An 83,021-nucleotide genomic window follows, 5' to 3' on the forward strand; every position below is an offset into this window, starting at 1 on the left:
TTACACCGTGAAGGCGCTGAAAGAAGGCTCTATCCGCTTTGCGGCAGAGCAGCCGGAAAACGGTAAAAACCACCCGCGTAACCTGTTTATCTGGCGCTCCAACCTGCTCGGCTCCTCCGGTAAGGGCCATGAGTTCATGCTGAAGTATCTGCTCGGCACCGAACACGGCATCCAGGGGAAAGATCTTGGCGAGCAGAGCGGCGTCAAGCCGGAGGAAGTGGAGTGGCTCGACAACGGCCTCGACGGCAAACTGGATCTGGTGGTCACCCTGGACTTCCGCCTCTCCAGCACCTGCCTCTATTCCGACATCGTGCTGCCGACCGCCACCTGGTATGAAAAAGACGACATGAATACCTCGGATATGCATCCGTTTATTCATCCGCTGTCCGCCGCCGTCGATCCGGCCTGGGAGTCTAAAAGCGACTGGGAAATCTATAAAGGCATTGCGAAGCGCTTCTCCGAAGTGTGCGTTGGCCACCTCGGGAAAGAGACCGACGTGGTGACGCTGCCGATTCAGCACGACTCAAGCGCCGAGCTGGCGCAGCCGCTGGGCGTGCTGGACTGGAAAAAAGGCGAATGCGATCTGATTCCGGGGAAAACCGCGCCGCACATTATGACCGTCGAGCGCGACTATCCGGCCACCTGGGAGCGCTTTACCTCCATCGGCCCGCTGATGGAAAAAATCGGCAACGGCGGCAAGGGCATCGCCTGGAACACTCAGAGCGAGATGGACCTGCTGCGCAAGCTTAACTACACCAAGGCGGAAGGCCCGGCGAAAGGCCAGCCAATGCTGAACACCGCCATCGACGCGGCGGAGATGATCCTCACTCTGGCTCCCGAAACCAACGGCCAGGTGGCGGTGAAGGCCTGGGCGGCGCTAAGTGAATTTACCGGCCGCGACCATACGCATCTGGCGCTTAATAAGGAAGATGAGAAGATCCGCTTCCGCGATATCCAGGCCCAGCCGCGCAAAATTATCTCCAGCCCGACCTGGTCCGGCCTTGAGGATGAGCACGTCTCTTATAACGCCGGCTATACCAACGTTCACGAGCTGATCCCGTGGCGCACGCTGTCCGGTCGCCAGTCGCTGTATCAGGATCATCAGTGGATGCGCGATTTCGGCGAAAGCCTGCTGGTGTACCGTCCGCCTATCGACACCCGCTCGGTGAAAGCGGTGATGGGCGAAAGCGCCAACGGCAACCCGGAAAAAGCGCTGAACTTCCTGACGCCGCACCAGAAGTGGGGTATCCACTCCACCTACAGCGACAACCTGCTGATGCTGACCCTGGGGCGCGGCGGGCCGGTCGTGTGGCTGAGCGAGTCCGACGCTAAAGATCTGGGCGTTGAGGATAACGACTGGATCGAAGTCTTCAACACCAACGGTGCGCTGACCGCGCGGGCGGTGGTCAGCCAGCGCGTGCCGGCCGGAATGACCATGATGTATCACGCCCAGGAGCGCATTGTGAATCTGCCGGGTTCAGAAATTACCGGCCAGCGCGGGGGGATCCATAACTCGGTTACCCGTATTACGCCGAAACCGACCCATATGATCGGCGGCTATGCCCAGCTGGCCTACGGCTTTAACTACTACGGAACCGTGGGTTCTAACCGCGATGAGTTTGTTGTTGTGCGTAAGATGAAAAACATTAACTGGTTGGATGGCGAAGGCAATGACCAGGTACAGGAGAGCGTAAAATGAAAATTCGTTCACAGGTCGGCATGGTGCTGAATCTTGATAAATGCATCGGCTGCCACACCTGCTCGGTTACCTGTAAAAACGTCTGGACCAGCCGGGAAGGGGTTGAGTATGCGTGGTTCAACAACGTTGAAACCAAGCCGGGCGTCGGTTTCCCCAACGACTGGGAAAATCAGGAGAAGTGGAAGGGCGGCTGGATCCGTAAAATCAACGGCAAGCTGCAGCCGCGAATGGGCAACCGCGCCATGCTGCTCGGAAAAATCTTCGCCAACCCGCATCTGCCGGGTATGGATGACTATTACGAACCCTTTGACTTTGACTACCAGAACCTGCGTACGGCACCGGAAGGTAAGCATCAGCCGATTGCGCGCCCCCGTTCGCTGATCACCGGCGAGCGGATGGCGAAGATTGAAAAAGGGCCGAACTGGGAAGATGACCTGGGCGGCGAGTTCGAGAAGCTGGCCCGGGATCGCAACTTTGAGAACATGCAGAAGGCGATGTACGGCCAGTTTGAAAACACCTTTATGATGTACCTGCCGCGCCTGTGCGAGCACTGCCTTAACCCGGCGTGCGTGGCGACCTGCCCGAGCGGAGCCATCTATAAGCGTGAAGAAGACGGCATTGTGCTGATCGACCAGGATAAGTGCCGCGGCTGGCGCATGTGCATTACCGGCTGCCCCTACAAGAAGATTTACTTCAACTGGAAGAGCGGCAAGTCTGAGAAATGCATCTTCTGCTACCCGCGTATCGAAGCCGGTCAGCCGACCATCTGCTCTGAGACCTGCGTCGGCCGCATCCGCTATCTCGGCGTGCTGCTGTACGATGCGGACGCCATTGAAAGCGCGGCCAGCACCGAAAACGAGAAAGATCTCTACCAGCGCCAGCTGGACGTCTTCCTCGATCCGCACGATCCGGCGGTTATTGAACAGGCGCTGAAGGACGGCGTACCGCAGAGCGTTATCGACGCGGCGCAGCAGTCGCCGGTGTACAAAATGGCGATGGACTGGAAGCTGGCCCTGCCGCTGCACCCGGAATATCGCACCCTGCCGATGGTCTGGTACGTGCCGCCGCTGTCGCCGATCCAGTCCGCCGCCGACGCGGGCGAGCTTGGCAGCAACGGCATTCTGCCGGACGTGGAGAGCCTGCGCATTCCGGTTCAGTACCTGGCTAACCTGCTGACCGCGGGGGATACCCAGCCGGTGCTGCTGGCGCTCAAAAGAATGCTGGCGATGCGTCACTACAAGCGCGCAGAGAGCGTTGACGGTAAAGTCGACACCCGGGCGCTGGAAGAGGTGGGCTTAAGCGAAGCGCAGGCCCAGGAGATGTACCGCTATCTGGCTATCGCCAACTATGAGGATCGCTTCGTGGTGCCGGGCAGCCATCGCGAGCTGGCCCGCGACGCCTTCCCGGAAAAGAGCGGCTGCGGCTTTACCTTCGGCGACGGCTGCCACGGGTCGGAGAGCAAATTCAACCTGTTCAACAGCCGCCGCATCGACGCCGTTGATGTCACCCGCAAAACGGAGCCGCGCCAATGATTGAATTACTCATTGTTTCGCGCCTGCTGGAGTACCCGGATGCCGCCTTATGGCAGCATCAGCAGGAGTTTTATGATGCGCTGGCCGCCTCAGAAAACCTCAGCAAAGAGGATGCCCACGCCCTGGGCGTCTTCCTGCGCGATTTAACCGCCCAGGAGATGCTGGACGTCCAGGCCAGCTACAGCGAACTGTTCGATCGCGGCCGCGCCACCTCGCTGCTGCTGTTCGAACACGTGCACGGCGAGTCCCGCGATCGCGGTCAGGCGATGGTGGATCTGATGGCTCAGTATGAGCAGCACGGCCTGGTGCTGGACAGCCGCGAGCTGCCGGACCACCTGCCGCTCTATCTGGAGTACCTGGCGCAACTGCCGAAAAATGATGCGCTGAACGGCCTGCAGGATATCGCGCCGATCCTGGCGCTGCTCAGCGCCCGTCTGCAGCAGCGTGAAAGTCGCTATGCCGAGCTGTTCGATCTGCTGCTGAAGCTGGCCGATACCGCCATCGACGGCCGCAAGGTTGCAGAGAAAATCGCCGACGAGGCGCGCGACGATACCCCGCAGGCGCTTGACGCGGTCTGGGAAGAGGAGCAGGTGAAATTCTTTGCTGACCAGGGCTGTGGCGACCCGGAGATCACCGTGCACCAGCGTCGTTTTGCCGGTGCCGTTGCGCCGCAATATCTGAATATTTCCACCGGAGGACAGCAATAATGCACTTCCTGAATATGTTCTTCTTTGACATCTATCCCTATATTGCCGGGGCGGTTTTTCTGATCGGCAGCTGGCTGCGCTATGACTACGGCCAGTACACCTGGCGCGCCGGCTCCAGCCAGATGCTGGATCGCAAAGGGATGAACATGGCGTCGAACCTGTTTCATTTCGGCATTTTAGGTATCTTTGTCGGCCACTTCCTCGGGATGCTGACGCCGCACTGGATGTATGAGTCTTTCCTGCCGCTCGAGGTGAAGCAAAAGATGGCGATGATCGGCGGCGGTGCCAGTGGGGTAATGATGCTGGTCGGCGGCGTGCTGCTGCTGAAACGGCGTCTGCTCAGCCCGCGGGTGCGCGCCACCACCACCGGCGCGGATTTCCTGATCCTCTTCCTGCTGGTGGTTCAGTGCGCGCTGGGACTGCTGACCATTCCGTTCTCCGCTCAGCATATGGACGGCAGCGAGATGATGAAGCTGGTGGGCTGGGCGCAGTCGGTGGTGACCTTCCACGGCGGCGCGTCGGCGAACCTGGACGGCGTGGCGCTTGTTTTCCGCCTGCACCTGGTACTGGGTATGACCCTGTTCCTGCTGTTCCCGTTCTCGCGTCTGGTGCATATCTGGAGCGTGCCGGTTGAGTACCTGACCCGCAAATACCAGATTGTACGCGCCCGTCGCTGAGGCCGGCATCGCGTGAGGCTCTGCGCAGAGTGCAGGGCCGCGCGCTGCAAGAGGGGTTAATCGATCCTTTAACCGTTTATCGATCCGGAAATGTTCTCATTTCCGGATTTTTTTACGCCTGTCTTTCTCCCGGCGGCTCTGCGGCTGCGGTAAATGGCCGGTCCGGGATCTGATTCAAACGCTGTGCCCAACCCGAACTACAGGTATGTCCCGCATCCGTTCACAGGCGTCGCTGGCGGACATTGGATCTACCCAAAATCATTCAGGTTGCATCAAGGCGGCAAGAGAATGAGTCTCCGGGAGCATAGATAGCTATGTGACCGGGGCGAATGACAAATCTGTCGGGAGCAGATTTGAACGCCGTTTAGCGGCGGCCCGTCAGGGCGAGCCTCATGGATGAGACGAGTGACCCGTAGCCAACGCTGAGGCAGCCTGAAGGATGAAGGGTGGGGGAAGGATTACTCGGCGCAAGCGCCTTCGCCCTTCGGGTCGTTGCCTGCGGCAACGCTTTCTCGCTACGCTCGAATCGAACCTTAATCGAAGGTTCTCGTCCTTCCCCCTCAGGAGAAAAACGGGGCGCTGAGCACTGGCCTGACAATGAAGATACAGAGAAGAGTGGTGGTGGGGGAAGGATTACTCGGCGCAAGCGCCTTCGCCCTTCGGGTCGTTGCCTGCGGCAACGCTTTCTCGCTACGCTCGAATCGAACCTTAATCGAAGGTTCTCGTCCTTCCCCCTCAGGAGAAAAACGGAGCGCCGAACATTGAGCTGACGATGAGGATACAGAGAAGAATGGTGGTGGGGGAAGGATTCGAACCTTCGAAGTCTGTGACGGCAGATTTACAGTCTGCTCCCTTTGGCCGCTCGGGAACCCCACCAGGGGAAATATAGTGCCTGAAATTACACAATCATGAGTATTGGGGGAAGGATCATTCGTCGCTCCGCTCCTCACCCTTCGGGCCGTTGCCGTTGGCAACGTTCTCTCGCTTTCGCTCGAGTCGAACCTTAATCGAAGGTTCTCACCCTTCCCGACAGGTGAAAGAATTAACACTGCCTGTCGGTGTGACTACACTGCCGTAGTGAATAATGGTGGTGGGGGAAGGATTCGAACCTTCGAAGTCGATGACGGCAGATTTACAGTCTGCTCCCTTTGGCCGCTCGGGAACCCCACCAGGGGTAAATTCATTTTACTTAACGTATGCTGAGTACCGCCTGCAGCAATGCGTTTATTGACCCGCTTCCTTGTGAGAAGCGGGGCGCATCATATCAAATGACGCGCTGCTGTAAAGATCCCGATTGATAAAAATAAACTGGTTGCCTGATTTTTACACGCCACGGCGCAAAGCTAACCAGTTTAGGCCGTGTCCCTTAACCGGTGGTTAAAGGATAATCGTTCGGTTGCCGTAGACAAATACGCGCTGGGCCAGCACCTGATACAGCGCCCGGCTTAATACGTTCTTTTCTACGTCCCGCCCCGCGCGCATCATGTCCTCGGCCGTATAGGTATGATCGACGTGGATGACGTCCTGCATAATAATCGGCCCTTCATCCAGATTGTCATTGACGTAGTGCGCGGTGGCACCAACGATCTTCACCCCGCGCTCATAGGCCTGGTGGTAGGGCCGCGCGCCGATGAAGGCGGGCAGAAAGGAGTGGTGAATATTAATAATTTTATTCGGGAAGCGGGCAACAAATTCGGGTGTCAGTACGCGCATATATTTCGCCAGCACCACGTAATCCGGCTGATGCGCTTCGATGGCGTCAGCCATTTTGCCGTCATGCTCTTCGCGGGTAAGCCCTTCGTGACCAATAAACTCAAAAGGAATAGCAAAACGCTCCACCAGCGAGCGCAGCGTCTCATGATTGCCGATGACCGCCGCGATTTCGACATCCAGCCCGCCGTAGTTCGCCTTCATTAACAGATCGCCCAGACAGTGGGCCTCTTTGGTCACCAGAATAACAATACGCCGACGCCCTGCGGGATTCAGTTCGCGAACCGAACCGGCGGGCAGGGCACCGTCGAGATCGGCCAGCAGGGTGGCGTCGTTAAAAATCCCCTCCAGCTCAGTACGCATAAAAAAGCGGCCGGTACGGTGATCCACAAATTCATTGTTCTGCACGATGTTCAGCTCGTGCTTGTAGCAAATATTTGTAATACGCGCGATCAGGCCCTTCTGGTCAGGGCAAATGGTGCGCAAAACCTTGCGTTGTAGTGCTTGCATGCGGGATCCTGTTGTGAGTGTTTGCCGTGTTATATCCGCCGTACGTTCAACTGGCCTGAAAACAGGCGTCTCCGTGCCGGAGACGCTGCAGTGGTGAAGCCAGAATGAGTGCGGATGCCGTGCCGTCAGCCGTTACTGGCCGCAGCACTTTTTAAATTTTTTGCCTGACCCGCAGGGGCAGGGGTCGTTCCGTCCCAGCTGAGGGCGCGTGCCGTCGATATAGTACCATCGGCCCTCTTCTTTTAAAAAACGCGAACGTTCCACAATCGCTCCGGTGCGGCCCTTTTCGCGAAAGCGAGCAACAAAGCTGACATAGCCCGTTGTACCATCCTCATCGGTGGACTGTCCGAAAATGGACAAGCCCAGCCATTCGGTGTCGGCGAAACCGGCAATGATGTCATCGCGAAAGCGCGCCGCGCCGCAGGCGGGGTGCCAGCTTCTGATAAGGTGATCTGCGTTTTTCATCACAAAAGCGCTATAGCGAGAGCGCATCAGACGCGACGGATCGGCTGCGGCTTGTTCTCCGGACACAACTGGCCCGCAACATAGGCTATACTCGACAGCGCTGCCGCAGGGACAAAGATGAGGCACGAATTATCTCCCTGAAATAAAAGATAGGGCGTAAAAACGCCGCGGTAGCGCTATGTTAACTGAGCCGTGGCGATGTTGCTACGCCTGCAAGCCAGGGGACGTTTTGGGATACCATGAGAAAGTTTAAAATAGGATTAGCGCTAGGTTCCGGCGCAGCAAGAGGCTGGTCGCATATCGGTGTTATTAAGGCGCTGAAAAAATTGGGCATCAGTATTGATATTGTTGCCGGATGTTCAATTGGCTCGCTGGTTGGTGCCGCCTACGCCTGCAACAGGCTCCCCGCCCTTGAGCAATGGGTCTGTTCATTCAGCTATTGGGACGTGCTGCGCCTGATGGATCTCTCCTGGCGCAGGGGAGGGCTGCTGCGGGGCGAACGGGTGTTTAACCGCTATCGCGCTATTATGCCGGTAGAGGATATCACGCACTGCGGGCGGCGGTTCGGTACCGTAGCGACCAACCTGAGCACCGGGCGCGAGCTGTGGTTTACCGAGGGCGACCTGCATCTGGCGGTCCGCGCCTCGTGCAGCATTCCAGGACTAATGTCTCCCGTCTCACACAATGGCTATTGGCTGGTTGACGGCGCGGTCGTCAATCCGGTGCCGGTCTCCCTGACCCGGGCGATGGGTGCCGATATTGTCATTGCGGTCGATCTCCAGCATGATGCACATCTTATGCAGCAGGATTTGCTGTCACTGAACGTCAGCGGCGACAGCGCTGAAACCGAAGCGGACGCGCGCTCGTGGCGCGCGCGCTTAAAAGAGCGTCTGAGCAACGTTACGGCCCGCCGCGCGGTTAGCGCGCCGACGGCAATGGAGATCATGACAACGTCAATTCAGGTGCTTGAAAATCGTCTGAAACGCAATCGTATGGCGGGCGATCCGCCCGATATTTTGATACAACCGTTCTGTCCGCAAATATCCACACTGGATTTTCATCGCGCTCCGGCGGCGATTGCCGCCGGGCAGTTAGCGGTAGAGAAAAGGATGGATGAACTTTTACCTCTGGTGCGCGCTGGGGATTAACGCATCTTTTTATCTACACTTAAGCAAATTCTGACAGGCACTGGCGACAATAACATGCCACTATTGATTAAAGCCAGTCAGGGGAGAGAACATGACGCAGCCATTGGTCGGGAAACAGATTCTTATTGTTGAAGACGAGGCGGTATTCCGCTCGCTTCTGGACTCATGGTTTTCCTCTTTGGGAGCGACGACGGCACTGGCGAATGACGGGCTGGAAGCTTTGACGTTACTGGAAAGTATTACGGCAGATTTGATTATCTGCGATCTCGCTATGCCAAGAATGAACGGTCTCAAACTGGTAGAACACATACGCAGCCGCGGCGACCAGACGCCAATTCTGGTCATCTCGGCGACCGAAAATATGTCCGATATAGCCAAAGCGCTACGGCTGGGGGTTGAAGACGTTCTGCTCAAGCCGGTTAAAGATCTTAACCGGCTACGGGAGGCCGTTTTTGCCTGCCTCTATCCAAATATGTTTAATTCCCGGGTAGAGGAAGAAGAACGGCTGTTTCGCGACTGGGATGCGATGGTGGAAAATCCCGTCGCTGCCGCAAAGTTACTTCAGGAACTACAGCCGCCGGTTCAGCAAATTATTTCCCACTGTCGGGTTAATTATCGGCAGCTGGTTTCTGCCGATAAGCCCGGCCTGGTGCTGGACATCGCGCCGCTTTCGGAAAACGATCTTGCCTTTTATTGTCTGGACGTCACGCGAGCCGGGGATAATGGAGTGCTGGCGGCGCTGCTGCTGCGGGCGTTATTTAACGGACTGCTGCAGGAACATCTGGCGCACCAGGACCAGCGCCTGCCGGAATTAGGGGCGTTATTGAAACAGGTAAACCATCTGCTTCGCCAGGCCAATTTGCCCGGACAGTTCCCGCTATTTGTGGGGTATTACCACAGCGGCCTGAAAAACCTGATCCTCGTGTCCGCCGGTCTCAACGCCACCTTAAATACCGGCGAGCACAGCGTTGCAATCAGTAATGGAGTTCCGCTAGGGACATTAGGCAATACTTATCTCAATCAAATTAACCAGCGCTGCGAGGCCTGGCAGTGTCAAATTTGGGGAGCGGGCGGCCGTCTTCGTCTGATGTTGTCTGCGGAATGAACAAACGAAAGCGCTGGCGTAAATTGCTTTACCCTGTCGTTGTGCGCGGGTGTTACTATCGCCGCCAGTTTTTATAAGTATTCGTCTTAATTATACCCCTCCCGTCCTTTCCGGACCTGAGACCTGCATCTGCCCTGATATACTTGGATGCAATACAGATTGATGAACACGTTCAATAGATGAACAGTCCAGGAGAAGTTAAATGGCTGCCCTTAATTCGAAAGTCAAAAAGGCCGTTATCCCGGTAGCGGGATTAGGCACCAGGATGCTGCCGGCAACAAAAGCCATCCCGAAAGAGATGCTGCCGCTGGTTGATAAGCCATTAATTCAGTATGTGGTAAATGAATGTATTGTGGCCGGCATTACCGAGATCGTGCTGGTGACTCACTCTTCGAAAAATTCCATTGAGAACCATTTTGACACCAGTTTCGAACTGGAAGCGATGCTTGAAAAACGGGTTAAGCGCCAGCTGCTGGAAGAGGTACAGTCTATTTGTCCACCGCACGTGACCATTATGCAGGTTCGTCAGGGGCTGGCGAAAGGCCTGGGCCACGCGGTTTTGTGCGCGCATCCTGTGGTTGGTGATGAGCCCGTTGCCGTGATTCTGCCGGACGTTATCCTCGATGAATTTGAATCAGATTTGTCTCAGGACAACCTGGCGGAGATGATCCGCCGTTTTGATGAAACCGGCAGCAGCCAGATTATGGTTGAACCAGTGGAAGACGTGACCGCTTACGGCGTGGTGGACTGCAAAGGCGTGACGTTAACGCCGGGCGAGAGCGTGCCGATGGTAGGCGTGGTTGAGAAGCCAAAAGCGGACGTTGCCCCGTCTAACCTGGCCGTCGTCGGCCGCTATGTGCTGAGCGGCGATATCTGGGCGCTGCTGGCGAAGACGCCTCCGGGAGCGGGCGATGAAATTCAGCTGACCGACGCCATCGACATGCTGATCGAAAAAGAAACCGTTGAAGCCTATCATATGAAAGGCAAGAGCCATGACTGCGGTAATAAATTAGGCTATATGCAGGCCTTTGTTGAATACGGTATCCGCCATAATACGCTTGGCGCTGAATTTAAAGCCTGGCTTGAAGATGAGATTGGTCTTAAAAAGTAACAAGTTGTTATAATTGTTATGCGACGGCGCTGGGAACACAGCGCCGTTTTTTATGGCGGCAGGGCCGGGTAGGAGCGGTTACCTGAATAGCGGATAAAAAAAATCCCGCCGCAGGCGGGATTTTTAACCGAACAGAAAATTAATTCTTGATCAGGAAATCGTCGAGCTGTTTGCCTTGCTCTTCCATCGCTTTTTTGATGACGGCTGGCGTACGGCCCTGGCCGGTCCAGGTTTTGGTTTCGCCGTTTTCATCAATGTAGCTATATTTAGCCGGGCGAGCAGCGCGTTTAGCCTTAGTGCCGGATTTAACGGCCGCCATGCTATTCAGCAGTTCATTCGGGTCAATACCGTCAGCAATCAGCATTTCACGATATTGCTGCAGTTTGCGGGTACGTTCTTCTACTTCAGCCGCCGCCGCGCTTTCTTCTTCGCGACGTTCGTTAACCACAACTTCTAATTTTTCCAGCATTTCTTCCAGCGTTTCAAGGGAGCATTCTCTTGCCTGCGCACGAAGAGTACGGATGTTGTTCAGAATTTTAAGTGCTTCGCTCATTGTAGTAATCTCAAACTTATATTGGGGGTGGTTTGTTGAGCTAATAATAGAGCGTTAAATTCAGATGTGCAATAGCCAGGAATGTAAGGAATTCAAAAACGCTCATTATTTTTCGCTGCTAATAAATATCCCAGGTTAAATTTTCCTGGCGCTGGCGTACGAAAAAGAGCTTATTGGCGGGGCGGTTACTCCCCGGATTGCAGTTAGAATTGCCGTTCGGGCATGGTTTCGCCACGGGTAAAATAGGATTGCTTTGCAATGATATCAACCTTTTGTATTAGTTCCCTCAGGCAGACCAGGCTATTACATTACGGGAGCCTGGAACAACAGCAACAATAAATGCAGGGTTTCCTTTTAGGTCGTTGGGGATAAGCCGCCGGTGGAATTTTCTGCGTAAACTTTTCCGACTCAGGGAATAGGCCTGCAAACTTTGTTCACATTTTTATACATTCTCTTGGCAGAACCGCTGGCGAAGAAGAGGAGGCACTTCCCGGCAGCGGAGTATATATACCCTAAATAATTCGAGTTGCATGAAGGCGGCAAGCGAGCGAATCCCCAGGAGCATAGCGAACACTGTGACCGGGGTGAATGAGCGTAGCCAACACACATGCAGCTTGAAGTATGACGGGTATACAAGCTCTGGAAGGGGGGCTAACAACCATTTCCCGGTGTATATGATACACTCCTGGAATTCTATATTTTGCTCAGGTGAGGGCCTGTAGCCGATGGCGCAGCTATATTTTTACTATTCTGCTATGAATGCCGGTAAGTCGACGGCGTTACTACAATCTTCGTACAATTACCAGGAGCGGGGGATGCGTACCGTCGTTTATACGGCGGAAATTGACAATCGCTACGGTGCAGGAAAAGTGAGTTCCCGGATCGGACTTTCTTCACCCGCGAAATTGTTTAACCAGGAATCGTTATTGTTTGAAGAGATTCGCGATGCCCACGCGCAGCAGGCTATCCATTGCGTATTGGTGGATGAATGTCAGTTTTTAACCCGTCAACAGGTCTATGAATTATCTGAAGTTGTCGACAGACTTGATATACCGGTACTCTGCTACGGGCTACGGACCGATTTTCGCGGTGAGCTGTTTACCGGTAGCCAATATCTGCTGGCCTGGTCAGATAAGTTGGTTGAATTAAAAACAATCTGCTTTTGCGGGCGTAAGGCGACCAGAGTATTACGTCTCGACCCGACGGGACGGCCCTATAACGAAGGCGAGCAGGTCGTCATCGGCGGTAATGAACGCTATGTTTCGGTATGCCGCAAACACTATAAGGACGCGCTCAACGGCGGCTCGCTGACGGCGATACAGGGCCGGCATCACTCCGACTGAATGGCCTTTGCCGCGTTGCAGGTTGTGATATATATCCTAAATAATTCGCGTTGCAGGACAAAACGCAGCGCGTTTTGAACAACCCCGGGGCTGGCCCCTTCAGGGTGAGGCCCCTGGGCCGAATAAAGCCAATGCACATGCAACTTGAAGTATGACGGGTATAAAGTTGCTCCTGTATGGACTACGCCCCGACGAGACCTTGCTGCGCATTTTAAAATCCGGCCAGCTCAGGCTGCCTCAAAAGCGCACCGGAGGGAGCGGGGGGATAAAAAAACGGCCCCATATCGGGGCCGCTTCGGCATCAGTCAACGCTCAGCTATTAAGCCGGTTTTTTCGCTTTCTTAACCGGTTTGATCGCCACGGGCATCTCTTTTTGCACTGCCGCTGCGTCCTCCGTGAACTCACGGCCATAGTAGGTATCCAGCAGGATCTGTTTCAGTTCAGAAATCAGCGGATAGCGTGGGTTAGCGCCGGTGCACTGATCGTCGAATGCATCTTCAGAGAGCTTGTCCACGTGCGCCAGGAAATCCGCTTCCTGTACGCCAGCTTCACGGATGGACTTCGGAATACCCAGTTCGGCCTTCAGGCTTTCCAGCCACGCCAGCAGCTTTTCGATCTTCGCCGCGGTACGATCGCCCGGTGCGCTCAGACCAAGATGGTCGGCGATTTCCGCATAGCGACGGCGCGCCTGCGGACGGTCATACTGGCTGAATGCCGTCTGTTTGGTCGGGTTGTCGTTGGCGTTGTAGCGAATCACGTTGGCGATCAGCAGGGCGTTGGCCAGGCCGTGCGGAATGTGGAACTGCGAGCCCAGCTTGTGTGCCATCGAGTGGCAGACGCCCAGGAAGGCGTTGGCAAACGCGATACCGGCGATGGTGGCGGCGCTGTGTACGCGCTCGCGGGCAACCGGATTTTTCGCTCCTTCTTTGTAGGACGCCGGCAGATTTTCTTTCAGCAGTTTCAGCGCCTGCAGCGCCTGGCCGTCAGAGAACTCGGAGGCCAGTACGGAAACGTAGGCTTCCAGGGCGTGGGTTACCGCGTCCAGACCACCAAACGCGCACAGGGACTTCGGCATGTCCATCACGAGGTTGGCGTCGACAATCGCCATATCCGGAGTCAGGGCGTAGTCCGCCAGCGGATATTTCTGCCCGGTCGCATCGTCGGTAACCACCGCAAACGGCGTCACTTCAGAACCGGTGCCGGAGGTGGTGGTAACAGCAACCATTTTTGCCTTCACGCCCATTTTCGGGAACTTATAGATACGCTTACGGATATCCATAAAGCGCAGCGCCAGCTCTTCAAAGTGGGTTTCCGGATGTTCATACATCACCCACATAATTTTCGCCGCATCCATCGGGGAGCCGCCGCCCAGGGCAATGATCACGTCCGGCTTGAAGGAATTGGCCAGCTCGGCACCTTTGCGCACAACCGAGAGGGTCGGATCGGCTTCCACTTCAAAAAACACTTCAGTCTCAACGCCGGCCGCTTTCAGCACGGAGGTGATCTGGTCGGCATAGCCGTTATTAAACAGGAAGCGGTCGGTCACGATCAGCGCGCGCTTGTGACCGTCGGTAATCACTTCATCCAGGGCGATCGGCAGCGAGCCGCGGCGGAAGTAGATCGATTTCGGAAGTTTGTGCCACAACATGTTTTCAGCTCGCTTAGCAACGGTTTTTTTGTTGATCAGGTGCTTCGGACCAACGTTTTCAGAGATGGAGTTACCGCCCCAGGAACCGCAGCCCAGCGTCAGGGATGGTGCGAGCTTAAAGTTATAGAGGTCGCCGATACCGCCCTGGGAAGCCGGGGTGTTGATCAGGATACGCGCGGTTTTCATCATCTGACCGAAGTAAGCGACCCGCTCCGGCTGGTTGTCCTGGTCGGTGTACAGGCAGGAGGTATGGCCGATACCGCCCATCGCCACCAGCTTCTCGGCCTTGCCCACCGCATCTTCGAAATCCTTTGCCCGGTACATCGCCAGGGTAGGGGAGAGTTTTTCGTGAGCGAACGGCTCGCTTTCACCGACTACCGTCACTTCACCAATCAGAATCTTGGTTGTTTCCGGTATGCTGAATCCAGCCAGCTCGGCAATTTTGTGCGCCGGCTGGCCGACGATGGCCGCATTGAGCGCGCCGTTTTTCAGAATGACGTCCTGAACGGCCTTCAGTTCGGCACCCTGCAGCAGATAGCCGCCGTGGCTGGCGAAACGTTCGCGAACGGCGTCATAAACCGCGTCAACCACCACGACCGACTGTTCGGAGGCGCAGATAACGCCGTTATCGAAGGTTTTGGACATGAGCACAGAGGCCACCGCGCGTTTGATGTCGGCGGTTTCATCGATGACCACCGGAGTATTGCCCGCGCCCACGCCGATCGCCGGTTTGCCTGAGCTGTACGCGGCCTTAACCATTCCCGGCCCGCCGGTTGCCAGAATCAGGTTGATGTCCGGATGGTGCATCAGGGCGTTGGACAGCTCAACGGAAGGTTGATCGATCCAGCCGATCAGGTCTTTCGGCGCGCCGGCGGCGATAGCCGCCTGCAGAACAATCTCCGCCGCCCTGTTGGTGGCGTTTTTCGCCCGCGGGTGTGGCGAGAAAATAATGGCGTTTCGGGTCTTCAGGCTGATGAGGGATTTAAAGATGGCGGTAGAGGTTGGGTTAGTCGTCGGCACGATGCCGCAGATGATGCCGATGGGTTCAGCAATGGTAATGGTCCCGAAGGTGTCGTCTTCAGACAGCACGCCGCATGTTTTTTCATCTTTATAAGCGTTGTAGATATACTCAGAAGCAAAGTGGTTTTTAATCACCTTATCTTCAACGATGCCCATTCCGGACTCCTCCACGGCCATTTTAGCCAGCGGGATTCGGGCGTCAGCGGCGGCCAGCGCGGCGGCGCGGAAGATTTTGTCGACCTGCTCTTGAGTAAACGTGGCATATTCACGCTGGGCTTTTTTAACGCGCTCGACGAGTGCGTTAAGTTCAGCGATATTTGTAACAGCCATAATGCTCTCCTGATAATGTTAAACTTTTTTAGTAAATCATCAGCCTGAGATCAGAGTATAGATAGCGGAGGTAAAAACGGTTAAGCTAAGTAAAAACAGCCAGTTACCTTACCTTTGATTTACTAAAAACGCTTTTTGGCTAGCCGGCCTGTGCCGACGCATTTCCTTTAGGTGGCGTCAGCAAGATTACTCACTTCTGAGTAGTAAATGTGTGATCTGGATCAATTTTTTACCAAGCTGACACCTTTCAGCATGGCCTTTTAGTGATTTATCTGAGGGAATGATAAAGCGTGTTAATGAATAAGCAGGACGGTAGCATAATATGTACGAACTGATAACGTGGAGAAAGGCCCGATATTTTGCTACCTGACAGGTGAAAAATTCTGTGAGGAAGGGTATCTTCAGCACGGTTTTTTTAACGTTTTCCATTTTACCCTATTATACCCTAAATAATTTGAGCTGCAGGAAGGCGGCAAGCGAGCGAATCCCCGGGAGCATAGCGAACACTGTGACCGGGGTGAGCAAGCGTAGCCAATACACATGCAGCTTGAAGTATGACGGGTATATCCGGTCGACGCTTCGGAGCTAACCGTGGTCTATACGCTTTTTGATTTCCCTGTTTATTTCAAATTTTTCATTGGATTATTTGCGTTAGTCAACCCGGTCGGGATCATCCCGGTATTCATCAGCATGACCAGCTACCAGACGGCAGCGGCACGCAATAAAACCAATCTGACCGCCAACCTGTCGGTAGCCATTATTTTATGGACCTCGCTTTTTCTGGGGGACGGCATACTGCAGGTTTTTGGGATCTCCATTGACTCTTTCCGCATCGCTGGCGGCATTCTGGTGGTCACTATCGCTATGTCGATGATCAGCGGCAAGCTGGGCGAAGATAAACAAAATAAGCAGGAAAAATCAGAGACGGCGATCCGCGAAAGCGTTGGCGTTGTACCGCTGGCGCTGCCGCTGATGGCGGGGCCTGGTGCTATCAGCTCGACGATAGTCTGGGGGACGCGCTATCACAGCGCAATCTATCTGTTTGGATTCTTTATCGCGATTGCGCTGTTTGCCTTCTGCTGCTGGAGCCTGTTTCGTATCGCGCCCTGGCTGGTACGGGTGCTGGGTCAGACGGGGATCAACGTGATTACCCGCATTATGGGGCTGCTGCTGATGGCGCTGGGAATCGAATTTATCGTTACCGGCATTAAGGGGATCTTCCCCGGACTGCTCAGCTAGCGCCACTTTTGCTATACCACTTATCGATTGCCGGGCCGGAGTGTGCGCAAACGCGCCCGCCGCTGGAGGGCGGCTTCCACCATGCCGTCTCCTGCCTGAAGGTCGATCCGCTTCAGGCGCGGCGGAAAACATGAGCGCCTGAAGCCGCCGGGAGGGTTACTCGCGCCAGAGGATATGGCAGAGCTTATGGTTTTTCTCCCGGCACAGCAGTACCCGGGCAAAAACGTCGTTAATTTCGCCGTCTTCGCTGTCGGCAAGGCCAATCACCACCTCAGCGAAGAAGTCAGGATTCAGGTCGAAGTCGACATGCTCCTGCCACTCCGCGGAGGGATCAAACAGCTCCGCGCCGCCGCGCTCCTCGAACTGCAGATTAAACAGAATGATATCTGCCGGATCGAGATTGTCCGCCGCCAGTTCGAGAAAAATATCGTAAGCCTGCTCAAGGGTTTCATCTTCAGTCAGGCGATTGTTCAGATCCATTTCCATAATGACTACCTGTTGACTCTCGGGTGGGCACGTTTTACAGCAATGGGCTGAAGAAGTAAAACAGCCGTTCGGTGACCTGCTGCCACAGCGGTCGCTTCATCCACAGCCGGGCGTCCAGCAGCCGCGAGCGGGAGATGTAGTCATCCTGCACCGCCGCCAGATCGCCGCCGAAACCGGCGTCGTCGATCGCCAGGGTGATCTCGAAGTTCAGCCACAGGCTGCGCATATCAAGGTTGACGGTGCCGATCAGGCTCAGCTCGCCGTCAACCAGCACGCTCTTGGTATGCAGCAGCCCGCCCTCAAACTGATAAATTTTTACCCCGGCGGCCAGAAGCTCGCTAAAAAAGGCGCGGCTGGCCCAGCCCACCAGCAGGGAATCGTTCTTCCGCGGTAAAATAATGCTGACGTCCACCCCGCGCTGGGCCGCCGTGCAGATGGCGTGCAGCAGGTCGTCGCTGGGGACGAAGTAGGGCGTGGTCATGATTAAATATTCCCGCGCGGCGTAGGTCGCGGTGAGCAGCGCTTGGTGGATAAGATCCTCAGGAAAACCCGGCCCGGAGGCGATGGTATGGATGGTATGACCGCTGGCCTGCTCAAAGGGCATAATATTGTTATCCGGCGGCGGGGGCAGGATACGCTTGCCGGTTTCGATTTCCCAGTCGCAAGAGTAAACGATGCCCATTGAGGTGGCGATCGGCCCCTCCATGCGCGCCATCAGGTCAACCCACTGGCCGACGCCGGCCTCCTGTTTGAAAAAGCGCGGGTCGACCATGTTCATGCTGCCGGTCCAGGCGATGTAGCTGTCGATGATCACCATTTTCCGGTGCTGACGCAGATCCATTCGCCGTAAAAATACGCGCAGCAGGTTGACCTTAAGGGCTTCGACCACCTCAACCCCCGCGTTGCGCATCATCGCCGCCCAGGGGCTGCGGAAAAAGGCCACGCTGCCCGCAGAGTCAAGCAACAGGCGGCAGTGGATGCCGCGCCGCGCGGCCGCCATCAGCGATTCGGCCACCCGATCCGCCATGCCGCCCGGCTGCCAGATATAGAACACCATCTCAATATTGTGCCGCGCCAGCTCTATATCGCGAATCAGCCCCTGCATGACCTCATCGGAATCGGTAAGCAGCTGCAGCTGATTTCCTTTCACGCCGGCGATTCCCTGACGACGCTCGCACAGATGAAACAGCGACGTTGCGACGCTGCTGTTCTCTTCGGCAAAAATGTGTTTGCAGGCCTTCAGATCCTTCAGCCATTTGGCGGTAGAGGGCCACATGGCTCTGGCGCGTTCGGCCCGACGCTTACCCAGATGGAGTTCACCGAGGGAGAGGTAGGCGATGATCCCCACCAGCGGCAGGATATAAATCACCAGCAGCCAGGCCATGGCGGAGGTAACGGCGCGACGCTTCATCAATATGCGCAACGTCACGCCGGCGATGAGCATCCAGTAACCGAAAATGACCAGCCAACTCACTACCGTGTAGAAGGTTGTCATAGTTAAAAAAATCCTTTTGAAAGCGTATTGTTAAGAGTTTACGCGCCAGGATTCATCTGGCAAATAAAAACACCGGAAAACCGCTGGTCTGCTTGTGGTCCAGGGGTATAATGCAGCCTCTTGTACGGTAAGAGTTGTTAACATGAAGCGGAGTAGAACGGAAGTGGGACGCTGGCGTATGCTGCGTCAGGCCAGCCGCCGTAAAGCGCGCTGGCTTGAAGGTCAGTCACGACGCAATATGCGCATCCATTCAATCAGAAAATGTATTCTCAACCATCAGCGTAATTCGTTGCTGTTTGCGATCTACGATATCTGAAATAAAAAGGGCACCGCCTGCGGTGCCCGTGAACCGCGCTCCGTGCGTTCAGGACTGTTCCTCCATCGCGCGTGATGGCGTAATCCGGGCAGGAGCAGGGCAGAGTGAACGCCGTTCGGCAGCCTTAAAATACCTTTTTGTACGGCTTTACCGATACCTGCGCATAAACGCCGGCGGCAACGTAGGGATCGGCGTCTGCCCACGCCTGGGCTTCTTCCAGCGATGCGAACTCAGCGATAACCGCCGAGCCGGTAAATCCGGCCGCGCCGGGATCGTTGCTGTCGACCGCAGGCATCGGGCCTGCCGTCAGCAGCCGCCCTTCGTCGCGCAGAAGCTGCAGGCGGGCCAGGTGCGCAGGGCGAACGGACAGGCGCTTATCGAGAGAGTCGGCAATATCTTGCGCATAGATAATATAAAGCACGGTAAGGCTCCTTGAACGATAAAAATCGTCGCTTACGTTATTTGAAAGAAAGTGTAACTGCAACGCAAAGTTGACGGCTTTGTTAAGGCCGTGCGGTTAGCGCGGTCTTTTTCATCATATAGCGCCTTTAAGGGGCCTCTTATTCTGCTGGCTTATTGAATATGATTGCTATTTGCATTTAAAATCAGGGTCTGGTTTTTTAACTGTAACGATTATGACCTCAATGACCTTTGATCTCCCTCGTCGGCGCTTCCCCTGGCCGGCGCTACTCGCCGTTGGCGTTCATGGCGCTCTTATTGCGGGGATACTCTACTCCTCGGCGCATCAGGTTATTGAACTGCCCGCGCCCGGTCAGCCCATCGTTGTGACGATGGTGGCACCGGCCGATCTGGAGCCGCCTCAGGCGGTGCAGCCGCCCCCGGAGCCGGTAGTCGAGCCGGAACCGGAGCCAGAGCCAGAAGTTATTCCCGAACCGCCGAAAGAGGCCCCGATCGTCATTGAAAAGCCTAAGCCTAAGCCTAAGCCTAAGCCGAAACCAAAGCCTAAGCCGGTGAAAAAGAGGGTTGAAGAGAAGCTGAAGCGTGACGTGAAACCGGCGGAACCGCGCCCGGCCTCGCCGTTTGATAATCCGACCTCTGCGCGTCCGACCAGCAGCACGACGGCCAGCTCCGCCTCCAGCCGTCCGGCGGTCAGCGTGCCCAGTGGCCCCCGCGCCCTGAGCCGCAATCAGCCCACCTATCCGGATCGCGCGCGGGCCTTGCGCATTGAGGGGCGGGTGAAGGTGAAGTTTGACGTTACCGCCGACGGCCGGGTAGCCAACGTGCAGATCCTCTCCGCGCAGCCGGCAAATATGTTTGAACGCGATGTGAAAAACGCGATGCGCAGATGGCGCTATGAGGCGGGCAAGCCGGGGGCCGGGCTGGTGGTGAATATTGTTTTCCGCCTGAACGGCACGTCGCAGATTGAATAAGTAATGGGCCAGTTCCTCAGGCAGGTGAGCGATGACGCCACGCCTGGTTAAGGGGCCGAGGCTGGCGTCGTCCGACGGTGACGCCAGCCTGAGCGAAAGGCTTACTCCGGTGCCGGAAGCGGGCGCGGCTTGCCGTCCCGATCGACCGCCACGTAGATAAACAGCGCCTCCGTTGCCTTATAGCGCTGTCCGATTGGCTCCGACGCCACCTTTTTCACCCATACCTCAATATTAATACTGATGGACGTTGTGCCGCGCTTTACGCAGCGGGCGTAACAGCATACGACGTCGCCGACCGCCACCGGGCGTAAAAAGCTCATTCCCTCCACGCGAACGGTCACCACCCGTCCGTGAGCAATTTCCTTAGCCTGAATCGCGCCGCCAATATCCATCTGCGACATTATCCAGCCGCCGAAAATATCACCGTTGGCGTTGGTGTCGGCGGGCATGGCCAGCGTGCGTAAAACCAGTTCACCTTTGGGAGTTTTATCTGTTGTTATCATTGCAGAACCGATCAAAAAGATAGAGTGCGCGATGCTACTATGATTTTGCCGGAGAGAACAGAAGGAAGCGCCCGTCTGACGGGCGCAGTGGGGATCAGAAGGAGAGGGTTACGCCGGCGTACCAGGCGCGGCCTGGCTCGTTGTAGGTGGACGCGCCGCTGTTTTCACGGTAAATCTGCTTGTCGAACAGGTTGCTGATGCCCGCATTGAACCGCAGGTTTTTTGTCATCTGGTAGTTGGCACCAATGCCGACGACGGCGTAGGAGCCTATCTCTTTATCCGACATATTGCCCGTTTCGTTGCGTATTTCCGCATATTCGCGCGGCTTCTGCCTGCCATACTGGGTCCAGCGGAGGTTTGCTGACAGGGCGCTGCTAATCTGCCAGTCCAGCATCGTGTTGATGGTGTATTTAGGGATCACGGAGAGCGGGTTACCGGTGTCCTTATTTTCCGATTTAATCATCCAGGTGGCGTTGGTGCGCCAGCTCAGGGTCTCCGGCACCAGCGGGATGGTCACGTTACCTTCCAGCCCTTCCACTACCGCTTTGCCGCCGTTTTCCCAGCGCAGGATATTATTGCCGTTGGAGGCGTAGCCAATAATGTCAGTGCCGCTGACGATTTTGTTTTTATAGTCATTACGGAACCAGGTTATGCCTGCGTCCCAGCCCTCATAGTTAAATTCGAGGCCAATTTCTTTGTTAATACTGATTTCCGGATCGAGATCCGGGTTGCCCAGCAGATAGCAGCTGCCGCTGGCGATAGTATTCGGGCAGCCGTTGCCGCGGGTAGAGAGCAGGTAGCCTTTGCTGGACTGATACAGGTTCGGTGCCTTAAACACCCGGGCGATACCGGCCTTTACCTTGAACAGCTCGCCCAGCTCCTGGGAGAGGTTCAGGCTCGGGCTCCAGTTGGTGCCAAAGTCGTTATGATAATCGAAGCGGATGCCCGGAATGACGTCGGTGCCTGGCCGGGCCTGAATATTATCTTCCAGATAAATGCCGGTGAGGGTGGCGCTGTTTTTGGCGCTGCGGCTGCTGGCGTCGCCTGAAATACCGCCGATTTCCACCCCGGAGGCGTCAGTTGAGTGCATTGACGCCGGATCGTCCAGCTCATCGCGGTTCCATTCCGCGCCCAGGGTCAGGGTCTGATCCACCAGCCAGAAGAGGGGAATATTCAGTTCGCCGGTGGAGCGCCAGGACTCCAGGCGGCTGGTGGAGTAATCGGTATTGTTGATCATCCCTTCCACCTTACCGGTAGAGCCTTCCTGCATGCGGGTGTTGTGAGTTTTTTCGTAGTAGAGACCAAACCGGGACTGGCCCCAGTCCCAGACGCCGTTGTGGGTGACGCCCCAATTCTGGCGGTACATGCGATTGGTTTCCTCGCCGTACAGGGTGCTAACCAGCCCGCCGGGGCTGACGTTGGCGTTGCTGTACTGAGTATCGCCCGCGTAGATATTGCCCTGGCGGCTGTAGCCGTAGTCAAAATCGAGGATCTGCTGCGGGGTCAGCTTCCAGGAGAGCAGGGCGTTAATGTCCTTGTTGCGCACCCCTTCGCGCCCGGCCGCATAGGAGCCGTTCTGCTGGGTATTGATGTCCGCCGCGTCGGCGTCGGTCTTATTGATATTACCGTACAGGCGCATGGTCAGCGTATCGCCGGCCAGCGGACCGCTGAGATCGAAGTTGGCGCGCCTGGTCGCCCCCTCTTTATCGTTTTCCGGTTGATTGGTGTACAACGACAGCGAGCCGTGCCAGTCGTTGGTAGGACGTTTGGTGATGATATTGACGACCCCGCCCGCCGCGCCGGAGCCGTAGCGTGCCGCCGCCGGTCCGCGCAGTACCTCAATACGCTCTACCATTTCCACGGGCACCCAGTTGCTGTCGCCGCGGGTGTCACGCTCGCCGCGCCAGCTGTAGCGCACCGAGTTACGGGAGGTTACCGGCACGCCATCGATCAAAATCAGGGTATTTTCCGGCCCCATGCCGCGGATATCAATTTGACGATTGTTGCCCCGGCTGCCGCTGGCGCTGTTGCCGGTCAGGTTAACCCCCGGCATGGTGCGAATAAGATCGGAGAGATCGTTGACCGGCGGAGCTTTTTCGATATCTTTCGCCGTAATGATTGAAACTCCCGGCTGCTGTTTCAGCGCATCTTCGGCGGTGGCATGGACAACCATGGTTTCGCCGTCATTTATTATATCGTCCGCGGCCAGCGCGCTGCCGCTGAGGGCGGCGGCAATCAGCAGTGCCAGGGGGCGCGGGGGGATTTTGATCTTCGTCTTCATCACAGATATCCGTATTAGTAAAAATGCGAGACGAAATATCAATGATAAGTATTCTCATTACAATATTGCGGCGGCAATCTCCATAATATCTTCATGATTCACCCAATTATGCAGTAACAATGAAAACATTGTGCAACAGAGTACCAGGCCCGCAGGCCTGGCAATAAGAAGGGATCAGGAGCGATCGTCCTGGGGGAGATGGCGATAAATATAGACGCCGCTCAGCAGGGTAAAGATTAGCGTCAGGGCGGTCAGGCCGAATACCTTAAAATTTACCCAGATATTTTGCGGCAGCCAGAAGGCAATATAAATATTGGCCAGCCCGCAGAGGATAAAAAAGATGGCCCACGCCAGGTTCAGCTTTGACCAGACCTGCGCGGGCAGCGTCAGCTCCTTGCCGAGCAACCGCTGGATCAGCGGTTTTTTCATTACCCACTGGCTGAACAGCAGCGCGCCGGCGAAGAGGCCGTAAATGACCGTGACCTTCCACTTAATAAACTCATCGTTGTGAAAGAACAGGGTCAGGCCGCCGAATACCGCCACCAGCACAAAGGTAATCAGCGCCATTTTTTCCACTTTACGGAAGCGTACCCAGCTGTAAATCAGGACGATGGCGGTGGCGATAATCAGCGCGGTGGTGGCCACATAGATATCGTAGAGCTTATAAAAGGCAAAAAAGACGACCAGCGGTAAAAAATCGAGAAACTGCTTCATTCTTTCATTCCGTTTCAGATGCGTCGACCGGCGACGCGACAGGGTTATTGGCGAATCAGCATATACAGGCGGAACAGCCAGATGAGCAGAACCGCTGAAATCAGGTTGCTCAACGTATTTGCCAGCACCAGGCCGAGATCCGGGTTTATTGCCGTAAAAGCGGAAGCAAACAGCAGCAGCAGCGTCTTTGCCAGCATCCAGCCGATAACGGCGGGGGCGACCAGCCGCATATTGGACCATCCCAGGCGCAGGCTGTAATTCATCGCGGCGAACACGCCCATTTTTTCCTGCACCAGCATCACCGGTGCCAGGGCCAGCAGGATTGCCAACAGCACGCCCGGCACGATAATCAGCATCACGCCGAGCTGCACCAGCAGCGTGGAGAGGAAAATCAGAATAAACATCCTGGGCAGCAGCGGGGCGCTGGCACCGATAGCGCGCAGGGCGCTGACTCGCTGACCCGCCGAGATGAGCTGAATTATCAGCAGGACGCCGCCTGCCAGGATCGCGTTGCCAATTAGCCCCGAGAAGGTGGAGGCCGCCGAGGCGCGCAGCAGGATCTGCTGTTGCTCCGGCGTCATATTCTGCACCAGCTCAAACAGCCCGACGCTGCCCGCAAGATTATCTCCTTCGCTGAGCCTGGCCAGCTGGGCTGCGCCCGGCGTGAAGGCGTGTCCGATCACCACCGTGATAAGCGCGCATAACAGCGAAATTAGCAGGATGACCATAAATTGATTACGGAAAAAATTCCCCGTGTCACGGTAAACGGACTTCGCCGTGATAGACATGCACTCTCCTTGCGTTCTGCAGGTATTGAATAGCGGGCAATTGTACCCTGGATAACCCGGCAGTGGCAGCATCACGCTCTGTCTGAAAAAGCAGATCTTTGTAAAGCGCAGGTAAATCGTCGCGCTTCCGCGCCTTTTTTAGCTCCCCGCTGGCCTGGGCGGCAAATTGCCGGCGGGTGGAGTGGCAGCGCACCGTCGTTGTTTTCGACTCCAGCAGAAATAAGCATTGCGGGTGCCGCACAAGCGTGCGAGCAGCATTTTCGCTTCGGAGGCTTTCCGCCGCCCCTGAGGCTCAGGGCTGTCCGCACAGATAAGGGGAAGAGGACAGAAAATAACCTTAGAGCAAAACGCCGCATTATTTGATTTATACGGATATAACCAGGATTTTTAATACCATTTCTAAATTAATTCAGATCAATAAACGTGCAATTAGAAAACATAGTGTGATCCAGGTTAGATCACTTATTAATCAAAAGTAGGTATGTTGGACGCGCAGTGATAACCATAACGAAGGAGCGAATATGAAAAAAATAGCGTCTGTGTTTTTAGCGGCAGGTATGCTTTTCTCCGGTGGGGCCGGTGCCCATGAGGCGGGTGAGTTCTTTTTTCGCGCGGGTTCGGCAACGGTCAGGCCAACCGAAGGGTCCGATAATGTTCTCGGATCGCTCGGCAGTTTCAACGTCAGTAATAATACCCAACTGGGGCTGACCTTTACCTGGATGGCAACCGACAATATTGGCGTGGAGCTGCTGGCGGCAACGCCGTTCCGCCATAAGGTGGGCACCGGGCCGACGGGCGATATTGCGACGGTGCGCCATCTGCCACCGACCCTGATGGCACAGTGGTATTTTGGTGATTCCGCCAGCAGGCTGCGTCCCTATATCGGAGCCGGGATCAACTACACCGCCTTTTTTAACAGCGATTTTAACAGCACCGGCAAAGAGGCGGGCTTAACCGATCTGAGCCTGAAAAATTCCTGGGGAGCCGCAGGGCAGGTGGGGATAGATTATCTGATTAACCGCGACTGGCTGCTTAACATGTCCGTCTGGTATATGGATATCGACACCACGGTGAAATTTAAGGCGGGCGGCGAGCCTCAGCATGTCAGTACCCGCCTGGACCCGTGGGTATTTATGTTTTCCACCGGCTATCGTTTCTGAATCCGGGCCGGTTCACTATCCGCAATGCATCATAAAAAAGACCCCGTATTTACGGGGTCAACAGGGACATGACACACACGGTTTTATTTTTTCAGCGATTTATCTTGTTGCTGTGGTTCCCCTTCGCCAAGCTCTGCGCCGGTTAGCGGTTCGGCGGCAGGATCGGACTGGGTTCTTTGCGCCATCGCTTTCAGCAGGGCCTGCTGCTCGCGCGACAGCTTGATGGTAGAACCGCCGTCGCCGCCGTCAACCGCCGGCATCGGCTCCGCGACGTAGTTAAAGTTCTCGTCACTGTTCCAGCTGCCGCGCAGGTCGTCGCCCTGGGACATGTTGTAGTAAACGTTGGCATACTGCTCCACCGGCGGCAGTTTGCCCGGCGGGAAGTTATTGCGAATGGCGTACAGCGCTTTTTCAAAAGAGAGCTGGTGCGCCACTTCGCGGGTCATTAAGAACCCCAGCGCATCTTTTACGCCCGGATCGTCGGTCACGTTAATCAGGCGCTCATAGATAATCTTGGCCCGCGCCTCGGCGGCGATGTTAGAGCGCAGATCGGCGGTAACTTCACCAATAGTGTCGATATAGGCGGCGGTCCAGGGGACGCCGCCCGAGTTGGTCAGTGCCGGGCCGCCGCCATAGAGCAGGGAGGTGACATGGCTATCGTTACCGTTGGCCGTCAGCGAACGATAAAGCTCGGCTTCGCTTTCCGTCCCTTCGGCCAGCGCTCCTTTAGCCCCTTTGTTCAGCATCCCCACGAGGGTGCCGATAATCTCCAGGTGGCTCAGCTCTTCGGTAGCGATATCCATCAGCATCTCTTTGCGTCCGGCGTCGTCATCGCCCAGGCCCTGGGTGAAATAGCGGCAGGCCGCCGCCAGTTCACCCTGCGGGCCGCCAAACTGTTCAAGCAGCAGGTTAGCCAGACCCGGATTAGGCTCGCTGACCCGCACCGTATATTGCAGTTGTTTTACGTGTCGAAACATTCTTCCTCCTGATTCGCTAATTATTTTTTCGCTTCAACGCCGTCGGTTTCGGAGCGCAGCAAGAATTGTTCAGTGGTCTGTGGAATATGGTTAATTAACCACTCGGCCATCGCTTTTTCTTCATTAAGGATGGATTCGATAGCGGGAACAGAGGCGGTGTCGCCGGCATGTTTTGCCGCGGCCAACAGCGAGGTGTAGCAGGCTATTTCAAATTGTTCAAAGACGTAACCGCTAATGGAGCCTTTAATAATTTCATCGGATGGAAACATCCCGCCGATAGACTGACCAAAAGCGGCCATTTTACTCATCGAGTCTTTAATAACGGAGCGGGAAATATTATTGCGATCGAGAATTTCTTCCAGCTTAGCGATTTGTTGTTTGGTTTCACTGACGTGCTGTTCGATACGCGCACGCACGTCCGGATAATTGTCGATACGGCTGACCATGGATTCAAGCATTGATTCCGCCTGTTTTTCCATAGCATGTGCGTCACGTAACCAGTCATGATAATGTTCAATGCGATCCATAGAGATGTCCTCTTGATATATAAGTCAATTAATTCGGGTTTAAACGCCAGGCGTTTATATTTCCTGAACCATTATGATTGCAGGGCAATACGAAAACGCATTTAAACGATAATGACTACGCCTCTGCAGAATAAAAAATACCGACGAAGCGTTTGCGGTCTGAAATATGACACGGATAAATCAGGATTTATTGCCCGCTTTTTTATTGACCGAGCCGAGGGCCAGATCGGTTAATTTAATATCGGTGGCTTTTTCCTCTTCCAGGGTCTCGCTGAGCAGTTTGGCCGCCTGCTTGTAGCCGAGCTGCTGCGCCAGGGTGACCAGCGTACCGTAGCTGGCGATTTCATAATGCTCCACCTTCTGCGCCGCAGCGATAAGCGCCGCATCGCGCACTTCGTTTTTCTCGGTGCTTTCGATGACCTCATTGGCCTCTTCGATTAGCCCTTCCATCGCCGCGCACTTCATGCGTTTAATTTTAATGGCCGCGTCAGATTCGACCACCCGATCAATCCGTTCTATTTGTCCCTGAGTTTCATCCAGATGTGCCTGAAAGGCCTGGACTAATTTTTCATCAGAGGCAGATCTGGCTAATTTAGCAAGGGCGCGGGTTAATTGTTTCTCTGCGCTGTAGGTGTCAGAAAGTAAATGGATAAAAAGTTCTTCAACGGTTTTAATATTCATCTGGTTCTCCCGTGTGGAATACTGCGAGCCAGACGACCCGCAGTCTGCTTCGATTAAATCACGCAATTATTCACGTCAGGGACAGTCAGGACTTGTTGGATTTATTTCCACCATGACTGTTTTGTCCCCCTTTTTTACCCGCTTCAGAAGCGCGCTGCGGATCGTTTTTAAAATTACCGCCGCTATGCTGACCGCCTTTACGACCTGCTTCGGATGCTTTTTCACGATTCTCGGCGAAATTTCCTGAACCACCACGATGTTCGGCCATGTTATTTCTCCTGCTTCGTTGTTAAATGTAAATGTCATTTTGTGATGCGTGTCGACACCCTTCTAAAATTAGCTGTTGGCGTCGATTAGTCAAATGGTGGCAGCGGTCAAAGGATTGCAACAAAATAGCCTCAGTTCCGGCGGAGATATATTTTCTATTGCTAAAGGAATAAACGACTTAGCCCTCTCCTGGCGGAACTGCAGGAAAAAATGAAAAAAATCAATATGTGTGAATGTATTAATAGCCCGGACTGTGTTGACATAAATTTACGTTAAGCCCGACTTCCCTGACCTCTTTTGCCGTTCCCGGCACGCTTAATTGGGAGGATTCCTGGTTATACCCGTCATACTTCAAGCTGCAGGTGCGTTGGCTTCTGGTTACTCGTCTCATCTATGAGACTTACCCTGACCGGCCGCCGCTGTACGGCGTTCAAATCTGCCGGGACGCGATTCGACGTGCGGGATATCCGATAGCGGGTGAGGCGTGGCGGGAGGTGGGGGCGCGCCGGAATGGCTCCGGCACGCCGGAGGGTCAGGTGCGGGTGGCCGCCTTCATAGCAGTAACGAACGTCTTCAGCTCTGTCAGCATCTGCTGCGGCTGGTTAACGTTCTTCTCAATGATTTTGACAATCGCCGAGCCGGAAATCGTTCCGGCGGCCCCGGCCTTAAGGGCGGCGGCAACCTGGTCGGGGGTCGAGATACCGAAGCCCTGCAGCGGCGGGGCGGCGTTGTACTCCCTCAGCCTGTCGACCAGATGCCGGAGCGGCTGAGCCGCCCGATTCTCGGCACCGGTTACCCCGGCCCGCGACAGCAGATAGGTGTAACCGCGCCCGTGAGAGGCCAGCTGGCGCAGCAGATCGTCATCGGCGTTGGGCGGACAGATGAAAATCGGCGCAATATTATGCCGCAGCGCCGCCTGGCGGAACGGGGCCGACTCTTCCAGCGGCACGTCGGCAACCAGCACAGAGTCCACACCCGCCTGCTTACAGCGTTCATAAAATGCGTCGATTCCTTTATTGAAGACCAGGTTGGCGTACATCAGCAGGCCGACGGGCAGCTCCGGATACTTCTGGCGGATCAGCGCCAGCATCTCAAAGCATCGGGAAGGCGTAACCCCGGCGGCGAAGGCGCGCAGGGTGGCGTTCTGGATGGTCGGGCCGTCGGCCAGCGGATCGGAGAAGGGGATACCCAGCTCCAGGGCGTCGGCACCTGCCTCGACCAGCGCGTCGATAATCTTCAGCGACTGCTCCACGGAGGGATCGCCCAGGGTAACAAAGGGAACAAAAGCACCTTCCCGACGTTCGTTCAGCCGGGCGAATAAATTTTCATAGCGTTCCATCAGATTTCCCCTCGCGCTTTCAGAATATCGTGTACGGTAAAAATGTCTTTATCGCCGCGGCCGGAAAGATTAACCACCAGCAGCTGCTCTTTTTGCGGCTCGTCGCGCATCATTTTCAGGGCGTGCGCCAGGGCGTGTGATGACTCCAGAGCCGGAATGATCCCTTCGTGCAGGCAGAGCGTTTTAAAGGCCTCCAGCGCCTCATCGTCGGTAATGGAGACGTAATCCGCGCGCCCGGTGCTGTTCAGGTAGGCGTGCTGCGGCCCGACGGAGGGGAAGTCTAGGCCGGCGGAAACAGAGTAAGACTCCTCAATCTGCCCCTCTTCGGTCTGCATCATTGGTGATTTCATGCCAAAGTAAATCCCCACCCGGCCGTGCTTCAGCGGCGCGCCGTGCTCGCCGGTTTCGATGCCGTGGCCACCTGGCTCCACGCCGATAAGGCCCACGCCCGGCTCATCGATAAAGTCGGCAAACATGCCGATGGCGTTCGAACCGCCGCCCACGCAGGCGAGCACCGCGTCCGGCAGACGCCCCTCTTTTTCAAGGATCTGCGCCTTCGTCTCTTCGCCGATCATGCGCTGAAACTCGCGTACGATGGTGGGATAGGGGTGGGGGCCAGCCGCCGTTCCGAGCATATAGTGCGCGGTTTCATAGCTGCCGGACCAGTCGCGCAGCGCCTCGTTGCAGGCGTCCTTCAGGGTGGCGGAACCGCTGTGTACCGGAATTACCTCCGCGCCCATCAGGCGCATCCGGAAGACGTTCGGCGACTGGCGCTCCGCGTCCTTTGCTCCCATATAGACGCGACACTTCAGACCCAGCAGGGCGCAGGCCAGCGCTGACGCGACCCCGTGCTGCCCGGCACCGGTTTCGGCAATAATTTCGGTCTTGCCCATCCGCTTCGCCAGCAGCGCCTGGCCGAGCACCTGGTTGGTCTTATGCGCTCCGCCGTGCAGCAGATCTTCACGCTTCAGATAGAGCGTGGTGCGGGTGCCGGCGGTGATATTCTGGCATTTGGTCAGGGCGGTGGGGCGACCGGCATAGTTTTTCAGCAGGTCGTTAAACTGAGCCTGAAACTCAGGATCCTTCTGGGCGCTGATGAAGGCCTCTTCCAGCTGGCGCAGGGCCGGCATCAGGATCTGCGGCACGTACATGCCGCCAAATTCGCCAAAGTAGGGGTTGAGTCGTGTTGTCATTTTCTTTTCCTTAATAGGCGCGCAGCGTCTGAAATACCGAGGCCAGCAGACGCGCATCCTTGATGCCCGGCTGTGACTCCACGCCAGAGTTAAAATCGAGACCGGCACAGCCGGTCCGGGCTGCTTCGACGCAGTTATCTGCGCCTAATCCACCCGCCAGCAGGACGTTGTCCAGCTTTTGCCCCTGCAGCAGGGACCAGTCAAAGCGCTGACCGCTGCCGCCCGGGCCGTTATCGAGAACGTATCTGTCGACGTGCGGATAGTCGCGGGCGGGCAGGGATTCGCCTACGCTTAGCGCTTTCCAGATCTGCACCTGCTCAGGCAGGGCGGCGCGCAAAGCGCTGACGTACTGTCGATCCTCGCTCCCGTGCAGCTGAACGGCGGCAAGGGAGAGCGCGGCCGCCGTTTCGCACACGTAGCCGATGTCGTCGTCGCGAAAGACGCCGACGTAGCGCAGCGGCGCGGCGGCTATGACCTCGCGCGCCTGCCCGAGAGTGACGACGCGCGGGGAGCCGGGGACAAAAATCAGTCCACCATAGATAGCGCCTGCCGCAAAGGCGGCCTCCGCGTCCTGGGGACGGGTCAAACCGCAGACCTTATTCTCGCCGAGCAGGACGCGGCGTACGGCGGTGTGCAGATCCTCATGGGCCATCAGCGCCGAGCCGATCAGAAATCCATTGGCGAAGTGGCTCAGTTCGCGCACCTGGCTGTAGGTATTTATCCCGGATTCGCTAATAACCGTAATGCCGTGGCCCAGCCTCGGGGCCAGCTCGCGGGTGCGGTTCAGGTCAATCGACAGATCGCGCAGGTCACGGTTGTTAATGCCCACCACCTTCGCCCCCAGGGCGATGGCGCGCGCCAGTTCCGCCTCGTTGCTGACCTCGGTCAGCACGCCCATGCTAAGGCTGTGGGCAACGGCGGCGAGCCGGCGGTACTGGTCGTCGTCAAGCACCGAGAGCATCAGCAGGCAGGCGTCGGCCTGGTAATAGCGCGCCAGGTAAATCTGATAAGGATCGATAATAAAGTCTTTGCACAGCACCGGCTGCGGCGCGGCCTGGCTGACGAGGGGCAGAAAATCAAAGCTCCCCTGGAAATACTTTTCGTCGGTAAGCACTGAGATCGCCGAGGCGTAGTGGCGATACACGCCGGCAATGCGCGCCGGGTCAAAGTCATCGCGAATTGTCCCGCGCGAAGGCGACGCCTTTTTGCACTCCAGAATGAACGCGGTGCGCGCGCCCTGCAGGGCGTCATAAAAATGACGCGAGCTTGGCCTGACCTCATTTTGAAAGCTGGCCAGCGGCTGCCGCTGCCTGCGGGCCTCCAGCCAAATCGCCTTGTCCGCGACGATTTTTGCTAAAACGGTTTCCATTATTTACCCTCTTGCCGCCAGTGCGGTGACTCTTTCATACGCGGCACCGCTGCGCAGTACCTCCAGTACGGTTCGGGCATTCGCCCGCAGATCTTCTTTGCCGTGCAGGCGCATCAGCATCGCCACGTTGGCGGCGACGGCGGCCTCGTGGGCGGCGTCGCCTTTACCTTGTAGCAAGCGTGTCAGAATGTCACGGTTTTCTTCCGGCGTGCCTCCCGCCAGCTGTTCCTGATGATAGGGCGTCAGGCCAAAGTCCTCTGCCGTAAGCTGATAGCTTTTAATTTCGCCGTCGTGCAGCTCCGCCACGATGGTGGGCGCATGCAGGGAGACTTCATCCATGCCGCCGCTGTGAACCACCGCCGCGCGGCGGTAGCCCAGCACGCGCAGGGTCTCGGCAATGGGCAACACCAGCTCAGGACCGTAGACGCCGATCAGCGCCAGCGGCGGGTGCGCCGGGTTGATCAGCGGGCCGAGAACGTTGAACAGCGTGCGGGTTTTCAGCTGCTGACGCACCGGCATCGCGTGGCGGAAGCCGGTATGGTACTTCGGCGCAAACAGGAAGCAGACGCCCAGCTCGTCCAGCGCCCGGCGCGCGCGGTCGGCGTTCATGTCCAGATTAATACCGAAGGCCGCCAGCAGATCCGACGACCCGGACTTGCTGGAGACGCTGCGGTTGCCGTGTTTGGCGACCTTCAGGCCGCAGGCGGCGGCGACAAAGGCGCTGGCGGTAGAGATATTGATGCTGTTGCTGCCGTCGCCGCCGGTGCCGACGATATCGGCAAACGAATAGTCGGGGCGCGGAAACGGGGCGGCGTTTTCCAACAGGGCGGTGGCGGCACCGGCGATCTCCTGGGGATCTTCACCGCGGATCTTCATGCTGACCAGCGCGGCGGCCAGCTGCTCTGGCTTCAGCTCGCCGCGCACGACCGCGGAAAACAGCTGGTGGCTCTCCTGCCGGGTCAGGGTTTGCGCCTGATACAGCTTTTCGAGGATCGGCTGCAGGGTGTTGGCCTGCTCCCGCTTCTGCAGCGCCCAGGCCAGGGTCTGTTCCAGCAGCTGCGCCCCCTGGGTGGTCAGGATCGACTCCGGATGAAACTGAAAGCCGCAGACGCGATCCGCGTCATGACGTACCGCCATCACCATGCCGCCAACGTGAGCGTTAATAGTCAGCCCGGCGGGCACGTTGCTGCCGACCAGCGAGTGATAGCGCGCTACCGGCAGCGGGTTCGCCAGCCCGGCGAACATCGCCTGGCCGTCGTGTTCAATGCTGGAGGCCTTGCCGTGCAGAATTTCGCCGGCCTGACCGACGTAGCCGCCGTAGGCTTCGACAATCGCCTGGTGGCCGAGGCAGATGCCGACGATGGGCAGCTTTCCGCGCAGGCGGGTCAGCAGCTCCGGCATACAGCCCGCCTCGCCCGGCGTGCCGGGGCCAGGGGAAAGCATCAGCACCGGATTTTCCATGGTCGCCAGGCGGTCGATTAAGGTTTGCGCCGGAATATGGTTACGGTAAATCACCACGTTATGGCCGCTGGTGCGCAGCTGATCCGCCAGGTTATAAGTGAATGAGTCGATATTATCGAGCAGCAGAATGTCAGCCATCAGAAGGTCTCCTGTGCGTGATGCGCGGTGGCGATAGCGCGCAGGACCGCGCGCGCCTTATTACGGGTTTCGTCGGCCTCCGACTGCGGTATGGAATCGAGCACGATGCCGGCCCCCGCCTGCACGGTGGCGATACCGTTTTCAACCAGCGCTGAGCGAATAACAATGCAGGTATCCAGATCGCCGTGGGCGGTGAAGTAGCCTACCGCGCCGCCGTAGCTGCCGCGACGGCGTCCTTCGACCTGAGCGATAAGCTGCATGGCGCGCACCTTCGGCGCTCCGCACAGGGTGCCCATGTTCATACAGGCGCGCCAGGCGTGCAGTACGTCCAGATCGCTGCGTAACTCGCCTACCACCCGCGAGACAAGATGCATCACGAAAGAGTAGCGATCCACCTTCATCATATCGGCCACGTAGCGGCTGCCCGGCGTGCAGATGCGCGCCAGATCGTTGCGCGCCAGGTCCACCAGCATCAGATGTTCAGACAGCTCCTTATGGTCGGTGCGCATCTCCAGCTCGATACGGCTGTCGAGGTCGCGATCCAGCGAGCCGTCGGCGCGGCGGCCGCGCGGGCGGGTGCCGGCAATGGGGTAGATCTCAATCTGTCGGCTGGTGGCATCGTATTTCAGGGAGCTTTCCGGCGATGCGCCAAACAGCGTGAAGTCGTTATCCTGCATAAAGAACATGTACGGGCTGGGGTTGCTTTTCTTCAGCACGTAGTAGGCCGCCAGCGGCGAAGGGCAGGGCAGCGAAAAGCGGCGGGATGGCACCACCTGAAAAATCTCTCCCGCACGGATGGCTTTTTGCAGGCTGCGCACCACTTCGCCAAAGGCCTCATCGCTCTGGCTGCACATCTCGCGCATATGCGGCACGGCGGTGACCGGCAGCGGCGGCGCAGGCTCCGTCATCAGCTGGCAGAGCTGCGCCAGCCGCCCGCTCAGGCGCTGCCTCTCCGCGCTGTCGGGCGTGAACAGGCTGGCCTGAATGCGCGTAATTTTCTTCTGGTGGTCGACGATTGCCAGGGTTTCCGCCAGGTAAAAACAGTAGTCGGGGCAGGCGTTGTCGGCCTCAAGCTGCGGTAGATCCTCAAAGCCGGCGACGAGGTCGTAGGCGAACAGACCGCCGAAGAACATGGCCTCGCGCTCATTCTCCGGCACGTTCACCAGCGCTTTAAGCAGACGAAAGGCGTCGAATACCGACAGAGAGCAGAGGCGGGCGTCTTCATCCAACAGCGAACTGACCGGAGGAAAGCGCAGCACCCGGCACGCTGGCTGCCGTTCATTTTCCACTCCGGCCGGCAGGGCGGCGTCAAGCAGCGGCAGCAGGGAGGCTCCATTGTCGGAGAGGGCCCGTATCGTGACGGTGTCACCTATAGCGGTAATGCGCAGGGCGCTGTCCACCAGCAGCAGGCTTTTCAGCGAGTCCTTGCTGTCGATATCGGCAGATTCCAGCAGCAGCGTCGCCGGTCGGTCGGCGCAGATCTGATGAAACAGCGCCGTTGGATTATCATGATAGATGGCGTCGCGGGTGAGCAGTTCGAGCATCGGTTTTTGTGTTTGCATGATTATTCTCGTTAATTTTTCTCAAAAAAAAGCCCGCTCATCTGGCGGGCCGGGTATCTGGCTGCTGTACGCAGGCGTAATACACTGCCCGAAATCAGGAAGTACGCCACCCGCCGTGCAGTGCAAACGTTGTTTTCATGCCTGATACCCTCTTGATGTGAACTTGCGTACTAGTTAACTGGTTCGGGCGGTTATTGTCAACACCTGATTTCAGTAAAATTGCAGAAACGTTATCATGGCGCGGAACGCACTTTATTGAAGACGGGAGCCGCCTTGAGCGACACGAATTACGCAGTGATTTACGATCTCCACAGCCATACGACCGCGTCTGATGGCCGCCTGACGCCGGAGGAACTGGTACACCGCGCGGTTGCTATGCGGGTTGGCACGCTGGCAATCACCGATCATGACACCACCGCCGCGATTCCGGCGGCCAGAGAGGAGATTGTCCGGGCCGGGCTGGGGCTGACGCTGATCGCCGGGGTAGAAATTTCCACCCTCTGGGAAAACCATGAGATTCATATTGTGGGGCTGAATATTGCTATTGAGCATCCGGCCATGCGCGACTTTCTTGCCGGGCAGCATGAGCTTCGCCAGCAGCGCGCCCGGCTTATCGCCCAACGGCTGGAAAAGGCGCATATTCCCGGAGCCTGGGAGGGGGCGCAGCGCCTGGCGGACGGCGGGGCGGTGACCCGGGGCCATTTTGCGCGCTTTCTGGTGGAGAGCGGCAGCGCGGCGTCGATGGCGGATGTATTTAAAAAATATCTGGCGCGCGGGAAAACAGGATACGTTCCGCCCCGGTGGTGTACAATAGAACAAGCTATTGATGTCATTCATCATTCTGGCGGTAAGGCGGTGCTGGCCCATCCGGGGCGCTACGGTCTTAGCGCTAAATGGCTGAAAAGGTTAGTTGCGCACTTTGCCGAAGCTCGCGGCGACGCGATGGAAGTGGCCCAGTGCCAGCAGCCTCCCAATGAGCGCGTCCAGCTGGCGGCGCTTGCGCGCCAGCATCAGCTATGGGCATCCCAGGGCTCTGATTTTCATCAGCCGTGTCCGTGGATTGAGCTGGGCCGTAAGCTCTGGCTGCCTGCGGGTGTCGAAGCTGTCTGGCAGCTCTGGGAACAGCCTGGAATCACAGTGAGGGAAGTATGAGCCAGTTTTTTTATATTCATCCGGAAAACCCGCAGCCGCGCCTGATTAGCCAGGCCGTTGAGATTGTGCGCAAAGGGGGGGTTATCGTCTACCCAACCGACTCCGGCTACGCCCTGGGGTGTAAAATTGAGGACAAAGGGGCGATGGAGCGTATCTGCCGGATCCGTCAGCTGCCGGACGGCCACAACTTTACCCTGATGTGCCGCGATCTCTCCGAGCTGTCGACCTATTCATTTGTCGATAACGTCGCGTTTCGCCTGATCAAAAATAATACGCCGGGTAACTATACCTTTATTCTCAAGGGCACCAAAGAGGTGCCGCGCCGCCTGCTGCAGGAAAAACGTAAGACAATCGGCCTGCGCGTCCCGTCGAACCCCATCGCGCTGACGCTGCTGGAGGCGCTGGGCGAGCCGATGCTCTCCACCTCGCTGATGCTGCCGGGCAGCGAGTTCACCGAGTCCGATCCCGAGGAGATTAAGGATCGCCTGGAGAAGCAGGTGGAGCTGATTATTCACGGGGGCTATCTGGGCCAGCAGCCGACCACGGTTATCGACCTGACCGACGATACGCCGGTGGTGCTACGTGAAGGGGTAGGCGACGTAAGACCTTTTCTTTAAGGAAACACGCTTCCAGGGATGGAGGAAATGGGTGGAGGCAATCTCCTGAAAGTTCGTGTACCATACGCCACCACATCATGCGGTACGCCCCGTTGCATCAGCGATGCGGTATGCCCCGAAGCCTTTAATTTTGAAAATAATGAAGATGTTTTTATCTAATTCATTGTTTTTAAAAGTATATCCAGACGCCTGTGAAGGCGACACCTGAAGGAAGCTCCATGAGCGAGAAGTTACAGAAAGTGCTGGCGCGCGCCGGCCACGGCTCCCGCCGTGAAATCGAATCCATTATTGAAGCGGGTCGCGTCAGCGTTGACGGCAAAATCGCCACGCTCGGCGATCGCGTAGACGTGACGCCGGGGTTGAAAATTCGTATCGACGGCCATCTGGTGTCGGTCAGAGAGTCGGCGGAGCAGATTTGCCGCGTGCTGGCCTATTACAAACCGGAAGGCGAGCTCTGCACCCGCAATGATCCGGAAGGGCGTCCTACCGTGTTCGATCGCTTACCCAGGCTGCGCGGCGCGCGCTGGATTGCGGTCGGTCGCCTGGATGTCAACACCTGCGGCCTGCTGCTGTTTACCACCGACGGCGAGCTGGCTAACCGCCTGATGCATCCGAGCCGCGAAGTTGAGCGCGAATACGCGGTGCGTGTTTTTGGCCAGGTTGACGATGCGAAGCTGCGCGATCTGAGCCGCGGCGTACAGCTGGAGGATGGACCGGCGGCCTTTAAGACCATTAAGTTCAGCGGCGGCGAAGGTATTAACCAGTGGTATAACGTTACCCTGACCGAAGGGCGCAACCGTGAAGTGCGTCGCCTGTGGGAAGCGGTGGGCGTCCAGGTCAGCCGGCTGATCCGCGTGCGCTACGGCGATATCCCGCTGCCGAAGGGCCTGCCGCGCGGCGGCTGGACCGAGCTGGATCTACCGCAGACCAACTATCTGCGCGAACTGGTGGAGCTGCCGCCGGAAACCGCGTCGAAGGTGGCGGTTGAAAAAGATCGCCGCCGCATGAAGGCCAACCAGATCCGTCGCGCGGTGAAACGTCACAGCCAGCCTGGCGGCGGCCGTCGCGCCGGCGGGCGCAACGGCTGACTGCCGGGGCGGGTCGCGTAAGCGAAGAGTGACATATCATGGCTTCACGCCGTGAAGCTACACGGAAGAGGAAAAGCCATGCTTTTCCTCTTTTTTTAGCCGCTCGTTTTAGGCTGTGTCCTTTAACCGGGCGCGTCCCGCAGGGCTGGGGCCATACTTCCAGCGACGCTCAGAACGCTAAGCGACACAGCCTAGTAGTCGATGCCCATCTGGGCCTTCACTCCCGCCTCAAAGGCGTGCTTAATCGGGCGCAGTTCGCTGACCGTGTCCGCCAGCTCAAGGATATCCCGATGGCAGCCGCGGCCGGTGATAATCACCGTCTGATGGTGTGGACGCCCCTTCAGAGCCTCGATCACCTCCTCCAGCGGCAGATAATCGTAGGCCACCATATAGGTCAGCTCGTCGAGCAGCACCATATCCAGCTGTGGATCGGCCAGCATACGCCTGCCGTGCTCCCATACGGCGCGGCAGGCGGCGGTGTCGGTCTCGCGATTCTGCGTCTCCCAGGTAAACCCCGTCGCCATCACCTGAAACTCCACGCCGTGCGGCTCCAGCAGGTTGCGCTCGCCGTTGGGCCAGGTGCCTTTGATAAACTGTACCACGCCCACCCGCCTGCCGTGCCCGACGGCGCGGGCCGCGGTGCCGAAGGCGGCGGTGGTTTTTCCCTTACCGTTGCCGGTAAAGACGATAATAATGCCGCGCTCATCCTGAGCCTGGGCGACGCGGGCGTCGACCCGGGCCTTCACCCGCTGCTGACGCTGCTGATGGCGTTCTTCATTCATTGGGCGATTCCCGGTTTACGGCCCGGCTGGGCGTCAAAGGTCATGCCGGTTTTCCGGCGGCTGTCGTCACCCATCAGCCATAGATAGAGCGGCATAATATCGGCGGGAGTTTTCAGCTTTTGCGGGTCTTCCGTTGGAAAGGCGCTGGCGCGCATGCCGGTCCGCGTGCCTCCCGGATTAATACAGTTAACCCGCAGATGACGATTCTGATATTCGTCCGCCAGCACCTGCATCATGCCTTCGGTGGCAAATTTCGAGACGGAATAGGCACCCCAGCCGGCGCGCCCCTGTCGGCCGACGCTGGAGGAGGTGAAGACCAGCGATCCGGAATCAGACTTCAGTAATAAAGGAAGCAGCGCCTGGGTGAGCATAAACGTGGCGTTGACATTAACCTGCATGACCTGCTGCCAGACCTGCGGATCCTGCTCGCTCATGGGGCGAATATCGCCCAGCAGCCCGGCGTTATGTAGTACACCATCGAGGCGCGGATAGTGCGCGGCAACGTTTTGCGCCAGGCGCTGGCACTCGTCGACGGTACAGGTAAGCAGGTCCAGGGTAAACCACGATGGTGAATAGCCGCGCTCGTTTTCAATCGCGGCGGCGACCTGGCGCAGCTTCTCTTCGCTACGGCCCAGTAAAATGACGGTTGCGCCATAGCGGGCGTATGTCTGCGCCGCTTCGCGGCCGATGCCGTCGCTGGCACCGGTGACCAGAATAATGCGATTTTGCAGAAGATCCTGTTTTGGTTGGTAGTGCACGGCTACTCCTCGGCGACGCTCTGGGCCACCCTGCCTGTGGTTATCATAATGAACTTTCGGGTTTATGCCTGAAACACCGTTTTTTTTCAATCGGCCAACGGACATAACGTTATAAAATGGCGACTTTGTCATCTTTTCCGCCGATCCGCTGCCGCGTTAATGGGGCGAGACGGGTCATTGCGCCTGATGTACACTGAGCCGATATGATGCTGTTTAACCAAGGTGGGATGCGTGAATTTGTTGTTTGAATATGGGTTGTTTTTAGCAAAAATTGTCACCGTCGTGCTGGCGATCGTCGTGATTGTCGTAACGCTCGTTAACGTTGCTCAGCGCAAGCGTCAGCGCGGCGAGCTGCGGGTGACGAATCTTAGCGAACACTATAAAGAGATGAAGGATGAGCTGACGCTGTCGCTGCTTGACGCGCATCAGCAGAAGCTCTGGCACAAGGCCCAAAAAAAGCAGCATAAGCAGGAGGCAAAGGCGGCTAAAGCCAGGGCGAAGCGGGGGGAACCTGAACCCACCGACAAGCCCCGCGTCTGGGTGCTGGATTTCAACGGCAGCATGGACGCCCATCAAACCGGCGCGCTGCGCGAAGAGGTGACGGCGGTGCTGGCGGTGGCCCGTCCGCAGGATCAGGTGGTGCTGCGGCTGGAAAGCCCCGGCGGCGTGGTACATGGCTACGGTCTTGCCGCTTCGCAGCTGCAGCGGCTGCGCGATAAAAACATCCCGCTGACCGTCACGGTGGATAAAGTGGCCGCCAGCGGCGGCTATATGATGGCCTGCGTGGCGGATAAAATCGTCTCCGCGCCCTTTGCGATTATTGGCTCAATTGGCGTGGTGGCGCAGATCCCGAACTTTAACCGTTTTCTGAAGAGCAAGGATATTGATATCGAGCTGCATACCGCCGGCCAGTATAAGCGGACCCTGACGCTGCTTGGGGAGAATACCGAAGAGGGGCGGCAGAAGTTTCGCGAAGATCTGAACGAAACCCACGCGCTGTTTAAAGACTTTGTTCAGCGGATGCGTCCGGGACTGGACGTTGACCAGGTGGCGACCGGCGAGCACTGGTACGGCCAGCAGGCGCTGGAAAAAGGCCTGGTGGACGAAGTTAACACCAGCGATGAGGTGATTCTCGGCCTGATGGAAGGGCGAGAAGTGCTGAACGTACGCTTTATGCAGCGTAAAAAGCTGATGGATCGTTTTACCGGCAGCGCCGCGGAGTCGGCCGATCGTCTGCTGCTGCGCTGGTGGCAGCGCGGGCAGAAGCCGCTGCTGTAACCTGCCGGCGGCGGAGTTAAGCGCCGACAGTCAGCGCCGCAGAGGGCGGCGCCCCGGCAGTAATAAAACGCGAGGCACAGGCCTCGCGTTTTGCGTTAATCGATAAGGTGATATTTTTCAGAAAGCACGTGGGCCAGATGTTTAAACATATTAAACACCGCGGTGCTTTTCGGCGTAGGCAGGCCCTGCTCGTCTAAAAAGTAATCGCCGCTGAAGACCAGCACGCCGTTTCGCTGCGTCACGCCGGTGGCGACAATCCCCGCCATGGTGTCTTCATGCTCACGAATGATTTTATTCGCTTCAGCCAGCAGCGTTTCACGATCGATAGGTTGCGTATTTTTTTGCATTATTTACTCCTTAAACAAGGACATTAGTCTACGCCGGGCGTCGTTAATGGGCAAATATTCCCTGACCGGAAACAGGGGCTTAGCTGGTTGAGTTCACTGGCGCGTTTTGTTTTTGCATGCTAATAAAGTTGCGTAACGAATTTTATCAGGTACAGTGTGACGCTTTCGTCAATCCGGCAACAGAATTGCTTGACATTCAATCGGATTTCCGTCGTGCTATAGCACATGTAGGCTAAAAAGCCTGTTAACTCAGTCACCTGACTATTTCGTGCACAGAGTTTAAACATGGGGTTGATATCCGCAGATGCAGAGACCATATTCGGTGTCTCTTCGCCAATGGAAGGTGAATCAACGCGCGACGTATTCCTGGAAGAATCAAATTAGGTAAAGGTGAATATGGGTAAAGCTCTTGTCATCGTTGAGTCCCCGGCAAAAGCCAAAACGATCAACAAGTATCTGGGTAGCGACTACGTGGTTAAATCCAGCGTCGGTCATATCCGCGATCTGCCGACCAGTGGCTCAACCGCTAAAAAGAGCGCCGACTCTACCTCCACCAAAACGGCTAAAAAGCCTAAAAAGGATGAACGGGGCGCGCTCGTCAATCGTATGGGTGTCGATCCGTGGCATGACTGGGAGGCCCATTATGAGGTGCTGCCCGGCAAAGAGAAGGTCGTCTCTGAATTAAAACAACTGGCTGAAAAAGCCGACCACATCTATCTCGCTACCGACCTTGACCGCGAAGGGGAAGCCATTGCCTGGCACCTGCGGGAAGTGATCGGCGGCGACAGCGAGCGCTATAGCCGCGTGGTATTTAACGAAATTACTAAGAATGCGATTCGCCAGGCGTTTGAAAAGCCGGGCGAGCTGAATATCGACAGGGTGAACGCCCAGCAGGCGCGCCGCTTTATGGACCGCGTTGTGGGCTATATGGTGTCGCCGCTGCTGTGGAAAAAAATCGCCCGCGGCCTCTCCGCAGGGCGCGTGCAGTCCGTGGCCGTCCGTCTGGTGGTGGAGCGCGAGCGCGAAATAAAGGCGTTTGTTCCGGAGGAGTTTTGGGAAATCGACGCCAGCACCAGTACGCCCGCCGGCGAGCCGCTGTCTCTGCAGGTGACGCACCAGAACGATAAGCCCTTCCGGCCGGTTAGCCGTGAGCAGACGCTGGCGGCGGTAAGCCTGCTGGAAAAAGCGCGCTACAGCGTGCTGGATCGCGAAGATAAACCGACCAGTAGTCGCCCCGGTGCGCCGTTTATCACCTCCACGCTGCAGCAGGCGGCGAGCACTCGCCTTGGCTTTGGCGTGAAAAAAACCATGATGATGGCGCAGCGTCTGTACGAGGCGGGTTACATCACCTACATGCGTACCGACTCCACTAACCTGAGCCAGGACGCGGTGAACATGGTGCGCGGCTATATTGGCGATAATTTCGGGCAGAAATATCTGCCGGAAAGTCCGAATCAGTACGCCAGCAAAGAGAACTCTCAGGAAGCGCACGAAGCGATTCGTCCTTCCGATGTCTCCGTTATGGCTGAAGCGCTGAAAGATATGGAAGCCGATGCGCAGAAGCTGTATCAGCTGATCTGGCGTCAGTTCGTCGCCTGTCAGATGATGCCCGCTCTGTATGATTCCACCACGCTGACCGTCGGTGCCGGGGAGTTCCGCCTGAAGGCGCGCGGGCGCATTCTGCGCTTTGACGGCTGGACGAAGGTGATGCCCGCGCTGCGCAAGGGCGATGAAGACCGCACGCTGCCCGCCGTCAATAAAGGCGACGAGCTGACGCTGCTGGAGCTTATTCCTGCGCAGCACTTTACCAAGCCGCCGGCGCGCTTCAGCGAGGCATCGCTGGTCAAAGAGCTTGAGAAGCGCGGTATCGGTCGGCCTTCCACCTATGCGTCGATCATTTCAACGATTCAGGATCGCGGCTATGTGCGCGTGGAAAACCGTCGTTTCTACGCGGAGAAGATGGGCGAAATCGTCACCGATCGGCTGGAAGAAAACTTCCGTGAGCTGATGAACTACGACTTTACCGCGCAGATGGAAAACAGCCTTGACCAGGTGGCGAATCATGAAGCCGAATGGAAAGGCGTGCTTGATAACTTCTTCAGCGACTTTACCGCGCAGCTGGATAAAGCCGAAAAAGATCCGCAAGAGGGCGGAATGCGTCCGAACCAGATGGTGCTGACCAGCATCGACTGCCCGACCTGCGGGCGCAAAATGGGTATTCGCACCGCCAGTACCGGGGTTTTTCTCGGCTGTTCCGGCTATGCGCTGTCGCCTAAAGAGCGCTGCAAAACCACCATTAACCTGGTGCCGGAAAACGAAGTGCTGAACGTGCTGGAGGGCGAAGATGCAGAGACTAACGCCCTGCGTGCAAAACGTCGCTGCCAGAAATGCGGCACGGCAATGGACAGCTATCTGATCGATCCAAAACGCAAGCTGCACGTCTGCGGTAATAACCCAACCTGCGACGGCTACGAGATCGAAGAGGGCGAATTCCGCATCAAGGGCTACGATGGTCCGGTTGTTGAATGTGAGAAATGCGGTTCTGAAATGCACCTGAAAATGGGGCGTTTCGGCAAGTACATGGCCTGCACCAACGACGAGTGCAAGAACACCCGCAAGATCCTGCGCAACGGTGAAGTTGCGCCGCCGAAAGAGGACCCGGTGCCGCTGCCGGAACTGCCGTGCGAGAAGTCAGACGCTTATTTCGTACTGCGCGACGGCGCGGCCGGCGTGTTCCTTGCGGCCAATACTTTCCCGAAATCCCGCGAAACCCGCGCGCCGCTGGTGGAGGAGCTGTACCGCTTCCGCGATCGCCTGCCGGAAAAACTGCGCTATCTGGCCGATGCGCCACAGCAGGACCCGCAGGGTAATAAAACGCTGGTTCGCTTTAGCCGTAAAACTAAGCAGCAGTATGTTTCTGCTGAAAAAGAGGGAAAAGCCACCGGCTGGTCGGCCTTCTTCGTTGACGGCAAATGGGTGGAAGGCAAGAAGTAGCGCTTATCCCCGGAAGGTGCTGAGAGGGTCGCGTATGCGGCCCTTTTTTTACGGCGTCGGCAACCTCCGCAAGCGATGAGGGAGGGCTGCGCCCTTGCCTGAGAGGGACGATGCCTGTACGAAGCGATCAAGGCTCCGGGCTGAACGCCGGAGGAACCGGCTTCAGTCCCGGTTTTTTGTGGCTTTTTCTTCCGCTGCCAGCGACGTTTCCCCGGACGCTTATTATTTTTTTTCTATGGCTATACAGCAAAGCGATAAATGATATAGTGGTTATAGTTGGCTTATTTTTTATTATTAAATCGTATTAGCAACGCCTTCGCAGCGAGGCGCTACCGCAATCATTAATGGCGTGACGCCGGATGGTTTAACATGAAATTACAGCAGCTTCGCTATATTGTTGAGGTGGTTAACCACAACCTTAATGTCTCCTCAACCGCCGAGGGGCTTTATACTTCGCAGCCGGGTATCAGCAAGCAGGTTCGTATGCTGGAAGATGAGCTTGGCGTGCAGATCTTTTCCCGCAGCGGCAAGCACCTGACCCAGGTAACGCCCGCCGGCCAGGAGATTATCCGCATCGCCCGCGAAGTGCTTTCTAAAGTTGACGCCATCAAATCCGTGGCGGGCGAGCATACCTGGCCGGATAAAGGTTCGCTGTATATCGCGACCACCCATACCCAGGCGCGTTATGCGCTGCCAAACGTCATTAAAGGGTTTATTGAGCGCTATCCGCGCGTTTCGCTGCATATGCACCAGGGGTCGCCGACGCAGATAGCGGAGGCCGTGTCGAAAGGCAATGCCGACTTCGCTATTGCCACCGAAGCGCTGCATCTTTATGACGATCTGGTGATGCTGCCGTGTTACCACTGGAACCGCGCAATTGTGGTGACCCCGGATCACCCGCTGGCAGGGCGGTCGTCGGTATCCATTGAAGAACTGGCCCAGTATCCGCTGGTGACCTATACCTTTGGTTTTACGGGGCGCTCAGAGCTGGACACCGCCTTTAATCGCGCCGGCCTGACGCCGCGGATCGTTTTTACCGCGACCGACGCGGACGTTATAAAAACCTATGTACGCCTTGAGCTTGGCGTTGGGGTGATCGCCAGCATGGCGGTCGATCCTGTTGCCGACCCTGACCTGGTGCGGGTGGACGCACACGAGTTGTTCAGCCCCAGCACCACCAAAATCGGTTTTCGCCGCAGCTCGTTCCTGCGCGGCTATATGTATGACTTTATTCAGCGCTTTGCGCCCCATCTGACCCGCGATGTGGTAGACGCCGCCGTAGCGCTGCGTTCGAATGAAGAGATCGAGGAAATGTTTAAAGACATCAAATTACCGGCAAAGTAGCTCCGTCCGCCCGTCGCCCTGAATAAAACCCGCTTCATCGGTTTTTATCTTCAGCGCGGGGCGGAGAGATCTGAAGGTTATAAACCGGCAAAAACGGTATCGAAGCCTGGATGGATTCGGTGGGTTGAAAGAAAAGGATGCTTCAATGTACAGGGCGTGGGCTATTTCTGGCGCAATACTATTATTATGCGCCTGCGACGTGGTTGAAAAACGTTATCAGGCTTTCTCTGATATTCCACAGCAGGACAGTGTAAGAAGCTGGCTGCCGGACTTTTTCCCCGAAACCGCCGTTGACATAACGTTTGTCTCCAACCTGGATATGAATACATTCCATGCCTGTTTCTCGCAGCCTGCTGCCGATAAAAACGATCTTTTAAAAACGGCGTCCAGGGCGACCGCAGAGGGCCTGGCCTGGCTGAACCAACAAAACGTTAATATCGTGCGGGCGGCATGTTTTCGCTCTGAATATAATAAGTGGGGCGAAGCGCGCGTTGGCTATTATATTGTCGGTAAGCTCCTGGCAGATAACCGATATTATATTGGCAGCATGGGGGATGAGCAGGCCGAACGTTACTGCACGTCAGGGGCGGTGCGCCGGACCTCTCCACGATCGTTGACCGACTAAAGCGCTGTCTGAAAATCCGCTGTAATACCCGACCCGCTCCCGCCTGGAAAGGCTGAAGCGCTTAACGGCGCAAATGGCAACCTCTTTCTTACTTCCCTGGACTCGCCCCAAAAAAGAGCCTTATTCATGGCTGACCGGCTACTGCGGGGGAAACACGTGCTTTTTATGCCTCTGACCGGGCGCGTAGTCACCTCAGAACCGCAGGTTTTTCCTCTTTTATCAATTTGGGTTGTTATCAAAACGTTGCATTATCTTTGTGTTATCTTTAATGCTAACCCTGAAGAGATTCCGGGTATCACACCCGTTATGAAGGAGGAGCTATGTCGTCAACCCTACGAGAGTCCAGTAAGGACACGCTGCAGGCCAAAGATAAAACCTGGTATTATTACAGTCTGCCGCGGGCGGCTAAAACCCTGGGCGATATCACCCGTCTTCCCAAGTCGCTGAAAGTCTTACTGGAAAATCTGCTGCGCTGGCAGGATGGCGATTCCGTGACCGAAGACGATATTCAGGCGCTGGCGGACTGGCTGAAAAATGCCCATGCCGATCGTGAGATAGGCTGGCGTCCCGCCCGTGTGCTGATGCAGGATTTTACCGGCGTGCCGGCGGTGGTCGATCTGGCCGCTATGCGCGAGGCGGTAAAACGGCTCGGCGGCGATACGGCAAAAGTTAACCCCCTGTCGCCGGTGGATCTGGTGATTGACCACTCGGTCACCGTCGATCGCTTTGGCGATGATGACGCCTTTGAAGAAAACGTGCGCCTGGAGATGGAGCGCAACCATGAGCGCTACCAGTTTTTGAAATGGGGACAGCAGGCGTTCAGCCGCTTCAGCGTGGTGCCGCCGGGCACCGGGATCTGCCATCAGGTCAACCTTGAATATCTCGGCAAGGCGGTCTGGAGCGAACTGCAGGAGGGCGAATGGCTTGCTTATCCGGATACGCTGGTTGGAACCGATTCTCATACCACCATGATTAACGGCCTGGGAGTGCTTGGCTGGGGCGTGGGGGGAATTGAAGCGGAAGCCGCAATGCTGGGGCAGCCGGTGTCGATGCTGATCCCCGACGTGGTGGGCTTTAAGCTGACCGGCAGACTCAACGAAGGGATCACCGCAACCGACCTGGTGCTGACCGTCACCCAGATGCTGCGTAAGCACGGCGTGGTGGGGAAATTTGTTGAATTCTACGGCGACGGTCTGGATTCGCTGCCGCTGGCGGATCGTGCCACCATCGCCAACATGGCCCCCGAGTATGGTGCTACCTGCGGCTTTTTCCCCATTGATGATATCACCCTCGACTACATGCGCCTGAGCGGGCGCAGCGAAGAGCAGGTGGCGCTGGTGGAAGCCTACGCCAAAGCGCAGGGAATGTGGCGTCAGCCGGGCGATGAGCCGGTGTTTACCAGCACCTTAGCGCTCAACATGGCCGAGGTTGAGGCCAGCGTCGCCGGGCCGAAGCGCCCTCAGGATCGTGTAGCGCTGGGCGATGTGCCAAAAGCTTTCGCCGCCAGCAGCGAGCTGGAGCTGAACACGGCGCAAAAAGATCGTCTGCCCGTCGATTATGTTATGAACGGGCATCAATATCAGCTGCCGGACGGCGCGGTGGTTATCGCCGCGATTACCTCCTGCACTAACACCTCAAATCCCAGCGTGCTGATGGCGGCCGGCCTGCTGGCCAAAAAAGCCGTTACCCTGGGGCTGAAGCGTCAGCCCTGGGTGAAAGCCTCGCTGGCCCCCGGCTCGAAGGTGGTTTCTGACTACCTGGCGCGGGCAAAGCTGACGCCCTATCTCGATGAGCTGGGCTTTAACCTGGTCGGCTATGGCTGCACTACCTGTATTGGCAACTCTGGTCCGCTGCCTGAGCCTGTTGAAACCGCCATCAAAAAGGGTGACCTGACGGTCGGCGCGGTGCTTTCCGGCAACCGTAACTTTGAGGGGCGCATCCATCCCCTGGTAAAAACCAACTGGCTGGCCTCGCCGCCGCTGGTGGTGGCCTATGCGCTGGCGGGCAACATGAATATCAACCTGGCGACCGAGCCGCTGGGACACGATCGTAAGGGCGAGCCGGTCTGGCTGAAGGATATCTGGCCGTCGTCGGAGGAAATTGCCCAGGCCGTTGAGCAGGTCACTACCGCGATGTTCCGTAAAGAGTACGCGGAGGTGTTTGCAGGAACCGGGGAGTGGAAGGCGATAGAGGTTGAGCAGTCCGATACTTACGGCTGGCAGGATGATTCAACCTATATTCGCCTGTCGCCCTTTTTTGACGGTATGCTGGCGCAGCCTTCGCCGGTGGAGGATATTCACGGCGCGCGGGTTCTGGCGATGCTTGGCGATTCCGTTACCACCGACCACATCTCTCCGGCGGGGAGCATCAAGGCCGACAGCCCGGCGGGGCGCTACCTGCAGAGTCACGGCGTGGAGCGTGGAGATTTTAACTCCTATGGTTCAAGGCGCGGCAACCACGAGGTAATGATGCGCGGCACCTTCGCCAACATCCGCATCCGCAATGAGATGGTGCCCGGCGTGGAGGGAGGCATGACGCGCCACCTGCCGGGCGTCGAGGTGATGTCCATCTATGACGCGGCCATGCGCTATGGTCAGGAAAACGTCCCGCTAGCGGTGATTGCCGGTAAAGAGTATGGCTCCGGCTCCAGCCGCGACTGGGCGGCGAAAGGTCCCCGGCTGCTGGGAATTCGCGTGGTGATTGCTGAATCTTTCGAACGTATTCATCGCTCGAACCTGATTGGGATGGGGATTTTGCCGCTGGAGTTTCCGCAGGGGGTGACGCGCAAAACGCTGGGGCTGACGGGAGAGGAGAGAATTGATGTTGCCGGACTGCAGGCCCTGACGCCGGGAGCCGTAGTTCCGGTCAGCCTGACGCGCCCGGACGGCAGTAAAGAAGTGGTAGCGTGCCGCTGCCGCATCGATACCGCGACGGAGTTAACCTACTATCAGAACGACGGCATTTTGCACTATGTAATTCGTAACATGCTTAAATAGCCCCCGCGGCCGGATGAGGCAGCCTCATCCGGCCTGGTCCGGGCTACTCTTTACCTAACAGGTGGCCCATTTTTTCGGCCTTGGTGTCCAGATAATGCGCGTTGTTGGGGTTGCGCCCGACGATCAGCGGCACCCGTTCGACGATATTGATCCCCGCTTCGGTCAGGATCTCTACCTTTTTGGGGTTATTGGTTAACAGACGAACCTCGTTTACCCCCAGCAGCTTAAACATATCCGCGCACAGCGTAAAATCGCGCTCGTCGGCCGCGAAGCCGAGCTGGTGGTTGGCCTCGACCGTATCATAGCCCCGATCCTGCAGCGCATAGGCGCGTATCTTATTAAGCAGGCCGATGTTGCGCCCCTCCTGACGATGATAGAGCAAAATGCCACGGCCTTCTTCCGCTATATGCGTCAGGGCGGCCTCCAGCTGAAAGCCACAGTCGCAGCGCAGGCTGAACAGGGCGTCGCCGGTCAGGCATTCAGAATGGACCCGCGACAGCACCGGCTGCTGGCCAGAAATATCGCCATACACCAGCGCAACGTGATCGTGTCCGGTTGCCAGTTCCTCAAATCCCACCATCAGGAAGTCACCCCAGGGGGTTGGCAGTTTCGCTTCTGCCACACGTTTAAGCTGCATCGAAATCTCCAGATTGGCCTGGCACCCGCGGTGCCTGCGCCAGTTAACTGCTGTATCGGCGTATTTTGCCATAAGGCGGAGAGGTTCGCCTAATCGCCGCCGCGCAATCCATGAGCAAATGGCACAAATCTGTCAATTTTTTGGCAGGCCCGGTTTTCGGTTATGATTGTGGGACTTATCCTGAAAGGAGCAAGCATGTTGTCGATTGTGGTACGAACCGCTGCAGGTGCGGCGCTATTGCTGATTATGCCGTTGATGGTCTGGATTTCCGACTGGCGCTGGCAGCCGGAAGGTAACGCCTGGTGGCTGAAATCCCTGTTCTGGCTAACGGAAACAGTCACCCAGCCCTGGGGCATTATCACCCACGGGCTGCTCTGCGCCTGGTTTCTCTGGTGTTTGCGCTTTCGCCTGCGGGCGGCGATAACGCTCTTTGTCATCCTCGCCGCGGCTATTTTGCTTGGTCAGGGAATAAAGTCCTGGATTAAGAACAGCGTGCAGGAACCCCGGCCGTTCGTGATCTGGCTTGAAAAAACGCACCATATTCCCGTCGATGAGTTCTACACTTTAAGGCGTAGCGAACGCGGAAATATTGTGAAGCAGCAGCTTGCCGGGCAGCGGGATATTCCGGCCTTCTTACGCCAGCACTGGCAGAAGGAGACCGGCTTTGCGTTTCCTTCCGGGCATACCCTGTTTGCCGCCAGCTGGGCGCTGTTAGCCGTTGGGCTGCTGTGGCCGCGCAGACGTTACGTGACCATCGCAATTTTGCTGGTTTGGGCAACGGGAGTGATGGGCAGTCGGATGCTTCTCGGTATGCACTGGCCCCGTGATTTGGTCTTTGCGACGCTTATCTCCTGGGGGCTGGTGATTCTGGCGACCTGGCTGGCGCAGCGTCTCTGCGGGTCGCTGGCCCCGCCGCCGGCAGAGGCGCGTGAGATAGCGGAACGTGAACAGGAGGGCTGACCCAGGCCTGATTTCCTTATCCGCCCTAAAATCATCGGATAGCGGGGCGCTTTTCCATTTCGCATACGATGCGAAAATGGTAATTTAGAAAGCCTAATGCGGTAAGCTGAACAGGCTTTATCCGCGCAAACCACATAACGGGAAGTAATGTGAAATATTTACTCATTTTCTTACTGGTGCTGGCGATTTTCGTTATTTCGGTTACCCTGGGCGCGCAAAACGATCAGCAGGTTACCTTTAACTACCTGCTGGCGCAGGGAGAGTATCGCGTCTCTACGCTGCTGGCCGTTTTATTCGCCGCAGGCTTCGCCATCGGCTGGTTAATTTGCGGTCTGTTCTGGCTTAAGGTTCGCGTCTCTCTTGCCCGCGCCGAACGTAAAATTAAGCGCCTGGAAAACAAACTCACCCCTGCGAACGACGCTGCGGTTATCGCCGATCCTTCGGTCGTGAAGGAATAATTATTTATGCTGGAGTTGTTGTTTCTGCTTTTACCCGTAGCCGCCGCCTATGGCTGGTATATGGGTCGCAGAAGTGCGCAACAGACGAAACAGGATGAAGCGAATCGCCTGTCCCGTGACTATGTTGCCGGCGTTAACTTCCTTCTGAGTAACCAACAGGATAAAGCGGTCGATCTGTTCCTTGATATGTTGAAAGAGGATACCGGTACCGTTGAGGCGCATCTCACCCTCGGCAACCTGTTTCGCTCGCGTGGTGAAGTCGATCGCGCTATTCGTATCCACCAGACCCTGATGGAAAGCGCGTCGCTGACCTACGAGCAGCGCCTGCTCGCCGTGCAGCAGCTTGGTCGCGACTATATGGCCGCCGGGCTGTACGATCGTGCGGAAGATATGTTTAACCAGCTTACCGACGAGACCGATTTTCGCGTTGGCGCGCTGCAGCAGCTGCTGTTAATTTACCAGGCCACCAGCGAGTGGCAGAAAGCGATTGACGCCGCCGAACGGCTGGTGAAGCTGGGCAAAGATAAACAGCGTATCGAAATTGCCCACTTTTACTGCGAGCTGGCGCTGCAGCAGATGGCTACGGATGATTTGGATAGGGCGATGGCGCTGCTGCGTAAGGGCGCGGCGGCGGATAAAAACAGCCCCAGGATCTCCATTATGGTGGGGCGGGTATGGATGGCTAAGGGGGACTACGCCAGGGCGGTAGAGAGCCTGCAGCGCGTGATCGCTCAGGATAAAGAGCTGGTCAGCGAAACCCTGGAAATGCTGCAAACCTGCTATCAGCAGCTGGGTAAAACCGATGAATGGGCAGAATTCCTGCGCCGGGCGGTGGAAGAAAACACCGGGGCGGCGGCGGAGCTGATGCTTGCCGATATCCTTGAGGTGCGGGAGGGGCATGACGCGGCCCAGGTCTATATCACCCGCCAGCTGCAGCGTCACCCCACCATGCGGGTGTTCCATAAGCTGATGGATTACCACCTTGCGGAGGCGGAAGAGGGGCGAGCGAAAGAGAGCCTGATGGTGCTGCGCGACATGGTTGGCGAGCAGGTGCGCAGCAAGCCGCGTTATCGCTGTCAGAAGTGCGGCTTTACCGCCTATACGCTGTACTGGCACTGCCCCTCCTGTCGGGCCTGGTCAACGATTAAACCGATCCGCGGCCTTGACGGGCTGTAATTTTTAAAAACGCCCCTTTTTAGTTACAACATCCTGTTAGATTAACTATCCAGAATACGCCAGCACCGCAATCGCGTCGTCCGGCAGAAGGGCAATCGCGCCTGTTAATTTCCGCCTCTCACAGGTAGAATGCACGCCGTTTATCCATTTGCCCATCATTAAGAAGGCCTGGTCATGACGATTACTGCTTCTTCCCGCACCATCACCCATTCTCCCGTTGTTGTTGCGCTGGACTATGACAACCGTGATAAAGCGTTAGCCTTTGTTGACCGAATCGACCCGCGTGATTGTCGTCTGAAAGTAGGCAAAGAGATGTTTACTCTGTTTGGACCGTCGTTCGTGCGCGAACTACGGCAGCGCGGTTTCGACATTTTCCTGGACCTGAAATTCCATGATATTCCTAACACCACGGCCCGCGCGGTCGCAGCGGCGGCGGAGCTGGGCGTCTGGATGGTCAACGTTCATGCGGCGGGCGGGGCGCGGATGATGAACGCCGCCCGTGAAGCGCTGACGCCGTTTGGTAAAGATGCGCCGCTGCTGATTGCCGTAACGGTGCTGACCAGCATGGAGGCCAGCGATCTGACCGATATCGGCATCGCGCTTTCTCCGGCTGATTATGCGGAGCGCCTGGCGGGGTTAACCCAGCGCTGCGGCCTGGACGGCGTGGTCTGCTCGGCGCAGGAAGCGGTGCGCTTCAAACAGGCGTTTGGTAAAGCGTTCCGGCTGGTTACGCCGGGCATTCGTCCCCTCGGTAGCGAAGCGGGCGATCAGCGCCGCATTATGACGCCGGAACAGGCGCTTGCCGCCGGGGTCGATTACATGGTTATTGGGCGTCCGGTGACGCAGTCGGCCGATCCGGCGCAGACGCTGCGTTCCATTAATGCGTCCCTTAAGCAGGAGGCATGATGAGCGATACCCACAGCCGTCTGGTTTATTCTACGGATGGCGGACGTATTGATGAGCCAAAGCGCGCGCCTGAACGGCCGAAAGGCGACGGCATTGTGCGTATTCAGCGCCAGACCAGCGGGCGCAAGGGTAAGGGCGTCAGCCTCATTACCGGTATCGACCTGGACGATGAGGCGTTGTTAAAGCTGGCCGCCGAGCTGAAGAAAAAATGCGGCTGCGGCGGTTCGCTGAAACAGGGGGTTATTGAAATTCAGGGTGATAAGCGCGATTTAATTAAATCGCTGCTGGAAGCTAAAGGTATGAAAGTTAAGCTGGCAGGCGGTTAATGAAAAGCCACGGGAAATAACCCCGTGGCTTTGAATTTTTTACGGTATTTATTGCCCCGTGCCGATCGAAAAAATAAAGGTCTGTCGTATCGAACCGGTTATTTACCTACCTGGTGACCGATAACGCCGCCTACCGCCGCGCCGCCCAGAGTCCCCAGGGTGCTGCCGTCGGTTAAGACCGCGCCGCCTAACGCCCCTGCGCCCGCGCCGATAGCGGTGTTGCGATCCCGCTTCGACCAGTTAGAGCATGCGCTCAGCGACATTGCCAGAGTAATAGCCAGTACGGCAGCGGTCGTTTTTTTGCTCGTTAAAAACATAATACTTTCTCCTGAATTAATGATTCATGGAATTCCGCTCTCCTTAACTATAGTTAAACTCGTGCGTTAAAGAGGGAATCAATGAAACTTTGTTGTGCAGGATTGCTTTAATCACGCAGGTGATAGTCACTTCCTGTTATATGGCTAATAATGATTTTACGTCGTTCCGTTATTAACGACAGGTAAATAGTCCTAATTCAGAGGTGAGAATGGTCTTAAGTGTATACCCTAAATAATTCGAGCTGCAGGACAAAACGCAGCGCGTTTTGAACAGCCCCGGGGCTGGCCCCGAAGGGGTGAGGCCCTCAGGCCGAATCACGCGGCGACGCAGTGACAAATTTGTCAGGAACGAATTTGAACAGCCGCAGGCTGCCTCTGGTGAGAGACAGGGATGTCTCTCATTAATCCCCGGGAGCTTACTGGAGTGAGTGACTGGGGTGAGCGAGGACAAATCAGCTTAGCTGATTTGAACGCCGCTGGCGGCGGCCCTTCAGGGGGAGGCCCAGGGCCGAATAAAGGCAACGCATATGCAACCTGAAGTATGACGGGTATAAACGGCCGGCGGACCGGCCATTTACAACGGGGAGATTAAACAATATTTACGTTAAGTCCGCTATTTTCCAGATACATCCGGTCGCGGGCGTTGAGTCCGCTATCGGTAATTACCCGGCTGAAGCTTTCGGCCGGGCCCAGCGTGTAAGGGTGCACGACGCCAAACTTCGAGCTGTCGGTCAGAACGATGGCTTCTGAACCTTTCTCCAGCACCGCATTCACCACGTCCGAGCGCATCATATCGCGTCCGGTAAAGCCGGTTTCCGGCTGCCAGCCGTCAATGCCGATAAACGCCTTGCTGAAGTGAACCTGCTGAATAAACTGGCGAGTTAGCGGGCCGACCATACTTTCGCTTTTTTTCTGATAGATGCCGCCCAGCAGGATCACCTCGCAGGGCGTCTCTTTCAGCAGGTGGGCAATATAGCTACTGACGGTAATAATGGTGACGTTTTTTTGCTCCGCCAGAGTCCGGGCCAGCAGGGCGTTGCTGCTGCCATTTTCAATAAACACCGATTCGTATGGATTGACCAGCGAGGCGGCATACTCGGCCAGCTGACGTTTCAGGGTGTAATGGGTCATCATCCGCGTTTCAACGTCTTCGCTGTCGGGGGCGACGGCGTAGCCGTGGGCGCGGCGTAAATAGCTCTGCTTTTCGAGCGTATTAAGATCCTGTCGAATAGTTACTTCAGAAACACCGGTGATCTTAGCCAGTTCAGCAACGCTCATCTGGCCTTTATCAATCACCATCTGCAGAATGGCTTGTTGTCGGGAGTTCATAGCATCAATTTTTTTAGTGATATCACTATCTGGAAGTGAAGGTCGCACGGTCAGCGCCGGATGGCACACCGCACGCAATGGTTAAATCTCCCACGGCGAGCGGGAGTCGTCGGCCCCAGGGCTGGCGTCTGGTTTTACCTGAGTAAGCAGTTCGGCTTTAAGGATCTCAAGGTTGCGGATGGCGGAATGGTAATCCCCTGCGACAAGGATATCCAGTACGGTCTCAATACGTTCGGCAACGCGCTGTGCGTTGATATCAGACATGGCGCTATCCCTATGACAGAAAACGGTGAATTCATGATGCAAAAAATAGCGGCAAAAGAGAAGGGAAAAATAGAGCCGTGCCAAACCATTAGAGAATATTATATAGCGGTTCTCTCTGGCTCTCCTGGCCGTTAAGCGTTCTTGCTTCGGCGCTGTTATTCAGGAAGCGTCGATACCAGCGTTCGAAGGCGCTGGCCGGCATGAGTTTAACAAACACACGGAGGCGCTGCCTGCCCATTCACGACGGCTGATTTTACGACCGAACCGATGAACGGGGAGATGGCTATCGCCAACGGGCAGCGTCATCATCGGGCTGGAGGTAATCACCGACATAGCGCGGATGCGTCCGGCCTGCCCGACGGAAAGCGCCGCGTTGTAGCCTGCGGTGGCGGACAGATGCAGAATGTTGTCGTCAGCGGATACATGCCAGTGGGGCTGTCGCTTCCCGTCAGGCTAAATAACGTCAGTGGTTTTTGAACCTTATGCATGGCGCTATGAGTCGGTTAGCCATGCTTCAGAGAAAGTAAATATGGCTGAACTTAATGTTTCTTCTGGGTATTTATGTTTAATGCAGATTGCGCAAAAAGCCCAGCCGCCCGGCGAAAATTATTGAAAGGGAGTGGGAAAGAACGTTAGCGGCAGGAGAGGAGAGAAAACGGCCATCCCACAACGAGAATGGCCGTTGGCCGGGCGTCAGGCGACGGGACGCGCGATAATGCTGCGGGTCTCCATGCGGACTTCAGCGATGGTGACGTCGATCGTTTCGGTAACTTTATACACGACTTCCCCTTTGATCTGGACGGTGCCGTTCTCCTGGCTACAGACCAGCTCGTCGCGTACGGCGTGCAGGAAGGGCGCAGGGATAAAGGCCACAGCGCCGTTGTCCACCAGGCGAACGCGCATTCCGCCGCGGCTGATGTCCATAATTTCCGCCGTAAAACGGGTATCCGTACCGGCCTTATCGCTGAGGAAACGCGCATACAGCCAGTCGCCGACGTCGCGTTCAGCCATGCGGTTCAGGCGTCGACGCTCGGTCATCTGCTGAGTGGTGTCGTCCTGCGGGCGGGCGATGGATTCGCCTTTAACGATCGCTTTTAGCAGGCGATGGTTGACCATATCGCCGTATTTACGAATCGGCGAGGTCCAGGTCGCATACGCCTCAAGACCCAGCCCGAAGTGCGGCCCTGGCTCGGTGCTGATTTCTGCAAAGGACTGGAAACGGCGGATGCGGCTGTCCAGGAAACCGGAAGGCTGTGCGTCCAGCTCCCGACGCAGCTTACAGAAGCCCTCCAGGGTAAGCACCTCTTCTGCCGCCACCTCCATACCGTGCGTTTTCAGCAGCGCAACCAGCGTATCGACGTTGGCCGGATCGAACCCGGTATGGACGTTATAGATGCCAAAGCCCAGCCTGTCGCGCAGCACGCGGGCGGCACAAATGTTGGCGGCGATCATCGCCTCTTCGACGATGCGGTTGGCGATGCGGCGTGGCTCCGCCACGATATCCAGCACTTCGCCTTTTTCGCCAAGCACAAAGCGATAGTCAGGACGGTCTTTAAACACCAGCGCGTGCTGATGACGCCATTCACCGCGGCTCAGGCAGATGCGCTGGAGCAGGCGAATTTGTTCGGCAATGGCCTCGCTTTCAGGCTGCCAGTCGCCGCTATTTTCCAGCCAGTCGGACACCTTGTCGTAGGCCAGCCTGGCCTTTGATTCGATAGTGGCGGCGAAGAAGGTCACCTCATCTTCGATGGCACCGTCGGCGGCGAGGATCATGCGGCAGGCGAGCACCGGACGCACCTCGTTAGCGCGCAGCGAACAAAGGTCGTCAGAAAGCTCGCGCGGCAGCATCGGAATGTTGAAGCCCGGCAGATAGTTGGTAAAGGCGCGAACTTTCGCGGCCTTATCCAGACTGCTGCCTTCGGCAATCCAGGCGGTTGGGTCGGCGATGGCGACGGTCAGCTGCAGTTTGCCGTCGGCCAGCGCCTCGGCGTACAGCGCATCGTCCATATCTTCGGTGCTGGCGCTGTCGATGGTGACGAAGCTCAGCGCCGTCAGATCCTCGCGGGTCAGGCCCTCGTCGAGCATATCGGGGATTGCGCCTGCCGGTGCCTCTTTTTCGAGGTTGTGGCGCGCAAGGGTGACCCACCACGGGACGAAGTGATCCTCGCCAAAGGTGATGAACTGGGTCAGTTCGGCGTAGAAGTTGCGATCGCCCTTCAGGGGATGCCGACGCATCTCTGCAACGGCCCAGTCGCCTTCCTTAAATTCATGCGTCACGCTGCGGGCGGCGCGGCAGGGGATGGCGTCTTTTAACAGTGGATGGTCCGGAACGATGGACAACCGATCGTTTTTACCCTGGACTTTCCCAACAAAGCGGGTGAGGAAAGGCTCAACCAGTTCTTCCGGTTCGGCAGACTCGCGTTCTTTCTCGGTGTGAATCACGGCGATAATACGGTCGCCATGCATTACCTTTTTCATCTGCGGGGGTGGGATGAAATAACTTTTTTGGGCATCGACTTCCAGGAAGCCAAAGCCTTTTTCCGTGGCTTTTACCACCCCTTCGGCGCGCGGCGTCCGGGAATGCAGTTGCTGTTTTAGCTGCGCTAGCAGCGGGTTGTCCTGAAGCATATTTTGTCTATTTTCGTGGCCAAAAGAGCGGCTGACAGTTTTACGCGATTCTGCCTGGCGCAGCAAGCGCTCTTTATGCGATGAACGGGTCAGCCTGGTAAGTTTCGCCCAGCGCGATCTTCAGCCGATTCAGCCAGCCGTAAAGTCCGCACCAGGCCAACGTATTGACGATCCGCGCTGCCGGCGCATTCTGAACGCCCGGCGCGCCAAGATGGGCGGCGCTGAGGCGATCCGGCGAGCAGTTGAGCAGCTGTATCGCCAGGGGCGACGGCCGATCGGCTGGCCAGCGCTGGATGTGCGCTTCGTCCTGACGAAGAACCGCAGCTGCGGCGGCAAGTTCCGGCGACCGGTGCGCCAGGGAGTTAAAACAGGCGACGCTGCCGTTAATCCGGGAGGTCAGCAGGGAAGCGAAAAGCGGCGCAGGTTCGCCATGCAGGAAGCCGCCGATCAGTGCGTCAAGCGCCTCCAGCTGCGCCGGTTCATGCGCCAGCAGCGGGGCCAGTTGCCGAAGTTCGTCTGATGTCTGACGGCGTGTCAGCTGCTGCTCTGCGTCGGCGTCGGACGGCTCAACCGGATCGTATGCGGGACGCCAGCTGGCGTCCGCCTGCTGAAACGGCGGCGCGGGGGCGCACTCCTGAGCGGCCAGCCCCGGCACCCGGCGAACAGGAAGGTCGAGCAGCGCCTGGAACAGCGCCAGCGCCCGCGCCTGAAAGCCGACGTAGCCAACAATCTGGGCGATAACGATAACGTCCCGGGTCGTCAGCCCAACGTCGTCTAAATGGCGGCGCGCCCTGGCGTCGACAATCGCCGGAGAGCCGGCAAGCTGCCGGGCGAACTGGGCGATCTGCGCCAGCCGTCGATTACTTTCGCGCGATGAGTCCGGGCCGGGCAGCGGCGTCAGGCGGGCGGCGTAGTGGCTGCACAGCCGCTGAATGCCGCAGACCTGGGCCACGGTCAGGGCGGTACTCATTCGCTCATAGGCGCTGAAGGTGTGCATCTGGCTCAGGGCCGCGCAGGGCGGGAACAGCCGTTCGTCAAGCCGTCGGGCGGGCGAGAGCCAGGCGGCAAAAGGGCGGCAGAATTCGGTCGGGAGGATCAGATCCAGCAGAAAGGGATCGGCAACGTTAGCGGCTTCCGGCACCAGCGGCAGGATCTCCTGCGGCAACGTCCGGCACTGGGTTTCATGATACCAGTGATTTTTGCCTGCACTGCGGCGTTGTTCCATGGGCGTTCCTTGGTCTGAAAGTGGCGACCCGGAACATGCGCTATATCCTCACGCCGGATCGATTCGCTTAGGGTGTGTCCCTTAACCGTTCGTGAGCGTCGCTGGAGGACATTCAGGTCCGGGGCAAGGCGCGAGCCGTAAGGTCTGGTTATTCCAGATGCGCGGCGAGTAACGCGGCAGCGGCCCTGAATGGCCCCAGCCCTGCGGGACGCGAGCCACAAAGGCGTACTCTGTGTTGTCGGGCTTGATTACGCGCTTCTGGCNGGCGTACTCTGTGTTGTCGGGCTTGATTACGCGCTTCTGGCTCAGCGTCGACGCCACGCCCTGTTAAGGGACACACCCTGGTATCCTGGCGTAAGCGGAGGGGGGGATAAAAGACCGTTGCGCGATAATAAATAGCCAAAGGCTATATGGGGGGAGAAAAAGTTATCAGGGGCGGCAGAGCGCCGCCCGCGGGAGCGTCGGGAGCGCTTACTTCAGTTCCAGCTCGTTCATTGCAGCGATGCTGAAACCGCCGTCAACGTGAACAACTTCGCCAGAGATGCCGCCGGAGAGGTCGGAGCAGAGGAATGCCGCCGAGTTGCCCACGTCCTCGATGGTCACGGTGCGGCGAATCGGGGTTACCGCTTCGCAGTGCGCCAGCATCTTACGGAAGTCTTTGATGCCGGAGGCCGCCAGCGTGCGGATCGGGCCGGCGGAGATAGCGTTGACGCGGACCCCTTCCGGCCCCATCGCGTTAGCCATGTAGCGCACGTTGGCTTCCAGAGACGCTTTGGCCAGGCCCATCACGTTATAATTCGGGATTGCGCGCTCGGCACCAAGATAGGAGAGCGTCAGCAGGGCGGAGCCAGGGTTCAGCATGGTGCGGCAGGCTTTTGCCATGGCCACGAAGCTGTAGGCGCTGATGTCGTGGGCGATTTTGAAGCCTTCGCGGGTAACGGCGTTGACGTAGTCGCCGTCCAGCTGATCGGCAGGCGCGAAGCCGATGGAGTGCACAAAACCGTCAAACTTCGGCCAGGCTTTGCCCAGCTCGTTGAACATGGTGTTGATGCTTTCATCTTCCGCCACGTCGCACTGCAGCACGATGCTGGAACCCAGCTGAGCGGCGAACTCTTCCACGCGGCCTTTCAGTTTGTCGTTCTGGTAGGTGAACGCCAGCTCAGCGCCTTCGCGGTGCATTGCCTGAGCGATACCCCAGGCGATGGACAGTTTGCTGGCAAGACCCGTCACCAGAATACGCTTACCGGAAAGAAAACCCATAGCTTTGATCCTTATAGTCATTACTTATTTTTGGTTTAATAATCAATTTATTATCAATGTTAAACCACAATAAATGAAAAGCAGGCCGGAATTATATATCACTCCATGCCTGAAATGTTATGCATTTTTGCGTCCGCGCGGGGCGAAGCGCGGCGTATCCGGCGGCTAGCGGTCCTTGCGCCAGGCGTCGGCGGTGAGCGCCTCGCCGAAGTGCCCGGCGATCAGCCGGCGGGTGAGATCGTGCAGCGGTGAGGCGAGAACGTCGGCCGTGCTGCCGCGTTCGACCACTTCGCCCTGATGCATCACCAGCACCTGGTCGCTGATGTGCTTCATCATGCCGAGATGCTGGGTGACGTAAATGTAGGCGATCCCCTGTTTTTCCTGCAGTTCCAGCATCAGGTTAATAAGCTGCGAGCGCATCGACATGTCGAGGGAGGCCAGCGCCTCATCGGCCACGATCACCTTCGGGCGCAATATCAAGGCCCGGGCGAGGCCCAGACGCTGCTTCTGGCCGGGTGCCAGCATATGCGGATAATAGCTGACGTGGTCCGGCAGCAGCCCGACCATGCGCATGGTTTCGACGATCTGTTTGCGCCGCTGCTCCGCATCGAGATCGGTGTTCAGGCGCAGCGGAAAATCGAGGATTTGCGAAATGCGCTGGCGCGGGTTCAGGGAGGTGGACGGATCCTGAAAAATCATCCGGATGCGCTGGCTGCGAAACGAGTAGTCGCCGTAGCGCAGCGGGCAATCGTCAATCAGTAGCTCACCGCTGGTCGGGGCGATGGTTCCCGCCAGCATTTTCGCCAGCGTGGACTTGCCCGAACCGTTTTCACCGATAATCGCGAGGGTCTGACGTTCGCGCAGGGTAAAGCTCAGCGGCTTTACCGCCTCGACGGTCTGGCGGCGAAACCAGCCCGTCCGGTAGCGGAAGGTCTTGCTCAGGTTGCGCACTTCAAGCAGGGTTTCGACCATCTCACTCTCTCTCCATATTGAGCGGAAAATGGCAGGCGTAGAGATGATTTTTCGCTCCCGCCAGCCGCGGCGTGATGATGCATTCCCGCTGCGCGTAAGGGCAGCGCGGCCCCAGCCGACAGCCTATCGGCAACTGCTCAAGCAGCGGAATAGCGCCCGGCAGGGTGTTCAGCCGGCTTTTGTGCGGCATGGCGCTGCCGAAGTCGGGTATCGCCCGGATCAGCGCCTGGGTATAGGGGTGATGGGGGATGGTCACCAGCTCTTTACTGGGCGCGGTCTCCACCGTCTGGCCGCAGTAAAGGACGTTAATTTTGTCCGTCCACTGGCTGAGCATTTGCAGATCGTGGCTGATCAGCAGGATGGTGGTATTGCTGTTCTGGTTCAGCCGGGACAGCAGGCGGAAGATCTGCGCCTGGGTGGTCGGCTCCATCGCGTTGGTTGGCTCATCGGCGATCAGCAGGCGCGGCTGATTGGCCAGCGCGATGGCGATCATCACTTTCTGGCACTCCCCTTCGGTCAGCTCATAGGGAAAGCTGTGCATCGCGTCTTTGTGATCCCTGATGCCCACCCGGTGCAGCAGCTCTATGGCGCGGCGCTTGCGCCAGCCGATGCGCTGCCACCAGCGGCCTTTAAAGGTCCATGCGGGAATGTTTTGTATCAGCTGACGGCCCACCCGCTCGGAAGGGTCCAGGCATGACTGCGGCTCCTGAAAGATCATGGAAACGTGGTGGCCCACCAGCTTGCGGCGTTCGCGCGGGGAGAGGCGCAGCAGATCGACATCGTCAAAGCGCATCCGGTCGGCGGAGACGCGCCAGTTGTCTCTGGCCACGCCGCAGATGGCCTTGGCGATCAGGCTTTTGCCGGAGCCGGACTCGCCCACCAGCCCGAGAATCTCCCCCTCGTTTAAGGTAATGCTGACGCGATCGACGGCTTTAACCCACTCGTCGCCGGTCTTAAATTCAATCGTCAGATTGCGGATATCCAGTAACGGCATTATTCCACTCCCGCGATAATCGCGCGGCGCACGCCGTCGCCGAGCAGGTTGACCAACAGGACGCTGATGGTGATTGCCGCGCCCGGCAGCATCACCGTCCACGGGGCCACGTAGATCAGCTCCAGCGTATCGCCAAGCATTGCGCCCCATTCCGATGAGGGGAGCTGGGCACCGAGATCGAGAAAGCCCAGCGCGGCGATATCCAGAATGGCCATCGACAGGGCGCGGGTAATTTCGGTAACCAGCCTGGCGGTAATGTTTGGCAGAACGGCAAACCAGAGAATACTGCGGGTGGTTGCGCCGTCGAGGCGGGCGGCGATGACGTACTCTTTTTCCAGCTCGTCATGCACCATGCTGTAGACCGAGCGCACCATGCGCGGCAGCAGCGCCAGCCAGACGGCGAACATGGCGTGCACCAGGTGCGGCCCGGCGAAGGCGACCACGACGATGGCCAGCAGCAGAGAGGGAATCGACAGCAGGGTGTCGAGAATATGGTTCAGCACCGCCGAGCGCAGGCCGTGGGTGGCCCCGGCCAGAACGCCAAGCCCCAGCCCGCACAGGGTCGCCGCCACCGTGACGACGAAGGCCCCGCCGACGGTGGGGGCCGCGCCGCTCAGCAGGCGGCTCAGGACGTCGCGCCCCAGATCGTCGGTGCCGAGGAAGAAAGAGACTTCGCCGTAGCGCGACCAGGAGGGCGGCAGCAACTGGTAGCCGAGAAACTGCTGGTCGATGCCGTAGGGGGCGATCCAGCTGCCAAAAAGGCACAGTAAAACCAGCCCGGCGCAGCCGTAAAGGCCGATCATCGCCGGCGTATCGCCGTAAAATTTGCGCCAGGCGGTGCGCAGCGCACCGGGCGGCCGCTTTTCGCTATAGACGCTATCGTAGGGCATACCATTCCTTATGTTTCAGGGGATTCGCCATGGCACCCAGCACGTCGGACAACATATTGACAATGATAACCAGCGAGCCGATCACCATGACCCCGGCAGAAATCGCCGCGTAGTCCTGCTGGCGAATGGCCTGGATCAGCCAGCGTCCCAGCCCCGGCCAGCTGAACACTATTTCGGTGATCATCGCCAGCGTCAGCATGGTGGAAAACTGCAGCCCAAGGCGCGGAATAACCGGCGGCAGGGCGTTATGCAGCACGTGACGGCGGAGAATAGTAAACCGCGACAGCCCGCGGGTCGCCGCCGCTTTGATGTAATTCTGATCGATAACCTCGATGGTGCTGTTGCGCATCAGGCGGATCACCTCGGTGGTCGGAGCCAGGGCCAGGGCCAGCACCGGCAGTATCATATGGTGCACGGCGCTCAGGATCATCTCGTCGCGCCAGGGCGAATCAGAGAGCCAGGCGTCGACCAGCGCAAAGCCGGTGACCATCTTCACATGGTAGAGCAGATCAAATCGTCCCGATACCGGCAGCCAGCCGAGGGTCAGAGAGAAGAGCAGGGTCAGCAGCAGCGCCAGCCAGAATACCGGAATCGAAAACCCTGTCAGGGCAAGGGCGCTAATAAAGCGGTCCTGCCACTTATAGCGCGTCACCCCCGCCAGCATCCCTATCGGAATGCCCACCACCAGCGCAAAGCCGAAGGCAAGCACGCACAGCTCGATGGTGGCAGGAAACACCTCTTTAAGCTGCTGCCATATTGGCTGCCCGTTGATGCTGGAGACGCCGAAGTCCCAGTGGATCAGCCCGTTGAACCAGAAAATCCAGGCGTTCCATACCGACGCGCCCTGCAGCGGCGCGTGCGGGGTAAAGTAGCTCAGACTGAAGCCGATAAAGGTTAAAAAGAAGAGGGTAACCAGCAGCAGCAGAAAACGGCGCAGGATAAAGATAATCATGGCTGTTTGACCTCTTTATTTTTCTCGCGATAGACTCCGGCAAACGAGGCGTTGCCGAAGGGACTGAGCACCAGCCCCTTCATATCGTAACGATAGGCCTGCAGGCGCAGCGAGGAGGCGAGGGGCAGGATCGGCAGCTCCCTGGCGAGGATATTTTGCGCTTCGCTGTAGGCGTCAATGCGCGCCGACAGCTGCTGTGACGAGAGCGCTTTGCGCAGCACGTTGTCAAATTCCGGATTGCACCAGTGGGCGAAATTGTTTTGCGACGCAATGGCGGCGCAGCTCAGTAATGGCCGGAAAAAACTGTCCGGATCGTTGCTGTCCGTCGCCCAGCCCGACAGCGTCAGATCGTGGTTCATGTCCATCAGCCGGGCCTCCTGGAAACGCCCCTCCACCGGAACGATTGCGACCTTCACGCCCACCTGTGCCATATCCGCCTGGATAAGCTCAGCGGTTTTCAGCGGGCTGGGATTCCAGGGCTGAGAGCTGGTCGGCACCCACAGCTGCAGGGTTAAATTTTCCTGGCCCAGCGCCTTCAACTGGGCGCGGGCTTTTTGCGGATTGTATTCGGTAATTTTAGCGTCGTTATCATAGGCCCACGAGGCGCGGGGCAGAATAGAGGCTGCGGTCTCCGCCGTGCCGTAGTAGATCGACTGCATCAGCCGCTGGTTATTGATCGCCAGCGCCAGCGCATGGCGCACGGCAGGATTATCCAGCGGCGCTTTGCGCGTATTGAACGCCAGCCAGGCGATGTTCATGCCGGGGCGCAGGGTCAGGCGCAGGCGCGGATCGTCGCGCAGAATAGTCAGCTGGCTGGCGGCGGGCCAGGCCAGCACGTCGCACTCGCCGGTGAGCAGCTTTGACAGGCGGCCGGTGCCGCCGGAGCCTAAATCGACCACCACCTGCGGCATCATCGGCTTGCCGCGCCAGAAGCCGCCGTGGCGCTGCAGGCGGATATACTGGCCGGCCCGGTATTCCGCAAGCTGATACGGTCCGGTGCCGACCGGCAGTCGGTCGAGCTGCTCCTGGCGCTCCTGCGCCGTCAGCTGCGCGGCGTACTCCGCCGACATCACCGAAGCGTAGTGGGTTGCCAGATGCCAGAGGAAAGAGGCGTCCGGCCGGGCCAGGCGAAATTCTACGGTGTACCGATCCAGTTTGCGCACGCTCTGCACGCTGTCGGCAAACTGCAGGCTGTCAAAATAGGGAAAATTATCGCCGTTAACGCTGTGCCACGGGTGTTTACGATCGAAAATCCGCTGAAAAGTAAACACCACGTCGTCGGCGTTCAGCCTGCGGCCTGGGGTGAACCATGCGGTTTTCTGAAAGGTGACATCGCGGCGCAGGTGGAAGCGGTAGGTGGCCCCGTTGTCCAGAATCTCCCAGCTCTCCGCCAGCTCCGGCACCAGCCGGTAGGTATAGGGATCGACGTCCAGCAGGCGGTCGTAGAGCTGGGCGGCGAGGGTATCGACGATCAGGCCGCTGCTCGCTTTTTGCGGGTTGAACGTGTTGACCTGCCCGCTGACGCAGTAAACGAAGCCGCTGTCGCGAATGTCCACATGGGGTGTCGGGTCAGGCGCGGCCGCAGCCTGACCGTTCAGAAATCCAGCCATCACGATCAGAGACAATAAAACCAGACGCATAATTTTTAAGGGGTTCAGGGTGAATCTGCAAAGTGTATCGCACTTATGGGGGTGTGGCATAAGAGTCTGCGTACGACTGCTGATAAAGTCATCACTCGACCCCGCCCGCGCTGTCCAGCGGCGTCAGCTCATACAGCGCCAGCGCGTTGCAGCTAAGGGAGCCGGTAATGTGCCAGCCGGCGTCGGTTGTCTCCTGATGGGTGCACAGGGCCGGCCGGGCCTGATGGCGCAGCCACTGGTACTCCTCTTCGTCCGGCCCGGTCTGGCTGCGAAAGGTCTCCAGCAGCGGAAAAAGCGCGCCGTGCCGGCGATCGAACAGATGCTGTTTGATGCGCCAGCGTCCCCCGATCCCCTGAAGCCGAACGCTGAACGGCTGGTCGAAGCGCTGGATGAACGTCTCCTGGTCGGAGAGCCAGGGATTAAACACCACGGTGTTACGCAGTAAAAGCTGATAGCGGTCGCCGTGGCGCAGGAGCAGCAGATGTTTATCATTCACCAGCACCTCACCGTGCAGGCGCAGCCATAGCCACAGCACCCAGTAAATCGGGCGCGGCAGGCTATGGTTATAGAACAGCGCAAGGCTGGAAGTCTCCAGCTTCCCGTCGTCGCGCGTCTCCCCCTGCAGCCCGGAATTGAGCCAGAAGCCCATCAGCCAGGCCTGTTCGGCCATGCCGGCGAGGTTGTCCAGCAGCAGAGAACCGCGAAAAAAACGTCCGTTAGTGGTTCGGGTATTTCCGGTCAGGGTGTTCCACGACAGGATCCAGAGGGGAAGCGAGCGCCGATGTTGACGAAGCGCACTGTGGATTTGGCGTATTTTTTGTACCGGATAATTCTCGCTGGAGGCCAGCCTGCCGCTGTCGGCCACGCTGAGATCGAGCAGCTCGTTGGCGTCGGCCTGGGTGGCGAGAAAGTCAGCTTCGCGAAACAGCGGCGAGGTGAACAGGGGATCGTCGGCGACGGCGGCATCGCCCGCCGGAAAGCGGTGCCAGATGCCAAAGGGCGGCTGCGGCAGCCAGGCGTTCAGCGCCTCGCGCTGCTGACGCCAGCTGCGCTGGCGTACCGGCTCATCGGCCTGCGGCGACCAGTGCCAGACGAAGCGCCAGTCCGTCAGGGTTGAGGGCGACAGCCGCTCCCGCGCCAGCTGTAAAAAACGGGAGAACAAATCGCGGCGGGTGGTCAGGCCGGTATGTAGGATCACAATCCAGCCTTTCTCCGCCAGCCAGCTGAAAATTTCCTGCAGATTATACCAGCTCGCATAGCCCGCCATCTGCGCATCGTCCCAGCCGGCGCTGAACAGGCGGCTGCTGAGGAAGGGTTTGCTAATGTCCACGCCATAAACGGGCAGGGCGGCGTGCAGGCGTTCCAGATCCCGGCGAACGTCTTTGCGCAGGAGATCGTCAAGCTCGCGCAGGGTCACCACGATGCGGTTATGGCGTAACGGCGCGGCGCGATCCGGCATTGCGCTGACGTCCAGCGTCCTGACGTAGCGGGTTTTTACCATCACCGGCGAGCGGTCCCAGCCATGCTCCTCCGGCTGGTTAAGGCAGCGGTACAGCCGCTCGGCCGGGACGGGACGCCAGGCATCGGCGGGCAGGCCGCGCGCTCGCGGACGCTCCGGCGCGGGATGTCGCTGGCGAAAGCGGCGGGGCGTCACGCCATATTGGCGCTTAAAGAGATCGCTCATAATTCGCGGGCTGGCGAACCCCTGTTCCTGAGCAATATGCTGTATGGATTTCCGGGTGGTAAGGATCTGGGCGGCGGCCTTTTCCAGGCGCGTGGCGGTCAGAAACTGAATAAAGCTGATGCCAACCTCTTTATGAAACTGTCGGGAAAGCCAGGCCTCAGAGACAAATTCGGCGGCGGCGACGTCGCGCAGGGTCAGGCGCTGCTGATAGCCTGCGGCAATCCGTGCGACAACCCTCGCCACCCGCGGGCTCCAGCCGTCGGCGTCCCGCCGGGGACGGGCGGCAATGGGCAGGCTGAAACAGCTGGCGAGCAGGAGAATAATCTCACTGAGCCAGCGGTTCGCCTCCAGCGTTGAGCGCGCCCGCTCGCCGATCAGCGTTACCGCCAGCAGCTGCCGCATCAGCTGACGCAGGCGTTCCTCCGCCTCGCGGGTATGGGATGAAACGGCGTATTCGCAGCTAAAAAAATCACCGTCAAGCGCCGTTAGCCACGCGGCGGTGAGGGTCAGGATCATCACGGCGTTCGGGGCGCTTGCCGACAGGCTCCAGGAGTGGCCGCGATTGATGATGGCCAGCCGCCCGACGCCGAGGGTCCGCTGCGCTTTGCCGTTGTGCAGCTCGACGCTTCCCTCCATAATCCATAGCAGGGTCAGCGTTTCGCTCTCCGGCTGGGCGAGCTGGCTGATGTCGCTTACCGTCACGGTGAAGTTACCTGCCTGTTGTTCCATCCTCTGCGCCTCTCTACAGTGCAAAAAATAACGGCTTGTTTTTGTCATAACCGTTTTGTATAAAAAACAGTCATTAAATTTTCGTCAATATAAAACAAAAAAGTGCATTTTAAAGCGCTTTATGCAGCATAAAATCGAAACGGACAGGCAAACACAACGCAGGAATAACAAAAATGACACATCCACTTATCGAAGCATTACGGGTAAATGAAGCGCAATTCATCAGACTGCGGCGTCGCTTTCATCAGCAGCCGGAGATTGGGTTTGAGGAGCATAAAACCAGCGACGAGGTCGCGAACCTGCTGAGCCAATGGGGATACGAGGTGCATCGCGGGCTGGCGGGCACCGGCGTCGTCGGCACGCTGAGGCTGGGAGAGGGCAAAAAACGGCTGGGGCTGCGCGCCGACATGGACGCGCTGCCGATGCAGGAAAAAAGCGGTAAAGCGTGGGCAAGTCGGACCGACGGGCGTTTTCACGGCTGCGGTCATGACGGTCACACCACCACGCTGCTGTTCGCCGCTGAATACCTGGCGCGGACGCGGCGCTTCAACGGAACGCTGAACCTGATCTTTCAGCCTGCGGAGGAGCTGCTCTACGGCGGGCGGGTGATGCTGGAGGATGGTCTCTTTGAACAGTTCCCCTGCGACACCATCTTCGGCCTGCATAATATGCCCGGTCAGCCGCTGGGGAAAATCGGCCTGCGCGACGGGGCGATGATGGCCTCTTCAGACACGCTGCATATTGAGGTCAACGGGGTCGGCGGCCACGGGGCTATGCCTGAGCACACGGTTGACGCCACCCTGGTGGCCTGCCATATCGCGCTGGCCCTGCAGACAATTGTTTCACGCAATATCACGCCGTTTGAACCGGCGGTCGTCACGGTCGGCAGTATCCAGGCGGGCAGCGCGCCCAACATTATTAATGAGAAAGTGCTGATGAAGCTGACGGTGCGCACCCTTAACGAGCAGGTGCGTAAGACGATACTGCAGCGTATTCACGATATCGCCGTTGCCCAGGCGGAGAGTTTTAACGCTGTCGCCACCCTGACCCACGTTAACGGTAGCCCGGTGCTGGTGAACGATCCTGACGCCAATGCGCTGGTGCGCACTGTGGCCGGTACGCTGTTTGGCGAAGAGAGCGTCGTGCAGGCTCCGCCCTTCATGGGCAGCGAAGATTTTGCCTTTATGCTGGAGCGTAATCCGAACGGCTGCTACTTCACCATTGGTGCCGGCGACGAGGCTGACCGCTGTATGGTGCACAATCCGGGCTACGACTTTAACGACGATATTCTGCTGACGGGCGCGGCGCTGTGGTGCGGCCTGACGGAACACTACCTGCGTTAATCACCCGTACCGGGGAGGGCATACTATGAGTTCCGTATCTGTAAATGATACCGCCTTCGCGGGCAGCGATCGTCTGCTGGCGGGGATTGTGCTGAGCGTTCTGACCTTCTGGCTGTTTGCTCAGTCGGTGCTGAACGTGGTTCCGGCGATGAAAAGCAGTATGGATATTTCGCTGGAAACCCTGACGCTGGCAGTGAGCCTCAGCGCTCTGTTCAGCGGCTGTTTCATCGTCGCCAGCGGCGGCCTGGCGGATAAGTTTGGCCGGATGAGAATGACCCATGTCGGCCTGACGCTGAGCATCGTCGGCAGCCTGTTTCTGGTGCTGGCCGACGGGCCGGCGCTATTTCTCGCGGGCCGCGTGCTGCAGGGGCTGTCGGCCGCCTGCATCATGCCGGCGACCCTGGCGTTGATCAAGACCTGGTATGAGGGCAGAGCGCGACAGCGGGCGATCAGCTTCTGGGTGATTGGCTCCTGGGGGGGCAGCGGGCTGTGCTCATTCGTCGGCGGTGCGATCGCTACCGGGCTGGGCTGGCGCTGGATTTTCGTTTTTTCCATCGCCGTTGCGCTACTGGCGCTGCTGCTGCTGCGCGGTGCGCCGGAAAGCCGCAGCCCCGACGCCCGGCAGCAGAAGCTGGATGTCAGCGGGCTGCTGAGCCTGATCGCGTTTCTGGTGCTGCTGAATCTGTTTATCACCAAGGGCCACGCCTGGGGCTGGAGCAGCGGCATCACGCTGGCTATGCTTGCCGGTTCGCTGATTACCGGCGGCTGTTTTCTCTTTATCAGCCGGCGTAAGGGGGAGGCGGCGCTGATCGATTTAGCGCTGTTTCGCAACCGGGCCTACGGCGCGGCGGTACTCTCCAACTTTTTGCTCAACGGCTCTGTCGGCACCATGATGATTGCCAGCATCTGGCTGCAGCAGGGGCACGGACTCAGCCCGCTGGAGACCGGAATGATGACGCTGGGCTACCTGGTTACCGTGCTGGTAATGATTCGGGTGGGGGAGAAGCTGCTGCAGCGCTACGGGGCGCGGCTGCCGATGATGACCGGACCGCTGATTACGGCTACCGGGATTATCCTTATCTCCTGTACCTTCCTCGATAAGTCGCTCTATATCGCCACCGTTATTTTCAGCTATACCCTGTTCGGTCTGGGGCTGGGCTGCTACGCCACGCCGTCAACGGACACGGCGGTGGTCAACGCTCCGGAAAGCAAAGTGGGCGTCGCCTCCGGGATCTACAAAATGGGCAGCTCGCTGGGCGGGGCAATGGGCATTGCCGTGACAGCGTCACTTTATGCCCTGTTTTTATCCTCCGGCATGGCCAGCGCGGCGCAGTATGCGCTGTGGTTTAACGCCGCGCTATGCTTCGGTTCAATGGTCGTCAGCGCGCTGCTGCTGCCGCGTTCAGCTCATAGCTGATGTTTTTTCAGTAGCGCCCGGAGCTGGTGGTAGGTGAGATTAAGCAGCTCCGCCGCGCGCTTCTGATTAAACTTTGCCTGCTGCAGGCTGGCCTGCAGCAGCGCTTTTTCCTGCTGCTGCTGAAAGGCGCGCAGATCCAGCGGCAGCGCCGCCACGGCGGAAGGTGCCTCCAGCGGCTGCGGCTCGCTATGCTGGCGCTTAAAGGGATCGATAATCACTTCATCCAGCGGCCGTTCGCTGGTGCCATGACGATAAACCGAACGCTCAACCACGTTTTTCAGTTCGCGGATGTTGCCCGGCCAGCGGTAGCGCAACAGGGTTTCCCGCGCCCGTCCGGTAAATCCCGGAAACAGCGGCAGCCCCATCTCCCGGCACATCTGAATGGCGAAATGCTCGGCCATCAGCATAATGTCGACCTGACGTTCGCGCAGCGGCGGCAGATTGACCACGTCAAAGGCCAGCCTGTCCAGCAGGTCGGCACGAAAAGCGCCCTGCGCCACCATGGCCGGCAGATCGGCGTTAGTGGCGCAGACCAGCCGTACATTTACCCGCAGCGGCTGGCTGCCGCCCATACGCTCCAGCTCCCCATATTCAATCACCCTGAGCAGCTTCTCCTGTACCATCATCGGGGCCGTTGCCAGCTCATCAAGGAACAGCGTGCCGCCGTCAGCCCGCTCAAAACGTCCGGGATGGCGCTTCTGCGCGCCGGTAAAGGCTCCCGCCTCATGGCCGAACAGCTCAGAGTCGAGCAGGTTTTCATTCAGCGCCGCGCAGTTAAGCGAAATAAACGGTCCCTGCCAGCGCGAGGAGAGATAGTGCAGACGACTGGCGATCAGCTCTTTCCCGGTCCCGCGCTCCCCAATCACCAGCACCGGCTTGTCGAGCGGGGCCAGACGTGAAACCTGCTCCAGCACTTCAAGAAAGCTGTTGGCCTCCCCCAGGAGATTATCTTTGTATTCGGCCATGATGAAATTCACCACTAGTTAGTATTTTTCACCACTTTACCCGGTTTTCCTGCACAGGTAAAACATAAATTATCTTTATTAATTATAAACTTAAAAAACTGGCACGAGAATTGTATTAGAGCAAGGGCAGGGCGTAGCCCACCATCAGAACAGAAGAGTGAGGATTGAATTATGGGTATTTTTTCTCGTTTCGCCGATATCGTGAACGCTAATATTAATGCGCTGCTTGAGAAGGCGGAAGATCCGCAAAAGCTGGTGCGTCTGATGATTCAGGAGATGGAAGACACGCTGGTTGAAGTGCGTTCCACCTCTGCCCGGGCGTTGGCCGAAAAGAAACAGCTCTCCCGTCGCATTGAGCAGGCCACCGCGCAGCAGGCTGAATGGCAGGAAAAAGCCGAACTGGCCCTGCGTAAAGATAAAGAAGATCTGGCCCGCGCCGCGCTGATTGAAAAGCAGAAGCTTACCGACCTGATCGGTACGCTGGAGCACGAGGCCACCCTGGTGGACGACACGCTGGTTCGCATGAAGAAAGAGATCGGTGAGCTGGAAAACAAGCTCAGTGAAACCCGCGCGCGCCAGCAGGCGCTGATGCTGCGCCACCAGGCGGCCAACTCATCCCGCGATGTTCGCCGTCAGCTCGACAGCGGCAAGATCGACGAAGCGATGGCCCGCTTTGAATCCTTTGAGCGCCGTATCGACCAGATGGAGGCCGAAGCGGAAAGCCACAGCTTTGGTAAACAACGCTCGCTGGACCAGGAGTTTGCCGATCTGAAAGCAGATGATGAAATTGGCGAACAGCTGGCGCAGCTGAAAGCCAAAATGCAGCAGGATAAGTAATAATAATACCCGGCGGCGTCCGACCGCGCCGCCGCTCATCACCTGTAAGGAGCACTCATGAGCGCGCTATTTCTGGCTATTCCGTTAACCATCTTTGTGCTGTTCGTTCTGCCAATCTGGCTATGGCTGCATTACAGCAATCGTTCCTCCCGTCGTGAGCTGTCGCAAAATGAACAGCAGCGTTTAGCCCAGCTGTCCGACGAGGCGCGGCGGATGCGTGAGCGACTGCAGACGCTGGAGGCGATTCTTGACGCTGAACATCCGGACTGGAGGAGTCGCTGATGACGGGCATTAACCTGAACAAAAAGCTATGGCGTATTCCACAGCGGGGCATGGTGCGGGGCGTATGTGCAGGGATCGCCCAGTATCTCGACGTGCCGGTGAAGCTGGTGCGGATTTTAGCGGTGCTGTCGATCTTCTTTGGGCTGGCTCTCATTACCTTCGTCGCCTATATTATTCTCTCTTTTATGCTGGATCCGATGCCGGACAGCCTGGCCTTCGGCGAACAACAGCCTGACAGCGGCGAGCTGCTGGACGCCGTCGAGCGCGAGCTGGCCACCGGCGAGCAGCGGTTGCGCGACATGGAGCGCTACGTGACCTCTGATACCTTCACCCTGCGCAGCCGCTTTCGCCAACTGTAATGAGGATAACCATGACTAATCGCTGGCAACAGGCCGGGCGCAGGATGAAGCCCGGTATGAAAATAGCAGGGAAACTGGTCCTGCTGACCGCGCTGCGCTTCGGCCCGGCGGGCGTTGCCGGGTGGGCGGTGAAGTCCGTTGCCCGTCGTCCGCTGAAAATGGTGCTGGCGCTGGCCCTTGAGCCGCTGCTGAGCCGGGCGGCCAGCCGGCTGGCTAAACGCTACCGGTAATCTCCTTTTTCTGACGGCGCGGCAGCGGCCTGCTGCGCTTCTGTCATTGTAAATCAAACACCTGTCCCCATATCCCTGGCCATGGGTTATAATTTTTTGTGCTTTTCAGGCAGAACGGGATGGCGATGAAGCGATTCACAAACGAACTTAACGCGCTGGTTAATCGCGGCGTTGACCGCCATCTGCGGCTGGCCGTTACCGGCCTCAGCCGGAGTGGAAAAACGGCGTTTATTACCGCGATGGTTAATCAGCTGCTCAATATTCACGCCGGCGCGCGGTTGCCGCTGCTCAGCGCGGCGCGCGAAGAACGTCTTCTGGGCGTCAGGCGTATTCCCCAACGCGATTTCGGCATTCCCCGCTTTACCTATGATGAAGGGCTGGCGCAGCTGTACGGTGACCCGCCCGCGTGGCCGACGCCCACCCGCGGCGTTAGCGAGATCCGTCTCGCCCTGCGCTATAAGTCCCGCGACTCTTTGCTGCGTCATTTCAAAGAGACCTCGACCCTTTATCTGGAAATCGTGGATTATCCGGGAGAGTGGCTGCTGGATCTGCCGATGCTGGCGCAGGATTATTTCAGCTGGTCGCGGCAGATGACCGGGCTGCTGCAGGGGCCGCGGGCGGCGTGGTCGGAAACGTGGCGGCAGCTTTGCGAAGGGCTGGACCCGCTGGCTCCTGCCGATGAAAATCGCCTCGCGGCCATCGCCGAGGCCTGGACGGCCTACCTGCACCAGTGCAAACAGCAGGGGCTGCACTTTATCCAGCCTGGCCGTTTTGTGCTGCCGGGGGAGCTGGCCGGTGCTCCCGCGCTGCAGTTTTTCCCGTGGCCGGACGTTGACGCCTTCGGCGAATCAGCCCTGGCGCAGGCGGATAAACACACCAACGCCGGGATGCTGCGCGAACGCTTTAACTATTACTGCGAAAAGGTGGTTAAAGGGTTTTATAAAAACCACTTTCTGCGTTTCGATCGCCAGATCGTGCTGGTGGACTGCCTGCAGCCGCTTAACGGCGGGCCGCAGGCGTTTAACGATATGCGCATGGCGCTGACGCAGCTGATGCAAAGCTTTCACTACGGTCAGCGAACCCTGTTTCGTCGGCTGTTCTCACCGGTTATCGACAGGCTGCTGTTCGCCGCCACCAAGGCGGACCACGTTACCCTCGATCAGCACGCGAATCTGGTTTCTCTGCTGCAGCAGCTGGTTCAGGAGGCGTGGCAAAACGCCGCCTTCGAAGGTATCAGTATGGACTGCCTCGGGCTGGCGTCGGTACAGGCGACCACCAGCGGACTGATTGAGGTTAACGGCGAGACGATCCCGGCACTGCGCGGGCATCGTTCTGGCGACGGCGCGCCCCTGACCGTCTATCCGGGCGAGGTGCCCGCGCGCCTGCCGGGCCAGGCCTTCTGGGCGCAGCAGGGCTTTCAGTTTGAAGCGTTTCGTCCGCAGGTCATGGAGGTGGATCGGCCGCTGCCGCACATCCGGCTGGACGCCGCGCTGGAGTTCTTAATAGGAGATAAGCTGCGATGAGCGAGCCGCTAAAACCGCGAATTGATTTCGCCGATCTGCCGGAGACAGCACCGCAGCCGGTTTTCCGGGCCAGGCAGACCTTTAGCGCGCCGCAGGCCCAGAGCTTTACGCCGTCGTCTGACGATGAGCCGCCGGAAGAGGAAGAGGGGCAGGCGGAGAAGGCTATTGACGCGGCGCTGCGGCCAAAGCGCAGCCTGTGGCGCAGGATGGTCATGGGTGGGCTGGCGCTGTTCGGCGTCAGCGTGGTGGGCCAGGGCGCGCAGTGGGCAGTTAACGCCTGGCAAACCCAGGACTGGGCGGCGCTGGGCGGCTGCGCGGCGGGGGCGCTGATTATCGGGGCGGGCGTGGGATCGGTGGTGAGCGAGTGGCGTCGGCTGTGGCGTCTGCGTCAGCGGGCCCATGAACGTGACGAAGCGCGCGAGCTGCTGCACGGCCACGGGGCCGGAAAAGGACGCGCTTTCTGTGAAAAGCTGGCGCAGCAGGCGGGGCTGGACGCTTCTCATCCGGCGCTGCAGCGCTGGTACGCGGCGATCCACGAAACGCAGAACGATCGGGAAATTATTACGCTGTATGCCCATCTGGTGCAGCCGGTGCTTGACGTCAGGGCGCGCCGGGAGATCGGCCGGTCGGCGGCGGAAGCGACCCTGACTATCGCCATCAGCCCGCTGGCGCTGGTGGATATGGCCTTTATCGCCTGGCGTAACCTGCGGCTCATTAACCGCATTGCGGCGCTTTACGGCATTGAGCTGGGCTATTACAGCCGCCTGCGTCTGTTTCGCCTGGTGCTGCTGAATATGGCCTTTGCCGGGGCCAGCGAGCTGGTGCGCGAAGTGGGAATGGACTGGATGTCTCAGGATCTGGCGGCGCGGCTTTCCGCCCGGGCCGCCCAGGGGATCGGTGCCGGGTTGCTGACCGCCAGGCTCGGGATTAAGGCGATGGAGCTGTGCCGCCCGCTGCCGTGGATAGAGGACGATAAGCCGCGGCTGGGCGACTTTCGCCGTCTGCTAATCGGCGAGGTGAAAGCGGCCCTGCAGAAGAGCAAAACGCCGGGCGAAAAGTGAAGCCAGGGCGCTGAGTGGATAACGTTACGCCAGAGCGCCCATTTTTCCACCATGCTGTCAATATTTGTTGACAGGAACCTTCCTGCCAGTGAAATAGTGGCTTATCATCTTAGCTAATGATTTTTTGATCTGATGAAGGTTCCCATGCGTCTGGAAGTCTTTTGTGAAGACCGGCTTGGTCTGACCCGCGAACTGCTCGATTTACTGGTGCTGCGCAGCATTGATTTACGCGGAATTGAGATCGATCCCATCGGACGAATCTACCTCAATTTTGCGGAGCTGGAGTTCAGCAGCTTCAGCAGTCTGATGGCGGAAATCCGTCGGATTTCCGGCGTCATCGACGTGCGCACCGTTCCGTGGATGCCCTCCGAGCGCGAACATCTGGCGCTCAGCGCGCTGCTGGAGGCGCTGCCGGAGCCGGTGCTCTCGCTGGATCTAAAAAGCAAAGTGGAGATAGCCAATCCGGCAAGCTGCCAGCTGTTTGGTATGAATTCGGCGCGTATGCGCCAGCACAGCGCGGCGCAGCTGATTAGCGGCTTTAACTTTTTGCGCTGGCTGGAGGGCGATTCGCAGGCTTCCCACAGTGAACATGTGGTCATTAACGGCCAGAACTTCCTGATGGAAATTACGCCGGTCTATCTGCAGGGCGAAAACAGCGAGCAGATGCTGACCGGTGCGGTGGTGATGCTGCGCTCCACCCTCCGCATGGGGCGGCAGCTGCAGAATCTCACCAGCCAGGATCTCAGCGCCTTCAGCCAGATTATCGCCGTCAGCCCGAAGATGAAGCACGTCGTTGAGCAGGCGCGCAAACTGGCAACCCTGAGCGCGCCGCTGCTGATCGTCGGCGAAACCGGCACAGGTAAAGATCTCTTTGCCCACGCCTGCCACCAGGCCAGCCCGCGGGCGGCGAAACCCTATCTGGCGCTGAACTGCGCCGCAATCCCGGAAGATGCGGTCGAGAGCGAGCTGTTCGGTCATGCTCCGGAAGGTAAAAAAGGCTTTTTCGAGCAAGCCAACGGCGGTTCGGTGCTGCTGGATGAAATCGGCGAAATGTCGCCGCGTATGCAGACCAAGCTGCTGCGCTTCCTCAACGACGGTACTTTCCGCCGGGTGGGTGAGGATCGCGAGGTGCACGTCGACGTGCGGGTGATTTGCGCAACCCAGAAGAATCTGGTGGAACTGGTGCAGAATGGGCAGTTCCGCGAGGATCTCTACTACCGTCTCAACGTTCTGACCCTCAATTTGCCGCCGCTGCGCGACTGCCCCCAGGATATCATCCCGCTGACAGAGCTGTTTGTGGCGCGCTTCGCTGACGAGCAGGGGATAGCGCGTCCGAAACTGTCGGCCGATCTCAGCGCCGTTCTGACCCGCTATGGCTGGCCTGGCAACGTTCGTCAGCTGAAAAACGCCATCTATCGGGCGCTGACCCAGCTGGAAGGCTATGAGCTGCGACAGCAGGATATCCTGTTGCCGGACTATGACGCGGCGACCGTGGCGGTTGGCGAAGAGGCGATGGAGGGATCGCTGGATGAGATCACCAGCCGCTTTGAGCGCTCGGTGCTGGTTCAGCTGTATCGCCACTATCCCAGCACCCGCAAGCTGGCGAAAAGGCTTGGCGTGTCGCATACCGCGATTGCCAACAAGCTGCGCGAGTATGGCCTGAGCCAGAAAAAGGGCGAAGAGTAATCCGGGAAAGGGGTGCCTCCGGGCGGCGGCATTCAGGGTGCTGATACAAAGGGAAAAACCACGGTTTTTCCCTTTTTGCTTTTCAGCCGGCAATCACTGAGTCTTTTTCTGGCAACCAGGGTTGAACGTGTGCGTCCCTGACTACTTGCCTCTCCGTCTGATTTATGCTTTCAGCGCCTCCAGCGCGGCGGCGTAGTCAGGTTCAGTGGTAATTTCGTTCACCAGCTGGCTGAAGATGACCCTGTCATTTTCATCAATCACCACTACGGCGCGCGCGGCAAGACCTTTCAGCGGGCCGTCGATAATTTCCACGCCGTAATTTTTCAGGAATTCTGCGTTGCGCAGGGTGGAGAGGGTCACCACGTTGCTCAGCCCTTCGGCACCGCAGAAGCGGGCCTGAGCGAACGGCAGATCGGCGGAGATGCACAGAACCACGGTATTGTCGATTTCGGTCGCCAGCTGATTAAACTTGCGTACCGAAGCCGCGCAGACGCCGGTATCAATACTTGGGAAAATATTCAGCACCTTGCGTTTGCCCGCATACTGGCCCAGCGTGACGTCGGTCAGATCTTTTGCCACAAGGGTAAAAGGCTGCGCCTGACTGCCCGCCTGCGGTATTGCGTTGGCGACGGCGACCGGGTTGCCCTGAAAATGTACGGTTTGTGACATGGTTATCTTCCTGTTTACATATAATTAACGTTCGACCTGGTTTATGCCAACAGCGGCTGGCCCGGCAAACGCTATTTACACCAGGTCCGCCAGGTGTAAATGATGCTGATATTCTGGGGGGATCGCAAACCAGCGCCCGTTTTGTCGGGCGCTGTCCGGGTCCAACATTGTATAAGTCATCGCCCTGGTGGGTCAGGCGCGTACTCCAGACGGGAGAGAAAATGAGATCTGTGAAGGTATATGAAGAAGCCTGGCCGTTGCACTCGCCTTTTGTGATTGCCCGCGGCAGCCGTAGCGAAGTGCGTGTGATAGTGGTGGAGCTTACAGAGAACGGCGTTCAGGGCGTGGGGGAGTGTACGCCCTGTGCACGCTATGGCGAAAGCGATGCCTCGGTGATGGCGCAGATCGTAAGCATTGTTCCGCAGCTGGAGCGGGGGCTGAGCCGCGCGGCGCTGCAGAGGCTACTCCCGGCTGGCGCGGCGCGCAACGCCGTGGACTGTGCGCTTTGGGATCTGGAGGCGCGGCAGCGTCAGGAAACGCTGGCGGAGCGCCCTGGCGTTACGCCGGGAGAAACGATTGTTACCGCCCGGACGATCGTTATTGGCACGCCGGAACAGATGGCCGCCAGCGCGGCGGCGCTGTGGGAAAAAGGGGCGACCCTGTTAAAGTTGAGGCTCGACGACAGGCTGCTCAGCGAACGGCTGGTTGCCATCCGCGCCGCCGCGCCGCAGGCGACGCTTATCGTCGATGCCAATGAGTCCTGGCACGCGGAGGGGCTGGCGGCGCGCTGCCAGCTGCTGGCCGATCTCGGTGTGGCGATGCTGGAACAGCCGCTGCCCGCTCAGGATGACGCCGCGCTGGAGAATTTTATCCATCCGCTGCCCGTCTGCGCTGACGAAAGCTGCCATACCCGCAGCAGCCTGAAGGCGCTGCGTGGCCGCTACGAGATGATTAACATCAAGCTGGATAAAACCGGCGGTCTGACCGAGGCGCTGGCCCTGGCGACCGAAGCCAGAGAGCAGGGGTTCAGCCTGATGCTTGACTGTATGCTCTGTACCTCTCGCGCCATCGCCGCCGCGTTGCCGCTCACGCCGCAGGTCAGTTTTGCCGATCTCGACGGGCCGACATGGCTGGAGGTTGACGTGGAGCCGGCGCTGCGCTTTACGACCGGACTGCTTCATCTCTAACTTTTTACCGGAATACCCTCTGGCGTCCGGTGGAAAAAACTCCGCGCCCGACGCGGAGGCGGGTGGCGATCATGTTTATCTCGCATACGCGGGTGATGCTTTGCAGCGTTGTACTTACGGCCGGGACAGGCAAATCCCTTTTCTGCCGGAAGTTATTTGCATTTCTTTGAGGGGATACAAATAATTACGCCACTCTTTATTAACCGGTCTGAGGGTAAACTATGAGGCACTCTGTTTCAGTCACCTGCGGTGCGCTGCTTTTAAGCAGCCTTTCCCTGACGTATGCTGCGGAGATCCCCCCCGGAACGGCGCTGGCGGAGAGGCAGGAGCTGGTTCGCCATATTAAGGATGAACCGGCGTCGCTCGATCCGGCGAAGGCGGTGGGACTGCCTGAAATAGAGGTGATCCGCGATCTGTTTGAAGGGCTGGTAAATCAGAACGAGAAAGGGGAAACCATTCCCGGCGTCGCCACCCGCTGGAAAAGTAATGATAACCGGATCTGGACGTTCACTCTGCGGGACAATGCGCGCTGGTCAGACGGGACGCCTGTTACGGCCGAGGATTTTGTCTACAGCTGGCGGCGGCTGGTCGATCCGCAGACTCTGTCGCCGTTTGCGTGGTTTGCGGCCCTTGCCGGAATCAGTAACGCCCAGGCGATTATCGATGGCAAAGCTACGCCGGACACGCTCGGCGTTAGCGCTCCGGATCCCCGTACGCTGCAGGTGCAGCTCGACAAACCGCTGCCGTGGTTTGCCAGCCTGGCCGCCAGCTTTGCGTTCTATCCGGTGCAGAAGGCCAACGTGGAGAGCGGAAAAGCGTGGACAATGCCGGGTAATCTGGTTGGCAACGGAGCCTATGTCCTGAAAGAGCGCGTGGTTAACGAAAAGCTGGTGGTTACCCCGAACGCCCACTACTGGGATAACGGCAAAACCGTTCTGCAAAAGGTGACCTTTCTGCCGATCAACCAGGAGTCGTCCGCCACCAGGCGCTACCTGGCGGGGGATATCGACATCACCGAATCCTTTCCCAAAAACCTCTATCAGAAGCTGCTGAAGACGATTCCGGAACAGGTTTACACGCCGCCGCAGCTGGGCACCTATTATTATGCGTTTAATACCCAAAAAGGGCCGACGGCGGACCCGCGGGTGCGCGTGGCGCTGAGTATGGCCATTGACCGCCGGATTATCGCGGAGAAGGTGCTCGGCACCGGTGAAAAGCCCGCCTGGCGATTCACCCCGGATCTGACCGCCGGCTTTACGCCTGAGCCGTCGCCGTATGAGCAGATGAGCCAGGCGGAGCTGAACGCTCAGGCGATCACCCTGCTACAGGCGGCGGGCTATGGTCCGCAGAAGCCCCTGAAGCTGACGCTGCTTTACAACACCTCAGAGAACCATCAGAAGATCGCCATTGCGGTGGCGTCGATGTGGAAGAAAAATCTGGGCGTTGAGGTAAAGCTGCAGAATCAGGAGTGGAAAACTTATATTGACAGCCGCAACACCGGTAATTTCGACGTGATTCGCGCCTCGTGGGTGGGGGATTATAACGAACCCTCGACCTTTCTGTCGTTGCTGACCTCCACCCACGCCGGCAATATCTCGCGCTACAAGAATCCGGCCTATGACAAGGTGCTTACCCAGGCGACGATGGAAAACGCCGTCGAGGCGCGTAACGCCGATTATAACGCCGCAGAAAAAATCCTCGCTCAACAGGCACCGATAGCGCCGATCTATCAGTACACAAACGGTCGTTTAATCAAACCCTGGCTGAAGGGCTATCCGATCGGTAATCCGGAAGACGTGGCCTACAGTCGGACGATGTATATCGTGAAGCACCCGAACTGAGCCTCCGGGTCTGCGCCGCGCCGAAAGCGCGCGGAATAGCGTGACTTCCGGCCTGGCACCCGAAAACCACGTTCCGCAGAGCCGGAGCGAAACAGGGCTTGCCGCTTATCCTGCTCGCCATAATGAATGCCGGCGGCCCGGCAGAGTGGAGCAGGGTACGGGGTCTCTGGGTTTCGGCGTTCTCTTATGTCCGCCTCCGGACTATCTGCGGTAGACCCTCAAAGTATCCTCTGTGAATGTGGTAGCTTATATCAGATATATTTTCAGGTCGGGTAATCACTATGCAAAATGTTTTGTATAGAATGATATGAATTTTTAATTATTCACCGCCCGCTGTTTCTGCAAATAAGGCGGTGGGTACAGTCAGATAACATCGCTATTCGCGTCAGAACAGCATAAAATTTTTTTAATAAAGGTAGCGACGTAAAGTTAATAAGCGTTTTAGCAAAATTCCTCTTCCTTTCTGGTGGCGTTAATTTTACTCGCCTTTTTAAGAATTGTTCTGCGTTAAGTTGATGCGTTATTTGCGGAATTATAGTTAAATATGTGCTGTTCAAGTCGGTTATCGTTGCTGAACTGGGATACAAATTCAGCAAATAATTTTAACATTTACAGTTTATTAATCGAGCGTTTCCGCAATGATTCGTCGGGCTGCTTTTCTCTGAAGGTACGCGCGGAAGGAGACGGCAATTTACTTTTAATGACGTGCGGATCGGGATGGTATTGAAAATGATGCGTTTTTTACGTTTATTGATACCGTTAAGTTCCGTTTGTTATATGCCTTACACAACAGCCACTCATAAATTAAAGGAATATTTATGGCCGATACATTCCAGAAAGAGGTGCCA

Annotated in this window: 75 protein-coding genes, 2 tRNA genes, 3 other RNA genes, 1 pseudogene and 1 other annotated feature (1 of these 82 only partly in view); of the genes and pseudogenes, 37 read left to right on the plus strand and 44 right to left on the minus strand. The window is 57.8% G+C overall.

Annotation, left to right across the window (positions count from 1 at the left end; genetic code table 11):
* The 4 genes in view from GJV78_RS08520 to narI are tightly spaced (each overlapping or abutting the next) and all read left to right on the plus strand, a layout consistent with a single transcriptional unit that may run on beyond the window.
* Nucleotides 1-1,699, plus strand: partial view of a nitrate reductase subunit alpha gene (locus tag GJV78_RS08520; protein ID WP_155107927.1) — the final stretch only. It extends 2,045 nt beyond the left edge of the window; only the last 1,699 of its 3,744 coding nucleotides appear in the window; its start codon lies beyond the left edge, outside the window; the stop codon is at nucleotides 1,697-1,699.
* A complete protein-coding gene (gene narH, locus GJV78_RS08525) occupies nucleotides 1,696-3,231 on the plus strand; it encodes a nitrate reductase subunit beta (RefSeq protein WP_155107928.1) in 1,536 nt (511 codons plus the stop codon). Before GJV78_RS08520 ends, narH begins: the two co-directional genes overlap by 4 nt.
* Nucleotides 3,228-3,938, plus strand: a complete 711-nt coding sequence (narJ, locus tag GJV78_RS08530; protein ID WP_155107929.1) for a nitrate reductase molybdenum cofactor assembly chaperone — start codon at nucleotides 3,228-3,230, stop codon at nucleotides 3,936-3,938. The genes narH and narJ overlap by 4 nt, the downstream gene beginning before the upstream one ends.
* Entirely contained in the window at nucleotides 3,938-4,615 is a 678-nt protein-coding gene (gene narI, locus GJV78_RS08535) for a respiratory nitrate reductase subunit gamma (RefSeq protein WP_155107930.1), read from the plus strand. Before narJ ends, narI begins: the two co-directional genes overlap by 1 nt.
* A gap of 441 nt (nucleotides 4,616-5,056) precedes the next feature.
* Here narI and GJV78_RS08540 read toward each other — a convergent pair.
* From GJV78_RS08540 to GJV78_RS08570, 7 genes are all read right to left on the minus strand, one after another.
* Nucleotides 5,057-5,187, minus strand: a non-coding RNA gene (locus GJV78_RS08540) — RtT sRNA.
* Between the two features lie 44 nt (nucleotides 5,188-5,231).
* Nucleotides 5,232-5,362, minus strand: a non-coding RNA gene (locus GJV78_RS08545) — RtT sRNA.
* 44 nt (nucleotides 5,363-5,406) lie between these two features.
* Nucleotides 5,407-5,491, minus strand: a tRNA-Tyr gene (locus GJV78_RS08550).
* A gap of 34 nt (nucleotides 5,492-5,525) precedes the next feature.
* Nucleotides 5,526-5,657: non-coding RNA, RtT sRNA (locus GJV78_RS08555), on the minus strand.
* A 43-nt stretch (nucleotides 5,658-5,700) separates the two neighbouring features.
* Nucleotides 5,701-5,785, minus strand: a tRNA-Tyr gene (locus tag GJV78_RS08560).
* Between the two features lie 207 nt (nucleotides 5,786-5,992).
* Nucleotides 5,993-6,835 carry a formyltetrahydrofolate deformylase gene (gene purU / locus GJV78_RS08565; RefSeq protein ID WP_155107931.1) on the minus strand — a complete coding sequence of 281 codons (843 nt, stop codon included), beginning with the start codon at nucleotides 6,833-6,835 and terminating at the stop codon, nucleotides 5,993-5,995.
* Nucleotides 6,836-6,967: 132 nt separating this feature from the next.
* Entirely contained in the window at nucleotides 6,968-7,426 is a 459-nt protein-coding gene (locus tag GJV78_RS08570) for a YchJ family protein (protein WP_167519464.1), read from the minus strand.
* Nucleotides 7,427-7,539: 113 nt separating this feature from the next.
* Between GJV78_RS08570 and rssA the strand changes: the two genes are divergently transcribed.
* The 3 genes from rssA (at nucleotide 7,540) to galU (ending at nucleotide 10,664) form a co-directional block, all read left to right on the plus strand.
* Nucleotides 7,540-8,448, plus strand: coding sequence for a patatin-like phospholipase RssA (gene rssA, locus GJV78_RS08575; RefSeq protein ID WP_155107932.1), 909 nt, complete (start codon nucleotides 7,540-7,542; stop codon nucleotides 8,446-8,448).
* A gap of 91 nt (nucleotides 8,449-8,539) precedes the next feature.
* Nucleotides 8,540-9,553, plus strand: coding sequence for a two-component system response regulator RssB (gene rssB, locus GJV78_RS08580; RefSeq protein ID WP_155107933.1), 1,014 nt, complete (start codon nucleotides 8,540-8,542; stop codon nucleotides 9,551-9,553).
* Nucleotides 9,554-9,755: 202 nt separating this feature from the next.
* The gene (galU, locus tag GJV78_RS08585; RefSeq protein ID WP_155107934.1) at nucleotides 9,756-10,664 is read left to right on the plus strand and encodes a UTP--glucose-1-phosphate uridylyltransferase GalU; all 909 of its coding nucleotides are present in this window, start codon (nucleotides 9,756-9,758) and stop codon (nucleotides 10,662-10,664) included.
* Nucleotides 10,665-10,803: 139 nt separating this feature from the next.
* On the opposite strand, the gene hns is transcribed toward galU, so the two are convergent.
* Entirely contained in the window at nucleotides 10,804-11,217 is a 414-nt protein-coding gene (gene hns / locus GJV78_RS08590) for a histone-like nucleoid-structuring protein H-NS (RefSeq protein WP_155107935.1), read from the minus strand.
* Nucleotides 11,218-11,942: 725 nt separating this feature from the next.
* On the opposite strand from hns, the gene tdk reads away from it, so the two are divergent.
* Nucleotides 11,943-12,560 carry a thymidine kinase gene (gene tdk / locus GJV78_RS08595; RefSeq protein ID WP_155107936.1) on the plus strand — a complete coding sequence of 206 codons (618 nt, stop codon included), beginning with the start codon at nucleotides 11,943-11,945 and terminating at the stop codon, nucleotides 12,558-12,560.
* 319 nt (nucleotides 12,561-12,879) lie between these two features.
* On the opposite strand, the gene adhE is transcribed toward tdk, so the two are convergent.
* Entirely contained in the window at nucleotides 12,880-15,558 is a 2,679-nt protein-coding gene (gene adhE / locus GJV78_RS08600) for a bifunctional acetaldehyde-CoA/alcohol dehydrogenase (RefSeq protein ID WP_155107937.1), read from the minus strand.
* 591 nt (nucleotides 15,559-16,149) lie between these two features.
* On the opposite strand from adhE, the gene GJV78_RS08605 reads away from it, so the two are divergent.
* Both GJV78_RS08605 and GJV78_RS23565 read left to right on the plus strand, forming a co-directional pair.
* Nucleotides 16,150-16,797: a YchE family NAAT transporter gene (locus GJV78_RS08605; RefSeq protein WP_167519465.1), complete on the plus strand. Its 648-nt coding sequence runs from the start codon at nucleotides 16,150-16,152 to the stop codon at nucleotides 16,795-16,797.
* Between the two features lie 26 nt (nucleotides 16,798-16,823).
* Nucleotides 16,824-16,931, plus strand: a pseudogene (locus tag GJV78_RS23565) (hypothetical protein); the annotation flags it as partial.
* A 22-nt stretch (nucleotides 16,932-16,953) separates the two neighbouring features.
* Here the strand turns inward: GJV78_RS23565 and GJV78_RS08610 are convergent.
* Both GJV78_RS08610 and cls read right to left on the minus strand, forming a co-directional pair.
* On the minus strand, nucleotides 16,954-17,283 hold the full coding sequence (locus GJV78_RS08610; RefSeq protein ID WP_155107938.1) for an HI1450 family dsDNA-mimic protein: 330 nt from the start codon (nucleotides 17,281-17,283) through the stop codon (nucleotides 16,954-16,956).
* A 34-nt stretch (nucleotides 17,284-17,317) separates the two neighbouring features.
* The gene (gene cls, locus GJV78_RS08615) at nucleotides 17,318-18,778 is read right to left on the minus strand and encodes a cardiolipin synthase (RefSeq protein WP_155107939.1); all 1,461 of its coding nucleotides are present in this window, start codon (nucleotides 18,776-18,778) and stop codon (nucleotides 17,318-17,320) included.
* Between the two features lie 142 nt (nucleotides 18,779-18,920).
* Here cls and GJV78_RS08620 point away from each other — a divergent pair, with 142 nt between their 5' ends.
* The gene (locus GJV78_RS08620; protein WP_155107940.1) at nucleotides 18,921-19,094 is read left to right on the plus strand and encodes a YciY family protein; all 174 of its coding nucleotides are present in this window, start codon (nucleotides 18,921-18,923) and stop codon (nucleotides 19,092-19,094) included.
* A 124-nt stretch (nucleotides 19,095-19,218) separates the two neighbouring features.
* Here the strand turns inward: GJV78_RS08620 and GJV78_RS08625 are convergent, their stop codons facing one another.
* Nucleotides 19,219-19,515, minus strand: a complete 297-nt coding sequence (locus tag GJV78_RS08625; RefSeq protein WP_167519466.1) for a YciI family protein — start codon at nucleotides 19,513-19,515, stop codon at nucleotides 19,219-19,221.
* A 223-nt stretch (nucleotides 19,516-19,738) separates the two neighbouring features.
* On the opposite strand from GJV78_RS08625, the gene tonB reads away from it, so the two are divergent.
* A complete protein-coding gene (gene tonB, locus GJV78_RS08630; protein WP_155107942.1) occupies nucleotides 19,739-20,485 on the plus strand; it encodes a TonB system transport protein TonB in 747 nt (248 codons plus the stop codon).
* A gap of 101 nt (nucleotides 20,486-20,586) precedes the next feature.
* Here the strand turns inward: tonB and yciA are convergent, their stop codons facing one another.
* The 4 genes from yciA to GJV78_RS08650 form a co-directional block, all read right to left on the minus strand.
* On the minus strand, nucleotides 20,587-20,988 hold the full coding sequence (gene yciA / locus GJV78_RS08635; RefSeq protein WP_155107943.1) for an acyl-CoA thioester hydrolase YciA: 402 nt from the start codon (nucleotides 20,986-20,988) through the stop codon (nucleotides 20,587-20,589).
* A 94-nt stretch (nucleotides 20,989-21,082) separates the two neighbouring features.
* Nucleotides 21,083-23,269, minus strand: a complete 2,187-nt coding sequence (locus GJV78_RS08640) for a TonB-dependent siderophore receptor (protein ID WP_155107944.1) — start codon at nucleotides 23,267-23,269, stop codon at nucleotides 21,083-21,085.
* A gap of 174 nt (nucleotides 23,270-23,443) precedes the next feature.
* Complete coding sequence (locus tag GJV78_RS08645) at nucleotides 23,444-23,983, minus strand: septation protein A (RefSeq protein WP_155107945.1); 540 nt, start codon at nucleotides 23,981-23,983, stop codon at nucleotides 23,444-23,446.
* 44 nt (nucleotides 23,984-24,027) lie between these two features.
* Nucleotides 24,028-24,771, minus strand: a complete 744-nt coding sequence (locus GJV78_RS08650) for a YciC family protein (protein WP_155107946.1) — start codon at nucleotides 24,769-24,771, stop codon at nucleotides 24,028-24,030.
* A gap of 521 nt (nucleotides 24,772-25,292) precedes the next feature.
* Here GJV78_RS08650 and ompW point away from each other — a divergent pair.
* Nucleotides 25,293-25,931, plus strand: coding sequence for an outer membrane protein OmpW (gene ompW, locus GJV78_RS08655; RefSeq protein ID WP_155107947.1), 639 nt, complete (start codon nucleotides 25,293-25,295; stop codon nucleotides 25,929-25,931).
* An 83-nt stretch (nucleotides 25,932-26,014) separates the two neighbouring features.
* Here the strand turns inward: ompW and GJV78_RS08660 are convergent, their stop codons facing one another.
* The 9 genes from GJV78_RS08660 to GJV78_RS08700 form a co-directional block, all read right to left on the minus strand.
* Nucleotides 26,015-26,908 carry a manganese catalase family protein gene (locus GJV78_RS08660; RefSeq protein ID WP_155107948.1) on the minus strand — a complete coding sequence of 298 codons (894 nt, stop codon included), beginning with the start codon at nucleotides 26,906-26,908 and terminating at the stop codon, nucleotides 26,015-26,017.
* Between the two features lie 20 nt (nucleotides 26,909-26,928).
* Complete coding sequence (locus tag GJV78_RS08665; protein WP_155107949.1) at nucleotides 26,929-27,435, minus strand: ferritin-like domain-containing protein; 507 nt, start codon at nucleotides 27,433-27,435, stop codon at nucleotides 26,929-26,931.
* Between the two features lie 180 nt (nucleotides 27,436-27,615).
* The gene (locus tag GJV78_RS08670) at nucleotides 27,616-28,116 is read right to left on the minus strand and encodes a YciE/YciF ferroxidase family protein (protein ID WP_155107950.1); all 501 of its coding nucleotides are present in this window, start codon (nucleotides 28,114-28,116) and stop codon (nucleotides 27,616-27,618) included.
* 85 nt (nucleotides 28,117-28,201) lie between these two features.
* Complete coding sequence (locus GJV78_RS08675) at nucleotides 28,202-28,384, minus strand: con-10 family general stress protein (RefSeq protein WP_155107951.1); 183 nt, start codon at nucleotides 28,382-28,384, stop codon at nucleotides 28,202-28,204.
* Between the two features lie 531 nt (nucleotides 28,385-28,915).
* Nucleotides 28,916-29,722, minus strand: a complete 807-nt coding sequence (gene trpA, locus GJV78_RS08680; protein ID WP_155107952.1) for a tryptophan synthase subunit alpha — start codon at nucleotides 29,720-29,722, stop codon at nucleotides 28,916-28,918.
* Complete coding sequence (gene trpB / locus GJV78_RS08685) at nucleotides 29,722-30,915, minus strand: tryptophan synthase subunit beta (RefSeq protein WP_155107953.1); 1,194 nt, start codon at nucleotides 30,913-30,915, stop codon at nucleotides 29,722-29,724. The genes trpA and trpB overlap by 1 nt, the downstream gene beginning before the upstream one ends.
* 10 nt (nucleotides 30,916-30,925) lie before the next feature.
* A complete protein-coding gene (gene trpCF, locus GJV78_RS08690; protein WP_155107954.1) occupies nucleotides 30,926-32,284 on the minus strand; it encodes a bifunctional indole-3-glycerol-phosphate synthase TrpC/phosphoribosylanthranilate isomerase TrpF in 1,359 nt (452 codons plus the stop codon).
* 3 nt (nucleotides 32,285-32,287) lie between these two features.
* Nucleotides 32,288-33,883, minus strand: a complete 1,596-nt coding sequence (trpD, locus tag GJV78_RS08695; RefSeq protein ID WP_155107955.1) for a bifunctional anthranilate synthase glutamate amidotransferase component TrpG/anthranilate phosphoribosyltransferase TrpD — start codon at nucleotides 33,881-33,883, stop codon at nucleotides 32,288-32,290.
* Nucleotides 33,883-35,445 carry an anthranilate synthase component 1 gene (locus tag GJV78_RS08700; protein WP_155107956.1) on the minus strand — a complete coding sequence of 521 codons (1,563 nt, stop codon included), beginning with the start codon at nucleotides 35,443-35,445 and terminating at the stop codon, nucleotides 33,883-33,885. The genes trpD and GJV78_RS08700 overlap by 1 nt, the downstream gene beginning before the upstream one ends.
* Before the next feature lie 23 nt (nucleotides 35,446-35,468).
* Nucleotides 35,469-35,563: a sequence feature (Trp leader region), on the minus strand.
* Between the two features lie 155 nt (nucleotides 35,564-35,718).
* On the opposite strand from GJV78_RS08700, the gene rnm reads away from it, so the two are divergent.
* The 3 genes from rnm (at nucleotide 35,719) to rluB (ending at nucleotide 38,302) form a co-directional block, all read left to right on the plus strand.
* Nucleotides 35,719-36,597: an RNase RNM gene (gene rnm, locus GJV78_RS08705; RefSeq protein ID WP_155107957.1), complete on the plus strand. Its 879-nt coding sequence runs from the start codon at nucleotides 35,719-35,721 to the stop codon at nucleotides 36,595-36,597.
* Nucleotides 36,594-37,214: an L-threonylcarbamoyladenylate synthase gene (locus GJV78_RS08710; RefSeq protein ID WP_155107958.1), complete on the plus strand. Its 621-nt coding sequence runs from the start codon at nucleotides 36,594-36,596 to the stop codon at nucleotides 37,212-37,214. The genes rnm and GJV78_RS08710 overlap by 4 nt, the downstream gene beginning before the upstream one ends.
* A 218-nt stretch (nucleotides 37,215-37,432) precedes the next feature.
* Complete coding sequence (rluB, locus tag GJV78_RS08715; RefSeq protein ID WP_155107959.1) at nucleotides 37,433-38,302, plus strand: 23S rRNA pseudouridine(2605) synthase RluB; 870 nt, start codon at nucleotides 37,433-37,435, stop codon at nucleotides 38,300-38,302.
* A gap of 191 nt (nucleotides 38,303-38,493) precedes the next feature.
* On the opposite strand, the gene cobO is transcribed toward rluB, so the two are convergent.
* Both cobO and GJV78_RS08725 read right to left on the minus strand, forming a co-directional pair.
* The gene (gene cobO, locus GJV78_RS08720) at nucleotides 38,494-39,084 is read right to left on the minus strand and encodes a cob(I)yrinic acid a,c-diamide adenosyltransferase (RefSeq protein ID WP_155107960.1); all 591 of its coding nucleotides are present in this window, start codon (nucleotides 39,082-39,084) and stop codon (nucleotides 38,494-38,496) included.
* Nucleotides 39,081-39,842 (minus strand): YciK family oxidoreductase, encoded by a 762-nt coding sequence (locus GJV78_RS08725; protein ID WP_167519467.1) that lies wholly within the window; start codon nucleotides 39,840-39,842, stop codon nucleotides 39,081-39,083. Before GJV78_RS08725 ends, cobO begins: the two co-directional genes overlap by 4 nt.
* Nucleotides 39,843-40,073: 231 nt before the next feature.
* Between GJV78_RS08725 and sohB the strand changes: the two genes are divergently transcribed.
* Nucleotides 40,074-41,120, plus strand: a complete 1,047-nt coding sequence (gene sohB, locus GJV78_RS08730; RefSeq protein WP_167519468.1) for a protease SohB — start codon at nucleotides 40,074-40,076, stop codon at nucleotides 41,118-41,120.
* A gap of 95 nt (nucleotides 41,121-41,215) precedes the next feature.
* On the opposite strand, the gene GJV78_RS08735 is transcribed toward sohB, so the two are convergent.
* Nucleotides 41,216-41,467 (minus strand): YciN family protein, encoded by a 252-nt coding sequence (locus GJV78_RS08735; protein ID WP_155107961.1) that lies wholly within the window; start codon nucleotides 41,465-41,467, stop codon nucleotides 41,216-41,218.
* Between the two features lie 396 nt (nucleotides 41,468-41,863).
* On the opposite strand from GJV78_RS08735, the gene topA reads away from it, so the two are divergent.
* From topA to acnA, 4 genes are all read left to right on the plus strand, one after another.
* On the plus strand, nucleotides 41,864-44,461 hold the full coding sequence (gene topA, locus GJV78_RS08740; protein WP_155107962.1) for a type I DNA topoisomerase: 2,598 nt from the start codon (nucleotides 41,864-41,866) through the stop codon (nucleotides 44,459-44,461).
* 369 nt (nucleotides 44,462-44,830) lie between these two features.
* Nucleotides 44,831-45,805, plus strand: a complete 975-nt coding sequence (gene cysB, locus GJV78_RS08745; protein WP_155107963.1) for an HTH-type transcriptional regulator CysB — start codon at nucleotides 44,831-44,833, stop codon at nucleotides 45,803-45,805.
* 145 nt (nucleotides 45,806-45,950) lie between these two features.
* Entirely contained in the window at nucleotides 45,951-46,430 is a 480-nt protein-coding gene (locus tag GJV78_RS08750) for a YbbD family protein (protein ID WP_155107964.1), read from the plus strand.
* 320 nt (nucleotides 46,431-46,750) lie between these two features.
* A complete protein-coding gene (acnA, locus tag GJV78_RS08755; protein ID WP_155107965.1) occupies nucleotides 46,751-49,426 on the plus strand; it encodes an aconitate hydratase AcnA in 2,676 nt (891 codons plus the stop codon).
* A gap of 43 nt (nucleotides 49,427-49,469) precedes the next feature.
* Here the strand turns inward: acnA and ribA are convergent, their stop codons facing one another.
* Nucleotides 49,470-50,063: a GTP cyclohydrolase II gene (ribA, locus tag GJV78_RS08760; protein WP_155107966.1), complete on the minus strand. Its 594-nt coding sequence runs from the start codon at nucleotides 50,061-50,063 to the stop codon at nucleotides 49,470-49,472.
* 195 nt (nucleotides 50,064-50,258) lie between these two features.
* Between ribA and pgpB the strand changes: the two genes are divergently transcribed.
* The 5 genes from pgpB (at nucleotide 50,259) to yciH (ending at nucleotide 53,889) form a co-directional block, all read left to right on the plus strand.
* Nucleotides 50,259-51,023 carry a phosphatidylglycerophosphatase B gene (gene pgpB, locus GJV78_RS08765; RefSeq protein ID WP_155107967.1) on the plus strand — a complete coding sequence of 255 codons (765 nt, stop codon included), beginning with the start codon at nucleotides 50,259-50,261 and terminating at the stop codon, nucleotides 51,021-51,023.
* A gap of 149 nt (nucleotides 51,024-51,172) precedes the next feature.
* Nucleotides 51,173-51,481 carry a LapA family protein gene (locus GJV78_RS08770; RefSeq protein WP_167519469.1) on the plus strand — a complete coding sequence of 103 codons (309 nt, stop codon included), beginning with the start codon at nucleotides 51,173-51,175 and terminating at the stop codon, nucleotides 51,479-51,481.
* Nucleotides 51,482-51,487: 6 nt separating this feature from the next.
* On the plus strand, nucleotides 51,488-52,657 hold the full coding sequence (gene lapB / locus GJV78_RS08775) for a lipopolysaccharide assembly protein LapB (protein WP_155107968.1): 1,170 nt from the start codon (nucleotides 51,488-51,490) through the stop codon (nucleotides 52,655-52,657).
* A 174-nt stretch (nucleotides 52,658-52,831) separates the two neighbouring features.
* On the plus strand, nucleotides 52,832-53,563 hold the full coding sequence (pyrF, locus tag GJV78_RS08780) for an orotidine-5'-phosphate decarboxylase (RefSeq protein WP_155107969.1): 732 nt from the start codon (nucleotides 52,832-52,834) through the stop codon (nucleotides 53,561-53,563).
* On the plus strand, nucleotides 53,563-53,889 hold the full coding sequence (gene yciH / locus GJV78_RS08785) for a stress response translation initiation inhibitor YciH (RefSeq protein ID WP_155108007.1): 327 nt from the start codon (nucleotides 53,563-53,565) through the stop codon (nucleotides 53,887-53,889). The genes pyrF and yciH overlap by 1 nt, the downstream gene beginning before the upstream one ends.
* Before the next feature lie 98 nt (nucleotides 53,890-53,987).
* Here yciH and osmB read toward each other — a convergent pair whose 3' ends face one another.
* From osmB to GJV78_RS08845, 13 genes are all read right to left on the minus strand, one after another.
* Nucleotides 53,988-54,206, minus strand: a complete 219-nt coding sequence (gene osmB, locus GJV78_RS08790; RefSeq protein WP_155107970.1) for an osmotically-inducible lipoprotein OsmB — start codon at nucleotides 54,204-54,206, stop codon at nucleotides 53,988-53,990.
* A gap of 588 nt (nucleotides 54,207-54,794) precedes the next feature.
* Entirely contained in the window at nucleotides 54,795-55,535 is a 741-nt protein-coding gene (gene yciT, locus GJV78_RS08795; RefSeq protein ID WP_155107971.1) for a DNA-binding transcriptional regulator YciT, read from the minus strand.
* A gap of 81 nt (nucleotides 55,536-55,616) precedes the next feature.
* Nucleotides 55,617-55,799, minus strand: coding sequence for a YciZ family protein (locus tag GJV78_RS08800; protein ID WP_155107972.1), 183 nt, complete (start codon nucleotides 55,797-55,799; stop codon nucleotides 55,617-55,619).
* 88 nt (nucleotides 55,800-55,887) lie between these two features.
* Complete coding sequence (locus GJV78_RS23935; protein WP_269140465.1) at nucleotides 55,888-56,016, minus strand: hypothetical protein; 129 nt, start codon at nucleotides 56,014-56,016, stop codon at nucleotides 55,888-55,890.
* A gap of 476 nt (nucleotides 56,017-56,492) precedes the next feature.
* Nucleotides 56,493-58,427: an exoribonuclease II gene (locus GJV78_RS08805; protein WP_155107973.1), complete on the minus strand. Its 1,935-nt coding sequence runs from the start codon at nucleotides 58,425-58,427 to the stop codon at nucleotides 56,493-56,495.
* Nucleotides 58,428-58,500: 73 nt separating this feature from the next.
* Entirely contained in the window at nucleotides 58,501-59,652 is a 1,152-nt protein-coding gene (locus GJV78_RS08810) for a CMD domain-containing protein (protein WP_155107974.1), read from the minus strand.
* Nucleotides 59,653-60,123: 471 nt separating this feature from the next.
* Nucleotides 60,124-60,912, minus strand: coding sequence for an enoyl-ACP reductase FabI (gene fabI, locus GJV78_RS08815; RefSeq protein WP_155107975.1), 789 nt, complete (start codon nucleotides 60,910-60,912; stop codon nucleotides 60,124-60,126).
* A gap of 165 nt (nucleotides 60,913-61,077) precedes the next feature.
* Entirely contained in the window at nucleotides 61,078-61,884 is an 807-nt protein-coding gene (sapF, locus tag GJV78_RS08820; protein ID WP_155107976.1) for a peptide ABC transporter ATP-binding protein SapF, read from the minus strand.
* A 1-nt stretch (nucleotide 61,885) separates the two neighbouring features.
* Nucleotides 61,886-62,878, minus strand: a complete 993-nt coding sequence (gene sapD / locus GJV78_RS08825) for a putrescine export ABC transporter ATP-binding protein SapD (protein ID WP_155107977.1) — start codon at nucleotides 62,876-62,878, stop codon at nucleotides 61,886-61,888.
* Complete coding sequence (gene sapC, locus GJV78_RS08830) at nucleotides 62,878-63,768, minus strand: putrescine export ABC transporter permease SapC (protein ID WP_155107978.1); 891 nt, start codon at nucleotides 63,766-63,768, stop codon at nucleotides 62,878-62,880. Before sapC ends, sapD begins: the two co-directional genes overlap by 1 nt.
* On the minus strand, nucleotides 63,755-64,720 hold the full coding sequence (sapB, locus tag GJV78_RS08835) for a putrescine export ABC transporter permease SapB (protein ID WP_155107979.1): 966 nt from the start codon (nucleotides 64,718-64,720) through the stop codon (nucleotides 63,755-63,757). The genes sapC and sapB overlap by 14 nt, the downstream gene beginning before the upstream one ends.
* Nucleotides 64,717-66,360, minus strand: a complete 1,644-nt coding sequence (gene sapA / locus GJV78_RS08840; protein ID WP_155107980.1) for an ABC transporter substrate-binding protein SapA — start codon at nucleotides 66,358-66,360, stop codon at nucleotides 64,717-64,719. Before sapA ends, sapB begins: the two co-directional genes overlap by 4 nt.
* Nucleotides 66,361-66,451: 91 nt before the next feature.
* Nucleotides 66,452-68,773 (minus strand): helix-turn-helix domain-containing protein, encoded by a 2,322-nt coding sequence (locus tag GJV78_RS08845; RefSeq protein ID WP_155107981.1) that lies wholly within the window; start codon nucleotides 68,771-68,773, stop codon nucleotides 66,452-66,454.
* Nucleotides 68,774-68,946: 173 nt separating this feature from the next.
* Between GJV78_RS08845 and GJV78_RS08850 the strand changes: the two genes are divergently transcribed.
* The gene (locus GJV78_RS08850; RefSeq protein WP_155107982.1) at nucleotides 68,947-70,116 is read left to right on the plus strand and encodes a M20 aminoacylase family protein; all 1,170 of its coding nucleotides are present in this window, start codon (nucleotides 68,947-68,949) and stop codon (nucleotides 70,114-70,116) included.
* Nucleotides 70,117-70,141: 25 nt separating this feature from the next.
* Complete coding sequence (locus tag GJV78_RS08855) at nucleotides 70,142-71,533, plus strand: MFS transporter (RefSeq protein ID WP_155107983.1); 1,392 nt, start codon at nucleotides 70,142-70,144, stop codon at nucleotides 71,531-71,533.
* Here the strand turns inward: GJV78_RS08855 and pspF are convergent.
* Nucleotides 71,524-72,513 (minus strand): phage shock protein operon transcriptional activator, encoded by a 990-nt coding sequence (gene pspF, locus GJV78_RS08860; RefSeq protein WP_330998792.1) that lies wholly within the window; start codon nucleotides 72,511-72,513, stop codon nucleotides 71,524-71,526. The genes GJV78_RS08855 and pspF overlap by 10 nt on opposite strands.
* Before the next feature lie 156 nt (nucleotides 72,514-72,669).
* Between pspF and pspA the strand changes: the two genes are divergently transcribed.
* From pspA to tyrR, 7 genes are all read left to right on the plus strand, one after another.
* Nucleotides 72,670-73,335, plus strand: coding sequence for a phage shock protein PspA (gene pspA, locus GJV78_RS08865; RefSeq protein WP_155107985.1), 666 nt, complete (start codon nucleotides 72,670-72,672; stop codon nucleotides 73,333-73,335).
* A gap of 57 nt (nucleotides 73,336-73,392) precedes the next feature.
* Entirely contained in the window at nucleotides 73,393-73,617 is a 225-nt protein-coding gene (gene pspB, locus GJV78_RS08870) for an envelope stress response membrane protein PspB (protein ID WP_155107986.1), read from the plus strand.
* On the plus strand, nucleotides 73,617-73,976 hold the full coding sequence (pspC, locus tag GJV78_RS08875; RefSeq protein WP_155107987.1) for an envelope stress response membrane protein PspC: 360 nt from the start codon (nucleotides 73,617-73,619) through the stop codon (nucleotides 73,974-73,976). The genes pspB and pspC overlap by 1 nt, the downstream gene beginning before the upstream one ends.
* Nucleotides 73,977-73,987: 11 nt before the next feature.
* Nucleotides 73,988-74,206, plus strand: a complete 219-nt coding sequence (gene pspD / locus GJV78_RS08880) for a phage shock protein PspD (RefSeq protein WP_155107988.1) — start codon at nucleotides 73,988-73,990, stop codon at nucleotides 74,204-74,206.
* 125 nt (nucleotides 74,207-74,331) lie between these two features.
* On the plus strand, nucleotides 74,332-75,729 hold the full coding sequence (locus GJV78_RS08885; protein WP_155107989.1) for a YcjX family GTP-binding protein: 1,398 nt from the start codon (nucleotides 74,332-74,334) through the stop codon (nucleotides 75,727-75,729).
* Nucleotides 75,726-76,790 (plus strand): TIGR01620 family protein, encoded by a 1,065-nt coding sequence (locus tag GJV78_RS08890; protein WP_155107990.1) that lies wholly within the window; start codon nucleotides 75,726-75,728, stop codon nucleotides 76,788-76,790. The genes GJV78_RS08885 and GJV78_RS08890 overlap by 4 nt, the downstream gene beginning before the upstream one ends.
* Before the next feature lie 144 nt (nucleotides 76,791-76,934).
* On the plus strand, nucleotides 76,935-78,476 hold the full coding sequence (tyrR, locus tag GJV78_RS08895; protein WP_155108008.1) for a transcriptional regulator TyrR: 1,542 nt from the start codon (nucleotides 76,935-76,937) through the stop codon (nucleotides 78,474-78,476).
* Nucleotides 78,477-78,638: 162 nt separating this feature from the next.
* Here tyrR and tpx read toward each other — a convergent pair whose 3' ends face one another.
* The gene (tpx, locus tag GJV78_RS08900) at nucleotides 78,639-79,145 is read right to left on the minus strand and encodes a thiol peroxidase (protein ID WP_155107991.1); all 507 of its coding nucleotides are present in this window, start codon (nucleotides 79,143-79,145) and stop codon (nucleotides 78,639-78,641) included.
* 221 nt (nucleotides 79,146-79,366) lie between these two features.
* Here tpx and ycjG point away from each other — a divergent pair, with 221 nt between their 5' ends.
* On the plus strand, nucleotides 79,367-80,332 hold the full coding sequence (gene ycjG / locus GJV78_RS08905; protein WP_155107992.1) for an L-Ala-D/L-Glu epimerase: 966 nt from the start codon (nucleotides 79,367-79,369) through the stop codon (nucleotides 80,330-80,332).
* 221 nt (nucleotides 80,333-80,553) lie between these two features.
* Entirely contained in the window at nucleotides 80,554-82,173 is a 1,620-nt protein-coding gene (locus tag GJV78_RS08910) for a peptide ABC transporter substrate-binding protein (RefSeq protein WP_155107993.1), read from the plus strand.
* Nucleotides 82,174-83,021: the final 848 nt, after the last annotated feature.

This window comes from Intestinirhabdus alba, assembly GCF_009711095.1.
In the GTDB taxonomy this organism is placed as follows: Bacteria; Pseudomonadota; Gammaproteobacteria; order Enterobacterales; family Enterobacteriaceae; genus Intestinirhabdus; species Intestinirhabdus alba.

What these genes read in the sequence shown, in the direction of transcription:
- narH (WP_155107928.1), top strand. Translation starts at nt 1,696, where the DNA reads ATGAAAATTCGTTCACAGGTCGGCATGGTGCTGAATCTTGATAAATGC.
- narJ (WP_155107929.1), top strand. Translation starts at nt 3,228, where the DNA reads ATGATTGAATTACTCATTGTTTCGCGCCTGCTGGAGTACCCGGATGCC.
- narI (WP_155107930.1), top strand. Translation starts at nt 3,938, where the DNA reads ATGCACTTCCTGAATATGTTCTTCTTTGACATCTATCCCTATATTGCC.
- purU (WP_155107931.1), bottom strand. Translation starts at nt 6,835, where the DNA reads ATGCAAGCACTACAACGCAAGGTTTTGCGCACCATTTGCCCTGACCAG.
- rssA (WP_155107932.1), top strand. Translation starts at nt 7,540, where the DNA reads ATGAGAAAGTTTAAAATAGGATTAGCGCTAGGTTCCGGCGCAGCAAGA.
- rssB (WP_155107933.1), top strand. Translation starts at nt 8,540, where the DNA reads ATGACGCAGCCATTGGTCGGGAAACAGATTCTTATTGTTGAAGACGAG.
- galU (WP_155107934.1), top strand. Translation starts at nt 9,756, where the DNA reads ATGGCTGCCCTTAATTCGAAAGTCAAAAAGGCCGTTATCCCGGTAGCG.
- hns (WP_155107935.1), bottom strand. Translation starts at nt 11,217, where the DNA reads ATGAGCGAAGCACTTAAAATTCTGAACAACATCCGTACTCTTCGTGCG.
- tdk (WP_155107936.1), top strand. Translation starts at nt 11,943, where the DNA reads ATGGCGCAGCTATATTTTTACTATTCTGCTATGAATGCCGGTAAGTCG.
- adhE (WP_155107937.1), bottom strand. Translation starts at nt 15,558, where the DNA reads ATGGCTGTTACAAATATCGCTGAACTTAACGCACTCGTCGAGCGCGTT.
- GJV78_RS08610 (WP_155107938.1), bottom strand. Translation starts at nt 17,283, where the DNA reads ATGGAAATGGATCTGAACAATCGCCTGACTGAAGATGAAACCCTTGAG.
- cls (WP_155107939.1), bottom strand. Translation starts at nt 18,778, where the DNA reads ATGACAACCTTCTACACGGTAGTGAGTTGGCTGGTCATTTTCGGTTAC.
- GJV78_RS08620 (WP_155107940.1), top strand. Translation starts at nt 18,921, where the DNA reads ATGAAGCGGAGTAGAACGGAAGTGGGACGCTGGCGTATGCTGCGTCAG.
- tonB (WP_155107942.1), top strand. Translation starts at nt 19,739, where the DNA reads ATGACCTTTGATCTCCCTCGTCGGCGCTTCCCCTGGCCGGCGCTACTC.
- yciA (WP_155107943.1), bottom strand. Translation starts at nt 20,988, where the DNA reads ATGATAACAACAGATAAAACTCCCAAAGGTGAACTGGTTTTACGCACG.
- GJV78_RS08640 (WP_155107944.1), bottom strand. Translation starts at nt 23,269, where the DNA reads ATGAAGACGAAGATCAAAATCCCCCCGCGCCCCCTGGCACTGCTGATT.
- GJV78_RS08645 (WP_155107945.1), bottom strand. Translation starts at nt 23,983, where the DNA reads ATGAAGCAGTTTCTCGATTTTTTACCGCTGGTCGTCTTTTTTGCCTTT.
- GJV78_RS08650 (WP_155107946.1), bottom strand. Translation starts at nt 24,771, where the DNA reads ATGTCTATCACGGCGAAGTCCGTTTACCGTGACACGGGGAATTTTTTC.
- ompW (WP_155107947.1), top strand. Translation starts at nt 25,293, where the DNA reads ATGAAAAAAATAGCGTCTGTGTTTTTAGCGGCAGGTATGCTTTTCTCC.
- GJV78_RS08660 (WP_155107948.1), bottom strand. Translation starts at nt 26,908, where the DNA reads ATGTTTCGACACGTAAAACAACTGCAATATACGGTGCGGGTCAGCGAG.
- GJV78_RS08665 (WP_155107949.1), bottom strand. Translation starts at nt 27,435, where the DNA reads ATGGATCGCATTGAACATTATCATGACTGGTTACGTGACGCACATGCT.
- GJV78_RS08670 (WP_155107950.1), bottom strand. Translation starts at nt 28,116, where the DNA reads ATGAATATTAAAACCGTTGAAGAACTTTTTATCCATTTACTTTCTGAC.
- GJV78_RS08675 (WP_155107951.1), bottom strand. Translation starts at nt 28,384, where the DNA reads ATGGCCGAACATCGTGGTGGTTCAGGAAATTTCGCCGAGAATCGTGAA.
- trpA (WP_155107952.1), bottom strand. Translation starts at nt 29,722, where the DNA reads ATGGAACGCTATGAAAATTTATTCGCCCGGCTGAACGAACGTCGGGAA.
- trpB (WP_155107953.1), bottom strand. Translation starts at nt 30,915, where the DNA reads ATGACAACACGACTCAACCCCTACTTTGGCGAATTTGGCGGCATGTAC.
- trpCF (WP_155107954.1), bottom strand. Translation starts at nt 32,284, where the DNA reads ATGGAAACCGTTTTAGCAAAAATCGTCGCGGACAAGGCGATTTGGCTG.
- trpD (WP_155107955.1), bottom strand. Translation starts at nt 33,883, where the DNA reads ATGGCTGACATTCTGCTGCTCGATAATATCGACTCATTCACTTATAAC.
- GJV78_RS08700 (WP_155107956.1), bottom strand. Translation starts at nt 35,445, where the DNA reads ATGCAAACACAAAAACCGATGCTCGAACTGCTCACCCGCGACGCCATC.
- GJV78_RS08710 (WP_155107958.1), top strand. Translation starts at nt 36,594, where the DNA reads ATGAGCCAGTTTTTTTATATTCATCCGGAAAACCCGCAGCCGCGCCTG.
- rluB (WP_155107959.1), top strand. Translation starts at nt 37,433, where the DNA reads ATGAGCGAGAAGTTACAGAAAGTGCTGGCGCGCGCCGGCCACGGCTCC.
- cobO (WP_155107960.1), bottom strand. Translation starts at nt 39,084, where the DNA reads ATGAATGAAGAACGCCATCAGCAGCGTCAGCAGCGGGTGAAGGCCCGG.
- GJV78_RS08735 (WP_155107961.1), bottom strand. Translation starts at nt 41,467, where the DNA reads ATGCAAAAAAATACGCAACCTATCGATCGTGAAACGCTGCTGGCTGAA.
- topA (WP_155107962.1), top strand. Translation starts at nt 41,864, where the DNA reads ATGGGTAAAGCTCTTGTCATCGTTGAGTCCCCGGCAAAAGCCAAAACG.
- cysB (WP_155107963.1), top strand. Translation starts at nt 44,831, where the DNA reads ATGAAATTACAGCAGCTTCGCTATATTGTTGAGGTGGTTAACCACAAC.
- GJV78_RS08750 (WP_155107964.1), top strand. Translation starts at nt 45,951, where the DNA reads ATGTACAGGGCGTGGGCTATTTCTGGCGCAATACTATTATTATGCGCC.
- acnA (WP_155107965.1), top strand. Translation starts at nt 46,751, where the DNA reads ATGTCGTCAACCCTACGAGAGTCCAGTAAGGACACGCTGCAGGCCAAA.
- ribA (WP_155107966.1), bottom strand. Translation starts at nt 50,063, where the DNA reads ATGCAGCTTAAACGTGTGGCAGAAGCGAAACTGCCAACCCCCTGGGGT.
- pgpB (WP_155107967.1), top strand. Translation starts at nt 50,259, where the DNA reads ATGTTGTCGATTGTGGTACGAACCGCTGCAGGTGCGGCGCTATTGCTG.
- lapB (WP_155107968.1), top strand. Translation starts at nt 51,488, where the DNA reads ATGCTGGAGTTGTTGTTTCTGCTTTTACCCGTAGCCGCCGCCTATGGC.
- pyrF (WP_155107969.1), top strand. Translation starts at nt 52,832, where the DNA reads ATGACGATTACTGCTTCTTCCCGCACCATCACCCATTCTCCCGTTGTT.
- yciH (WP_155108007.1), top strand. Translation starts at nt 53,563, where the DNA reads ATGAGCGATACCCACAGCCGTCTGGTTTATTCTACGGATGGCGGACGT.
- osmB (WP_155107970.1), bottom strand. Translation starts at nt 54,206, where the DNA reads ATGTTTTTAACGAGCAAAAAAACGACCGCTGCCGTACTGGCTATTACT.
- yciT (WP_155107971.1), bottom strand. Translation starts at nt 55,535, where the DNA reads ATGAACTCCCGACAACAAGCCATTCTGCAGATGGTGATTGATAAAGGC.
- GJV78_RS08800 (WP_155107972.1), bottom strand. Translation starts at nt 55,799, where the DNA reads ATGTCTGATATCAACGCACAGCGCGTTGCCGAACGTATTGAGACCGTA.
- GJV78_RS08805 (WP_155107973.1), bottom strand. Translation starts at nt 58,427, where the DNA reads ATGCTTCAGGACAACCCGCTGCTAGCGCAGCTAAAACAGCAACTGCAT.
- GJV78_RS08810 (WP_155107974.1), bottom strand. Translation starts at nt 59,652, where the DNA reads ATGGAACAACGCCGCAGTGCAGGCAAAAATCACTGGTATCATGAAACC.
- fabI (WP_155107975.1), bottom strand. Translation starts at nt 60,912, where the DNA reads ATGGGTTTTCTTTCCGGTAAGCGTATTCTGGTGACGGGTCTTGCCAGC.
- sapF (WP_155107976.1), bottom strand. Translation starts at nt 61,884, where the DNA reads ATGGTCGAAACCCTGCTTGAAGTGCGCAACCTGAGCAAGACCTTCCGC.
- sapD (WP_155107977.1), bottom strand. Translation starts at nt 62,878, where the DNA reads ATGCCGTTACTGGATATCCGCAATCTGACGATTGAATTTAAGACCGGC.
- sapC (WP_155107978.1), bottom strand. Translation starts at nt 63,768, where the DNA reads ATGCCCTACGATAGCGTCTATAGCGAAAAGCGGCCGCCCGGTGCGCTG.
- sapB (WP_155107979.1), bottom strand. Translation starts at nt 64,720, where the DNA reads ATGATTATCTTTATCCTGCGCCGTTTTCTGCTGCTGCTGGTTACCCTC.
- sapA (WP_155107980.1), bottom strand. Translation starts at nt 66,360, where the DNA reads ATGCGTCTGGTTTTATTGTCTCTGATCGTGATGGCTGGATTTCTGAAC.
- GJV78_RS08845 (WP_155107981.1), bottom strand. Translation starts at nt 68,773, where the DNA reads ATGGAACAACAGGCAGGTAACTTCACCGTGACGGTAAGCGACATCAGC.
- GJV78_RS08850 (WP_155107982.1), top strand. Translation starts at nt 68,947, where the DNA reads ATGACACATCCACTTATCGAAGCATTACGGGTAAATGAAGCGCAATTC.
- GJV78_RS08855 (WP_155107983.1), top strand. Translation starts at nt 70,142, where the DNA reads ATGAGTTCCGTATCTGTAAATGATACCGCCTTCGCGGGCAGCGATCGT.
- pspA (WP_155107985.1), top strand. Translation starts at nt 72,670, where the DNA reads ATGGGTATTTTTTCTCGTTTCGCCGATATCGTGAACGCTAATATTAAT.
- pspB (WP_155107986.1), top strand. Translation starts at nt 73,393, where the DNA reads ATGAGCGCGCTATTTCTGGCTATTCCGTTAACCATCTTTGTGCTGTTC.
- pspC (WP_155107987.1), top strand. Translation starts at nt 73,617, where the DNA reads ATGACGGGCATTAACCTGAACAAAAAGCTATGGCGTATTCCACAGCGG.
- pspD (WP_155107988.1), top strand. Translation starts at nt 73,988, where the DNA reads ATGACTAATCGCTGGCAACAGGCCGGGCGCAGGATGAAGCCCGGTATG.
- GJV78_RS08885 (WP_155107989.1), top strand. Translation starts at nt 74,332, where the DNA reads ATGAAGCGATTCACAAACGAACTTAACGCGCTGGTTAATCGCGGCGTT.
- GJV78_RS08890 (WP_155107990.1), top strand. Translation starts at nt 75,726, where the DNA reads ATGAGCGAGCCGCTAAAACCGCGAATTGATTTCGCCGATCTGCCGGAG.
- tyrR (WP_155108008.1), top strand. Translation starts at nt 76,935, where the DNA reads ATGCGTCTGGAAGTCTTTTGTGAAGACCGGCTTGGTCTGACCCGCGAA.
- tpx (WP_155107991.1), bottom strand. Translation starts at nt 79,145, where the DNA reads ATGTCACAAACCGTACATTTTCAGGGCAACCCGGTCGCCGTCGCCAAC.
- ycjG (WP_155107992.1), top strand. Translation starts at nt 79,367, where the DNA reads ATGAGATCTGTGAAGGTATATGAAGAAGCCTGGCCGTTGCACTCGCCT.
- GJV78_RS08910 (WP_155107993.1), top strand. Translation starts at nt 80,554, where the DNA reads ATGAGGCACTCTGTTTCAGTCACCTGCGGTGCGCTGCTTTTAAGCAGC.